Genomic DNA, 113909 nt, shown 5'->3' on the forward strand with positions numbered 1-113909 from the left:
CCCAAATGTGCATGCCTCGACGTGCCAGGGTTGCAATGTTCTCTTGTGTCGCGACGTTTTGATACATCTGCTGGTTCATCGCAGGAGATACCGCAACTGGCGCATCAGTGGCAAGTACCAAGGTGGTCAGTAAATCATTGCCCATGCCGGCAGCCATACGCGCAATTAAGTCCGCCGTGGCAGGCGCGAGTAGAACGATATCGGCCCATTTGGCGAGTTCAATGTGTCCCATTGAAGCTTCAGCCGCAGGGTCGAGTAAGCTGTCAGAGACTGGATTACCTGAGACGGCTTGCATGGTAAGAGGGGTAATAAATTCCTTGGCGGCTTTAGTCATCACAACCTGAACTTGCGCGCCTCTTTCGATGAGACGACGCGTTAGCTCCGCACATTTATATGCAGCTATGCCGCCACTGATGCCGAGTAGAATTTTCTTTCCTGCGAGTGTTTGCATGTGAGATCTCCAATTTTTCTGGCGACGATTTTAGCACAACTACCAAAAGTCTCATCGTCTGCTTATCTCTTGCTGAGCATAATACTCACCGTTTTAGGGTGTTCTGAACCTTATATATGGAACAGAGAATAGAGAGATATATGCAAGACTAAACTCAAAAGTGCCCTCACTTAAGCTTTCTCACCACGATGATAGAAGCTCTCGATTGAGTCGGAGATTATCACTATTGATGAACGACTAAATTACACAGAAAGCCATAATGACACGAAAAAAGCGCACGATGAGCTCGACTTTAGTGCTTTATTTTGTGCAATAAGGGCTGTTTATCTTCAATGAGAAGCCTGATGATACTAAAAGCTCTGCCGAGTGAGTCGATGCCGAGAGAGAAATTACTCCAGCGCGGCCCTCAAGCATTAAGTGATGCTGAACTGCTGGCGATTTTTCTCCGGACTGGAACGCAAGGTATGAATGTACTCGAACTGGCCGACTTCCTTATTCAGGATTTTGGGTCTTTAAGACAGTTGTTCTCAGCGTCAGAAAAAGAATTTTGCCAACACAAAGGATTAGGGCAAGCCAAATACGTGCAACTCCAAGCGGTCTTAGAAATGACGCAGCGTTATTTGGCGGAAACTTTAAAGCGTGGGGATGCGCTGACCAGTCCGGAACAGACCAAGTTATATCTTTCTTCTATATTAAGAGATCGACAAAGAGAGGCATTTTACATTCTTTTCCTAGATAACCAGCATAGAGTGATAAAAGATGAAATCTTGTTTGAAGGAACATTGGATGCGGCGTCTGTGTATCCACGAGAAGTGGTTAAGCGAGCCTTACATCACAACGCAGCAGCTTTGATTTTAGCGCATAATCATCCATCTGGAGTGGCAGAGCCTAGCCAAGCCGATAGAAGAATTACTCGTCGTTTAATTGATGCGTTAGCGCTGGTGGATATTCGTATTTTGGACCATTTCGTCATCGGTGACGGAGAAAGTGTTTCTTTTGCAGAAAGAGGGTGGATATAACTGTGCGTTTTTTAGGTTGTTAGTTGCTAAAAATCTGCTATCATCCACGCCACTAAATTTTTAACTGAATTCAGCTTGGACTGCTAAAAAAATCTGCTGTCTAAAAAAAGATCACGAAAACCTGTAAAAAGGATCTGTTCGGGTCTTGAGCAATGCATATCAAGTTAGTATAATGCGCGACCTTTGATAGCCTTGTATGGATTTTCCATAGCGGTTCTTAACCTCTAACTTCTTTCCAAGAAATAGAGAGGTTCGGCCACCAAGGTTGATATCGAGCTGAAACGATTTTGGAGAAGACATTCATGTCACGAGTATGCCAAGTAACTGGTAAGCGTCCAGTAACGGGTAACAACCGTTCACACGCACGAAATGCTACTAAGCGTCGTTTTCTGCCGAACCTACAAACTCATCGTTTCTGGGTAGAGAGCGAAAAACGTTTTGTTAAACTACGTCTATCTGCTAAAGGTATGCGCATCATCGATAAGAAAGGTATTGATACCGTTCTTGCAGACATGCGTACACGTGGCGAAAACGTTTAAGAGGAAATAAGCAATGGCAAAGAAAGGCGTTCGTGAGAAAATCCGTCTAGTATCTTCTGCAGGTACAGGCCACTTCTACACAACTGATAAGAACAAGCGTAACATGCCAGGCAAATTTGAGATCAAGAAATTTGATCCAGTAGTTCGCCAGCACGTTATGTACAAAGAAGCAAAAATCAAGTAATTGATTCCGTCTCTTTAGTGTATTGAAAAACCCAGCTCTCGAGCTGGGTTTTTTTTTACAAGGTTCTAGGTAGCTAGGATCCTAGGTCCTAGGTGGAGTTTGCTGAATCTTCTGTGTTTAGCACTTAGGGGATTGTGTTTGTGGTTTTAGGGAATACGGAGCGCTTCGCTTACAGAGTACGGACTACAGATAGGTATATTCCGTAGTCTGTATTCCGTAATCCGTAATCTTTTCCTAGGACCTAGGACCTAGGACCTAGTACCTTTCTTTCCCCTAGCACCTAGGAACCTAGGATCTTATAATCTTAAGACCACTTAACCTCGGATATAAAAAAATGCGCATTAGTCCGGCTCGTCGCCGCCGATGGAACAATATTCTGATGCTTGGCATCATCGCATTTATTGTTATTTTAAATGCGCCGACGTGGATCAAAACCTACTTGTTATCGGAAGAGGCTGATTCTTATCCGAACTTGTTACGTTCCGATCATGAGGTGAGTGCAATTTACTACGGTGGTTGGGAATTAGAGAACATTGACGGGCAGTGGCAATCGAACATTAAAGCCAATATTCCTGCGCAACAACTGGTGTCTCGCTGGCAGTCTTTGGAAGGAACCGAGCTTTCTGCTGAGCAATACCAACAGTTGAAGCCTGAGCTAAAAGCCCCAGAAACCATCGAAATTTGGTATCAAGGTATTGAAGAGCCGCAACGTGTGACCTTTTATCGCCTTAAAAACTTTTGGCTTTTCAAAAACTGGCAAGAACAATGGATTGCGGTTTCGGTCGATGGCAATTACCTGCTTCCTGAATAACCCGAATTGTTCGAGTAACCTTAAAAACCTTCCGTATATCTCTTTCTGCATTTCGATTATGCTAACCCAAATTGCGGAATCAAGTGGATAAATGGAGCCAAACATGCCTGAATTACCCGAAGTAGAAGTCAGCCGAATGGGGATTAGCCCACACCTAGTCGGACAGACGATTCAGTCATTTACGTTTCGAACGCCCAAATTGCGTTGGGACATTCCTCAGGAGCTAAAGCTGCTTGAAGGCCAAGTCATCCGCACCATTAGCCGCCGCGCTAAATATTTATTAATTGAAACCGACAGAGGAACCGCGATTGTGCACTTGGGCATGTCGGGGTCACTGCGGGTGCTAGATGCGGAGTTTCCTGCGGCAAAGCACGATCATGTTGATCTTAAACTGAACAACGGCAAAATTCTGCGTTATAACGATCCGCGTCGTTTTGGCGCTTGGCTCTGGTGTGCGCCGGGTGAATCCCATGCAGTACTAGAGCATATCGGGCCTGAACCATTAACCGAGGCGTTCAACCCGGAGTACGTGGCCGAAAAAGCCCAAGCGAAGCGAGTCGCAGTCAAACAGTTCATTATGGATAACAAAGTCGTCGTTGGTGTGGGGAATATCTACGCTAATGAATCGCTGTTTAAGTCCCGCATTCATCCCACCCGACCTGCTGGTAAAGTCACGGCACAAGAGTGGAGTTTGTTGGTAGAAAATATCAAAGTCACACTCGCCATTGCCATCAAACAAGGTGGAACGACACTTAAAGACTTCGCTCAAGCTGACGGAAAACCAGGCTATTTTGCTCAAGAGTTATTGGTTTATGGGAAAGCTGGAGAGCCTTGCCCGCAATGCGGTGAGCCGTTGCAAGAGCTAAAAATTGGTCAGCGAAATACGTTCTTTTGTGATGACTGTCAGGAGTGAGTGTATTTGAACGGTGAGTTACCGGAAGAAAGGAGCCTGACAAACGTTTGTATCGTATCTCAGGCTTTTTATTTAGGTTTATCCGTTCAGCTTTTTGCTGTGCATGGCATCCGCAACAATCTGTGGAACAAAGGCACTGACATCACCGCCGTGAATCGCAACTTCGCGAACGATGGTTGATGAGATAAATGCGTATTCTTCAGCGGGTGTGAGAAAAACACTTTCCAAGCCAGGCAATAATCGGCGATACATATTAGTTAAGCCGAACTCGTACTCAAAGTCCACAGTGGTTCTGAGGCCCCGAATCAGTACATTGGCATTAACATCTCGAGCAAAATCGACCATCAAGCCAGAAAAGCCTTGAGCAGAGACATTGGTTAAATGTGCGGTGACGCCTTTAACAAAATTAACACGCTCTTCGAGAGTGAACATGGTGTTTTTACTTGGGCTCTCAGCGACCGCGACAATCACTTCATCGAACATATCCGCAGCACGCTCAATTAAATCAAGGTGTCCGTTGGTAATAGGATCAAAGGTTCCTGGGTATATGACTTTTTTCATCGCAAAGTGTTCTCGTAAACGTCTGCATATTGATTAGCAGTGTAGCTTATGTCGAAGGTTTTCAATTTCTCTTGGCCATTTTTGATCAATCGCTGACGAAGTTTAGAGTCACGTGCGATGGTCATGATGGCTTTGGCGAGCGCGTTCGCATCGCCTGGCGGAACTAACAAACCATTAAATTCGTGTTTAATGATATCCGGAATACCGCCAGCGCGAGAGCCAATAACAGGCAAGCCTGCTCCCATGCCTTCCAAGATCACCGAGCCGAGTCCTTCGGTGTAAGACGGGTGGATTTGCAGATCTGCCGCTGCAAACCAGTCCCCCATATTGCTTTGCTTGCCTTCAAAGCTCACATTCGTGATCCCTTCAGCCTGCGATTCAAGCGTTGTGCGCTCAGGCCCGTCGCCCAGCAAACAAATATGGATGGGTAACTCTGACTTTTCAATTAGCTTGGCGGCCGCGGCAATAGATACATCAAAACCTTTATGTTCCAACATGTTTGCCGCGTGAATAACCAAAAACTTGCCAGCAAAGCGTTGCCTGATGTTGGCAACATTCTCCTTGTTGGTCGGGTAGTTGACTGGAGAGCTGGGAATTCTATACGTAGTGAGCTTTGGGTAAGCATCTTTCACTTTGTGTACAATTTCTTTACTCAGCCCCACAACCGCAGCGGCTTTGGAGTAAGCAAGGTTCGCCAACCACTTCTTTTTTAGCGTGTTATCGATGCGGCGCGTCACAATATAGGGTGTGCCAAACAGCATATGTTGAATCAGCGCCCAGTAAATGGCTCGGCCTTCATGAACATGGATTAATGCACAATCTTTGGTAATCGATTTAGCGTGCGCTTTAGTAAAATGTGTCGCTAGCACGAGTTTCACATCTAATTGGCGAATCGCATCGGCAAACGGGCTTTTCGGATTGGCGACCACGGTGAGATGGTAACCCTGCTTAACCTGTTGCTTGATGAGCTGAAGAGTTTGGTTTTCGCCGCCGTGATAACCGGAAGCTAAGTTGACGTGACAAATATTCATGCGTTGACTTGCTCAGATTGAAGGGTAGGCAACATGTTATCTAGCATGTTGATGACCTGTTCGCTGGTGATTCTTTGCATCGCTTTTTCATCCTGAACTCGGGTTCTCCAGTCGACCTCATCTGGTTGTTTTTGGGTTTCTGCCCAGAGCGCTTCGTTATAGGCGGATACGACGAAATCACGATAATTATAAGGTCCTGTGCGCTCAGGATTATGATGGGCGTAGAGTCCAATCACTGGTGTCCCCATCGCATTAGCCATATGTGTCGGTCCTGTATCCGGAGCGATAACAAGGTCGGCTTTATCAAGCAGTGCTAACATTTGCAGCAGCGAACTTTTGCCAATCAGGTTCGTAACAGGTACATCCAGTCGTCGCTCAATGTTTTGACCAAGATCTTTCTCCACTTGTGCAGGGCTGCCAGCAAGAATGACATTCAAGTTATTCGCCACCGCATAATCAATCACGTCTACGTAACCGGCTGCTGTCCAGTTTTTGTACGCCTTACTCGCCCCGGGTACGATCACTAGATTAGGCTTACCTTTGGAGAGGTGCGTAGTTGCCCAGTTTGCTGCTTGCTCAGAATAGTTCAGTGACCATTCAGGCACAAATGCTGGCACACCAAGGGTCGTGGCAAATTGGCATAATCCATCCAATACATGATAAGAGGACGGCGACGGAACTTTCACGTTGGTAAACAAACGCTGACCGTCTTGGCTTCTCTTCGCATCAAAGCCCAGTTTGTATCTGGCTTTGATACCGACGGTCAGAAGGCTGGCTCGAATGGCATACTGCATGTGAAGCAGCGCATCAAAGCGAATAGGTTTTAACGCTCGCCAAACCCGAAAGTACTCTTTTAAACCTTTCTTTTTATCAAACACCACCACATTAATGTTTGGAATAGATTGGAGTAATTGTGCTTCCAACGTTCCGGTTATCCACGTGATTTCTGTGCTCGGCCAGTGCTTTTGTATCGCTTGTACCACCGCAATGGTGTTGCACACATCGCCAATAGCCGAGAGTCTTAGAATACAGATTTTCTTCGGAGGTGTCGTAAAAAGGCTCATGATTGCAAAAAAGTGATTGTTAATAATTGAATTATGCAGTTGCATCCAATGAATGTATACCCTAATCACCTCAAGATGCCGAGTTCTAAGAGAATCTCCGGATAGTGCAAGTATCCTCCACGGGTTGATCATTAAATTGCAAAACTTTCTTATTATCTTAGGCGCATATTATTTCAATCGTGCAGCCACTGTCGCTTTTACCCACAGCCTAGTGGTGCCAATATTTGAGCTTGGTTTTGTTTTTGCATTTTCTTCTTCAAAAAATTCGTTCTGAATGTAAATACCATGTCAATTTTTGATATAGTCCGGCGTCCGGTTAATGATCAAGTTTTCGGCATTTCTGGTGACTATCAGTCATGCTTTTTGTATATCAGGTGGATATATTAATGACAAACGTGGCTGTATTCGTTCCACACAGAGCCCAATTTGGCAATATCACAACGCAAATTCCCTTACTTTGTGCAATCAGAAAAGAAATTAAAGACGCAAAGATAACGGTGTATACCAAGTCCAGCAACAGTGAGTTGCTTGTGACTGCGGGACTTGCTGAAAAAATTGTTAACTACAAAGGTTGGAGCATATTCAAAATTGTCTCGAGCCTCAACGCCCAAAAGTTTGATAAAGTATTCAACATCTACTCCGGATCGGAGCGCGTTCACGCCGCGTTATTTTTGGCAAAAGTGAAAGAAAAATATGCGTTTAGCAATTCCAAACTGCTGGATAAATTTGGGTTCTACAGCCAACACGTGTTCACGCAAAAAGGCAAGCAGTACGTTGCAAACAATAACTTAGAGTTAGGTAATGTGGTGTTTGGCACACAGTACGACACGAGCATTATTAATATGCTCGGCAGTAAAGATTCTGCTCAACAAACCAAGTCGCGCTTGACCATAGTACCAGCGGGTGGAGCAGGTGAGTTCAAAGTCTGGCCAATAGAAAAGTATTGTGAGGCGGCGAAGACGATCTATCAAACGTCGAAAAGTATTGAGACCATCACGGTGATTTTAGGGCCGCAAGAGTGTGATAAAGCCGCAGTCGTAGAAGCGTGCCTCAAAGACTGTCCTTATGAAATTGTCCAATCTCCGAGTATCCAGACGTTAGTGGATATCGCTAACTCGTCGCGAATCACTCTGGCCAATGATTGCGGACCGTGCCATATATTCCAAATGTTGAAAGTCCCAATGGTGATGATTTGGGGCTGGAATGTAGGAAGTTGGGGCGCAACCTCACCTTATATTCCTTTGCAGGAGTGGTACCACTGCACCAATCACTCTTGGTGTGTGTTCCCTGATGAAGAGAACAAAGCCATTCAATCGATTTCGGCAGAGCGAGTAACCAGCCTTGCGTTGATGGAACTAAGTCGCGACCCAAAAAGCAAAGAGAGCATATAACTGCTCTCTGAGTGAATTTGTATTGACGCTAATTGGACGGTGTCTACTTTTGTTGCTTTTTCTGCCATGCTTTTTTTATCAGCTGATAGTTCATCTCCATGATGTTATTCACATCGAGTGGAGCGACGGACTGTCGGCATGCGTTACGGAACTCGTCTGACTTCGCTTCTTCTGCCCAATATGTCATTGCCTCGGCCAGTTTTTCAACGGTGTAGTCTTTTTCAAGAATGGTACTGACGCTGTCGTTCATCACCTCTTTTGCCCCGCAATCGACGGTTGTGATCACCGGACAGCCGCTCGAGAGTGCCTCGATGGCGGTAAAGCCAAACGGTTCATACTTGGTTGGGAACACATAGCAAGACGCCATACTAAAGAACACTTCAGGATTGCCTTGTTTGCCTAAAAAATGGCATTTGTCTTCAATACCTAACGATTTAGCGAGGTCTTTATAAGGTTGTGGATGTTGCTCGTTGCCGACAATCACTAAGCTGGCTTGTTGCTTTAGCAAGCTGAATGCTCGCAGTGTGGGCTCTAGACCTTTGCGGTTGTAACCTGAGCCTAAAAATAGAAAAATCGGATGTTGATCATTAAGTTGAAGTTTCTGTTTGAGTTGTGCAACTTGTTCTGCACAACGTTCACGAGAGAAACGGTTAAGATCAACAGCATTATGAATCGTCGCGATTTTATTTGCGTCAACGCCATAGTCTTCCATGATTTCAGTGCTGCTTTTGTGGGAGTTCGACACCACAAACAGGTTGTTTTCAGAAGTTAGTGCTTTTTGTTCAATGTACATCGAAACGCGATCACGCGGAGTAGGCCGCTGGTCTTTTCTCAGTTTAACGATGTGTTTACGTGTACCACCACCAACGCGAATCAGATCGTGTGTCCAGGTTTTCCCTAATGCGTAGACAATGTCGTAATCGCTTTCTGCGACATGCTTTTCAACCGCTTTCGCAAAACGGTATGCACGATGAGCTTTGCCTAAGCTCCACGGTTTGAGTTGAACAAACTTGATGTTTGGATGGCTCGGCTCTTCGTGAGAACGGCAAATGACAGTGACTTCTTCACCTTGCTCACAAAGGTACTTAGACAATTGATTTAAAAAGAGCTCTGTGCCACCAACCTTGGCGTGACGCATGTGAATCAGTGCTATCTTCATGATGAACCTTTCGACTAGAAATATTAGGATATCTATCAGTGTGCTAAGTGTACCAAAGCTTGTTTGATAATAGTGATCTTACTTGAGATTTTTAAACGTCCGTACTACTTCGCTTGAGCTGTATCAGTTTTCTTATTGCTTTGATTGGTCCCTGAATCAGAACAAGGTAACATACTGTATAGCCCATTCATTGATGCAAAAAGTTTATCTACAAGCGAATGCCTGATTCGTGAGGGAACTTGGACATGCATTTCTCAGCTAAGGTATATCATGAAGCTTTTCCAACAGAATAACCTCCGAATTTGGTACGATGAATCCAGCGTTTCTGACCCAGTACAATCCCTGTTTGATATCGATTATTGGCAACGGGAAGGCGCGGTGGTTGGCAGTGCTACTGGGCGCGGTACGACTTGGTTTGTCCAGCTCAAAGGTATGCAAGCGGCCTTACGGCATTATCGACGTGGTGGATTGTTTGGCAAACTAGTCAAAGACAATTACTGGTTCTCTGGTTGGGAAAACACACGCAGTGCGCAAGAGTTTCAGCTGTTACTTACGCTGACGAAAGCGGGCGTGAACGTACCCAAGCCGATCGCCGCAAGAGCGGTAAAAATGGGTTTAACCTATCAAGCTGACTTACTGAGTGAACGTATTCCACATGCGAAAGACTTAGTTGGTATCCTTCAAGAGCAGAGTTTATCGGCAAAAATGTATGAGCGTATTGGCGAAGAGATTGCAAAAATGCATAACGCAGGCGTGAATCATACGGATTTGAATATCCATAATATTCTCATCGATGCAGATGATACGGTATGGATCATTGATTTCGATAAGTGTGCTCAAACACCGGGTTCGAGCTGGAGACAGAGTAATCTAGACAGGTTACATCGTTCATTTCAAAAAGAATTGGCAAAGTGCAAAATCCACTGGCAACCAACCGAGTTTGATGCGGTTGTTAAAGGTTATGAATCATCCGTTCGCTGAGTGGAGCCGAACATGCGGTTCAGTTTCGTTGAAGAATGTTTCATCATTCGGGCCATGGAAGACTCACCAGCGACTCGCTAAATTTGTTATACTTCCCCATTATTTATCAGGCATGTTCGCTTGGCGTAGAATGCGTTGATTCATCTCATGTTGGACAATTATCAAAATGAAGATATTAGTTACTGGTGGTGCAGGATTTATTGGTTCTGCTGTCGTACGTCACATCATTAATCACACTCAAGACTCTGTTGTTAACGTCGATAAACTGACTTACGCTGGTAACTTAGAGTCACTGACTGAAGTGGAATGTAATGAGCGCTATGCGTTTGAACAAGTTGATATCTGTGATCGCATTGGGTTGGAGCGTATTTTTGCACAGTACCAACCTGATGTGATCATGCATCTGGCAGCAGAATCACATGTTGACCGTTCAATCGATGGCCCAGCCGCGTTTATTGAAACCAATATTGTTGGCACTTATACGTTGTTAGAAGTAGCGCGAGCCTATTGGAAACAACTTGAAACAGAAAAGCAAGCCGCGTTCCGCTTCCATCATATTTCAACGGACGAAGTCTACGGAGATTTAGAAGGCACCGATGACTTGTTTACCGAAGAGACACCGTACGCACCATCTTCGCCTTATTCTGCGTCAAAAGCGTCCAGCGATCACTTGGTGAGAGCATGGCAGCGCACTTATGGCTTTCCGAGCCTGATAACCAACTGTTCCAATAACTATGGTCCATTCCATTTCCCTGAGAAACTGATCCCGTTAATCATTCTGAATGCGCTGAAAGGTAAACCACTGCCAGTTTATGGTGACGGAATGCAAATTCGTGATTGGCTATTTGTTGAAGATCACGCACGGGCCCTATATAAGGTCGCGACAGAAGGTAATATTGGTGAAACCTATAATATCGGTGGGCATAACGAAAAGGCCAATATTGAGGTTGTGCGCACGCTGTGTGAGTTGCTCGAGGAATTGGTTCCGGAAAAGCCAAAGGACGTTGCGTACTACCGTGACTTGATTACTTTTGTTAAAGACCGCCCTGGACATGATGTGCGATATGCCATCGACGCCTCGAAGATCGAGCGCGACCTTGGGTGGAAACCACAGGAAACCTTTGAAACCGGGTTGCGTAAAACCGTCGTATGGTATTTAGAAAACGAAAAGTGGTGGCAGCGTGTTTTAGATGGATCATACAGTCTAGAGCGTCTTGGAAACTAATCGATAGCGGGATTTAAATGAAAGGTATTGTACTAGCGGGTGGGTCAGGGACCCGTCTTTATCCGATAACACGTGGTGTATCAAAACAGTTACTACCAGTGTATGACAAACCAATGGTTTATTATCCGTTGTCTGTACTCATGCTCGCAGGCATCAAAGACATCTTGATAATTACCACACCAGAAGATCAGGATGGTTTTAAGCGCTTGCTTGGCGATGGTTCTGATTTTGGTATTTCGTTGACGTATGCCGTGCAAGAAAAGCCGGAAGGTCTGGCTCAAGCGTTTATTATTGGTGAAGAGTTTATCGGTGAAGAATCGGTTTGCTTGGTCTTAGGCGATAATATTTTTTATGGGCAATCCTTTTCTCAGGTATTGCGACGTGCCGCAGGCCAAAAAACAGGCGCGACAGTTTTTGGGTATCAGGTAAAAGACCCAGAGCGTTTTGGCGTAGTTGAATTTGATTCAGAGATGAAAGCTAGGACAATCGAAGAGAAACCTAAAGTCCCTAAGTCTAATTATGCAGTCACTGGTTTATATTTCTATGATAATCGTGTTGTTGATTGGGCGAAAACGATTCAACCGTCAGAAAGGGGCGAGTTAGAAATTACCGCTTTAAACCAAATGTATCTAGAAGATAGCTCACTAAATGTAGAGTTATTAGGAAGAGGTTTTGCGTGGTTAGACTCTGGTACGCATGAGAGCTTGCATCAAGCTTCCTCGTTTGTTCAGACCATTGAAGAAGTTCAAGGGCTAAAAGTTGCCTGCTTAGAAGAAATTGCTTGGCGCAATGGTTGGTTATCAAATGAAGACATGGTACGTATCGCGACTCCAATGTCAAAAAATGAATATGGTCAATATCTTTTGCGCTTAGTATCGGACACAAAAAATGATTAAAGTTATCGTGACTGGCTGCAATGGTCAGGTAGGCACCAGTTTAGTGTCGAAACTAAATTTGAGAACTGATGTTGAGTTGTTTGCTTTTGATCGAAAAGAACTTGATATCACGAATGCAAATTGCGTTGCTTCTACTGTTAAGTTGGTGCAACCGCATGTGATTATTAACGCGGCAGCCTACACAGCCGTCGACGACGCTGAACAAAATTCGCCGCAGTGTTATGCCGTCAATGTCGATGCTGTTGAAAACCTTGCTAAAGCTGCGTCTCATGTGGACGCAATTATGCTGCATATTTCAACCGACTATGTGTTTGATGGTGAAAGTGATAAGCCTTATTCCGAAAAAGATATTACTAACCCACAAAATGTTTATGGGGAAAGTAAACTTCAGGGAGAGCAAAAGCTTATGGCTATGTCTTCTCGCTATGCAATACTTCGAACTTCCTGGGTGTTCGGGGAAATTGGTAATAACTTTGTGAAGACCATGCTCAGATTATCAAAGACGCGAGACGAAATTAGCGTGGTAGATGATCAAGTGAGTGCTCCAACCTATGCTGGAGACATTGCTCATACGTTGATTAGTATGATGGACAGGATGTTGAACACTGAAGAGGATCTGTCTGGTATTTATCATTATTCTGGATGGCCTCACGTTAGTTGGTATCAGTTTGCGGAAGAAATTTTTTCTAACGTTTCATCTTCATTAGATGACGGTAAAAAAATGATAGTGCATCCAATCCCCACCCAAGAATACCCATTGCCCGCCAAAAGGCCATTGGATACTCGACTAGACTGCAGCAAGATAGAAGAAGTCTTCTCAGTTAAACCAAGCCTGTGGAAAAAAGCTTTAAAAAACATAAAGGCATATCAAGAATGAAGGTAACGTCAACCGCTATTCCAGATGTTAAAATTATCGAACCCCAAGTGTTTGGCGATGAGCGAGGTTTTTTCATGGAAACCTGGAATCAAAAAAAATTTGAAGAGCTAGTTGTTGGTAAAAAGGTTCAATTTGTTCAAGATAATCACTCGAAGTCCAAAGGTGGTATTTTACGCGGACTGCATTTTCAAAAAGAGAACACGCAAGGAAAGCTAGTACGCGTTATCTCTGGTGAAGTGTTTGATGTGGCTGTTGATATCCGTAAAAACTCTCCAACTTATGGCCAGTGGGTCGGAGAATATTTGTCTGCAGAAAATAAACGTCAACTCTGGGTACCGGAAGGGTTTGCGCATGGTTTTTATGTCACCAGCCTAGAGGCTGAGTTTGTATATAAGTGCACTGATTATTACAACCCCGGAGCAGAAGTCTCTATCGCATGGGATGATCCAGAGATAGGGGTCGAGTGGCCTCTAACGGATCAGCTTGCTCCAAAGCTCTCTATGAAAGATAGTGAAGGCATGCTTCTCTGTAATATTCAGCCACTGTAGTGAATTTGAGTTTTTCGCTACAGTATTAACTGGTTCGGTTTGATATGTATCCTACATGGTCAATCTAAATATTGTTTATTTTTGCATCCATATCATCAAATTTGTTGACATCACTAGGTAAGTTTTTGGCAGTAGTTTTATCTCGTCATGATTTTTCTACTCGTAATTACGGGGCATTTTATTTATTCCTACTAGACCGTGTGTTCACTGAGTTTAGGTTAATTGGATTTATTGTTAATATGGCCCGAATGAGCTTTTAGTGAAAAGTAGCCTTGGACTTATCATCTCTTCAATGAACGCTTTGGTGGATATTTTGAGACGTTGCTCTCAATAAACAACTCAAATTACTTACGGAATCGTTCAATAGCAATAAAACGCTTCGGAATAAAGTTATGAAATATGATTATTTAATAGTAGGTGCGGGGTTATTTGGTGCCGTATGTGCTAATGAGCTGACAAAGCTAGGACGCTCAGTGCTGGTGATAGATCGTCGACAGCATATTGGCGGCAATGTGTACACTGAAGATAATGACGGCATTCAAGTACATAAATATGGTGCTCATATCTTCCATACGAATGATAAAGCGATATGGGATTATGTTAATGAGCTCGTGGAGTTTAACCGCTTTACCAACTCACCGTTAGCTAACTATAAAGGAAAATTATATAACTTACCCTTTAATATGAACACGTTTTATCAGTTGTGGGGAGTGACTACACCCGCTGAAGCCGAAGAAAAATTGCGTGAACAAAGAGCTGAAATGGCGGATAAAACGCCGACCAACTTAGAAGAGCAAGCGATTTCTTTGGTAGGGCGTGATATTTATGAGGCCTTAATAAAAGGGTACACGGAAAAACAGTGGGGACGAGATTGTTCTGAGCTTCCTGCCTTTATCATTCGCCGTCTTCCGGTACGTTTAACTTATGATAACAATTACTTTTCTGATCGTTATCAGGGGGTTCCAATTGGGGGATACACCAAGCTGATTGAAAAGATGTTAGAAAAGGCGGAAGTTCAATTAGGTGTAGACTTTTTATCGGACAAAAATCACTTTCAATCAATGGCTGACAAGGTGATTTATACCGGACCAATCGATGAATACTTTGATAATCAACTTGGGCGCTTAGAGTACCGCTCTTTAAGATTTGAAAATGATCGAATGGATACCGCTAACTTTCAAGGTAACGCGGTTGTTAACTATACAGAACGCACCGTACCTTATACTCGAATCATTGAACACAAGCACTTTGATCCAGTAGAAACGGCGCATACTATCATTACCAAAGAGTATCCTTCCGAGTGGAAACCTGGTGACGAACCGTACTATCCGGTAAACGATGAAAAAAATATGGCGTTATTTAAACAATATCGACAGTTGGCAAAAGAAGAGTCTGAAAATGTAATTTTCGGTGGCCGACTCGCTGAGTATAAATACTACGATATGCACCAGGTCATACGAAGTGCATTAAACAAAGTGCTTGATATGGAAGGAAATGCTTGAACCATGGATAAAGTTATTGTTCTCTGTCCAGCAAACAGTGTCACTGGTGGTCCAGAGTTGATTCATCAGTTTGTTGACGCTCTGACCCGGCTAGATGTTGACGCTAAAGTGCTGTATTACCCTTTTACGGAAACGCATCAAACTCCGTCCGCGTATGCTCATTACAATGCACCATTAGCGAGAGTTGAAGAGTGCCGAGATGCTGTTGTTGTGGTACCAGAGGCGGCAACAAAGTACTTAAACTTGGTGGAAGGGAAAAGAAAAATAGTTTGGTGGCTATCAGTAGATAACTACTTTAAGTCTCACCCCAATACGTTGTTCAAGCATATAAAACATTGGTATAGACGTAATGTGACAAACAAGCCAAAGTTTTTACCGATGAATGAGCTAAAGAAATACTCACATTTAACCCAAAGCTATTACGGTGAGTTATTTTTGAATCAACATGGTATTACGGATGTGTTCCACTTGAGTGATTATCTTGGTGAGGAGCATTTAAACCGAGAAGTTGATATTAAGCTAAAAGAAAATATTATTTGCTACAACCCTAAAAAAGGTATCGAAACAACAAATAAATTAATATCAGCCATGCCGTCAGTAAAGTTTGTGCCGATTCAGAATATGACCGCATCGGAAGTTGCTGACTTACTAGCCAAGAGTAAGGTTTATATCGATTTTGGCAACCATCCGGGTAAAGATCGTATTCCTCGTGAAGCTGCAATGGCAAAGTGTATCGTCATCACGGGTGAAAAGGGTAGTGCAGGGAATGCAGTAGATATAGCCGTTCCTAAGAAGTATAAACTGAATGAGTCTGGTGCCGGGTTCACTGACAATGTGAGCTCTTTAGTTAAAGACGTATTTACTCACTTTGATCGCGCACTGGATGATTTTGAATTTTACCGCAATAAAATTAAAGAAGAGAAGGTTGTATTCAATCAAGAGGCTGCGGATTTTGCTAAAAAATTCTTGTGATCTTGATGAGTAAGTGTCTGAATAAATTCGAGAAATAATCGAAATATTCCGGTGTAGCATCATTGACGAATTGGTATCATCGTCAATGATGCTTACTCTAGGGAGATATGCAGGGTTATTGCTTATCTCTATAATGTTTTCCAGTCATAATCGCTTTAAATATATACCCTTCTAGGTCCTCTCTGCCGTACAGGCGGTTTTTTAAGCTTTTTAATCCTGTGCGTATTGTGTATACGATCAAACTTGATTTGCTTTTGTAGTACCTTGCTCTGAGGCCTTCATCATAGGCTCGTTCTTTTTTTCTAAAGTCACTAATAGCGTCTGGTTCTGTAGAAAGGCGAGAGTACGAATGTTCAAACCCAGGGATTACACAAAGGTGTTCAAGAAGCCCAGCGCGTTCTAAGCGAATGAAAAATGTCGTATCAACACCATAGAGTAAAAAGTGTTCATCAAAAACACTGCCGTAAGTGGCTCTTAATTTATGAGCGACACTTGTCCCTACTGCTACACCGCTGCCAACGGCTCTAAATCGACTACGATCCTCTGGTAATGTCGTTCCTTCCACTTTCATCTTTTTAAGTGTTGGACTTTGAACTGCACCATTGTGAGTGAGAATAGGAACGGCACAGGCAGTTCGATCGGTTTTTAGCACCGATTCAATATAGTCAGTAGATAGGTCGGAGTCATCATCTAGGAAGATGCAATAATCATTTTGTCTAAAGCCTAACGCATAATTATAAATTTTGGCGAGGCCCGCATTTGAGAGATCTTCCCGGATGGTAACGCTCTTAAACTTTTGGGTGTCTTTTTCGTCTAGATGTTTACTTATCTCATTGGGCCCATTATTCCAAATAAGAAGATCTACGGTTTGCAAACTACCTGCATAGTTGATGAGACTGTGGTAAGTGCTCGAATCTGATATTTCTTTGTTATATAAAACAATAAGAAGTGTGCCCGTATTTGCCACTATTTATTCCTCAAGGATCAATTTGATGGTTTCGGCAAGAGGGCTGTGATGCTTTTCCCATTGCGACTGTGTGGTTTTTGGGTTGCTGAGTTGCTCAGAAATATGCTCTGCCAGTTGCTTACTGCTATCAACAATTTCCAGTGTATTAGACTGAGATAAGACAGTAACAATCTCTGCAAAGTTATAATAACTCGGCCCCGTAATAACAGGTACACCAAGAGCCGCAGGCTCGAGAACATTATGCCCGCCAACTTTATCACCGATTAGACTTCCGCCCATAAAGCACACATCGGCCGCACCAATTAACACCAGCATTTCTCCCATGGTATCACCAAGATATACTTGAGTTGTTTGCTCGATTGGCTGGCTTGCAGTGCGGCGAACGGTATTAAATCCTTGCTGTTGGCATAGCGCGTAAACATCATTAAATCGCTCTGGATGTCGGGGTACAAGTATTAACAGTGCATCTGGATGTGACGCTAACACTTGTTGATGCGCATCAAGCACTTGCTCATCTTCGCCTTTGTGCGTACTGGCGGCGATCCACACTGGACGATTCTGACCGAGCTCTGTTCTAAGCGCTTTGCCTTGGTCTTTGACGTCGTCTGATATTTGAATATCAAACTTAATCGAGCCGGTAACCGCAAGCTTTGCTGGGTCGACGCCCAAACGTGCAAAACGCTCGGCATCAGAATCTGTTTGGCACAGAACCTTCGTTAAGCAAGGATGCAACGAGTTAAACAAAGGCTGAACTTTACTGTAGTTCTGACAAGACTTCTCGGACAAACGAGCATTGACGACGGTAATGGGAATACCTGCTTGATGTACGGCGTGCAGGGTGTTTGGCCATAACTCAGTTTCAATGATCAGCATTTGAGTGGGGCGAATCGCTTGCAGAAAACCTTTAACTGCAAAGCCAAAGTCGATCGGCATGTAACGGTGTTCGACTAAGTCACCCAGCTTGGCAATTTGCTCTGCGCCAGTGCTGGTTGTGGTGGTGACAACAATGGGTTGCTCAGGGTGCTTGGCTTTCAACGCTTTGATTAGTGGCGTGGCGGCAATGCTTTCTCCCACCGAGACGGCATGAATCCAAATTGGCTGCTGCTCTGTATTTAGCTTGGGCGTGATACCGAAGTGCTCTTTCCAACGCGCGCCAAATTTTGGCTTGTTTGGCTTACTTTTGTATAAACCAAATAAGAGAATCGGTGAGGCGAGCGCCAGCAGTAGCGTATAAACAAGACGAATTAGCATGACTCGACCGTAATCGCTTCCAGTTTTTGAATGCTACTCAACACTTGTTTTGGTGACAACTCGGTTAAACATTTCAGATGTTTGAACTGACATTCACGTTTAAAGCATGGGCGACAGTCAATATCGGTATGAACGATTTCGACCTTGTCAGCGAGCGGTGGCGTATATTTTGGTGACGTCGAGCCATAGACCGCGACGACGTTACAACCGACAGCAGCCGCGACGTGCATCAGGCCTGAGTCATTGGCAACGACCGTAGAGCAAGCTCCAAGTAAATCGACGGCTTCGATTAAGCTGGTTTGTCCGGCCAGCACGTGAATGTATGGATGATAGTCACTTGGGACCAACGAACGAATGTTGTTACAAGTCTCGATATCTTTTTGTGAACCAAACAACCAAACTTGACGGCCCTCTTTACACATTTGTGTCGCGACTTCGGCGTAGTGAGTTTCTGGCCACTTCTTGGCTGGGCCAAACTCAGCACCAGGACATAACCCGATCACCGGGCGTTGCTGGTCGAGGTAAAACTTACTGATGGTTTCTTGTTGTTCTTGTTCATTTATTGTCAGGCGAGGGCGTGGCAGAGTTTCTAATCCGCCAAGTGACGCGGAACCTTGCATCTCTTGAGCCGGATACGCCAAAGCGACATAACGTTCCACCATGTATTGGAACGACTTCATATTCGGGCGCAAGTCATTCAATAAGCCGTAACGCATTTCGCCTTTCCAGCCCGTACGAAGCGGGATTTTTGCAAACCAAGGGATCAGCGCTGATTTGGCTGATTTAGGCAAGATGTAGGCGTGGTCGTATTGCTTTTCTCGTAGCGTTTTACCGATTTCACGTCTGCCAAGGAGATTAAATTCACCATGACCGAGCGGCATTTCGATGGCTTGGTGAACCTCTGGCATTCGCTCTAGGATAGGTTTACACCAACCCGGGGCAATGACATCAATCTCGCTGTCAGGATCCAGTTGTTTTAAAACGATGTACAGGGACTGCGACATCACCATATCGCCTACCCAAGATGGACCAATAACTAGAATTTTGTTTTTCGACATGTTGATATCACTTCTGTTTGATAAAGCCATGCTCGCGCATTTCACTGTATGGATTACTGCCATCGGCTTGAGTACGCAGTAAGCGCAGAGTCCACATGTATTGTTCCGGACTTTTCGTTACAAAGTATTCAATTGCTTCATTCAAGGAGCGAGCATCGTCGCTATCGGTTTCTTGAAGCGTTAGAGGAGGCATGAACTCAATGCTGAAACGGCCCGTACTCGGATCGAGTGAAGCAAACGTAGGGATTACTTTTGATTTGGACAGTTTAGCCAGTTTGGTTAAGCCAGGTAGCGTGGCTTTTGTAGTCGCGAAAAAGTCAACAAACTCACTGAGCTCAGCGCCATGGTCTTGGTCCGGCAAGTAGTAACCTAAATAACCGTCTTTAATTGACTTGATGAAAGGTTTGATCCCGCCAGAACGCTCATACACACGGCCGCCATATTGCACGCGCTGACGGTGCATCAACCAGTCAGTCACCGGGTTTTTCTGCCTTTTGGCCATGGCAGATACGGGTAAATCTTGTGACGCCAGCAGCACGGCTGGAATGTCAATTGACCATGAATGTGGCACTAATAAGATCACTTTTTCGCCTTGCTCGGTCAGATCGAATAAATACTCTGGATGAACAAAATCGCACTGTGATTGCAGCCATTGCGGTGAACGTAGCGACACCAAGCCAAATCGCAACGTAAACACACCAGCGGTATAAAGCGTTTTATACGTCAGTTGGTCTCGCTCTTGCTCACTCAAGTGAGGAAAACATAAGGCTAAGTTGGTTTTTACATTATTGACTGAGTTGGCTTTCGACTTTACCAAACGTGATGCCAGCATTTTTGCCAGCCATTGGTGAAAAGAGAGCGGTAGCAAAGCGATCAGCACAGAGCAAAATACAGCGAGCCACGTGCCCCAATATTTTGGCGCGAGAAAGTGGCGCTCAAATGTTGGGTTGTAAGCTTTGGGATCGAAATCATCACGTTGAGTGGTCATGAATGTTTACGCACCTATTTCGAGAGTAAGTGTTGAAAGCAAGGCAAAGGAAGATGGTCTACATAATACAAGCTATGACATCTGCACGATTACACATGAAAAGTTGCATCAGAGTTAAGGTGACAAAGCTTGCTCTGTCACCTTAATAGGAAAGATTAACGGTTTTGAATCGCGAGGTATTCCGCTACCCCTTCGGCAACGGTTTTGAATTCCACGTCACAACCCGCAGCACGCAGTTTCGTCAAATCCGCTTGAGTGAATTCTTGGTATGCGCCTTTAAGGTGCTCAGGGAAAGGAATGGTTTCAATTTCACCCTTACCGTGATGCGCGATCACTGCTTTGGCCACTTCTTCAAAAGACTCTGCTCGGCCAGTACCACAGTTAAAGATGCCGGACACGCCGTTCTCCAAGAACCATAGATTGACTTTGCACACGTCGCCAACGTAAACGAAATCGCGAATAAAACCTTCACTGCCTGCAAACAGTTTTGGGTTTTCGCCCGCGTTAAGCTGGTTATTTAGGTGGAAAGCCACTGACGCCATGCTGCCTTTGTGGTCTTCACGTGGGCCATAAACGTTGAAGTAACGGAAACCGGTAATTTGCGACAGCGTTTCACCATGTTCTTCCGCATCTTTCCATAAGCGGCGAACGTAGTTATCGAATTGCTGTTTTGAGTAACCGTAAACGTTAAGCGCACCTTCGTATTGGCGCTCTTCAACAAAGGTTTCTGTCTCACCGTAAGTCGCCGCAGAAGAGGCATATAGGAACGGAATCTCACGATCTAAACAGTAATGCAGTAGCTCTTTTGAGTACTCATAGTTGTTCAGCATCATGTACTTGCCATCCCACTCGGTCGTAGCAGAACACGCACCTTCATGGAAAATTGCTTCGATCGGACCGAAATCATCACCCGCCATGATCTGGGTAAGGAAGTCGTCACGATCCATGTAATCTGTGATGTCAAGATCAACTAAGTTCTTAAACTTTTTGCCATTTTTTAGGTTATCGACAACCAAGATATCGTTGATACCCGCTTCGTTAAGCGCTTTAACAATGTTGCTGCCAATCATGCCAGCACCACCAGTGACGATGATCATAGAACTTCCACCATAGATTAAAATTTTCTCAAGAATTTTAGCAAGAAAAGGGGGGGGAAACAAAGGTCCTAGGAAAACAAAGGTCCTAGGTCCTAGAAAAAACAGGAATACAGAGCGCTTCGCTTACAGATTACAGAAGTGAATGATAAGAAGTTTCAGTATTTTGTAATCAGTACTCGTTATTCTGTGGTTTCTCCCTAGAAAATAAAAAAGCACTTGAGGTTTCACTCAAGTGCTTGAAAATAATCATCCGTAATCCGTAATCCGTAATCCGTAATCCGTAATCCGTAATCCGTAATCCGTAATCCGTAATCCGTAATCCGTAATCCGTAATCCGTAATCCGTATTCAGTAAGCGAAGCGCTCTGTATTCCAAAATCAAAAGAACCGAATTAATGTTGAACGGAGGAGCTCCAACAAACTCCTCCGTATTCTGTTGTTTTCCATAGGATTCTAGGACCCTAGAACCTATGGTTTTTCCGACCTATTCGGCCTTTGATACCACGGGTTTCGGTCATCGGTTAGTTCAATCAAGCTGTACTTACGACCCAGTTTCTGACCGCCGTCACGAGTGATAGGCTGCCAACTGAAGTTCGCGCGGTTGTTGCTTGGTTTAACTGTCATGATGTCGAATGGAATCGAAATATAGAAGCCTTTGGTAAAGCTGCCTTCACCGAATTCATCCGCAGATAGGTCACTAACCGAAGCGAAAGCACCAGCGATGACGCCACTCTTGAACTGTTTGGCAACATTAAACTGAGCACCTTTGTCGCCACCGAGGAACTGTCCCACATCCACTTGAATCATCAAGTCAGAGAGGAATTCCCATTGTGGGTAGTAGTAACCCGAAACAAAACCGGTAAAGCCTTTATCAATGACTTGGAACGGACGGCCATACTCAGGGATGTTTTGGTATTTTTCATCGTAAACGCCAAAGTAGCTTTGCGGATCACGTTGAGAAACCAAGTTCGCATCAGCGCCAATCGCCCAGTTTGCGCCTTGCGGACGGTACAAGAACTCAGTACCCACACCAGCAAACATACTTTCTAAGTAACCCGCATAGAACTGCTGATCCATCGAATCAGAATACTCTTGGAACCAGGTTAACTGTAGGTTTTGCATGGTGACGTTATGCTCATTTTGGTAAGCACGGAACAAGGTACGCACACGAGGGATGGATGTGCCATCTGGCGGAGCGATGTAGTTAAACTGATCGTAGTTGTTGTACCAATCCCAGTACAGTGTGCCACCAAGTTCTAGGTTATCCGTCAGCCAGTAAGACGCGTTGCCACTTAAGCCAACACTGAACAGATAAAAGTCTTCAGAGCTACCTAAAGTTTGTACCAATTTAGGCGCAAAGCCATACTCAAAACGCTCAAAACCATCGTAGGTCAGATCACCTTGCGGTTTATTATTTGACGTGGCAGTCGCATCTTTCATGTTGGCATTAATGTAGTTGACTTCAGCCACATCACGGTATTTGTCTTTCGAAATCACCGTTTGACCTGTTGTTAAGCCGCGGTTGCGCTCATTGATGGTAAACGTATCAACGCTATCCGGTACTTGATTGTAGAGTACAGCAGCGGCTTTTTCGTGTGCTTCGTTGCGGTCACGGTATTTCTTTTGCTCACCGACTATCGCTACGGTATCACCTTGCGCGTAAATCTTGGTGTCTTGGTAACCAGCAATTTTGTCTAGATCTTCTGAGACGCGCTGCCAATCGACATCGGATAGCTCATCCGGTTGATTATTTTCTGGTTTTGGCGTTGGTGTATCACGCCAGAACGACGGCATCTCATTAAAGTTGGTGAATAAACTCACACCTGCAACCAGCGTATCACCACGTTCATAACTCAAACGTAAATCGGCCATATGTCCTAAACGGTAAAGTACACCGACGTTCCACGGTGTATGTGGGGTCATATCCACACCACCACGTACCACAGGGAAGTCCTCACTGTAGTCGTTGCTGTCATATTCGAGCTTAAAGCGCAGTGGTGCGTATAAGGTTTGGTACTCAACACCACCAAAAATAGCCGCATCGCCTTTAAACCAGCGCTCAAAGTCCACACTGCCGCCATTGCCTTTAAAATCAGAAGGGCGAGAACAGTAACGGTCAGACATTTTACACGCTGGATTGGTGAGATTGTCGCGCGTGCCGAGGTAGCCCCAACCCATACCCAAGGTAAAATCAAAGGTGCCTAAGTTTGGGTTCGAATAACGTTTGGTGGCGGCAATAAACTCGGCATCAAACAGACCGGTACCAGCAAAATCGCGTACACCGACCGAAAGTTCTGGTAGGTATTGTGATTCTTCTAGCAAACGGAATTTGAAATCAATGCCTTTATCTGTGTGCTTGGTATCCCCTGAAAAGCTAGGGTCATTGCTGTATAATACATCATTGGTCAAGGTATAGCGCAGTGTGGTTTCCATCCAAGGCAACACCTGCAGCGTCACATTGTAGAATTGATACTCGTTACTGAAGTTGACCGCGAAATTGAACTCGCCTTCGGGCGCCATACGGCCCGTTGGCATTTGCATCAAGCCAACACCACCAAAATCCATTTGCGAAGGTTGCAGTGGCGGCACTTCAAATGGCATATCTTGAGCCCATACCAAAGCTGGCCCCATTAAAGAAAGAGTTAAGGTTGTTCTGGTTAGCATCATAGTTGGCTTTTCACTGTGATTGACTTACTTTGCGACTTAAGCGGCTTACTTTGCGTTTTCTGTTGCGGTTTTAGCTGGGTAAGCAACGTAACGATATCTTGATCCAGTTCGGAGGTGGCATACGCTTCAAACGGTACATATACCATGGTCAACGGCGGCAAATAATATTGAGTATTTAACCAAGTGCCGTGGTGTGGTTCCACAACGTTGCCATCTGGGTAAATCAATATCGGTGCCTGAGTCAGTTCACTAAAGTCTTGCTCTAAATTGGTTAATTGCTGTTGCAGTGGGATGCCCGCTTGCGCCTTAACAGAATAAACCTTATCCAAGTTACCAAGATAAAAGACCTGCTCTTCTCGCTGAGGGGCGACAAGCGCGAGATCACCATTCAGCAGTGGATTGTTCTGCTTATCCAAACGCACATTATCAATATCCACTGCGGATAGCAGTCTTGGTGCAAACTGGTGACTCTGAATAAATTTATACAACGGATGCGAAACCAAGTTGTGCTGAATCATGCGGTTCAACACGCTGTTTTTCAATTTTGTCGCCGATCGCTTAGCTTGTTCGGATTGATCAAATAGGGTAGTCGCGAGTGGGTATTCCAGCATGATATCTTGTTGCTGGGCTTGCTTTAAAACATCAACCAAGCGTGCCGAGTGTTCAAACTGCAACTTTTTGCCTACGCTCATCAATTCGACGTGCAGGGGCAGTTGCGTATTTACAGTGCTCTTATTTACGGTATGTTGAGCCCAAACAGGTACGGCTACCATGCTAGCCAATAACAAGCCTAATAAAGGGAATGATCGTTTACTCATGACTGACTGTATCCTTTCAAAATCGTGAGTTCGAGAGCGGGCATATTCGGCCCTAAGTGCTGCAATGTCTTCACCACTTGGCCTTGCGCATCCACCCAGTAATAGTTTTCTACTGAGCTTGATAGAGTAGGGAAGTTGACCGATTCGCGATACATATCGGTTTGCGTGGTCGAGATTGGCGTAGTCACCGTCTCGTTCCCTTGGTAAGTGCGTGTTACTTGAGCCGGGAAGCCATAGCGATACTGCTCTTGCCAATCGTAAGAAAGGGAGAAATCAGTATCGGCTTTGCTAAATGCAGGAATCGGGTAGTAGGTGCCCGCAAGGTTTTGATGTTGTAAGCCGATAGTTTTCACAATATGGCCATTTTCGGTGACGATCATGGCACGATCGGCACTGACCCATTTCAGTTGAGTTTTACCGTTGACCGGGTTTTGCTCTGCAAACGCCAATACGACGAAAATTTGTTTTTGATCACCGATTTTTAGATAAGCACTGGCATAAGGAACGGCGTTAATTTCATCAGCAGAAAGTTCGATATCGATATAACCATTATAGGCTTCTTGCACAGTGGCTGAAACATCGTTGATTTTTTGCGTACAACCGACACCGAGGCTTAATAATGGCAGGGCAACCAGTAGGCGCATCCAATGGCGTGTAAGAAAGGTAGTCATGATTCCCTCTTAAAATAAAATCGCCCTGAATAAACCAGGGCGATTCTCTAATACAAGCTAAATCTAACAGAATTAGTTAGAAGTAGTAGTAGAAGTAGACGTTGTAGTAGTCGTTGAGTCACTATCAGTTGCTGCTACTGCTATCACTGTTGCTGCCGCTGCTGCACCAACACCAACCGCTACTTCACCATCTGCCATAACTACTGCATCATCAGCGTTACCAGTTTCAGTTGCTGCGAATGCTGTAGAAGCGCTTAGAGCCATAAGAATAGCGAGTGCTGTATTCTTCATTATTATTCCTTAAGTATTTCCGGTATTAAAAACATCGATGTTTGGAACATAAAACTATACTCCAAAGATGATTTTAGATAAAAAATCACCAACATGTAAATAGTTTCTTATGCTTTTTGTTGTTTTAGAAAAGAGAAAGGGAAAAAGAAAGGTCTTAGGTTTAAAAGACAGATCCTAGGTTCTAGGGCCCTAGGTCCTAGGAAAAACAAGGAATACAGGAAAAGGTCCTAGGGAGAAAACGGGTCCTAGGTTCTATGGCCGCTTGTTGAAATTATCGTGTTCAACGAAAAAGTTTTTCGCTTGTGGTTTTTGATTACAGAGCGCTCCGCTTCCAGATTACAGAGGAGCAAGCTGTGAATTCTGTATTCCGTAATCCGTAATCTGTTTCCCAAACAACACCCATTATAGTTTCGTTAGTCCAAGGAGTCACCACGAGCACACCTAGGACCTAGCACCTAGGAGCCAAGGACCTTTCTTTATCCCCTAGGACCTTGGTTTAAAGTTAAATTTTAGTAGCAAAAATCTCAATTCTGACACCGCAATGTTTCCTACTCTTGCCGTTTGGTGACGAACAATGCATAATTTGCCAGCTTTTGTGTGACTCATGTCTAAGTATGATTTTTGAGCGAGTCTCACACAAAAGTAAGGCTTAAAAGATCGCCGTTGAAAAACGCGGTGAACTAACGAAAAAATAATAAACCGAATCAATCGGCTAAGCATCAACAAGCAAATAATCAGCGAACAGTGGCTAACGCGTAATGCCGCCGGGCGGTAGCGTGGAAAACGCACAAACTATCATTTGGGACAATACTGCGGGTTAGGCTGCGGTAAGTCGACACTAAGGAACCACTTACGTGATAAATAAACGACCATGGCTAGGGGCGTTGAGTGCAATCAGTTTAGGCTTGTGCTCTTTTTCTGCCTCAGCAGATTTCTATGCTGGCGCATTATTGAGTTACTCAAACGCCGAACTTCAATCTCCTTCCTCTTCTTCTGTAGCAGAAGGCAACCCGTTTCTTCTTCAAGCTCAGGCTGGCTACTTCTTTAACGACTACCTCGCTTTAGAAGGTCGATACGGCACCTCGCTTAAGCGCGACAGTGGCTTGTCGGTTGATCGCCTTGCCAGTGGCTTCGTTAAATTCAATATTCCTGTGTCTGGTCGCGTTGCCCTTTACGGTTTGGCAGGGTATTCGAGCATCGAAATCGATCAAAAAGGCATCGGCTCCGATACTGGCCAAGGTGCGAGCTTTGGTGTGGGCGTACATTACGCGATGGACAAACACAGTGCAGTGGTCTTCGAGTTTGTTGACTACAGCGCAGAAGACGACGTTCGCCTCAACGGTCTATCACTCGGATTCCAACACCGATTTTAATCAAAGCCCCGAGTGCTCAGCCTAATCCATACGCCGAGAACTTGGTCTCTAAGATTTTATTCACTCTTTACTGACAGCGGATTACCATGCTTAAAGGATATTTCTCCATTGCCGTTTGTGTATTGGCAAGTCTGTTTGCGCCATACACCTTGGCGCAAAACCCAACCCCAGAACAGCTTAAAATGTTTCAAAGCTTACCTGCCGCGCAACAGCAAGCATTGGCAAGTAAGTATGGCATTACCCTGCCTTCTGGCTCGTCACAGTCGACCAGTTATGAGAACCCTAAAGTGGTTGAGCAGCGTCCGGAAGCGACGAATGCTAGTGCTGCGGACAGTGACCAGTTTGACTGGTTGAAGCCCGAAGAAGATCAAGATCTCAAGCGTTTCGGCCTTGATTTATTTGCTGGTTCTCCAACCACATTTGCGCCGATCAGTGATGTTCCCGTACCTGCCGATTACACCATTGGCGCAGGGGATGAACTGGTTATTCAGTTGTTTGGTAAAGAAAACACCACGCATCGCTTACGCGTGAATCGTGCCGGCATCATTAACTTTCCGTCGCTAGGCCCGGTACAAGTGGCTGGCATGACCTTCTCTGAAGTGCGTGATTCGCTAAACCAACGTGTACAAGAGCAAATGATCGGTGTACGCAGTGATATCTCACTGGGTGAAATGCGCACCATGCAAGTGTTTGTGATGGGGGATGCTTACAAGCCAGGTGCTTACACCGTGAGTGCCTTGTCGACGATTTCTCAAGCGATCTACTACAGTGGTGGTTTTAGCGACAGCGGTGCGCTGCGTAATATCGAGCTAAAACGTAATGGTCAAGTAATTCGTAAGCTAGACATGTACGACCTGTTGCTCAAGGGTGATGCGCGTAACGACGTTCGTTTGTTACCTGGCGATGTGGTGTTTATTGGCTCGGTAGCCCAAACGGTTTCTGTGGATGGCGAAGTGAACCGCCCTGCAATTTATGAAGTGAAACCCGGTGAAACCTACAAACAGCTGATTCAAATGGCGGGTGGTTTTACCGCTAACGCCTTCTTTGAACAAATCGATATTAAACGTTACGGCATCGAAGGCGTTCGCGAAGCGTTAACTCTGAACTTTGTCAACCCTCAAGACCAGCAAGTGAAAGTCAAAGTAGGTGATGAAGTTAATGTACTGAAGAAAAGTGAAGAGTTAACCCGTTATGTACAAATCGAAGGTGATGTGCGTCACCCTGGGTTTGTGGAATGGAAGAGCGGCGTGCGCGTTGCGGATCTGTTCCAATCGGTCGATTCTTCATTTAACTCGACCGCAGACGTCAGTTACGCCGTGATCGTGCGTGAAATTAATTCACAACGCGATATCGAGACCTTTCAGGTTAACCTAGCCAATGCGATTCTCTCACCAAACAGCAGCGACAACATTCAACTGCAATCGCGTGACCGTGTTTTAGTCTTTAACCGTTTTAACAATGAAGATTTGGACAATCTTGCCGAACAAGATACGGTAGCCAAAGCAAAAACCTTAGAAGAGGCACAAGCACAAGCTGAGATGGATCAATTGAGAGAGCAAGAAATGCGTAGTACTTCGGTGGCTATCTCTCCTTCTCAAAATGGTTTGTCGAACGGTACTAACAACACAAGTGCAAATCAGGCCGAAAAACAGCAAAAGATCATCTTCCGCGGTAAAGAAATTACCCAAGAAGAGTTTGATGCTATGAAGCAAAATACCCGTCAAACGTTACTTGCTCCAGTGCTTTTACAGCTTCAGCAGCAGTCTAAACTAGGCCTTGCACCACAAATCGCTGAAGTATTCGGTGAAGTAAAACACCCTGGTCGCTACCCAATCACACCGCGAATGACAGTCTCTAGCTTATTGGAGGCAGCTGGTGGTTTGACCTACAACGCATTTACCATCAACGCAGAGTTGGCCCGTACCGTCATCAATAACGTTGACGAACGTGCATCGATTAACGTCGAGCGCATTGATTTACGTAAAGCGATTCAAGGTAGCACGGCAGATGATGCGATCATTGTCGGCCGCGACCGCTTGAACGTATTGGAAAAACCAAGTGTGAAGCTGCAAAGCACCGTCACGCTACAAGGCGAAGTGCGCTTCCCAGGTACGTACACCGTTAGCCAAGGTGAAACATTAGGTGAACTGCTAGAACGCGCGGGTGGCCTAACTGAATTTGCTCATCCACAAGGTGCGATCTTCACTCGCGAAGCGCTGCGCTTACAAGAGCAAAAACTGCTTAACCAATACGCTGCTGACATGCGCGCAGAAACAGCGAAGAAAACCTTCCGTGCCGACAGCAACATGAGCTCAGTGATTTCTGACCCAGACAAGACGCTGAAGTTTGTTGAAGAAGCCAGTCGCAGCAAGGCGTTAGGCCGTATGGTGGTGCAGCTAAACCGCATCTTAGACAACGAGCGTTCTGCCGACTTTATGTTGGAAGATGGTGACTTCTTATTTGTGCCGACCTTCCGCAACACCGTTTCTATTATGGGTGAAGTTCAGGTGCCCATTACTTACTTGCGCGACGAAAAGTTGGATGTGAATGATTACCTCAACAAAGCAGGCGGCGCGAAGAAACAAGCCGACGAAGACCGCATCTTTGTGGTGCGTGCTGATGGCTCGGTATACAAACCAACATCAGGCTACTGGTTCGGTAACAACGACGACGAGCTGAAAGCAGGCGATACTATCGTTGTGCCAATCGACACCGATTACCGCGACGCGCTTAGCACCTGGACAGCCGCAACCCAGATCCTATACCAAACTGGTGTAGCGATTAATGCGTTGAAATAAGGGAGGTCCTAGGCTCCTAGGTTCTAGGGGCTAGGAAAAATCAATATAGGAAGTGGATGATGCGACAACTTGCTTTTGAAAAACTAGATGTTTGGAAACGCAGTTGTCGCCTTTCTTGCGAAGTGTATAAACAACTAGAACCTTGCAAGAACTTCGGGTTTAAAGATCAACTATCCCGAAGCGCACTTTCGATAGCATCTAATATTGCAGAAGGTGAAGAGCGAGAAACAGCAAACGAGTCAGCGAGATTTCTATACATCGCAAAAGGCTCCGCTGGAGAAGCAATCACCCAACTTTACGTCGGAATAGAAGCAGGCTTTATAGAAAAACAAAAAGGCCTAGCACTCATCAACGAAACCAAAGAAATCTCCGCAATGTTAGCCGCCCTAATCAGACGCAGAAAAGGCTCAGTAAGAGAACCAAAAGCACAATACGAATAATTGAACTCAGGGTGTTTCCTAGAACTCTAGGCTCCTGATTCTAAAACTTTTAACCCAATCCTACCTCTAGCTCCTAGCTTAACCTCTAGGACCTAGGACCTAGGACCCTAGGACCTAAACAATCCATGGAACCAAACAAACCTCAACATCACGAGTACTTACCATACCCACCTCAACCTTCAGCGCCCGCCGACGACGAAATCGATCTCCGCGAACTCTTCGCTGCAATCTGGAAAGGTAAGTGGATCATCATAGCAACGACTTTTGTTTTTGCAGTAGGCTCCGTACTTTACGCTCTTAGCTTACCGAATATTTACAAAGCCGATGCTTTACTAGCTCCTGCTGAAAGCTCCAATGGTGGCGGTTTGGCCAAAATGGCAGGCCAGCTTGGTGGCTTGGCAGCTTTAGCGGGCGTTAACCTTGGCGGAGGAGAGTCTTCCCAAACTGATCTCGCGGTGCAAGTGATGAAATCACGCCAATTTGTTGATGCATTTATCAAAAAGCATGATTTACTCGTACCACTAATGGCAGCCAAAGATTGGGACTTGGCCAGCAACCAGCTAATTTTAGACGAAGAAATCTATGACCCAAGTAATGGCGAATGGCTACGTGAGCCAGACGGTTTGCGAGGTGCTACTCCAACGGCACAAGAAGCATTTAAAGTATTCAAGAAAGATATTTTAAGCGTTAACTCTGATCCTGAAACAGGGTTATACACAGTATCCGTCAAACATTATTCGCCGTATGTCGCTCAACAATGGGTGAATTGGTTGATCGAAGATATCAATAAGATTATGCGTGAGCGTACCATTGCAGAAAGTTCGCAAAATCTTGAGTACTTAAATACTCAATTACAAAAAACAGCTGTTGCCGATATGCAAAGCACTTTTTATAGCTTAATTGAAGAACAAACCAAAAGCTTAATGCTTGCTGAAGTGCAAGAAGAGTTTGTTTTTAAAGTTGTCGACCCTTCGGTAGTACCGGAAATAAAAGACGGACCCAAGAGAGCATTAATTTGTGTGTTGGGGACATTACTTGGCGGAATGTTAGGTGTTGCGTTTGTTCTTGTGCTTTTTGCGTTTAGCAAAGAGTCTAATCTAGATTAGACTATTGAGGATGTTTTATAGACTTCTCTCAAACCGAGCAGTTATAAGGGATAGTTGTTTTTATGCGATCACATTTTTAAAATGTAATGTTTCTGTCAAGTAAAAACCGGAAGGCACATTTATACATAAACACAATTTGGAAAATATATAATTTTTAATATTAGGCTAGAAGATGTCAAAAAAGAAAGTACTTACCGTTTTTGGTACCAGACCCGAAGCTATCAAAATGGCTCCATTAGTTCATGCTTTAGCATCGGATGAGAGCTTTGAAGCAAGATGTTGTGTCACAGCTCAGCATCGTGAAATGCTTGATCAAGTTCTTGATCTGTTTGAGATCACGCCTGATTATGACTTGAACTTGATGAAAGCGGGTCAGACATTAAATGATGTAACCGCTAAAATCATCCAAGAACTAAAACCAGTGTTAGAAGATTTTAAACCGGATGCTATACTTGTTCACGGTGATACTGCAACAACATTTGCAGCGAGTCTTGCAGCTTATTACGAACAGATCTCTGTCGGACATGTTGAAGCGGGTCTTCGCACCGGTAATATCCACTCGCCTTGGCCGGAAGAAGCTAATCGTCGTTTGACGGGCGTGTTGACTAAATATCATTTTGCGCCAACAGAAACCTCAAAGCAGAATCTTCTCAAAGAAAACTTTGAACCAAGTGATATTACAGTGACAGGTAATACCGTCATTGACGCGTTACTCATGGTGAAAGATAAAATTGAGCATGATGAAGATCTCAAGCGGACACTCGCTTCACAGTTCCCATTTTTAGATGAACAAAAGAAACTAATTTTAGTTACAGGGCATCGACGTGAGAGTTTTGGTGGTGGATTTGAGCGTATCTGTGAAGCTTTAGCCATAACGGCAAAAGCGCACCCAGAGACGCAAATATTATATCCGATGCACCTAAATCCAAATGTGCGTGAACCTGTAAATCGTATCTTAGGTGGAATAGATAATATTCATCTCATCGAGCCACAACAATACCTTCCATTTATCTATTTAATGATGCGCTCAAACATCATTCTTACTGATTCTGGTGGTATTCAAGAAGAAGCGCCATCTTTAGGTAAGCCAGTCTTAGTTATGCGAGATACTACAGAACGCCCAGAAGCGGTTGAAGCTGGCACGGTTAAGTTAGTTGGTACTGATGTTAATCAAATAGTCTGCAGTTTAAATGAATTACTCAATGACGCAGATGCATACCAAAAGATGAGTTATGCACATAACCCTTATGGGGATGGTAAAGCGTGCAAGAGAATTTTAGAAGAATTAGCCAAATAAGAATTTAGGAATTAAATATGTCATTCGAAACTATATCAGTCATTGGATTAGGTTATATAGGCTTGCCAACAGCTGCTATGTTTGCTTCGCGCAAAAAGAAGGTCATTGGTGTTGATGTTAACCAACATGCAGTAGATACCATTAACCAAGGTAAAATTCATATCGTAGAGCCAGATCTAGATATGATTGTTCACTCTGCTGTAACTGAAGGCTATTTAAAGGCTGTAACTAAAGCAGAGCCTGCAGATGCATTCCTAATTGCAGTACCTACGCCATTTTTGCCATGTGAAGAGGGGCAAGTTCCTGAGCCTGACTTACGCTATATCGAATCGGCTTGTAAGGGCATAGCACCAGTATTGAAAAAAGGTGATTTAGTCATTTTAGAATCAACTTCACCTGTTGGCGCGACAGAACAAGTCGCAGAATGGTTGGCTAGCGCACGCCAAGATTTATCTTTCCCGCAAAATGCAGGTATTGAAGCTGATGTAAATGTTGCACATTGTCCCGAACGTGTACTGCCTGGTCATGTTGTACGTGAACTAGTTGAAAATGACCGCGTTATTGGTGGTATGTCTACACGTTGTTCTGAGCGTTCTGCTGAGCTTTATAAAACCTTTGTACAAGGTGATTGTGTAATTACTAATGCACGTACTGCAGAAATGGCAAAGTTAACAGAAAACAGTTGTCGAGACGTACAAATTGCGTTTGCAAATGAATTGTCTGTTATTTGTGATAAACTTGATATCAATGTGTGGGAGCTTATTAGTTTAGCTAATCGTCATCCTCGTATTAATATATTGCAACCGGGCCCTGGCGTCGGTGGCCACTGTATTGCGGTCGACCCTTGGTTCATTGTTTCTAAAACTCCTGATGAAGCTCAATTGATCCACACTGCACGTAAAGTCAATGATGAGAAACCTTCATGGGTTATTAATAAAGTCAAGTTAGCCATTGCTGACTATTTGCAATCTAATCCAACTAAAACAGCTAAAGATGTGACGATTACTTGTTACGGTTTAGCTTTTAAGCCTAATATTGATGATTTACGTGAAAGTCCGGCTCTGAGTATTACAAAGCAAATTGCAGGAATGCATTCTGGGAGAGTAATGGCCGTGGAGCCGAATATAAATACAATTCCTGAATCATTGAAAGGTGTTGAGTTAGTTGAGGTTGATTTTGCGAGAAAAACATCCGATATTCATGTATTTCTTGTTGATCATCAAGAATTTTTAGACGTACCTTGGAATTGTGACTATTACATCGACACAAAAGGTATTCTTTAACAAGAAGTTTCTAATTAAGTGTTAGCTAGGCGTAAAGATGCACGCCTAGCTATCGATCTAGTTATAAGTGATATGAAAAAAATAAATATAGTAGTTCCTGGTTGGCCAAGCGAAGAATCTCCGGGTAGAATGGCTTTTTTCTATGAACAAGTTAAAAACTTAAGTATTTTTGACCCAACTCTTACTATAACGGTATATATTCTAGAAAGAAGGTTGATAGTTGATCCTTTTCGTAAATATAATTATCTAGATCTAGATCTTAATATAGAGGTTATAGTTTTTCCATATTATGAATTTCCTAAAATACGTTCGATTAATAGGTTTCTCAATGAAATTGCGTCAAGAAAATTCAAAAAAATTATTCAAAAAAATGATATAGGTTATAAAAATAAAGTAATACATGCTCATTTTATAGACTCGTTAATGATGATTTCTAATATATCATTGGACTACAATATTATTTGGACGGAGCATGCTTCAAATTTTGAACTTTATATAAAAAAACATAAATTCAAGCGTGTGCAAAAAGAAGTTAAAAAAGTTAAGCAGTGTATATTTGTTAGTGAGCCTTTAAAGCAGTTTGTTACAGAAAGGTTGTTAATAGAGGACATTAATACAGTTGTAATTCCAAATGGAGTTGATACAGAAGTTCTTAACTATAAAGAAAATCATTTTAAACCGAGAAACTTTTTATTTATTGGACACTTAAATTATAGAAAGGGGATCATGAATGCTATTAAAGGCTTTAAAAGTGCTAAGTTGAATGATTCAACATTAACAATATATGGTAGTGGAGAACTTGAACTAGAAGCAAAAGCTTTTGTAAATAGTACAGGCTTAAAAAGAAGAGTCAGTTTCAAAGGTCAGCTTGATAATACAACACTCAGAAACACTATCTATAACTATGACTGCTTGATCCTCCCTAGTGAAAGTGAAAGTTTTGGTGTGGTTGTAATTGAAGCTATGGCTTCCGGCCTGGCTACAATTGTAACAAAGTGTGGTGGACCTGAGTACATATTAAATAATGATGCCAGTTTGGGAGTTGTATTAGAAAACAATTCAGCTGAGAATATAGCGAAATCCATAGATTACGTATCAGGAAAAAGTTTCGATCCAAATTATATAAGGAATTATGCTGCGAATCAATATTCTTGGGTAAGTGTTATTAATAAAATTAGTGAAGTATATAGTGTCAATACTCAATAAATATATAGGTTGGAATAGCATTTCAATCATAGTTAAATCATTACCTCAGATAATAATAATGCTTACACTATCAAGAACTTTAAGTTTTGACGAGTTGGGTGTTATATCAATTCTAAGCGTTGTGACTGGTTTCGCAATGATATTCTGTAATCTTGGATTTTCAGCCGCGATTATATATTCAGAGAATCTAGAGATAGTAGTTGAAAATACTTTAAAGTTTATAAATATAATGTCTGGTATTTTGGTTTCTATTTCTATAGTAGTCTTATCAGATGTTATTTCTTCGTTCTATGATTCTGACCTAATTGGATATTACCTCATAATACTGTCACCAATTTTTATGATTAGGGCTTTTTCTATTCATGGAAATGCAATTCTTCAGAAACGACTCGACTTTGATAAGCTTGCTAAAATTGATATTGTCTCAAATTCTATTGCGTTGATTCTTTTCTTCACTTCGAGCTATATTTATAATGGATTAATTAGCTTTGTTGTTTTTAATATTACGCTAACGGTAATCTATACATGGATGACGATAAGAATCTCATCTTCTTATTCTTTTAATCTAATAAATATAGACATAAAACAATCGCTTCCTAGTATAAAATATGGCATGTATATTTCTGGTGAAAACCTATTAACTCATTTTTCATCTAACTTTGATGTCTTGATTATAGGTAAAGTCTTAGGGACTCATGTTTCTGGTCCATATTCTTATATAAAAGAAATATTATTAAAGCCCGCGTTACAAGTTATAAATGCAGTAGTAAATAGGTTGCTATTTCCGCTACTTTGTAAAGTAAGAAATTCTAATGATCTATTAAGAAGCACATATGTCTTTTGTAGTAGAGCAACCACGTTAATTAACACATTTATTTATCTTTTATTGTTTGTTTTCTCAGAGTATTTTGTTACTACAATATTTTCAAATGATTGGTCTCAATATTCACATTTGTTTTCTATTATCAGTTTATACGTACTATGTCTTTCAATAATCAACCCGATGGGAAGTCTGGTAAAAGCAACTGGGTATGTAAAACGATCTTTTATTTGGAATATTTTTAATTTAATTCTTAGAACTTCATTTGTATTTGTTTCTGTTATTGTCTTTAAAGAACTTGAATCGGTGGCCTATTCACTTTTATTCGCTTCGATAATTTTACTATTTTTACACATAGTCTTATTTCTTAAGCCAATATTAAGAGTTTCGATCACTGACTGGCTTATATTTATGGCTGACATTCTAATTGTATTTTTTGTCACTTTAACTATGTCAGCTAAAATAAGGCCAGATTTATCTAGTTGTATGATGGAAATTTCTTTATATTGGTTATTGTTGGGGTGTGGAGTGGTTCTTATTAGGATTATCAAGGAATCTAGGACCATTACGGAGTATTTATAATGCAGATTGTTTATAAACATGGAAATTTAGATGTTAACTTTATTGGTGGAAACCAGTGGTCTCGTACAGATAAATTAATTAACGAAGTACATTACTACTTGGTAGGTGATATATACTCTTTTAATGGCAAACATGTCTCTAACTCTGAATTTTTAGAACTTTGTTATAATAGAGATAATGAGGACTTTTTCCGTTTAGTTGATGGTTATTATATACTTTTTGAAATAAAGAAAGGAAAGGTAAAGGTAATATCTGACCGCTACGCTCTACTGCCACTTTATTATTATTCTTGCGCGGATATTATGATTTGTTCAACAGACTTTTATTCATTAACTAATACATTAAAGAGCGAGAATTTAGATTTAACACTCAATAATAGTGCTATCAAATTTTATCTATCACATAATTCATTTCCATATGATCATACGCTTTATACAGATGTTAAAAGAATAAATCCTTCTTCAATTATAGAAATTAACCAATTGGGAGAGGTTAGTAAAAGATGTTATTGGAGTTGGAGATTGATTGAGAAAAAAACAATCAACTTTGACGAAGCTATTGATAAACTGCATACATTACTCCAGTCTTCTATGCAAAAGCGTTTCTCCCCTAGAGATAAGGTCTCTGTAACATTAAGCGGTGGTTTGGACTCTCGATTACTGCTTGCATTAGCAGATGAGATGGATTTGGAGATCGAATGTTTCACATTTGGTACTATAGAAAGTCCTGATGTTGTTATCGCTAAGAAGTGTTGTGAGAAGCTAAATGTTAGACATAAGGTCATAGAGATAAACGAAAGAAACTGGTTTTTGGATAGAGAGGATGCGGTAATTAGAACTGGTGGCATGGCAAACATATTACACTTACATGCTGTTCATCCATCAAAGGAAATTGTTAAACATAGTAATGTTGTTTTGAATGGCTTTTTAGGTGATTTAGTTTTAGGCGGAGGTTATCTTAAGAAAGATTTATTTCTCAATATAAATAGTTATTTAAAAACTTTAAAAGGAAAATATGGCGATGACTTGTCATTGATAAATATTAACGACGAATATTATAATGAAAATATCACTGATAGCTATTTTATTCACAATCGTGGAGTAAGGTTCACATCTTTAGGTAGCGATGCGGTATCTGATAAAATTAACAATGTCAAACCATTTTTAGACAACGAACTCTTAGAGTTTGTGTATTCCCTTCCCGATGAATATAGATTCAATGGCAAACTTTATCATGCGATGTTGTTAAAGTATTATCCTGACTTATTTTTAGATATCGAATGGCAAAAGACTGGAACTCCTATATCTTTGAGTGACAGTAAGTTTATAAATATTTATCATCAACTTTTTAAGGTTGGTGTTTCAATCGTTTCCAATAGTAAGTTCAATAAAATAGCTAGAAAAATTTACTCTATTGCTAAGCCAAAGAAAGTAGATAAAATGAAGTCGTTTGTTGACTATAAGTCTTGGGTAAGTTCCGATTTTTTTCAATCTTACAAAAAAGAACTATTGTGTGGTGAAGTTAGCTATTTACAGAATCATGTAGACATCGAAAATATAATTGATGATGAGAATAAACTTCAAGAATTAGGCTGTTTAATTAGCCTTGAGTACTTTTTGAAAAAGGTTGAAAGTTGTTGACTTTAATCACTTTATTCTTATCGGCATTTACTACGTTGTTATGCTTTTGGCAAGATTATAAAGTTAAGCACCCATTTCTTATGATATGGGTGTTCAACTTTTTCTTTTTTTTGCTCCCTACTAGTTTTTTGATTTTTGATAATCACGAATTTTCTCCCAGTGTTATTCAAGTTGGTATTTTATTTTCTGTATTTTGTAACTCTCTCTATATATTTGTTAATGCAGTGTTCCAATTGTCAATAATAAGGAATAATTCATTTATCTCTATAGAAACCATAGGTTCTAAACGTACTCAAAGCATGAGGCGTTTATGTACGATATTATTATTCTTTTTCTTTATTGTTTTTGTTTTACTTTCTTATCCATCTTTTAGAACACTTGATGGTAGTATCATGAAGGTTTTATTTTTGTATGCGGTGATGTTTTTTTCATCTTTCATTATATGCCTAAGCAAGGAAAGGTTTGATTTTTATTTCTTATTGTTGATTTTGGTTATTATATTTGTAACTATAACATTTAAAAGTCGGGGATCTCTTTCTTATAGTTTAATACCTTTGGTATACTTATCAATAATACGTGGCTTAAACTATAAAAAGATAGCTAAATTATTATTACTTTCTATTATATTTGTGTTGTTGATAGTGGTTCTGAAATCTTACCGTTGGCTTTCCTCTGGATCATTCACATTAATAGATATGTTTGATTTATCATTAGATATTTTTAAACTCCTTTTTGTTTCTGGGGATTTCTCCATTGTTAAATACTATTTTTCTTCTATATCTTACTGCATGAATAATGCATGCTATGATTGGTCAATAGTTGATAAGCTATTGGTGTCAAGATTTATTGGGGATTTAGTAATAACACCAGCTTACGCTTTATGGAACATTCTTCAAGGGACTCCTAATGTTGGTGGCTCCCTTCACCTTCTGTCTTATGGGGCTTCCTTCTTTGATGGTGCTTGGTTAGGTGGACTATACTTCATTTTTCTATCATTTGTTCGTATGTTTTCTATTGCTTTTTTAGAAGGTGCATATCGGATATTCTGTATTGGTCCACTATTGTACTTTAGTTTGTTTTTTTCTCGCGGTAGTGTTTACAATGCGATACCAGTAGTTATCCTTTCATTAGGATTGGTTTTTTTACTATCTATATTAATAAGGCGAAATAATAAATGAATGCTATATTTTTATATAGAATATCACATTACCTTTATAGAAAGGGAGTGCCGTTTTTACCTTTAATAGTAAAAAATTTGATATTTCTTATTTTCAATAGCGTTATACCACCATCAACTAGAATCGGGACTGATAGTAAGTTTGCTTATGGTGGTATTGGGGTCGTGTTACATTCTAAGTCTAAGCTTGGCGAAAAAGTTATCATTGGTCAAAATGTAACTGTTGGCAGACAACTAGATCCAAATGGCGTTCCAACTATTGGTAATAATGTCTATATTTCAGCTGGTGCAAGAATTCTAGGTGATATTACTATTGGAGACAATGTGATTATTGGAGCGAATGCGGTAGTAATCAAAGATGTCCCATCTAACTCTATAGTCGCTGGTGTTCCCGCGAAGGTGATAAAATCAGTTGACACAGACATATATAAACTTTTAAAGAATATTTACTAGTATGAAAGTTGCATTTTTTCAGCCATATTTAGCTAATTGGCGTATTGAGTTTTTAGAGTACTTCACTGAGAAATTTAAAGATGGTGAAGTAGTAGTATACGATGGTGGTTTTGGTGGGAAAAATGACACTAAAGCTGTTTCCGGTAACTCTGCAAAATTCAAATTTAAAAAGTTGTTCTCTATTTCTCCTGTTCTGAGATTTAAAGGGCAAGACTATCCCTTTTATTTTTCTCCTTTTTTGTTTATTCATCTTTTTAAGGATAAACCTGACGTGATAATCACGGAAGGTGAGATAAATTTTATAAATAATATATCAATATTTATTTATTGTAAGATTTTTAATAAAAAATATGTTTGGTGGAGTCTTGGTAAGGTCAGAACTAGAAAAAAAAATATTATAAATAAACTACTAGATCCGCTTATAGATTTTTTGTTGAATAACTCTTGTTGTGTCATGGCTAGAAATACACTTGCTAAAAAATATTATATTAATGATAAGGAATTCGATGATAATAGAGTGATTGTTGCGCCCAATAGCATGAATCATCATAAGGAAATTAACGTAAATGTTGAAATTAAATTAGAGCTAGCGGCGTTAAAAAAAGACAGCATAATAATGCTTTATGTAGGTGCTTTGACAAACTTGAAAAGACCTAAAGATCTACTTTTTTCGATAGAATCATTACTTAAACTTAACCCGAGTCTTGATCTTAAATTATGGTTTGTTGGGGATGGACCTGAACGAGAAAAGCTTGAACAGTTAACAAAAGATTTACACCTAAGTAAAAGGGTTAATTTTTTTGGGAAAGTCTTCGATGGCGTAGGGACATATTTTGAGTTGTCTGATTTTGTTGTAGTTCCCGGCTTGGGAGGCCTCGTTATTAATCATGCTATGATTTACGGAAAGCCTGTGGTATCTAGGCTTGCCGATGGTACAGAACTTGATTTAATAGAGGATGGTGTGACCGGATATTTAGTCGATGGCTATGAGATAGATAAGTTAGTAGATAAAATTTCATTAATACTTGATTCTGACTTAGCTACTATGTCCGAAAATTGCCTGAGTAAGGTACGAGAACAATGGAATATTGATATTATGTATGATCGTACATTACAGTGCATAAATTTTAAGTCATGAGCCTCAAACTAAAAGCGCAAACTGCAAAGAACTTGGGTGTTTTAAATTTAGCCAGAGTGGCAATTTACCAACTAGGTGTCCGAAGCGGATTAAACCCAGTTAAGCGTCTCAATCAAGCCTTGATATCGGGGCTTTTATTTCGCCCTTCGCCTGCTTCACTTCAATGCGAATCTAGTCAGCGTTACCAATTTTCCCCATTTGGTTGGAAGCCGAAACGATTAGTAAGTGAATTAAGATGGGCGGAGAGCACATTAACTGGGAAATGCTACTCCAACATGGAGAAACCTTGGTTCTGTTTGTCTGACTTTGATTCTAATGTCGGAGATATTAAAGGGATTTGGGAAGCCTCTAGATTCGACTGGGTGTTAGGTTTAGCGAAGGATTATCTTTGTGGAAGAGAGCAGGCGCTTGATGAGCTGAATGAAACTACTAAAGATTGGCTAAAACACAATTCTCCTTATTTGGGACCGAACTGGAAGTGTGGTCAAGAAGCCTCAATAAGAGTCATGCATATGGCTATGGCTGCTAAATTACTGAATCAAGTTGAAAGTCCTGAAACTGCACTGTTGGCATTTGTTAAAGCTCACTTAAAACGCATTGCTCCGACCATCTCTTATGCCGTTGCCCAAGATAACAACCATGGCACATCGGAAGCTGCAGCCCTATTTGTCGGTGGAAGTTTGCTTGTTTCCAATGGCGATAAAAGCGCTATGCGCTGGCAAAAAATGGGGCGTAAGTGGTTAGAGAATCGAGCAAAACATTTGATCGATTACGATGGAACATTCAGCCAGTATTCAGTTAACTATCACCGAGTTATGCTAGATACATATTCAATGGTGGAGCTATGGAGACGGGAACTTGATCTCAAGGCGTTTAGTCCATCGTTGTATAAAAAAATTGGTTTGGCGACTCAATGGTTATATCAGTTGACTCAAGAAGTAAATGGGGATGCGCCTAATTTAGGTCATAACGATGGCGCAAGGTTGTTACCTTTAACTGACTCTGATTATCGAGACTTTCGCCCAACGGTTCAGCTCGCCTCAGTCCTGTTCTTGCAGTCATCTGCTTGGGGAGAGGCAGGTAGCTATGATGAACCACTTAAACTTCTGGGGTTAAATAAACCACAGCAAGCACTCAACCTACCGAGTTCATTCCATTTTGCGCAAGGGGGATACGCTGGATTAAGAAGCCAAACTGGAGCGTTTGCACTATTCAATTACCCTGTCTTTCGTTTTCGACCTGCTCAAAACGATGCTCTACATGTAGACTTTTGGCTTGGTGGTGTGAACCTGTTAAGAGACGGTGGTACATTTAGTTACAATGCTGGTCAATCATATATCGATTACTATGGTGGGACGCAAAGTCATAACACCGTTCAGTTTGATGAGCATGAGCAAATGCCGCGCTTGAGTAGGTTTCTCTTAGGTGCGTGGCTTAAGGCTGAAAATGTCCATTGGGATGAAGCTCGACAATATTGCAGCGCTAGTTACCGTGACTATTTGGGGTGCAACCATAAAAGAGAGGTTTCTCTTTCGAACAGCACGCTGCGAGTTGTAGATGATATTCAAGGTGTACAGAAAAAAGCGATACTACGTTGGCGCCTGAGTCCGGGGGAATGGATGATAGAAGGCAATCAAATTACTAACCATATTCATTCTATAACGATAAATAGTAATACCGACATTAAACGACTTGAGTTAGTCGAAGGAAAAGAGTCTCGCTATTACTACCAAGAAACTTCCATTCCCGTTTTGGAAATCGAAGTAATGTCAGATAGCAAAATAACGACAGAGTATAATTACAGATAATGAATATTCTTTATTTTCACCAACACTTTTCAACACCTAAAGGCTCTACCGGAATACGTTCATATGAGATGTCAAGGCGCCTTATACATCATGGGCATAATGTCACTATGGTATGTGGCACATATGGTGGTGGAGAGACAAGCTTGGAATCAGAGTTTATTGGTGGCAAACGTGAGGGCGTCTTCGATGGTATCCGCATCATTGAGTTTGATTTGGCGTACTCCAACTCAGATGGTTTTCTTAAAAGAAGTATGACGTTTGTTAAGTTTGCACTCAAAAGTATCGGCTTAGCTTTTACGGAAAAATACGATGTATTGTTTGCGACAACAACGCCTTTAACAGCGGGTATTCCAGGCATTTTTGCACGTTGGTTACGCGGGAAACCTTTTGTATTTGAAGTAAGAGACTTGTGGCCTGAATTACCAAAAGAAATGGGGGTAATTAAAAATCCTGTCATTTTGGGTTTGATGTCTCTATTAGAATGGGCGTCGTATCGCAGTGCCCATCGCTGTATTGGTCTTTCTCCTGGCATTGTCGAGGGAATCAAGAAGCGTGGTGTGCCTGCAGATAGAATAGCGATGGTACCAAATGGTTGTGATCTATCCATCTTTACTCAACCAAGCGAACTGTGGCGACCAGAAGGTGTCTCGCAAGAAGATTTGATGGCGGTTTTCACTGGTACTCATGGCATGGCGAATGGCTTGAATGCTGTCTTAGATACGGCGACAGAGTTACAAAGCCGTGGCCGAAACGATATTAAACTTGTTTTGGTAGGGCAAGGTAAGTTAAAACCGCAACTGGAAGTGAAAGCACAGGAGTTACAGCTCAAAAATGTTATCTTTCATCCTCCAGTCAATAAACAAAAGTTAGCGGGTTTAATGGCAAGTGCAGATATAGGTATGCAGGTTTTAGCTAATATTCCAGCTTTTTATTACGGAACATCGCCAAACAAGTTCTTTGATTACATATCAGCGGGACTGCCCGTTATTAATAATTACCCTGGTTGGCTTGCAGGTATGATTGAAGATTTGCAGTGTGGTTTTGTTGTTGCTCCAGAAAACCCTAAAGCCTTTGCGAACGCGCTAGAGTTGGCTGCAGACGACCGAGAGGCTCTTGTTACGATGGGGGAAGCAGCTCGACACCTTGCTGAAAATCAGTTTGATCGCCAGTTGTTAGCTGATGAATGGGTTCAGTGGGTAGTAGGAAAGACTAATTCAGAGGTGACATCTGCAGGGGTAAGTGATGAAAAGGTTAATTGATTTCTGTGCCTCTTTATGTGCTCTCGTTTTACTTTCACCAATTATCGCATTTGTCGCGTGGAAAATACGTAAGAACCTAGGTACACCCGTATTGTTTCGTCAAACACGTCCGGGTTTGCATGGTAAGCCATTTGAGATGGTTAAGTTTCGTACCATGAAGGACGCTGTTGATGAGCTGGGAAATCCACTTCCTGATTCCGAACGGATGACCCCGTTTGGGGATAAGTTAAGAAATTCAAGCCTAGATGAGCTTCCAGAGTTGTGGAACGTATTGAAAGGAGAGATGAGCTTAGTCGGCCCACGTCCGTTATTGATGCAATACTTACCGCTTTATAGTAAAGAACAAGCAAGGCGCCATGAAGTTAGACCAGGTGTGACCGGGTGGGCACAGATTAATGGACGGAATGCCATCAGTTGGGAAGAAAAATTCAAACTAGATGTGTGGTATGTCGATAATCGTAGCCTGTGGTTAGACATCAAAGTTTTGTTCCTAACCGTTAGAAAAGTGTTTGTGAAGGAAGGAATATCGGCAGATGGCCATGTCACGATAGAACCTTTTAAAGGTCAATCGAAGCAAGGTAAACCCCATGAATAGAACTTGCGCAATTTTAGGAGCTAGTGGTCACGGTAAAGTCGTTGCTGAAATTGCGGAGCTAAATGGCTATACAAGTATTGAGTTTTTCGATGATCGCTGGCCTGAGTTGCAAAATGTCGAACAATGGAAAGTCAAAGGTGATTCCGAAACCTTGTTAAAGGTGGCTTCACGTTTTGATCTGACCGTGATTGCTATCGGCAATAATAAAGTCAGGTTAGAAAAACAGAAGCAATTGAGTATATTTGGCGCTAAATTCTCTGTACTAGAGCATCCTAGGGCCACAATTAGCCCGTATAGTCAGCTCGGTGTTGGCACGGTTGTAATGGCTGGTGCTGTAATCAATCCTTTTGTCCAAGTCGGTGAAGCATGCATTATTAACACTGCTTCAACTATAGACCATGATTGCAGTTTGGCTAATGGTGTGCATGTTAGCCCTGGTTGCAATATCGCTGGGGGAGTAGTGGTCGGCGAGGGGGGCTGGCTCGGTATCGGAAGCCAAGTGAAGCAACTTATTTCCATTGGTACGGGAGTTACAGTCGGTGCTGGAGCAACTGTCGTAAACCATGTACCTGATTTTCAAACTGTTGTAGGTACACCTGCACAGGTAGTAAACAAGTCAAAGTAATATTTTCTGAAAATTTCCATTTAGGTGACATCGTGCTTAATACTCCATTTTCTCCATGGCCTTCTTTTACCCAAGAAGAAGCCGACGCAATTAGTCGTGTACTATTGTCAAACAAAGTTAACTATTGGACAGGTAGCGAATGTCGAGAATTCGAAAAAGAATTTGCTGCATGGGCTGGCTGTGAGCATGCCGTTGCTCTTAGTAACGGAACTCTTGCGCTTGATCTAGCACTTAAGGCGTTAAATGTTGGTGAAGGAGATGAGGTGATTACCACTCCTCGGACTTTTCTGGCTTCAGCATCTTCAATTGTAACTGCTGGCGCTAATCCTGTTTTTGCGGATGTGGATCTTAATAGTCAAGCTATTACCGCAGAGTCGATTGAAGCGGTACTGACGTCCAAAACTAAAGCCGTCATTGTTGTTCACCTTGCTGGTATGCCAGCAGAGATGGATGACATTATGGCGCTTTCAGAAAAACATGGTTTTTATGTTATTGAAGATTGTGCGCAGGCTCATGGCGCAAAATACAAAGGGCGCAGTGTAGGTACAATTGGTCACATTGGAGCTTGGTCGTTCTGTCAAGATAAGATCATGACCACTGGCGGTGAAGGTGGTATGGTGACCACCAATGATAAAGCATTATGGTCAACCATGTGGTCCTACAAAGACCATGGTAAAAGCTTTGATGCGATTTATAACCGCCAGCATCCTCCAGGATTCCGTTGGTTGCACGAGAGTTTTGGTACTAACTGGCGTATGACAGAAATGCAGGCTGTCATTGGTCGTATTCAGTTGACAAAAATGTCTGAATGGACTGAAAAACGTCAATCGAATGCAAAACAAATTGATAAAGTTACTTCTGATCTTAATGTTATTCGAACTGTACATGTTCCTGACTACATTGAACACGCGGAGTACAAACATTATCTATTTGTAGAATCAGAGTTTTTAGCTGATGGTTGGAGTAGAGATCGTATTGTCGATGAGATCGTAGCTGCAGGTGTACCCGCATATCAAGGGAGTTGCTCAGAAGTCTACCTAGAAAAAGCGTTTGACAACACTTCATGGCGCCCAGCAGAGCGATTGAAAAACGCAGTTGAACTTGGGGAAAATAGCTTGATGTTTTTAGTGCACCCAACTTTAACTGAAGCTGAGGTTACAAAAACGACGCGAGTGCTTCGTAGCGTGCTGCTGCAAGCCCAAAAGTAGCAATAGTCACCTCTCTCCCCATTAAAGATTTTTGGCGGCCATAGCACTGCCAATTTTTACTTTTATGAACAAGGTTAGTTGTTGTATGCAAAGTATTTGGTTAAGAAATAAAAGATCTCAACCTTTCAACTCGAAGATCTTTAGAGGGGAAGTTTCGTGACAGTATTTGCCATTCTGGGTAAAATATTGCTCCTTGCTGGTCAATATTCATCAAACAAAACATTATAATCCTATGCAACGTCTACAGTTTCTTTGGCAACTATCTCGCACTAACAAGCGTATTGTAAGCGTTTTGGTTGATGTGCTGCTTATTTTTATCTCCTTTCAGCTAGCGCTGTTAGTTCGCCTTGGCAGCACACACTTTTACACGCAACCTGCCGTTTGGGGCATTTTTATTGCCGTCGCAATTGTGACTGTTACAGTTTTCGCTCGTCTTGGTTTATACCGCGCTGTATTGCGTTACCTAACATTTCAGGCGTTATTTGTCGTCGCTGTTGGTGCAGTAGTATCTGCTTTATTGTTAGCGGCTCTTAGTTTTTACATGAGCGATCCTTTTCCTCGAACTGTTCCTATTATCTATGCTTCATTCCTAGCACTTTTGTGTGGTGGCCCTCGTGTGATTGTCCGTTCTTTAGTGGCGCAGAGTTACGCCCACCAAAGTGAAGAGGTGTTGATCTATGGTGCAGGTTCTGGTGGACGTCAACTGGCGATGGCTCTGAGAAGTAGTGGTAAATATCGTGTACGTGCGTTTATTGACGGCGATGTCACATTAACTAATACCGTCATATTAGGTTTGCCGGTGATTTCATTAGAAGATGTGACGCCGCTAATCAATAAATATGACATCTCTCAAATACTACTTGCTGTGCCAGGAGCGAGCCGCTCTCGCCGCAAGGCCATATTAGATAATTTGGCTGAGTTACCGGTTGAAGTTCGCACCGTGCCAGAAATGACAGATATAGTCTCAGGCAAAGCAAAAATAGACGAGTTGCAAGACGTTTCTATTGAGGATTTATTGGGTAGAGATCCAGTTGCGCCGCAACAAGTTCTGCTTGAAGCCAATATCAAAGGCAAAGTGGTTATGGTTACTGGGGCCGGTGGTTCAATAGGTTCGGAGTTGTGTCGTCAGATTGTTATGCAACATCCTAAAAGCATAGTTTTGTTTGAGCTTTCAGAATTTGGCTTGTATCAAATTGATCGCGAACTTAACCAATTGAAAGCAGAGCATGGATTGTCGTGCGATATAGTACCGCTCTTAGGTTCAGTTCAACGTAGTCACCGTTTAGAAACGGCGATGAAGTCTTTCCAAGTTCAAACAGTCTATCATGCCGCAGCATACAAGCATGTCCCACTCGTTGAATACAACGTTGTGGAAGGTGTACGCAATAATATTTATGGAACTTATTTTACAGCCTGTGCAGCTATCGCAGCGAACGTTGAATCGTTTGTGTTGATTTCAACCGACAAAGCGGTGCGCCCAACTAATGTCATGGGGACGACAAAACGCATGGCCGAACTCGGGCTTCAAGCCCTTGCAGAGCAAGAAAACCAGAAAAAGAATGGTACACGTTTCTGTATGGTTCGTTTTGGTAATGTACTTGGCTCGTCTGGTTCAGTTATACCTCTGTTTAAAAAACAAATTGCTGCTGGTGGCCCCGTCACCGTCACGCACCCTGATATCACGCGCTTTTTTATGACGATCCCTGAAGCTGCCCAGTTGGTTATTCAAGCAGGGGCTATGGGCAAAGGTGGCGACGTGTTTGTTTTAGATATGGGCGATTCAGTTAAAATCACTGATTTAGCTACCAATCTTATTCGCTTATCGGGTTTAGAGGTGAAATCCGAAGCGAATCCTCATGGCGATATCGAGATTCAATTTACAGGACTTCGACCTGGTGAAAAGCTCTATGAAGAGTTACTAATTGGAGACAACGTCAATAAAACAGCCCACGAGCGCATTATGACAGCTCACGAAGTCCACCTCTCGCTTGATGAGTATGAGGGCCTGCTTGATAAGTTAGATCTTGCTTGTCACGGTGTCGACCATGAACGAATTCGTGAGCTACTATTGCAAGCGCCGACTGGATTTAACCCAACCGATGGCATTGGCGATTTAATCTGGACTCATAATCAAGCCGAACAATTGACTCTGGTTGAAGCAGACGATGCTGTAAATGCTTAAATTTACGTGCTAGGTCAGTACGATGATTTTGATGACAGGTCCAAGCATCTGTTGACTGTACAATTCTGAATTAGAGAACAAAACAATGAAAATTGCAGTTGCTGGGACGGGCTATGTTGGTTTGTCCAATGCTATGTTGCTAGCTCAAAACCATGAGGTAGTGGCTGTCGACATTATTCCAGAGAAAGTGGCACTATTAAATAATAAGCAGTCACCGATTGTGGATGCAGAGATAGAAAATTTTCTTGCAAACAAACAGTTAAACTTTGTTGCGACGACCGATAAAACCCTCGCGTATCAAGATGCGAAGTATGTGGTGATCGCGACACCAACCGATTATGACCCGATAACCAACTACTTTAATACCTCTTCCGTAGAAGCGGTTATTAAAGACGTAATGGCAATTAACCCGCAAGCCGTGATGGTGATCAAGTCCACGGTACCAGTTGGTTATACCGCTCGTATTAAGCAAGATCTCGGTTGTGAGAATATTATCTTTTCTCCTGAGTTCTTGCGTGAAGGTAAAGCCCTTTACGATAATTTGTACCCATCTCGGATCATTGTTGGTGAACGTAGCGAACGCGCAGAGGTGTTTGCAAGTTTATTGGTTGAAGGTGCGGTTAAAGAAGACATTCAAGTTCTCTTTACTGACTCGACAGAAGCCGAAGCGGTTAAGCTGTTCTCCAATACTTATCTTGCAATGCGTGTGGCGTACTTTAATGAGTTAGATTCTTACGCAGAAGCGCATGGCCTAGACGCACGTCAAATCATTGAAGGGGTAGGGTTAGACCCACGTATTGGTAACCACTACAACAACCCATCGTTTGGTTATGGTGGTTACTGTCTACCAAAAGACACCAAGCAGCTGTTGGCCAACTATCAAGAAGTGCCAAACAACATCATTGGTGCGATTGTAGAAGCGAACCGCACGCGTAAAGACTTTGTTGCTGAGTCGATTCTTAAGCGTCAACCAAAAGTGGTTGGTATTTATCGCTTAATCATGAAAGCGGGGTCTGATAACTTCCGAGCTTCTTCGATTCAAGGCATTATGAAACGCATTAAAGCCAAAGGCGTTGAAGTTGTGGTTTATGAACCAGTGTTAAAGGAAGACGACTTCTTTAACTCTCGCGTGATTAAAGACTTTGAAGAGTTCAAGCAGACTGCTGATGTAATTGTCTCTAACCGCATGGTAGAAGAACTGGCCGATGTAGCGGATAAAGTTTACACCCGAGATTTGTTTGGGAGTGATTAGAAAATACAGGCCCTAGGGAAAAGAAAGGTCCTAGGTCCTAGAGGAGTGCGCTGTAACTGAAGTGATAAACGTTGGGTATTGTGTTTGTTGTTTTTGGAATACGGAGCGCTTCGCTTACGGAATACTGAGAAGGTCCTAGGGAAACCAAAGCTCCTAGGTCCTAGGTGGCAAGCGCTGGCTGTTTTGTCGATAACCCAGCATGCGGTGCTTGCTTCTTTGGAATACAGAGCGCTTCGCTTCTAGATTACGGAGGTGTTTGCTGTGGTTTCCGTATTCCGTAATCTGTAATCCCAAACAGCGAGCACCAGTCTCATGTTTGTTCACTGTAACTCCAGCGATCACGCCTAGGACCTAGGAACCTAGGATCTAGGACCTGTGTTTTTCGTAATCAGTACTCCCAGACCACTTTCTCCGCCTTACGTTTATTCACCGCAACTTCAGCGACCACGCCTAGGCCCTAGGACCTTTTTTACCCTAGAACCTAGGCCCTTTTGTAACCCTCCCCCATGCCGGACTGTCTGAGTCTAAAAAGTATGTGTGCCCTTTGGGTGGATCGAGTTTTTGATTAAAGCTGGAGCAGTCCATCAATTCGATTTGTGGTATTGGATGTTTTGGGCCGGTTTGTCCTAATCTGCGCGTATAACTTCGGTGGGGTAAGTTCATGACTTTACTCGCTGGCATAGCAAAATCGTCTTTGGCATAGAAGCAGACCACGTGGTTGGCGGCTTGTAGAATCCAGTGGCCTGGTTGGTCTTCTTCCAATGCATTATTGGGGATGTCGGCGGCCATTAAGTAAATCTCATCAAACATCAGTGGTACGCCTTGTTGCCCGAATTCTGCTGCGAAGGTGTTTAGGCTTTGTAATAGGACCCGGTTTCCCATTGAGTGTGCTAATACAGATATTTTTCTATAGCAGGGCGCATGCTTCTGCTGCCAAAGAATCAGTTTGCCGATTGCACGGCTGAATATCGCGCCAGAAAGCTCTGCTGCCAGCTGGTCATCCCAATAATCTTTGATGATGCCAAAGTCATTGTCGCACGGCCAAATGATCGGCACGACAACGGTGTTGCTGTGTTGCTGGTCTAGCATCTTCTGCATTTTTTCCGCGTTGGGAATCACATCGGCTTCGGGCTGATTATTAAACCCGTGGATATACAGTAAGATTTTGTCTACTTCTGGACGTAAAAGCGCCTTCATCCAAACCTCACTGCCTAGCTCCTGCGTCTTGCCATTTCGGTACTCACAGTAAAGTAACGATTGGCTCAGTTCGTTGCTTGCGGCAAAGCATTGTTGATTTCGGTCGAGTAAGCGGTTGGTGAGCAGTAACATGGTGTCCTTTCCTATATGGTTTAGGTAAAGAATCTCACCGTGTTTATGTCGCCATCTAGAATGACATGACGTCTTTTCGAAGCAGATAGCGTTAATTCATGCTTTTGTAGTTAAACAAGGTCCTAGGTATTTAGGGTCCTAGGTCCTAGGGGAGCGTGCTGCAACTTGGGTGATAAAAGTGAATTTTGTGCTTGTTGTTATGGATTACGGAGCGCTTCGCTTACGGATTACGGATTACGGAGGTGTTTGCTGTGATTTCCGTATTCTGTAATCCGTATTCCAATACCACACTCTCCAGTCTTACGTTTACCCACCGTAAATCCAGCGATCACGTCTAGGACCTAGGAGCCTAGGATCTAGGACCTGCTTTACCTAGGACCTGTGTTTTCATTTAGAATAACTTGTCGAATTTCTAAGATTTGACAAAGAAGTCATCCATTGCTTTTTATGTGATGATATAACTACTTACTTAGACGATTTCCTATTTTGGGGTAAATGTAGATGTTAACGAAAGAGTTATTGTTTTCTTTCCAAGGGCGTATTGGGCGTAAGACTTTCTGGATTTGGAATGTTGTTTATTACGTGTTAATCGTTGGTTTTAGCGTCGGTATTAGTCAACTCTTTCCTGCGTTTTCTTACTTACTGTTACCGATTTTTCTTCTGATATTACTGATTCCTGATCTCGCGATTACCACCAAACGTTGGCACGATCGCGATAAGTCGATTTATTGGTTAGCATTAAATATCCCATTGATTTTGGGCCGCATGGGGACGCCATTGGTTGGTCCGGTATCGGGTGACACGTCAACGCCACAAATGCTTATCGCGTCAGTTTCGTTGATTTGTGGTGTGTGGATTTTGGTCGAATGTGGTTTCTTGAAGGGCACGGCAGGACCGAACAAATATGGGGCTGAGCCGGTTTAGGATAAACATAGGTCCTAGGGGGATAAACCGAGGTCCTAGGTTTTTAGGGTCCTAGGTCCTAGAGGGAGCGCGCGGAGAACGCAGTGTTAAACGGTGAGTTTTTCACCTGCTGCTTTGGAATACGGAGCGCTTCGCTTACGGATTACGGAGTATAGAGAAGGTCCTAGGGAAAAGACAGGGCCTAGGTCCTAGGGGGATAAACCGAGGTCCTAGGGAAAAACAGGTCCTAGGGGAGCGTGCTGCAACTCGGGTGATAAAAGTGAATTTTGTGCTTGTTGTTATGGATTACGGAGCGCTTCGCTTACGGATTACGGAGGTGCTTGCTGTGGTTTCCGTATTCTGTAATCTGAGGACACTTTCTCCAGTCTTACACTGATTCACCGCAACTCCAGCGATCACACCTAGGACCTAGGAGCCTAGGATCTAGGACCTTTATTTCCCCCTAGAACCTTCCTTTCCCCCATTCGTCACCGAAAAGTATTTTTCTAGCGTCTTGATGCAAACCAGATCTTCCATGTCTTTATTCTGAAATTGCGCAACATGCTCATGGGCATTGTTTAGAATATTTTCCGCTTTATCTGGATTCTGTAAGTAGTAGTTCACCTTTTCTTCAAAGTCTGACCAATCCTCTTTCACTTCGATATAGTGCACACCTGGCTTGAGAGAGCCCTCCATAAACCAAGTTTCGAATTTCATTTTTGGCGTGATCGCGATGGAGTTTGAAGACATGACCCATTTTAAGTTGGAGGCCACGTCATTGCCTTCTAAGCAGATAATGAATTTATACTGCAGTTGGTCGTCAACCGACATAAAGGGTTGTTGCCACTCTGGATGGTCTTTGGAAGGGTTGGATTGGCCTGCATCCACCAACGGATGACCGAACATGGCTTGCATAAAGCGGATACGATGCTTTTGCTTTACCGCGCCACGAAAAACCGCCATGTCCTTTTTATCTGCGTATTCTACGTTGTCTTCAATAAAGCGGAAGTGACGCATTTTATCTAACTTAAACAATACCGACGTTGAATTATCGCCTTGTGTTGGCCTCGCTTTGTAGAGCGTTGGCTGTGACTCGACTTTGACGTGGTCACCAAAGTAATAGGCAAACTTGAGGTGTTTAGGAAAATAGTGCAAATACTGTTTTAAGTCGTAGAAGTAGGCGCTTTTACCACGACGTTGGTAAGAATACTGCGTTGTAGCATCACTGGGTAGTTCATGCAGCTCGTTTGGCTTACAGTAATAGTCCACACGTGCTTGAATGGCTTGTTTGTCTTTTTCAAAAAGGCGCTCTAATTGATTTTTACGGCGCTGGAAAACAAACGACGGCACGAGATTAAGGAGTAAGCTATTAAGATAGTAGAAAAATTTCATGGATTAGACCTGGAAGCCATTACTGAGCAATAGGTTAGCAGAATCGTCATGCATGGGGTAGATAATAGGGATGCAGTACTTAAGTTTTGGGATCTTAGAGAAATAAACATAGGTCCTAGGGGGAAAAACAAGGTCCTAGGTTTTTAGGGTCCTAGGTCCTAGGGGGAGTACGCGGGGGCCGCAGTGTTAAACGGTGAGTTTTTTACTTGTTGTTTTGGAATACGGAGCGCTTCGCTTACGGATTACGGAGGTGTTTGCTGTGGTTTCCGTATTCCGTATTCCGTATTCCGTAATCCGTATTCCAAGACCACACTCTCCAGACTCACATTTGCTCACCGCAACTCCAGCGATCACACCTAGGACCTAGGACCTAAAACCTAGGAGTCTAGGATCTAGGAGCCTAGGATCTAGGACCTTTTTATTTATCAATTCACCATCTTCTGGAAGCAATCCACATCCATATCTCGGACGTTAACCGTTAAGCTTCGTACATGGCTGGCTTGTTGTTGTAGAACGCTTATCAAAGAGCGGGATAACTCTCGTTTTTGTTCTGTGGTTCTGCCTGCTAACAAATCAAAATTAATATGAATGAAATCGACACTATCGCCTTCGTCACCGACCAACCAATGGTGGCATCTCAGCGCTCGTGATTTCACTGAAGATACTTCAAACAAGCCACTTTCTATTGCCGCTCTATGCAAATCTTCCAATAAACCTTGGACATTGACGCGCTCGTCCACTGAGTTTGAATATTCCAAAACGAGGTTTGGCATGGTTTTTCCTTCCTCTATAAATTGTCTCTGACAAAAAGTTTACTGTGTAGTAATACCAACCTAAGCGGAAATTTCCGAGGAATGCGCTATTATTCTGTCTACGCGATCACCAATCGATTGCTTTTGATAGAATTGACAGAAACAAGCGCTACGCAGACCAGATCTTCAAATCGTTGCCGCGTCTGTGAACCAAGTCATTCTCGCTGAACCTAGCATCTTGAGGTTATTTGGGTATAGTCATGATACCAATCATGATCTGTTCATATTATTCTGTTATATTCCTACGTAGATTTTTTACATTAATCATTAATAGATAATACGGAGATATTCCTATGCGTCGTCCTGTAGTGATGGGTAACTGGAAACTAAACGGTAGCAAAGCAATGGTAACTGAGCTACTAACGGGTCTTAATGCTGAGCTAGAAGGCGTTGAAGGTGTGGACGTGGCTGTTGCGCCACCTGCTCTTTACATCGACCTAGCAGAGCGTGTTATTGCTGAAGGCGGTAACAAGATCATCCTAGGTGCGCAAAACACTGACCTAAACAACAGCGGTGCATTCACTGGCGATATGTCTCCAGAAATGCTGAAAGATTTTGGTGCTACTCACATCATCATTGGTCACTCTGAGCGTCGTGAATACCACAACGAATCTGATGAGTTCATCGCGAAGAAATTCAACTTCCTAAAAGAGAACGGTCTAACTCCTGTTTTCTGTATCGGTGAGTCTGAAGCGCAAAACGAAGCGGGCGAAACAGAAGCAGTATGTGCTCGTCAAATCAACGCAGTTATCGACGCGTACGGTGTAGAAGCGCTAAACGGTGCTATCATCGCTTACGAACCAATCTGGGCTATCGGTACTGGTAAAGCGGCAACAGCTGATGATGCACAACGCATCCACGCTTCTATCCGTGCACTTATCGCAGAGAAAGACGCAGCAGTTGCTGAGCAAGTCATCATTCAATACGGCGGTTCTGTTAAACCAGAAAACGCAGAAGCTTACTTCTCACAACCAGACATCGACGGTGCACTAGTTGGTGGCGCATCTCTAGATGCGAAGAGCTTCGCAGCAATCGCTAAAGCAGCGGCAGCCGCTAAAGCGTAATCTTGTTTTAAACAAGTAGAAATAACAAAGGGATGCATCACGCATCCCTTTTCTGTCTTTGGTATTGACCTTAGTCTTCGCCTGTCTAGACTTGAGCTTGTCTAAGTCGTAGTCCGTTTGACCAATCGCTACACGGTTAAAGGTACCGCGCTTCAAATTCGTCCGCTTTTTTGTTGTACGTTGCCAGCTCTTCAGGACCCTTAGTGGCCTGAATACATACAGGCAAGTTGTGTCTTAATAACTTCGTAAACTTGCGATTTATCTTTCTATACATCAGATAAGGAACAAAACTCGATAAAGGAATAAACTCGGTATTACCAAACCCATCAATCAGATACAGCCTGATTTCACCTCCCGATTGCTGAACCAGTATATTCGTCAGCACGAGATCGCTCGGTATGATGCGATTCTCCATCAAGTAATCTTTTAGAGTACTAATCGCCCGAAGTATATTATCGAAATCAACCGATTCTTGCTGTTGAGATATGTACTGCGACAAGTTTAATGAGACCGACAAATCTTCATCTAAAACAACTTGTTGCTTAAATCCTACTTGGGTCTCTGTGGTGACTTTTCCTAAGTAGTCAGGAATGTGGGTAAACTGAACCTTTTTATTTTTTAATCGTTCAAAAAACTGAATTTCACGATAAGTTTGTTTGGCTGTGTCTTTCCGGCTCAGCTTAACACATTGGGCTCTGTCTTCAGGGTTTTGGAGACAAACTCGCTCCGTGCCTTTACCGATGACTGTCCAATTTTGGAACTCATGATCTGATTGCATCTTTGACCTTTACATGTTTTCTCTCGTGATCATCAACAGAATGACACGTTCGTTTTATGAGAGAAACTTTTGAACTTGTTGCAATTGTATCATGAACTGGGGAAAAACTAGGTACTAGGGGATGAACATAGGTCCTAGGAAAAGATAGGACCTAGGAACCTAGGATCTAGGACCTTATTTTAATAAAACTGAACAACATTGTCGGGTTTGTTCGCTTGTGGCTTTCCTTGCAACGCTTGTTGAAACTTAACGAATTGCTTTCTCAGTTCGTTTCCTAGAACAACATTGGTGTGGTTGGGGTTTTTGCAGTGGTCTATCATTCTGTCGATATGGCTTTGCTGCGCTCGCAACCTTGGTTGCATTTTCGCAGACGCATTGTTAATCATCGCTTCTGCCATATCATGACGGAACTGCTCGAAAGCAACAGGATCACGCTCTGCCATCCTTACCATTTCATCAAATGAGGGTAGGGATTGTTGCAGGCTTTGTTGTGGGTTTGCCATTATGGTTCTCCAAATCCATATGGGATACCTAAAAGCCTATACCAATTGAGAGAGGATGGATTGCGAATAGAATGTCTGTCTCGTTAGTGAGACAGGTCGGCGCTAAGATCTGAATGGCCTCACGCTTGAATACGATATACGCAGCGGCGTTGCCCTTGAATGATATGCTCAGTTCGAGTGATGGTTGTGTCTTCTCCGAGCAGAGACTGGAATACACTTAATTCAGATTGGCATAAGCTTGGGCAGCGTGTTGCGGCTTTACAGATAGGACAGTGGTTTTCGATCAAAATGAAGCCCTGTTCATCTTGTTCCAGCTCTGCCATGTAGCCTTCTTGTTCACGCAGAGTGACTAAGGTTTCTAGCTTGCTCTCAAGGGAGCTGCATTGCTCAAGGTGCTGACGATAGTTATGCAGGGTCAGCTTTTCACGCTCGGAGGTGACTTTTTCCAGCCCTTCTTTGCCGAAAATATGTTCGACTGCTTCGATGAATTGAATGGTGAGCTCACCATGACGATCGGTAAATTGCTCATGACCTTTTTGAGTCAGTTGCCAATGCCGAGTTGGGCGACCGACTTTGACTTTTTTATCGTGAGTAGAAAGGATGCCATCGTCTTCCAATCCTTGCAGGTGCTGACGCGCCCCCATGGTGGTCATACTCAATTCAGAAGAAAGTTGTTTAGCAGTGACAGAGCCGTCACGCTTAACGATTTGCAATATCCTATCTACGGTTTTCATATACCCACCATTTATATGTCAGTACATATTATGCGCGATAGGGTTAGTAAAGGAAAGGCTTTATAATCGTGGACACAGGTCCTAGGGGTAAACATAAGATCCTAGGGAAAGAAAGGTCCTAGGTCCTAGGGGGAGCGCGTGGAACCAGCAGGGTTAAATGTTGGTTTTGTGTTTGTTGTTTTGGAATACGGAGCGCTTCGCTTCTCGATTACAGAGGCGTTTGCTGTGGTTTCCGTATTCCGTATTCCGTAATCCGAGGACACTTTCTCCAGTCTTACGCTGATTCACTGCAACTCCAGCGATCACACCTAGGACCTAGGACCTAGGAGCCTAGGATCTAGAACCTACTTTATCTAGGTCCTTTCTTTTCCCTAGGCCCTCGGTTTTATAACCCTAGGTCCTCAAAACTACACAATAATATCGCGCACTTCTGGGTCTTTACGTTCCAAGTAGTGGATGGACTTAATGCGACGAATTGTACGGCAGCGACCGCGGATTAACAGCGTCTCTGTGGTGGCGATGTTACCTTGACGCGTGATACCGTCTAACAAATCACCTTTGGTAATGCCAGTGGCGGAGAACACCACATTATCGCTGCGGGCCATGTCTTCCATTTTTAGAACTACATTGGCTTTAACGCCCATCTCTTCACAGCGTTTTAGTTCGGCAGCACCGTAGATACGGTTTTCTTCGTTGTCACCTTTGACTTCATGGCGAGGAAGAAGGCGACCGTGCATATCACCGTCCAACGCTCGAATAACGGCGGCAGAGACCACACCCTCTGGCGCGCCACCGATGCAGTACATAGCATCGACTTCACTGTCTGGCATACACGTTAGGATAGATGCTGCTACGTCACCGTCTGGCACGGCAAAGACGCGCACACCCATGGATTGCATCTCGGCGATAACGTCGTCATGGCGTGGTTTGGCTAGGGTGATGACGACAAGCGTGTCGAGTGTTTTGTTGAGCGCATTGGCGATGTTTTCTAAGTTTTCTTTCAGTGGTTTGTTGAGGTCGATAACCCCTTTGGCACCTGGACCAACAACCAATTTTTCCATGTACATGTCAGGGGCTTTGAGAAAGCTGCCTTTTTCGCCAGCCGCAAGGACTGCAAGTGCATTGGACTGACCCATGGCCGTCATGCGAGTGCCTTCGATTGGATCAACCGCAATATCAACAGCATCACCACCGATACCCACTTGCTCACCGATATAGAGCATTGGTGCATCATCGATTTCGCCTTCGCCAATCACGATTTCACCACTGATTTCAGTTTTGTTCAGTAGCGTACGCATAACCTCTACGGCCGCGCCGTCTGCTGCGTTTTTGTCGCCACGGCCAAGCCATTTGTAACCAGCGAGTGCTGCACCTTCAGTCACACGGGAAAATGCCATTGCTAAATCGCGTTTCATGATGTCTCCAAGTAAGCAAGAGGGAAGAATAATTTGCGCGAGGATTTTAGCACAACGCTGGTTAAACGTTTGCCTTTTTGCGTGTCTTTAACCTTCACTAAGTTGAATTTGATCAAAGCTTGGCTGAGTTTTTATTGTGGCGATGGCAAAATAACGTGGTTAAAATTGCCTCACGAATAAGAAAAGTCAGCGTTTAGTGAAATAGCGCTGTTTTTTTAATCGAATGATGCAAAATATCGAATATAGGGCGTGTTTATCATCGCTACGCTGAGTAGAATGAACTTCATATAGGTTAGGTGCACGTCTGTCTCGTGCGTCACTCCAACGGAATAACATAGGTAGGCCAAGATGTCTTTTGAAGTACTAGAACAATTAGAATCGAAAATTCAAACCGCAGTTGACACAATCACTCTTCTTCAGATGGAAGTAGAAGAGCTGAAAGAAGACAAAGTGAAACTAGAAACAGAAGCGAATGAACTGCGCTCTCAACGTGAAGATCTTGAGCAGAAAGCTCAACAAGCACAACAAGAGCACGCTCAGTGGCAAGAACGCATTCGCGCACTACTTGGCAAAATGGACGACGTAGAGTAATTCTATCGGTTCATTAGAATCTAAAACACCCGCCTCGGCGGGTGTTTTTACATAAAGGTCCTAGGGAAAGCCAAGGTCCTAGGAAAAACACAGGTCCTAGGTCCTAGAGGGAGTGCGCGGAACTAGCTGGGATAAATGTTGGTTTCGTGTTTGGGTTTTGGATTACGGAGCGCTTCGCTTACAGATTACAGAGGCGTATGTTCTGTATTCCAAGGCCACATTAACCTACTAGTAGCCTAGTGCTTAATACCTGTGTTTCCGGGTTCCGTATTCTGTAATCAGTAATCCAAGCCGACATTCACTAAGGTCACGTCTATTCACCGTAACTTCAACGATCTCGCCTAGGACCTGTGTTTCCGTAATCTGTATTCCAAGACCACATTCGCCTAGGTTGCGTTTGAACTCTGCAACTCCAACAATCTCGCCTAGGACCTAGGTCCTTTTTTTCCTAGGACCCTAGCGCCTCTTCTTCTTCCTCATCCAACTCTAAATCAATATTGAGCGGCTCAGGCGAGAGGATAATGCCGGTGCTGTCGGCATAGAGATAATCTTCAGGGAGAAAGCTGACGCCACCAAAGTTAACTGGGACATCTAGCTCACCGATACCTTGGCTGGTGGCGCCGACAGGGATAGAAGCGAGTGCCTGAATCCCGAGGTTCATGTCTTCGAGTTCGTCGACTTCACGAACGCACCCATAAACGACGATGCCTTCCCATTCGTTGTCTTCTGCGATGGTTGCTATTTCTGCATCGACAAGGGCTTTACGTAAGGAGCCGCCACCGTCAATTAGCAGAACACGACCCACGCCATCTTGCTCAAGCGTTTCACGGATCAGTGAGTTGTCTTCAAAACACTTGATAGTGGTGACCTGTCCGGCAAATGAAGCGCTGCCGCCAAAGTTACTGAACATTGGCTCAACCACATCGACTTGATCGAGATAGATGTCACAGAGTGCTGAGGTGTTGTATTCCATAGCGTACCTTTCTAAGCAGAAAAGAAAATTGGTTGTCCTTGAGTATATCTGGGCATTAAGTCAATGCAATGACATTCTTTTTTTAACTTACCAGAGTTTGAGCTACCACAATTGTTGCGAACAATATATTGGTCGTTAAGGAGCATTTGACGATGGCTGGCAACATCGGGGCAATTTGTGCTGGTTTTTCTGTATACCAAACCGCTTTTCCGTGATGGAGAACGAAATAGACGCTGAGCAAGAAGGGCAGACTAATCCAGATGGACTTATCTTGAATCAATAGGTAACTGGCAAACGCAACCACAGCCCCACCAAGCAAAAGAAAATGGTATTGCTTGGCTTTGCGCTGACCTAAGCGTACTGCCACGGTTCGTTTGCCACACTCACGGTCATTTTCAATGTCGCGCATGTTGTTAATATTGAGTACTGCGACCGCGAGCAACCCACAGCCAAGTGCAGGAAGAAATAAAGTGCTATCGATGTGGCCGGTATGGAGGAAGTAAGTACCAGAGACGCCCAGTAAACCAAAAAACAGAAAGACTGAAATATCACCAAGCCCGACGTAACCATAAGGTTTGCTGCCCATGGTGTAGGCAATCGCTGCCAATATCGCAAGAACTCCGAGCCCGATGAAGGTCACGATACTTTCTACAGAGTTCAGTGAATAGAGCACTAAAACAAGTCCGGAAATGACCGTGAGTCCAATATTAAAGATGATGGCTTGTTTCATTTGCTTAGGACTGACAGCACCAGATTGCATCGCACGTACTGGGCCAAGACGTTTTTCATTGTCGGTACCTTTAACCGCGTCACCATAATCATTGGCAAGGTTAGAAAGGATTTGCAGTAATGTCGCGGTGACAAACGCCAGAATGGATACCATCAGAGAGAAATCCCCCGCAGCGTATGCAAGCACACTACCGGTAAGAATGGAGACCAATGCGAGTGGTAATGTTTTAGGGCGAGCGGCCTCAAGCCAGATCTGCAGAGATTGTTTCATGAAATTTTCGTGCTAGTAATTCATTTGCCCAGTATAAGCTCAAACACTCGGTTACGCTATTGACCTGAAGCAAGTCAATAAAATATAAGAAAACAGAAGACAGAGGTCTTAGGGGGAAACATAGGTCCTAGGTCCTAGAGGGAGTACGCGGGGGCTCCAGTGTTAAACGGTGAGTTGTTCACTTGTTGTTTTTGGAATACAGAGCGCTGCGCTTACCGATTACAGAGGAGTATGTTCTGTATTCCGTAATCTGTATTCCAAGACCACACTCACCGAGGTTGCGTTTGATCTCTGCAACCTCAGCGATCACACCTAGGACCTAGGAGCCTAGAACCTAGAACCTAGGTCCTTCCTATATCCTAGAACCTAGGTCCTTTTTTAAAGAATAAAACGACTTAGATCTTCATCTTCGATGGTATCGCCTAGGCGAGCTTTCACATAGTCTGAGTTAATCACAAACTTGGAGCCAGATTGCTCCGCAGCATCGTAAGAGATCTCGTCCATCAAGCGCTCCATGACGGTATGCAGGCGGCGCGCACCGATGTTCTCGGTACTTTCGTTAACGGTCCAGGCGGCTTCCGCGATTTGCGTGATTCCGTCTTCGGTAAACTCGATATCGACATCTTCGGTCTTCATCAATGCAACGTACTGCTCCGTCAAAGACGCTTTTGGCTCCGTTAGGATGCGTTTGAAGTCATTGCTGCTTAATGCTTCCAGTTCAACACGAATTGGTAGACGGCCTTGCAACTCCGGGATTAAGTCTGACGGTTTTGCTACTTGGAAGGCACCAGAAGCCACAAATAGGATATGGTCAGTTTTTACCATGCCGTGTTTGGTTGATACGGTACTGCCTTCAATCAAAGGAAGTAGATCGCGCTGGACACCTTCACGAGATACATCTGGGCCTGAGCTTTCACCACGCTTACAGATTTTATCGATCTCATCAATAAAGACGATGCCGTTGTTTTCTACGTTGAAGATTGCGGCTTCTTTGAGCTCTTCTTGATTGACCAGCTTCGCGGCTTCTTCTTCAACTAGCGCTTTGAGTGCATCTTTGATTTTCAGCTTACGTTTCTTCTTCGTGTCGCCTGCAAGGTTTTGGAACATGCCTTGCAATTGGTTGGTCATTTCTTCCATGCCAGGAGGCGCCATGATCTCTACGCCCATTTGAGGTGCGGCAACGTCGATTTCAATTTCTTTATCATCGAGTTGCCCTTCACGTAATTTCTTACGGAAAACCTGACGTGTGTGCGACGACTCTTCGGTTTGTTCAGCTTGGCCCCAACTGTCTCGAGCGGGTGGTAGCAATGCATCCAAAATGCGCTCTTCGGCTTGCTCTTCAGCGCGGAACTTCACTTTTTCCATCGCTTGTTGGTGCGTCATTTTTACTGCGACATCTGTTAAGTCACGAATGATGGTTTCGACTTCTTTACCTACGTAACCCACTTCGGTGAATTTAGTGGCTTCGACTTTGATAAACGGCGCGTTTGCCAGTTTTGCAAGTCGACGAGCGATCTCAGTTTTACCCACACCAGTAGGACCGATCATCAAGATGTTTTTCGGCGTCACTTCTGCGCGCAAGCTCTCTTCGAGCTGCATACGACGCCAGCGGTTACGAAGCGCAATCGCAACCGAACGTTTTGCTTTCTCTTGGCCAATAATGTGGCGGTTCAGTTCATGAACGATTTCGCGAGGTGTCATTTCAGACATATTCTTTCCTTACTTCGTTACGATTACTCGGTTGGTTTAGCGAGCTCTGTGGTTGAGTCTAGCTCTTCTACCGTGTGGTGATGGTTGGTGAATACACAGATGTCACCTGCGATGTTCAATGCTTTTTCTGCAATTTCACGTGCGTCCAAGTCGGTATTTTCGAGTAGCGCAGTGGCCGCTGCCTGTGCGTAAGCGCCACCAGAACCGATCGCGATCAGGTCATTTTCTGGCTGAACGACGTCACCATTACCAGTAATGATTAAAGAGGCGGTTTCATCTGCGACAGCAAGCAGTGCTTCGAGTTTGCGCAGTGCGCGATCACTTCTCCAGTCTTTCGCCAGTTCTACAGCGGCTTTGGTCAAATGGCCCTGGTGCATTTGCAGCTTACTTTCGAAGCGTTCAAATAGGGTGAAGGCATCCGCGGTACCGCCTGCAAAGCCTGCCAGTACTTGGTTGTTGTATAAGCGGCGTACTTTGCGTGCGTTCCCTTTCATGACGGTATTGCCTAGCGATACTTGGCCATCACCCGCGATGACGACTTTATTGCCTCGACGTACAGATACTATGGTAGTCACAGTCGACCTCTTGAATTATTTCTCTTTGGATTTAATTCTGTATATGGGGGAGGGTAGTTTGGGATTCAAGGGGGAAATAAACAGAGGTCCTAGATTTGTAGGATCCTAGGTAAGAGACAGGTCCTAGGTTATAGGATCCTAGGTCCTAGGCGTGATCGCTGAAGGTGCGGTGAAAAAACGTGAGGCCGAAGAGAGTGGCCTTGGAATACAGGTTACGGACTACGGATTACGGTAAACACTTCTGTAATCGGGAAGCGAAGCGCTCTGTAATCCCAGTCCACAAGTTCAAATGGTGATGCTAAAACGCCCAAGTTTCAGATAGCTCCCTCTAGACCTAGGAGCCTAGAATCTAGGGCCTAATTTCCCTGTATTCCGTAAGCGAAGCGCTCTGTAATCCCAGTCCACAAGTTCAAATGGTGACGCTAAAACGCCAAAGTTTCAGCTAGATCCCTCTAGGACCTAGGAACCTAGAACCTAGGCCCTAATTTCCCCTGTATTCCATAAGCGAAGCGCTCTGTAATCCCAGTCCACAAGTTCAAATGGTGATGCTAAAACGCCCAAGTTTCAGATAGCTCCCTCTAGACCTAGGAGCCTAGAATCTAGGGCTTAATTTCCCTGTATTCCGTAAGCGAAGCGCTCTGTAATCCCAGTCCACAAGTTCAAATGGTGATGCTAAAACGCTCAAGTTTCAGCTAGATCCCTCTAGGACCTAGGAACCTAGAACCTAGAACCTAGGCCCTATTTTCCCTAGGCCCTTTTTCTTATAAATTATCCTTCCAAATCGCACACGGCTCGATTTTCGCACGTTGCAACTTGTGACGGTCTTTTTCCGCATCGCGTTTGAATTTGTACGGACCTAGGACGACTCGATACCAAGAGCTGCCGGACTTTTTGATAATTCTGCTCGACATGCCTTGGAAGGCGACGGCAAGTTTACGCTCTTCTGCCTGGGCTTGGGTTTTGTACGCACCACACTGCATGATATAAGGGATTTTTGAGACTTTAATGTCTTTTGCCACGACCTCGACTTCTCGCTTCGGTAGTGTCTCTACATATTCCCACTTCTCTTCTGGTGGTGGTGGAAGATCTTTTTTAGGCTTTGGTTTGCTGACTGGTTTTGTCGGCTGTTGCACCACAGGTTGCTCTGGCTCAGGATCGCTGCTTAGCATATACAAGCCATAGCCAAAACCGCCCACGAGCAAAATAGCAAGCAGACCACTACGCCAAGGCTTTTTCTTAGGAGTTTGTTTTCTGGTTGGTTTTTTTGGGGCGCCTCGCCCCCGTCTTACATAATCTTTGTTTGCCACGGTTACTTCAGATCATCAAGGATTCTTGCAGGTATGTTAATCCAGAATGATACGAGAAAACACCCTGTTAATGCATTCTTGTTAGGTAAGGGGATATAAAAATTAAAGATAGGTCCTAGGGGAGAAGAGATAGGTCCTAGGTAAAAGAAAGGTCCTAGGTCCTAGGGGGAGGGCGTTGAGATTCAAGAGCTAGATAGTGGCCTTTGTATTTGTGGTTTAGGAATACAGAGCGCTGCGCTTCTAGATCACGGAGGTGTTTGCCGTGAGTCCTGTATTCCGTAACCCGTATTCCAAGGCCACATACACCAGAATCGCCTTTGTTCACTGTAACTTCAGCGAGTAGTACACCTAGGACCTAGAGGGAGGGCGTTGGATTCACGATCTAGATAGTGGCCTTTGTATTTGTGGTTTGGGAATACAGAGCGCTGCGCTTCTAGATCACGGAGGTGTTTGCCGTGAGTCCTGTATTCCGTAACCCGTATTCCAAGGCCACATACACCAGAATCGCCTTTGTTCACTGTAACTTCAGCGAGTACGCCTAGGACCTAGAACCTAGAACCTAGAACCTAGGATCCTAGGACCTAGTTTTTCTACCTCATCGCTGGTGGCGCGGCACTACCTCGAACGACGAGGCGTGTATCAAGTAGACGCGAGCCCGAATTAACGTTGTGGCCTTTGAGCAGATCGAGCATCATCAACATGGCTTGGCGACCAATCTCGTAGCGGGGTTGCGAGATAGTCGTTAACGGTGGATCGCTGTATTGAGCGAAGTTAATGTCATCGAATCCCACTACTGACAGATCCTGTGGTACACGTAAACCCAAACGCTTCGCTTCTTGAATGGCACCGATAGCGATGGTGTCACAGTGACAGAAGATAGCCGTTGGCGGTTCAGGTAACTCAAGTAATTGACGCACTGCACGTGCGCCGCCGTCAAAAGAAAATTCAGTCACGACGCTGTAGAGTTCTTCTTTAGCGATTCCAGAGCGACGAAGCGCTTGTTGATACCCTTGTTGGCGAAATTGGCACAATGCTGCGCTTTCTGGCCCTGAGATTTGGGCAATGCGTTTATGCCCTAATTGGGTCAGGTAGTTAACGGCTTCAAAGGCTGAGGTCAGGTTATCGATATGTACTGTTGGCAGTTCAAGCTCTGGGGCAAACTCACAAGCCATGACCATGGGAGGAAGATTTTTTTGTTCTGGCTTACTGACGTCAAAAGGTAAGTCAGTGCCGAGCAGGAGCATGCCATCCGCTTGCTTGGTAAACACTAAATTTACAAACGAGTTTTCACGTTTCTTTTGCTTGCCGCTATCGCCTAACAAGACCAAATAACCGTGTTCCATCGCCGCGTCTTCGATCCCACGGATGATTTCAGAAAAGTAAGGATCGCAGATGTCAGGAACGATAGTGACAATCGTTTTTGATTCATTTCGACGTAAGTTACGCGCCAATGAATTTGGCGAGTAACCGGCCTCGAGAACGGCGTCCTCGACTCTTTTCCTAGTCGAAGATGAAACCTTTTCTGGATTCATCAAGGCTCGTGAGACTGTCGCTGTCGACACTCCCGCCAGCTGGGCAACATCCTTCATTGTCGCCATAATGTTCTAACCTCTCAAATGTTTTGGACGATATCCACTCGTCGTCGCTACACCGCATATTGCTGTGTTATCCATCTCTGAATGCGTTGCGACTGTTTGTACGCGATGAATGACTTGTTCGCGATGAAATGACGGCTGCCGATGCATCTTTATCACCGCATCGATGGGTATCGCTTTCTTAGTTATTGCAATCTAAGGATTTAAGCCTTAGATGATTGACCATTTGGGATAGTTTATTCGTTTCTGTAGCAAAAGTTACGGTCTATTTAACAAAAAATGCATTCCTAGTGTGATTTGACTCACATCAAAAGGTGATTAGTTACATAGTTAAACGTTTGCTAACTGAGATCCTGTGGTTCTATGTCTAAATTCCAACGGACTTTCTTAGCATTCGGTAATAGCTCAATCGCTGGCTTGGCACTGGTTAGTAACTTTTGCATGAGAGAGCGGTGCTGGGTTTGCAACAAAAGTTGCCACCGGTATTTTCCTGCACGTTTGGCTAACGGTGATGGAGTAGGGCCCAATACCAAACAGCTATCATCAAAGAGTGGGTGTGACTCTAAAGTGAAGCGAACTTGGCGCAAAAAGTCTTCAACAATCTCACTTTGATTCGCTTCCGCTTTAAACAAAGTCAAAAAACTGTATGGCGGCAGTTGGGCAAGCTTACGCTCTTCCAGTGCGGTCATTGCAAAGTGGCGATAGTCTTTTTGCAGCAGCGCTTGTAATAAGCTGTGCTCAGGGTGATGGGTTTGTAAAATGACTTCGCCTGGTTTGCTTGCACGGCCTGCGCGACCTGCGACTTGTATAAACAGTTGGGCTAAACGCTCAGAGGCACGAAAGTCACTGCTATATAAAGAACCATCGACATCCAACAAAGCGACCAAGGTAACATTGGGGAAGTGATGTCCTTTAGCAAGCATCTGGGTGCCAATTAAAATTTGATATTCGCCTTTACGAATCGATTCGAGTGCATCTTCTAGGCTACCTTTGCGGCGTGTGCTATCTCTATCAATCCGAATCGCTTTGTATTCTGGAAAAAGCTGAGCGAGTTGCTGTTCTAGCTGTTCTGTCCCAACCCCAACCGTCACCAACTGGGTAGAGCCACATCCCTGACACTGATGAATCACTGGCTGCTGTGAACCGCAGTGATGGCAGCGTACCTCGTTGCTGTATTGATGAAAGGTGTAATAGGCATCGCAACGTTTACACTCCGCAATCCACCCACATTCGTGACACATCAGGGCGGGAGAAAAGCCTCGACGGTTAAGAAACAGCATCACCTGATTGCCAGCTTTCAAATGTTTGCGCATTTCGGCAATTAAGGGGGCAGACAGGCCACTTTCTAAGTAATGTCCTTTGACATCGAGCACTTTGTTGGTTGTTGGTACCGCAGAGCCTGCTCGTTGCGTTAATGTCAGGTGGTGGTACTTACCGGATAGCGCGTTGTGCAATGTTTCGAGTGCAGGCGTTGCTGAGCCCAGCACTATCGGCACTTGCTCTTTGTGCGCGCGCATCACGGCGACATCACGAGCGTGATAGCGCAAACTGTCTTGCTGTTTGTACGACGAGTCGTGTTCCTCATCGACAATAATAATACCGAGGTCGGCAAACGGCGTCAGGAGCGCTGAGCGTGTACCAATGATAATGCCCGCCGCTTTATCTCGTGCCGATAACCAAGCATTTAAACGTTCCGTTTCATTTAAACCTGAGTGAATGACATCCACTGGGACATTAAAGCGACGCTTGAAACGGTTGATGGTTTGCGGGGTTAGGCCGATTTCCGGCACTAATACCAACGCTTGTTTACCTTGCTCTAAAACGGGTTTAATTAGGTTAAGATACACTTCGGTTTTGCCTGAGCCAGTGACCCCCTCTAATAAATAACAGGCGAACCCAGTTTGGCTATTCACACTGGCAATTGCGAGGGCTTGTTCGTGATTAAGCTTTGGTTTGTCGACGTCATTTTCTACCTGATGCTGCCATTTGGTGACCATAGGTTTTTTCTCGATGCGCTCAATCCATCCTTTATCTTCAAGCGTATTGAGCACTGTCGATGTGATTTCTTGCTCGGTCAACTCTTGGTGAGGAATTGGCCCTTGGCTCATCATTTGCAGGGCACGTTGCTGTTTGACCGCTCGCCCCAAACCCTGCATTAGCTTATTTTTACCTTGCTCGGTGATTTGCCATTCTTGTAGCGTGGCAAAATCCGCTGGTTTCCCTTTGCGTAATGCACCTGGCATGGCGTTGTGTAATGTATCGCCGAGTGGATATTGATAAAACTGGCTGCACCAAGTCAGTAAGGAGTAGAGTTTCTCTGACCAGATTGGCTGCGAATCTAACACCGCTTTTATCGGTTTGAGTTGCTCTACAGGAAAGTCTGAATGATTCACCATCGCGGTTACGATACCAACTAAGGTTTGACGACCAAAAGGAACCGACACGCGCCCACCAATAATCGGAAACAAATGTCCCGGGATGGCATAATCAAACTGTTTGTCGAGTGGTACGGGTAGTGCCACTCTGGCGATGGATGGACGCATAGGTAGTTAGCTACATATAAAAGAGGGAAGAGGTTAGAGTCTATTAAAATCGGCATGAAAATTCGAGTAAACCTGCATGCTAACGTCGTAAACTCGCCAGTGCGCGCTGCTTGACTAAAAAAGTGGCGAAAAAGTTATCAAATAAGTTGATCCCTGCTATTCGATTCATTAGTATATCGCGCCTTGAGATATGGCTTCGGCAATCAGCCAAAGCGGTATCGACTTTTGATGTTAATTGCGTGTGGTGTGCGGCATAGACTCGTATAGCGACACGGCCTACTTTGAGGTTATCCTATGAAACCTGGTATCCACCCAGAATACAAAGCAGTAAAAGCGACTTGTTCTTGCGGCAACTCTTTTGAGTTCAACTCTACTCTAGGTAAAGAGTCAATCCACCTAGACGTATGTGACAAGTGCCACCCATTCTACACTGGTAAGCAACGTATCGTTGATACAGGCGGCCGTGTTGATCGCTTCAACAAGCGTTTTGGTGCACTATCAAGTAAGAAATAATAGCCGTCGCTATTACGATTACAGTTTAAGAAAGGGACGCTTCGGCGTCCTTTTTGTTTTGTAGGTAGCTTGCGTGCCGGATAAATTCGATTATTTTTCATTCGGTGCTTGCAACCTAAAGTGCGATCTGTATAATGCAGCGCACTGGTTAAGCCAGTTGTGAACCAATGAGCAGTGAGGAGCGAGTAAATCTAAGGATTTACGAGGTAATGTATACTCAGCTTATGTTCGCGGTTAATACAATTAGCTATCTTTTCTTCGGAAAAACTATCCCCAGAGGTGACTCTGGTATGTAGGGATAGTTAATCGAAAATTAACTGACAATGCGTCCTAATCTTGGATGCTACGGTTTCACATAAATCAATCGGCATTCTCTCGTCTTGACGAGTTTGAGTGGCGATATTGTTTGTGTAATTTATTAAATTTGGAGCTCTGTCTCATGCAGAACCAACGTATCCGTATCCGCCTAAAAGCTTTCGATTACAAACTAATCGATGCTTCTACAGCGGAAATCGTTGAAACAGCTAAGCGCACTGGCGCACAGGTTCGTGGTCCAATCCCACTGCCAACTCGTAAAGAGCGTTTCACAGTTCTTATCTCTCCACACGTTAACAAGAAAGCTCGTGACCAGTACGAAATCCGTACTCACAAGCGTCTAATCGACATCGTTGAGCCAACAGACAAAACTGTTGATGCTCTAATGCGTCTAGACCTTGCTGCGGGCGTTGACGTTCAAATTAGCCTAGGTTAAGGGAGATTAGAAGTATGATTGGTCTAATCGGTCGTAAAGTGGGCATGACCCGCGTATTTACTGAAGACGGCGTTTCTATCCCAGTAACTGTTGTTGAGGTTGAAGCAAACCGCGTTTCTCAAGTGAAAACTCTTGAAACTGACGGTTACACAGCAATCCAGGTTACTGCTGGTTCTAAGAAAGCTAGCCGCGTAAACAAAGCTGAAGCAGGTCACTTTGCTAAAGCTGGTGTTGAAGCTGGCCGCGGTCTTTGGGAATTCCGTTTAGAAAACGGCGAAGAGTTCGAAGTTGGTTCAGAACTAACTGTTGAACTATTCAACGAAACTAAGAAAGTAGACGTTACTGGTACATCTAAGGGTAAAGGTTTCCAAGGCGCTGTTAAGCGTTGGAATTTCAGCACTCAAGATATGACACACGGTAACTCATTGTCTCACCGTGCTCCTGGTTCTATCGGTCAATGTCAGACTCCAGGTCGCGTATTTAAAGGCAAGAAAATGGCAGGTCACATGGGTGCAGAGCGTGTAACGACTCAAAACCTAGAGATCGTACGTGTTGACGCTGAGCGCAACCTGCTTCTTATTAAAGGTGCAGTCCCAGGCGCAACTGGCGGCAACGTGATCGTTAAACCAGCTGTTAAAGCATAACGTCTCAGGAGTAAGTAATGGAACTAATGGTTAAAGGTGCCGATGCACTAACTGTTTCCGAAACTACTTTCGGACGTGAGTTTAACGAAGCTCTTGTACACCAAGTAGTTGTTGCATTTGCAGCAGGTGCTCGTCAAGGTACTCGTGCTCAAAAAACACGTTCAGAAGTTTCTGGCGGTGGCGCTAAGCCATGGCGCCAAAAAGGTACTGGCCGTGCGCGTGCTGGTACAATTCGTAGCCCAATCTGGCGTTCAGGTGGTGTTACTTTTGCTGCGAAACCACAAGATCACAGCCAAAAAGTAAACAAAAAAATGTACCGTGGTGCTATGAAGAGCATTCTTTCTGAGCTAGTTCGTCAAGAGCGTCTAATCGTTGTTGATAACTTCTCAGTTGAAGCACCAAAAACTAAAGAGCTTGTAGCTAAGCTTAAAGAGCTTGAGCTAACAGACGCGCTTATCGTGACTAGCGAAGTAGATGAGAATCTATTCCTAGCTGCTCGTAACCTATACAAAGTTGACGCACGTGACGTTGCTGGTATCGACCCAGTTTCACTAATCGCGTTCGACAAAGTTGTAATGACTGCAGAAGCAGTTAAGCAAGTTGAGGAGATGCTAGCATGATCACTGAAGAGCGTATCCTAAAAGTTCTACGTGCACCGCACATCTCTGAAAAAGCAACTATGGCAGCTGAGAAAGCGAACACTATCGTTTTCAAAGTAGCTAAAGATGCAACTAAGAAAGAGATCAAAGCAGCTGTAGAAAAGCTATTTGAAGTTGAAGTTAAGTCTGTAAATACTCTTATCACTAAGGGTAAGACCAAACGTCAAGGTCTACGCCAAGGTCGCCGCAGCGACGTTAAGAAAGCGTACGTTACTTTGAAAGAAGGTCAAGATCTTGACTTCGTTGGCGGCGCGGAATAACAGGAGTAGTTAAGAATGGCTATTGTTAAATGTAAGCCGACTTCCCCTGGTCGTCGTCACGTTGTTAAAGTTGTTAACGCTGACCTACACAAGGGCAAGCCGTACGCTCCACTTCTAGAGAAAAACTCTAAGAACGGTGGTCGTAACAACAAAGGTCGTATCACAGTACGTCACATCGGCGGTGGTCACAAGCACCACTACCGTGTAGTTGACTTCAAACGTACAAAAGACGGTATCCCAGCGACAGTTGAGCGTCTTGAATACGATCCAAACCGTAGCGCAAACATTGCTCTAGTTCTTTACAAAGACGGTGAGCGTCGCTACATCCTAGCACCTAAAGGTGTTGTAGCTGGTGATGTTATTCAGTCTGGTGTTAACGCACCAATTAAAGCTGGTAACACTCTACCAATGCGTAATATCCCAGTAGGTTCAACAGTACATAACGTTGAACTTAAGCCTGGTAAAGGTGGTCAGCTAGCTCGTTCGGCTGGTGCTTACGCTCAAATCGTTGCTCGCGACGGTGCGTACGTAACTATCCGTCTACGTTCTGGCGAGATGCGCAAAGTTCTTTCTGAAGGCCGTGCAACAATCGGTGAAGTTGGTAACTCTGAGCACATGCTACGTGAACTAGGTAAAGCGGGTGCATCACGTCATCGCGGTATCCGTCCAACGGTTCGTGGTGTTGTAATGAACCCGATCGACCACCCACACGGTGGTGGTGAAGGCCGTACATCTGGTGGTCGTCACCCAGTATCTCCTTGGGGTATGCCAACTAAAGGCTTCAAGACCCGTAAGAACAAACGCACTGACAAGTACATCGTACGTCGTCGTAACAAGTAATCTATATAAGAGGATAAGCCATGCCACGTTCTCTCAAGAAAGGTCCATTTATTGACCTACACTTGCTGAAGAAGGTAGAGAAAGCGGTGGAAAGCGGAGACAAAAAGCCTATTAAGACTTGGTCCCGTCGCTCAATGATCATCCCTACGATGATCGGTTTGACCATCGCTGTCCATAATGGTCGTCAGCACGTACCAGTATTTGTAACTGATGAAATGATCGGTCACAAACTGGGTGAATTTGCACCTACACGCACTTACCGCGGCCATGTTGCGGATAAGAAAGCTAAGAAGCGCTAAGGAGTAGATAATGGAAGCAATTGCTAAACATAACTTTGCTCGCATTTCGCCTCAGAAAGCTCGCTTAGTTGCGGATCAAATCCGTGGTAAATCTGTTGACCAAGCTCTAGAAATCCTAACTTTCAGCAACAAAAAAGCTGCTGTATTAGTTAAGAAAGTTCTTGAGTCAGCTATCGCAAACGCGGAGCACAACGAAGGTGCAGATATCGACGATCTATCAGTCGCTAAAATCTTCGTAGATGAAGGCCCTACCATGAAGCGTATTATGCCTCGTGCTAAAGGTCGTGCGGATCGTATCTTGAAGCGTTCAAGCCACATCACTGTTGTTGTAGCAGACGCTTGAGACTAGGAGAGTAAGCAAATGGGTCAAAAAGTACATCCTAATGGTATTCGTCTAGGCATCGTTAAGCCTTGGAATGCTACATGGTTTGCTAACACCAAAGAGTTCGCTGACAACCTAGACGGCGACTTCAAGGTACGTCAGTTCTTAACTAAAGAACTGAAAAAAGCGTCTCTTTCACGCATCGTTATCGAGCGTCCTGCTAAGAGCATCCGTGTGACTATTCACACTGCTCGTCCAGGCGTAGTTATCGGTAAGAAAGGTGAAGACGTTGAAAAGCTACGCGCAGCTGTAGCGAAAATTGCAGGTGTACCAGCGCAAATTAACATCGCTGAAGTACGTAAGCCTGAGCTAGATGCGCAACTTGTTGGTGACAGCATCGCGTCTCAGCTAGAGCGTCGTGTTATGTTCCGTCGTGCTATGAAGCGCGCGGTACAAAACGCAATGCGTCTAGGTGCTAAAGGTATCAAAGTGGAAGTAAGCGGTCGTCTAGGCGGCGCTGAAATCGCACGTTCAGAGTGGTACCGTGAAGGTCGTGTGCCTCTACACACTCTACGTGCTGACATTGATTACGCAACTTCTTCGGCTCACACCCAATACGGTGTGATCGGCATTAAAACTTGGATCTTCAAAGGTGAGATCCTAGGTGGTATGCCGGCAGCTAACGCTGTTGAGCCAAAAGGCGATAAGCCTAAGAAGCAGCGCAAAGGCCGTAAGTAAGGAGTCGACAGATGCTACAACCTAAACGTACTAAGTTCCGTAAGGTTCAGACTGGTCGTAACCGTGGTCTAGCTAAAGGTACTGATGTAAGCTTCGGCGAATTCGGTCTTAAAGCTGTTGGCCGTGGTCGTCTAACTGCTCGTCAAATCGAAGCGGCACGTCGTGCAATGACACGTCACGTTAAGCGTCAAGGTAAAATCTGGATCCGTGTGTTCCCAGACAAACCAATCACAGAAAAACCACTTGAAGTTCGTCAAGGTAAGGGTAAAGGTAACGTTGAGTACTGGGTAGCCCAAATCCAACCTGGAAAGGTAATGTACGAAATGGGTGGTGTACCTGAAGAATTGGCACGTGAAGCGTTCCGTCTAGCGGCACGTAAACTGCCTTTCAAAACTACATTTGTAACTAAGCAGGTGATGTGATGAAAGCACAAGATCTACGCGAGAAAAGCGTTGAAGAGCTTAACGCTGAGCTAATGAATTTGCTACGTGAACAGTTCAACTTGCGCATGCAAGCTGCAACTGGTCAGCTACAGCAAACTCATACTCTGAAAGCTGTACGCCGTGATATCGCACGTGTGAAAACTGTTTTGACTGAGAAGGCAGGCGCATAATGAGCGAAGTAAAACGTACTCAACAAGGTCGTGTTGTTAGCGACAAGATGGACAAGTCTATCACTGTTGCAATCGAACGTTTCGTAAAACACCCAATTTACGGTAAGTTCGTGAAACGCACAACTAAAGTACACGCACATGACGAGAACAACGAGTGTGGCCTAGGCGACACAGTTGAAATCGCAGAGTGTCGTCCATTGTCTAAGACTAAGTCTTGGACTTTGGTAAAAGTTCTAGAAAAAGCGAAGATTTAATCTCGTTGGTTCTATGAAAAGCAAGCGGCTCCAAAAAATATTTTGGAGCCGTTTATTTTTTGACTACCCAATCACAAAAAAGGGTGGTACAATTCGCGTCCCTTTTAAAGAGGCAGCCCGACCCGTGATGGGTCTAGTTATTAATATTTAGCGGAGCACTAACATGATCCAAATGCAAAGTATGCTGGACGCAGCTGATAACTCAGGCGCACGCAGCGTAATGTGTATTAAGGTTCTGGGTGGCTCTCACCGCCGTTATGCACATATCGGTGACGTCATCAAAGTTACTGTCAAGGAAGCAATTCCTCGCGGTAAAGTTAAGAAAGGTGACGTTCTGAAGGCGGTGGTAGTGCGCACCCGTAAAGGCGTACGTCGTCCTGACGGTTCTGTCATTCGCTTCGACCGAAATGCTTGCGTATTGCTTAATGACAATACTGAGCAACCAATCGGTACACGTATCTTTGGTCCTGTGACACGCGAACTTCGTGGCGATAAGTTCATGAAGATCGTTTCACTGGCTCCAGAAGTTCTGTAAGGAGCACGTAGAAATGGCAGCTAAAATCCGTCGTAACGACGAAGTAATCGTTCTTGCTGGTAAAGACAAAGGCAAGAAAGGTAAAGTAACTAAGGTTCTAGCAACTGGTAAAGTTATCGTTGAAGGCATCAACCTTGTTAAAAAACACCAAAAGCCGGTTCCGGCTCTAGGTCAACAAGGTGGCATCGTTGAACAAGAAGCAGCTATTGATGTTTCTAACGTTGCAATCTTTAACGCAGCTACTGGTAAAGCTGACCGTATCGGTTTCCGTTTTGAAGACGGCAAGAAAGTTCGTTTCTTCAAGTCTAACGGCGAAACCGTTTCTAACTAATTCCTATTTCTTTCGAGAAATAGATAGAAGTAATTTGGAGTTCTACTATGGCGAAACTGCATGATTACTACAAGTCGTCTGTAGTCGCTGAACTGACCAAACAGTTCGGTTACACAAGCGTCATGCAAGTCCCTAGAATCGAGAAAATCACCCTTAACATGGGTGTTGGTGAAGCAATCAACGATAAGAAACTGCTAGAAAATGCGGCGTCTGATATGGCAACGATCTCTGGTCAAAAGCCACTTATCACAAAAGCGCGCAAATCTGTTGCAGGTTTCAAAATCCGTGAAGGCTACCCTATCGGTTGTAAAGTAACCTTGCGTGGCGAACGTATGTGGGATTTTCTTGAGCGTTTGATTAACATCGCTCTTCCACGTGTACGTGACTTCCGTGGCGTTAGCGCTAAGTCTTTTGACGGACGCGGTAACTACAGCATGGGCGTTCGCGAGCAAATCATCTTCCCGGAAGTCGACTTTGATAAAGTTGATCGAGTACGCGGTTTAGACATCACTGTAACGACGTCTGCTGGTACTGATGAGGAAGGCCGTGCTCTGCTGGCTGCCTTTAACTTCCCATTCCGTAAGTAAGGTGAAGGGTTACTGTTATGGCTAAAAATTCAATGAAAGCACGTGAAGCTAAACGTGCAAAGCTTGTAGCTAAGTTCGCTGAAAAGCGTGCGGCGCTAAAAGCTATCATCAGCGATGTAAACGCATCTGAAGAAGATCGTTGGAACGCAGTTCTAACACTGCAATCTCTTCCACGTGATTCAAGTGCATCTCGTCAGCGCAACCGTTGTAACCAAACTGGTCGTCCACACGGTTACCTACGTAAATTCGGTCTGAGCCGTATCAAAGTTCGTGAAGCTTGCATGAAAGGCGAGATTCCTGGACTTCGTAAGGCTAGCTGGTAATTGCCACTTAATCATTTGGAGTAAATCATATGAGCATGCAAGATCCGATTTCGGATATGCTGACCCGCGTTCGTAACGGTCAGGCAGCAAACAAAGTTGCTGTAAAAATGCCTTCTTCAAAGCTTAAAGTTGCAATTGCTGCACTACTAAAAGCTGAAGGTTACATCGTTGACTTCGCTGTTGAAGGCGAAGCAAAACCTGAGCTAGAAGTTACACTTAAGTACTTCCAAGCAAAACCAGTAATCGAGCAACTTAAACGTGTTTCTCGTCCAGGTCTACGTGTTTACAAGAAGAAAGATGATCTTCCTTCTGTAATGGGTGGTCTGGGTATTGCTATCGTTTCTACTTCCAAGGGTCTTATGTCAGACCGCGCTGCACGTAAAGCAGGTCTTGGTGGTGAAATCATCTGCTACGTAGCTTAATAAGGAGTAGACTATGTCTCGTGTTGCAAAAGCACCTGTCGCTATTCCAGCTGGCGTAGAGGTGAAACTAAACGGCCAAGAAATCACTGTAAAAGGTGCTAAGGGCGAACTAACTCGCGTTCTTAACAACGCTGTAGTTATCGCTCAGGAAGAAAACAACCTTACTTTCGGTCCTAAAGAAGGTGTTGATAACGCTTGGGCACAAGCAGGTACTGCTCGTGCACTAGTTAACAACATGGTTGTTGGTGTTACTGAAGGCTTTACTAAGAAGCTAACTCTTAAAGGTGTTGGTTACCGTGCTGCTATTAAAGGCAACGCTGTAGGTCTAACACTAGGCTTCTCTCACCCAGTTGAGCACGAGTTGCCAGCGGGTATTAAAGCCGAATGTCCAAGCCAAACTGAAATCGTGATCACTGGTGCTGACAAGCAACTAGTTGGTCAGGTTGCGGCTGACATTCGTTCTTACCGTCAGCCTGAGCCTTACAAAGGTAAAGGTGTTCGTTACGCAGATGAAAATGTGCGTACTAAAGAAGCTAAGAAGAAGTAAGGTAACACTATGGATAAGAAAGCATCTCGCATCCGTCGTGCTACACGCGCACGTCGTAAGATTGCAGAACTGGGTGCGACTCGCCTAGTTGTACACCGTACTCCTCGTCACGTGTACGCACAGGTTATCGCGGCTAACGGCTCTGAGGTTATCGCAGCAGCTTCTACTGTAGAAAAAGCGATCCGTGAGCAAGTGAAATACACTGGTAACGTTGATGCAGCAAAAGCAGTAGGTAAAGCTGTTGCTGAGCGCGCTCTTGAGAAGGGCGTAACTGCAGTTGCATTTGATCGTTCTGGTTTCCAATACCACGGTCGAGTAGCGGCGCTAGCAGAATCTGCTCGCGAAGCTGGTCTGAAATTCTAAGGTAGGGTTGGAAGATGGCTAAAGAACAACAAGTTCAAGCGAATGATTTGCAAGAAAAATTAATCGCAGTTAACCGTGTTTCTAAAACGGTTAAAGGTGGTCGAATCATGAGCTTCACTGCACTAACAGTTGTTGGTGACGGTAATGGTCGTGTAGGTTTCGGTTACGGCAAAGCTCGTGAAGTACCTGCAGCGATTCAAAAAGCAATGGAAAAAGCGCGTCGTAACATGACTACGATCGCTCTAAACGAAGGCACTCTTCACCACCCAGTGAAAGGTCGCCACTCGGGCTCTAAAGTTTACATGCAGCCTGCAGCAGAAGGTACTGGTGTTATCGCAGGTGGTGCGATGCGTGCAGTACTAGAAGTTGCTGGTGTACACAACGTACTATCTAAAGCATACGGTTCTACGAACCCTATCAACATCGTTCGTGCAACGATCGATGCACTAGGTAGCATGAAGTCACCAGAAATGGTTGCTGCTAAACGTGGTCTAACTGTTGAATCTATTTCGGAGTAAGAACACCATGGCAACTATTAAAGTAACTCAAACTAAAAGCTCAATTGGTCGTCTACCTAAGCACAAAGCTACTTTGCGTGGTCTAGGTCTTCGTAAAATCAACCACACAGTAGAACTTGAAGATACACCGTGTATTCGCGGTATGATCAACAAGGTTTACTACATGGTTAAAGTTGAGGAGTAATCAGAATGCGTTTGAATACTCTAGCACCGGCTGCTGGCGCGAAAACTTCTGCGAAGCGAGTAGGTCGTGGTATCGGTTCAGGCCTAGGTAAAACTGGTGGCCGTGGTCACAAAGGTCAAAAATCACGTTCTGGCGGCAGTGTTCGTCCAGGTTTCGAAGGCGGTCAGATGCCTCTGAAACAACGTCTACCAAAATTCGGTTTCACTTCTCGTAAGAGCCTAGTGTCTGCTGAAGTTCGTCTAGCTGAGCTAGCGAAAGTTTCTGGTGACGTAGTTGATCTAAACAGTCTTAAAGCTGCTAACGTTATCACTAAGAACATCGAATTTGTAAAAGTTGTTCTTTCTGGTGAAATTAACAAAGCTGTGACTGTGAAAGGTCTACGTGTGACTAAAGGCGCTAAAGCTGCAATCGAAGCTGCAGGCGGTAAAATCGAGGAATAATCTCGAGGAACGAGGTACAGATGGCTAAGAAACCAGGACAAGATTTTCGTAGTGCTCAGAGCGGCTTAAGTGAACTAAAGTCGCGCTTATTATTCGTAATTGGTGCACTTTTAGTATTCCGAGCAGGCTCTTTTGTGCCGATTCCTGGTATTGACGCTGCTGTACTTGCCGATTTGTTCGACCAGCAAAAAGGTACCATCGTTGAAATGTTTAACATGTTCTCCGGTGGTGCTCTTGAGCGTGCATCTATATTAGCATTGGGCATCATGCCGTATATTTCGGCATCTATTGTTGTCCAATTGCTGACTGTAGTTCATCCAGCGTTAGCTGAACTCAAAAAAGAGGGTGAAGCAGGCCGTCGTAAGATAAGCCAATATACACGCTACGGCACGCTTGTACTTGCAACATTCCAGGCTATAGGTATTGCAACAGGCTTACCAAACATGGTCGATAATCTGGTTGTTATCAACCAAACCATGTTTACGCTAATTGCTACCGTAAGTTTAGTAACCGGCACCATGTTCCTAATGTGGTTAGGTGAACAAATTACAGAGCGTGGAATTGGTAACGGTATTTCGTTGCTAATTTTTGCAGGTATTGTTGCTGGATTGCCTTCTGCAATCGGTCAAACAATCGAGCAAGCGCGTCAAGGTGAATTGCATGTACTTCTTCTGTTGTTGATTGCGGTACTATCTTTTGCAGTTATTTACTTCGTTGTTTTCATGGAGCGTGGTCAACGTCGAATCGTTGTAAACTATGCGAAGCGTCAACAAGGACGTAAAGTGTTTGCTGCACAAAGTTCTCACTTGCCACTTAAGATTAATATGGCAGGTGTAATACCAGCAATTTTTGCATCAAGCATTATCCTGTTCCCAGGGACACTGGCTCAGTGGTTTGGTCAGAACGGTGAGAGCAGCGCGTTCGGTTGGTTAACTGACGTGTCTTTGGCTCTTAGCCCAGGTCAACCGCTGTATGTAATGCTTTATGCAGCAGCAATTATCTTCTTCTGCTTTTTCTACACGGCGTTGGTTTTCAACCCGCGTGAAACAGCAGATAATTTGAAGAAGTCCGGTGCATTCGTACCCGGTATCCGCCCAGGTGAGCAGACAGCGAAATACATAGATAAAGTGATGACACGTCTTACCCTAGCAGGTGCACTGTACATTACCTTTATCTGTCTGATTCCCGAGTTCATGATGGTCGCGTGGAACGTACGTTTCTACTTCGGCGGTACATCACTACTTATCGTAGTGGTTGTAATTATGGACTTTATGGCACAGGTACAGACTCATCTGATGTCTCAACAGTATGATTCTGTGTTGAAGAAAGCGAATCTGAAAGGCTACGGCCGTTAATCCGGCGGTAGACTCAGTTTCATTTACGGAGTTTAGCAATGAAAGTTCGTGCTTCCGTTAAAAAAATCTGCCGTAACTGTAAAGTAATCAAGCGTAACGGTGTCGTTCGCGTGATTTGCAGTGAGCCAAAGCATAAACAACGCCAAGGCTAATTAGCAGAAATTTTTACTTGAAAATGAAGGATAGGTCGAGTATATTCCTCGGCCTACCTTTTGCGTGCAAAAGAAGTAGTATTCCGCAGCGTATCCATAACGGGCTTTGCTGCGGCTAATTCTTTTATAGAAACACTTAGGAGTGAATAATGGCCCGTATAGCAGGCATTAACATTCCTGATCAAAAACATGCTGTAATCGCACTAACTGCGATCTTCGGCATCGGTAAAACTCGCTCTCAAGCTATCCTAGCTGAAGTGGGCATTGCTGAAAATGTTAAGATCAGTGAACTAACTGAAGAGCAGATCGATCAACTGCGTGATGGTGTAGCTAAGTACACTGTAGAAGGTGATCTACGTCGTGAAGTTTCCATGAACATCAAGCGTCTTATGGACCTTGGCTGTTACCGTGGTCTTCGTCATCGTCGCAGTCTACCACTACGTGGACAGCGTACTAAAACCAACGCTCGCACCCGTAAGGGTCCGCGTAAGCCGATCAAGAAATAATCGGGAAGGTAGAGTACAATGGCTAAACAACCAACTCGCGCTCGTAAGCGCGTACGCAAGCAAGTTGCAGATGGCGTTGCGCACATCCATGCTTCTTTCAATAACACAATCGTAACCATTACTGACCGTCAAGGTAACGCTCTTGCATGGGCTACTGCAGGTGGTTCTGGTTTCCGTGGTTCTCGTAAGTCTACTCCGTTCGCTGCACAGGTTGCTGCTGAACGTTGTGCAGAAATGGCTAAAGAATACGGCCTAAAGAACTTGGAAGTTATGGTTAAGGGTCCTGGTCCAGGTCGCGAATCTACTGTTCGTGCACTAAACGCCGCTGGTTTCCGTATCACAAACATTGTTGATGCTACACCAATCCCTCATAACGGTTGTCGTCCACCTAAGAAACGTCGCGTATAACGTTTCTAGGACAATTGGAGAAGAATCATGGCAAGATATTTGGGTCCTAAGCTGAAGCTTAGCCGTCGCGAAGGCACTGACTTGTTCCTTAAGTCTGGTGTTCGCGCGATCGATACCAAGTGTAAAATTGATAACGCACCAGGTGTACACGGCGCTCGTCGCGGTCGTCTATCTGAGTATGGCGTTCAGCTTCGTGAGAAGCAAAAAGTTCGTCGTATGTACGGCGTTCTAGAAAAACAATTCCGTAACTACTACAAAGAAGCTGCTCGCCTTAAAGGCAACACTGGTGAAAACCTGCTTCAGCTTCTTGAAGGTCGTCTTGATAACGTAGTTTACCGCATGGGCTTTGGCGCAACTCGCGCAGAAGCACGTCAGCTAGTTAGCCACAAAGCTATCCTAGTAAACGGTAAAGTTGTAAACGTTCCTTCTTTCAAAGTAGCGGCTAATGACGTTGTTTCTATCCGCGAGAAAGCTAAACAGCAATCTCGTATTAAAGCAGCTCTAGAAGTTGCAGAACAACGTGAAAAACCAACTTGGATTGAAGTCGATGGTGGCAAGATGGAAGGTACATTCAAGCGTATGCCTGAACGTTCAGATCTATCAGCTGACATCAACGAACAATTGATCGTCGAGCTTTACTCTAAGTAAGGTTTAAACTAAAGAGAGGACACAATGCAGGGTTCTGTAACAGAATTTCTTAAGCCACGTCTAGTTGACATCGAACAAATCAGCTCGACTCACGCAAAAGTAACTCTTGAGCCATTAGAGCGTGGCTTTGGTCATACTCTGGGTAATGCACTTCGCCGCATTCTTCTATCTTCTATGCCTGGTTGTGCAGTCACAGAAGTAGAGATTGAAGGTGTACTTCACGAGTACAGCACTAAAGAAGGTGTACAAGAAGATATTCTTGAAATCCTTCTAAACCTTAAAGGTTTGGCTGTGCGTGTCGCTGAAGGCAAAGATGAAGTGTTCATTACTTTGAACAAATCAGGCTCGGGCCCTGTGGTTGCAGGTGACATCACCCATGATGGTGATGTAGAGATCGCTAACCCTGAACACGTTATTTGTCACCTAACGGATGACAACGCTGAAATCGCAATGCGTATTAAAGTAGAACGTGGTCGTGGTTACATTCCAGCTTCTGCGCGTATCCATACTGAAGAAGATGAGCGTCCAATCGGTCGCCTACTAGTAGATGCTACTTACAGCCCAGTAGACAAAATTGCCTACGCTGTAGAAGCAGCTCGTGTAGAACAACGCACCGATCTAGACAAGCTTGTTATCGATATGGAAACAAACGGTACTCTAGAACCTGAGGAAGCTATCCGTCGTGCAGCTACTATTTTAGCTGAACAATTGGATGCGTTCGTAGATCTTCGTGATGTACGAGTTCCTGAGGAGAAGGAAGAGAAGCCAGAATTCGATCCGATCCTACTGCGTCCTGTAGACGATCTTGAACTAACAGTTCGCTCTGCTAACTGTCTGAAAGCAGAAGCGATTCACTACATCGGTGATCTAGTACAACGCACTGAGGTTGAGCTACTTAAAACGCCTAACCTTGGTAAAAAATCTCTTACTGAGATTAAAGACGTACTTGCGTCACGTGGTCTTTCTCTGGGCATGCGCTTAGAAAACTGGCCACCTGCATCAATCGCTGAAGATTAATCGATACTAGTTAGAAGGATTAGGTCATGCGCCATCGTAAGAGTGGTCGTCAACTCAACCGCAACAGCTCACATCGCAAAGCGATGTTCAGCAACATGGCTAGCTCTCTAGTACGTCATGAAGTTATCAAGACTACTTTGCCAAAAGCAAAAGAGCTACGTCGCGTAGTTGAGCCTTTGATTACACTAGCTAAGACTGACAGTGTTGCTAACCGTCGTCTAGCATTTGCACGTACTCGTGACAACGAAGTAGTTGCAAAACTATTTAACGAACTAGGTCCACGTTTTGCTGCTCGTCAGGGCGGTTACACTCGTATCCTAAAAGCTGGCTTCCGTGCTGGTGATAAAGCTCCAATGGCTTACATTGAGCTTGTAGATCGCCCAGCTGCTGAAGAAGCTGCTGAGTAATCAGTTCGTAAGAACGAAAAAGCCGAGCATTAGCTCGGCTTTTTTGTGTCTGTAATATAGATGAAGAGCACTTCTTCAATATTTCTCAGTCATCAATCTGCAGTTGTCCACAAACCTCCGAGTGAGTTTAACAACCCATCACTTGCCCCTTGCTCTCCTAGATATTGAATAATCACTGGTGCGAACTGAGCTATCATGGCCGGGTCTATCCCTAATTGGTCAAATGCACTTTGCACCCCACTTAGGCTATCGACACTGCCTAATAAGCCTTGTGCATCACCTAGACTCGATAGACCTGGGATGAGTGATTCTAACTCGTTGCTATTTTCTGCAGAGAGTTGGCTTTGCGCCATTGCCAATAATGCACTACTGCCACCGGCTGCTTGCTCTGTCGATACCGGAAGTTTGCTCGTTAGTACATTCGTCAACGGCGAAGATTCCATTGCTAAGCTTTCACCGACCATATCCATTAATCCGCTCTCATTTGCTTTATCGGTTACAGAGTCAAGAAAGGCGTGGGCGCTGCCGATATTCATCGATAGCAACGCGAGCGCTAGGAGTGTTTTACGCATAGTACCTCCAATGGTTGAGCGTATTTTATGTTATACCAACGCCAGCGTTATTTTTGTGGTGAACGATCTGGAGCTGGTATTCGTTTTAATTCTATACCAATAGTAGTGGCTCGTCGGTGTTTGTTGCGAAGATACATCAATAAGTTTGTTAAGAAATTGACAACTAAAACAGAGAGCTACTGTTTATACTTACCTTATGAAGTAAGTGGTTAGAACCTACTTCAAAACGGAAGTCGCTTAGAGCAAGGCCTAGATTGCAGCAACGAGAACGAGTTATTCGAATTACAAAACCTATAACGCCGCTATCAGTGATTTTAACTAGTAGGAATGATTCAATACTTATGTAGATTGGGATTAGTTGTCTTGATATTACTGAACCAGTCCAGCAAACATAAAAAAAGCGTCGCAGGTGCGACGCTTTATCAATCGAAATGAACGGTCATTTCTTATAGGATATCAAGTAGTTCTACTTCGAATACCAATGCTGCGAATGGTGGGATAGCAGCGCCAGCGCCACGCTCACCGTAGGCAAGATCTTGTGGTACGTAAAGTTTCCACTTAGAACCAACAGGCATTAGTTGCAGTGCTTCAACCCAGCCTTTGATTACGCCAGTTACCGGGAACTCAGCAGGTTGACCACGAGATACTGAGCTATCAAATACCGTACCGTCTGTTAGCTGACCGTGGTAGTGAACACGTACAGAACTTTCTGAAGTTGGTACTTCACCTGTACCTTCAGAAACAACTTCGTATTGAAGGCCTGATTCAAGAACCGTTACTTCTGGACGTAGTGCGTTATCTTTTAGAAATGCGTCGCCTTCTGCTGCCGCTACTTTAGCCGCTTCTTGACGAGCCGCTTCCGCGCGAGTGTGAATCTCTTGCAGTGCTGCGTTGATCTCATCAATTTCGATAGCTGGCATATCACCAGTGAGTGCTGTAGCAATACCTGCCGCGATAGCATCGACGCTTAGGCCTTCTAGACCAGAACCAGCAAGTTGTTGACCCATTTGCAGGCCAATGCCGTAGCTTGCTTTTTGTTCTGCAGTTTCAAATTTAATTTCAGACATGAATGTCGCTCTTATTAGGAGTGTTTGAAGGCACAGGATATCAGTTTCGCGCTTAGGTTTAAATGATTGAGCGTAATTGTGTCCTGTGAGCATGGGTGTAACCATTGATGGTGTGACTTATCTCTTACTCCAAGTGAATTTTCTGCTAATTTCACTTAAATACCATTTTAGTTTGGTGAAAAACATATACTCTCCGCGCTGGTATTTTTATACTGGCAGTAGAAGTATTAAGGGGCTCATTAGAATGAATCGTCGCAGAAAGAAAAAGCAGCAAGTTGATTATGTAGAATTGGCTAAGCAAAAGTTCGCTGCTATCAACTGGAAGCAGCCGTTCAGCAAAAGTCAGTGGTTGGCGCGTATCAAACCGGTCACACTGTTTTGGCAGCGCTTGCCTAAATTTCATCAGCGCGTGCTGATGGTGCTTGTTCCCTTGTTTCTATTGCTTTTTGTCATACCTATGCCGCAGACAACGGAAGGGAGTAGGACCGAAGAACTTGCTGAACAGAGTCCTCAGGCAGATCATCAAAGAGTCGCTATTGAGTTAAACACCCAAAGTTTAAGTCAGCAAAGGACATCGCAAAACTCAGGTCCGAAATCTGAAAGCTGGAAGGAATACCAAGTGAAAAATGGGGATACGCTTGCGCAAGTTTTCCGAAATAACCAGCTTTCCATGGCAGATCTGAGTGCGTTGGTCAAAATCGAAGGCAGCGATAAGCCATTAAGTCACATCAAGCAGGGACAGCTCATTCGTTTCAAGTTTTCTGAAGATGGGCAGCTAGATATGTTGCAGTTAGATAAAAGCGATCACTCGGTGATGTTTTTTCGTCTATCGGATGGTACGTTTGGTCGCAATAAATAGCGGCGCGCTAAGCCAGTTACTTAAGCTGTGACAGTGATTTAGAAGAAAGACGCGCATGTACCGCGTCTTTTTTATTTGTTTTGGTCAATTGTTTTATCAACAGGGACTAATTTGTATTTGTGGTGGGCTCTCTGCGCATGTCGATGTGGGGTATACCATCTTCAAGATAACTATCAGAAATAGCATCAAATCCGTGGCGAGCGTAATATTGAGCAAGGTGCTGCTGTGCTCCAATATCGATGGTTTGACCTGGCCATAACGTTTCACAGTGTAGCAGTGCTTGTTCGAGCAGTTGGTGACCTAGGCCGCCTCCACGTGCCGTTTTTTTCGTGATTACGCGACCGATACTGACATTTTCGTAGCTTATTCCCGCAGCGAGTAAACGTGCGCAGGCTACCAACTCTTCGTCGCGATAGCCTAGTAGATGATAAACACCTTCAAGTGTATCTTTGCCGTCAAGCTCTGGATAGGGACAGGTTTGCTCTACGACAAAAACATCAACCCGCAATCGCATTAGCTCGTACAATTGATGTGTTGTCAGTTGAGAAAAAGGTAAAGCGATCCAGGTGAGCATGAGTACAATTCCGTTATTTGAGTCGAGTGATTGATTTTACTTGGTTTTCGATTAATGCTCATTAGCCATGTTGAATTTTAACTGGCGTTTCTGGCAAATCAGTCGATAATGTCCGATCTCATTCATCCCTCCTGAGGATACATCTGTGACCAAACCAACCTTTGACCAAGTTGAGCTAAACCCTGCGCTATTAGCGACGCTTGAATCTCTCAATTACACCCATATGACGCCAATTCAAGCATTGAGTTTGCCTGCCATTCTTAAGCAGCGTGATGTGATTGGACAAGGGAAAACGGGGTCTGGTAAAACTGCCGCATTTGGCCTTGGGGTATTATCCAACCTGGATGTGAAGCGTTTTAGAGTCCAGTCATTGGTTTTGTGTCCTACTCGCGAGTTAGCCGATCAAGTTGCGAAAGAAATTCGTACCTTAGGGCGTGCTATTCACAATATTAAGGTGCTTACCCTGTGTGGTGGTATGCCTATGGGGCCTCAAATTGGCTCACTGGAGCATGGCGCACACATCTTAGTCGGAACACCTGGTCGTATTTTGGATCATCTTGAGAAAGGCAGAATCAATCTTAACGAACTGAACACCTTGGTGCTGGATGAAGCAGATAGGATGCTGGACATGGGCTTCCAAGATGCACTAGATGCAATTATCGATGCCGCGCCCAAGCAGCGACAAACGTTGCTATTCAGTGCGACTTTCCCTGAGAAAATCGAACACATTGCGCAGCGTATTATGCAGTCACCGGAAGTGATAAAGGTGGAGTCGACGCATGATACATCAAGCATTGCTCAGCACTTTTACAAAGTTGAAGGCTCTGAAGCACGCGATGAGGCTCTAGCTAACTTGTTACTTACTCATCAGCCAGAATCCGCGGTGGTTTTCTGTAATACCAAAAAAGAGGTTCAGAGCGTCGCTGATGAACTGCATCACAAAGGGTTTAGCGTGATTGATATTCACGGAGACCTTGAACAGCGTGAACGCGACCAAGCACTAGTACAGTTTGCTAACAAGAGTGTTTCCATCCTGGTCGCAACAGACGTAGCGGCACGTGGTCTGGACGTAGACAACCTCGACGCGGTATTTAACTTTGAGCTGTCTCGTGATCCAGAAGTCCACGTACACCGTATCGGTCGTACTGGCCGTGCAGGCAGTAAAGGATTGGCATTCAGCTTCTTTGGTGAAAAAGACGGCCTGCGTGTTGCTCGCATTGAAGAATACTTAGAGATGGATATCGTGCCAGCCACGTTACCAACGAAGTCAAATCAGCAGCCATACCAGGCAAAAATGGTGACGATCAATATTGATGGCGGCAAGAAACAAAAAGTTCGCCCAGGCGATATTTTAGGTTGTTTGACTGGAAAAAATGGTATTCCAGGCTCACAAGTCGGCAAGATTCATTTGTTCCCAATGCGCGCTTATGTCGCGGTTGAGAAGTCTGCCGCCAAAAAAGCCCTACAAACCATCAGTAATGGTAAGATGAAAGGGCGTCAGTTCCGCGCGAGGATTTTGAAATAGGTGTACTGAAAGGTCCTAGGTTATAAACAGAGGTCCTAGGTTAAAGGTCCTAGGTTAAAGGTCCTAGGCCCTAGGGGAGCGCGCTGTAACCACTGTGTGAAACGTATCATTTATATTTGTTGTTTTGGATTACGGAGCGCTTCGCTTACAGATGACGGAAGGTCTTTAACATCCGTATTCTGTATTCCGTATTCCCAAGCAGCACGTATGAACCCTTCCTGGACCTCCGGAGCTACTGCGATCGCCCCCTAGGACCCTAAAACCTAGGATCCTAGGACCTTTTATTTTTCCCCTAGAACCTTTCTCTTACTTATTCAAATTGATCTGATAAACAGCAAAACCCACGTCATCCGTTGCGACATGTTTCATCGGGTATTGTGCTTTGTCTTTGATGAACTGCGCGGCTTTGTCACTTGGTGATGTTTCAAAGCGAATATCCAGCGGTTTGTCTGACTTTATCGGTGCAAACGACCAGTTATTGTCGGCGCTTGGCGTTACTTCCCCTTTTTCTTCACTCACGCGAGAAATATACGCCGCAAGTACAGAGCGGTTTTCATCTGGTGCGTCGAACGCAATGAAATCAGGGCCTGTCCCCGGGAAGGTATTGCTGTAAGCGCGGTAGTTGTTAGTCGCAATGATGAAGTCCTGCTTTGGATCGACAGGCTTACCGTTAAACGTTAAGTTTACAATACGTTTGGAATCGGGATTAATCACCTTACAGCCAGCATCGTATTTTGGCGGTTGAGTCACATCGATTTGGTAGTTGACCCCATCAATCACATCGAAGTTGTAGGTACGGAAGTTATCCCAGTCAATCAGGGATTGCGGCTCAGTGCTGTTGACGTCAATTTGATTAAATTGACCAGCGCTGCATTCAAGCCATTCACGGACTTGTTTACCTTGTACTTTTAAAGCGACCAGCGTATTCGGATATAAGTACAGATCTGCCGCGTTACGGAAGGTTAATTGCCCGGATTCTACTTCAGTAAAGTTACTCGGATCGTTCTTACGTCCACCGGCTTTAAACGGTGCCGCAGCGCTGAGTACGGGGATGTCAGCTAAATCTGGGTCCCCTTGAATAAAACGTTCTACATAATCTTTTTGAGCTAGGTTGACGATCTGAATGGTTGGATCGTCTTGGACTAAGGCTAAAAAGCTGTACATCACATCGTTTGCTTTGCCTATCGGCTGGTTGACGAATTCTCGTGTTGCGTTATGGTCATGCTCTAGCGCCTTGACGATACCTTGGTCTGCTTTAGCCAATGGCTGACCATTGGTTTTATCAAAAATGGGTCTGGCTTCTGACTGGCCGTCAACCACCTGCCATTTCCCTTCGGTTTGCTCAAGTGTCAGATCCATCACGCCCACGTGGCTACCCCAACGCCCTGGCATCACTGCAGTGACGCCATTGATGGTGCCCTTATCGTTATCGATACCTTGAAGGGTAGCAAAGTCTTTGCCTGGGAAAACGGCGTGAGCATGGCCAAATGCAATAGCATCAATACCTTTCACATCGGTCAGGTAGTAAACCGAATTTTCCGCACCGAGTTTGTACGGATCGGTAGAAATACCCGAGTGAGGAATAGCAATGATCACGTCTGCTCCCTCGCTTTTCATTTGCGGAACGAGTTTCTCAGCCATTTGCTTGATGTCTTTCGCGAACACATTACCTTCTAGATTTTTCTTATCCCAAACCATGATTTGTGGCGGGACAAAACCAATATAACCAACCTTGATCGGATGGCTCTGACCGTCGGTATCCTTAAAGGTATGGGTTTTGATCAGGTAGGGCTTGAAGTAGTGCTTACCGGTTTTTTGATCAAAAACATTGGCATTAATGTAAGGGAAGTTGGCACCGTTAATGGCTTTGTGCAAGAAGTCCAAGCCGTAGTTAAATTCGTGATTACCGATGTTGCCGACGTCGTAATTGAGTTGATTCATTGCTTTATAAGCTGGATGTATCTCACCCGCTTTGAGGCCTTTTGCCGCCATGTAATCACCCATAGGGCTGCCCTGAATTAAATCTCCGTTATCCACCAACACACTGTTTTCTACTTCTGATTTTGCCTGTTTAACTAAGGTTGCGGCGCGGGTTAGGCCAATTTTCTGTGAAGGAAGATCTTTGTAGTAATCGTAATCCATCAAGTTGGTATGGATGTCGGTGGTTTCGATGATGCGAAGTTTGATGGTATCGGCCATCGCTGGACCAGCAAGGGTCAACATACCGCTTAAGACTGCGACGGAAATAGGATTCACGGCGGTTTTCATGTAGTGCTCCAATTGATTGGTATATCGAGTGATGTAACAAAGGGTAGTGCAAATCTATGATTAAGATGCAAAAAAATGTGACTTGACCTAATTCTACGCAATGCTTTTGTTATGAAACATCGACGTATTCACGCTTTTGAATGAGACCAAACAAAAACTTCTTAGCAGATTTTTGAATAAAAAATGAAATTTTAGAATTTCAGGTAATATAAGCACCCCGCCATAATGCCATCTTAACGATATCTATGGATGATGAGTAAACACATGGCAGCGAAAGATTCAGTGACTTCTTTTCCCCCGCAAAAGCCTCGTTTGGTTGCCGATAATACGGCGATTGAAACGACGAGGTTTGCAAAGCGATCGCTTCAACTTGGCGAAGTGGCGTTAATTGGTGCGGGTCCCGGTGATCCTGAACTTTTGACCGTCAAAGCGCTTAACTGTCTGCAGCAAGCGGATGTGGTGTTATACGACTACTTGGTTTCAGAAGAAATCATGGCGTTGATCCCAAGCGATACAATTTTGGTGTGTGTCGGTAAACGGGCTGGTCATCATAGCGTGCCGCAAGAAAAAACCAATCAGTTGTTGATTGATTTCGCTAAGCAGGGCCACCGAGTTGTTCGAGTCAAAGGCGGCGATCCTTTTGTGTTTGGTCGTGGTGGCGAAGAATTAGAAGTACTGGCGGATGCCGGGGTACGTTTTCAGGTCGTCCCAGGAATTACTGCCGCTGCGGGCGCGACCGCTTATGCTGGAATCCCATTGACTCATCGTGATTATGCACAATCCGCCATCTTTGTTACTGGTCACTTGAAAGAAGAAAGTGATGAGATGGATTGGTCAACCCTTGCCCGTGGAAATCAAACTTTAGTGATCTACATGGGCTTGATGAAATCACACTATATTCAGAATCAACTTATTAAACACGGTAGATCAGCTGCAACTCCAATTGCGATTATTGAACGTGGCACCCAAATTCAGCAAAAAGTATTTAAGGGAAATTTATCCCAACTATCTGATTTATCTAAAGATGCTCAATCACCTTCTTTGATCGTGGTAGGGGAAGTTGTACAGTTGTCTCAAAAGTTGGACTGGTTTTTGTCTAGTACTGAATTCAACAAAAGTGCTATTGCTCACTCCATATAATATCAGTCCAAAGATTAGAGACGTAAAGCAGCCTTAAGCTTAAAAGGAAATACAAAACATGGACCAACAACGTTTAACTCATCTTAAACAACTCGAAGCGGAGAGTATTCATATTATCCGTGAAGTTGCAGCTGAGTTTGATAACCCAGTCATGATGTATTCGATTGGTAAAGATTCATCAGTGATGCTGCATCTTGCGCGTAAAGCGTTTTATCCAGGAAAAATCCCATTCCCTCTTTTACACGTCGACACAGACTGGAAATTCCGCGAGATGATTGAATTTCGTGACCGCACAGCAGAAAAGTACGGTTTTGAGCTGTTAGTGCATAAGAACCCTGAAGGGATTGCCATGGGATGTAGCCCATTTGTTCACGGCTCATCGAAGCACACCGACATCATGAAGACTCAAGGCTTGAAGCAAGCTCTGAATAAGTATGGTTTCGATGCTGCGTTCGGTGGTGCTCGCCGCGACGAAGAAAAATCACGTGCGAAAGAGCGTGTCTATTCCTTCCGTGACAAAAACCACACTTGGGATCCGAAAAACCAACGTCCGGAGCTCTGGAAAACCTACAACGGCCAGGTGAACAAAGGTGAGAGTATTCGTGTTTTCCCTCTATCAAACTGGACTGAGTTAGATATCTGGCAATACATCTACCTAGAAAACATCGAGATCGTACCTCTATACCTGTCAGAAGTGCGTCCGGTAGTCGATCGTGACGGCATGTTGATCATGGTGGATGACGATCGTATGGAGCTTCAACCTGGTGAAGTGATTGAAGAGAAAAGTGTTCGCTTCCGTACACTTGGTTGTTATCCACTAACAGGTGCGATTGAGTCAGAAGCCAATACTTTGCCGGGCATTATTGAAGAGATGCTAGTGGCAACCTCAAGTGAGCGTCAAGGCCGTGCGATCGACCACGATCAGTCAGGATCGATGGAGCTCAAGAAACGTCAAGGTTACTTCTAAGGATCGAAGGAAAGATAATGAACAGTGCAGTTGAAGCTCAATTAGCCGAGCTTGGTATCGAAGGCTATTTAACACAACACCAGTACAAGTCGTTACTTAGATTTCTGACTTGTGGTTCCGTTGATGATGGTAAGAGTACCCTGATTGGGCGCTTACTCCATGACTCAAAACAAATTTATGAAGATCAGCTAGCGGCCGTTCACTCAGACAGCCAGCGCTCAGGTACCACTGGTGAAAGACCAGACTTGGCGTTGTTGGTTGATGGCTTGCAAGCGGAACGTGAACAGGGCATCACCATTGATGTGGCTTACCGTTACTTCTCGACACAGAAACGTAAGTTCATCATTGCGGATACTCCTGGACATGAGCAGTACACACGTAACATGGCAACGGGTGCCTCTACGTGTGATCTTGCGGTTATTCTTGTGGATGCGCGTAAAGGTATTCTCGATCAGACTCGACGTCACTCTTTCATCTCAAACCTATTAGGTTTGAAGCACTTTGTGGTGGCGATCAACAAGATGGACTTGGTGGATTACTCGCAAGAGCGTTTCGAAGAAATTCGTCAAGCGTACCTAGATTTTGCAGAGAACTTGACGGGCGATATTGATATTCAAATCATCCCAATTTCTGCTCTGGAAGGTGATAATGTCGTCGATAAAGGCACAAACCTCGATTGGTTTGAAGGCCCGTCATTGCTTGAGCTGTTAGAAACTGTCGATGTCGATCAAGACAAAGGCACGGGTGAGTTCCGCTTCCCTGTGCAGTACGTCAACCGTCCTAACCTCGATTTTCGTGGCTTCGCTGGCACGATTTCATCTGGTACGGTGAAAGTAGGCGATACGGTTAAGGCGCTACCTTCTGGTAAAACGTCGACAGTGGCTCGCATTGTCACTTTTGATGGAGACTTAGAAGAAGCGAGTACTGGTTTAGCCGTGACGCTGACGCTCAATGATGAAATTGACATCAGCCGCGGTGATTTGATTGTCGTTGAGAGCGATCAAGTCGAAAGCACTAACCACTTATTGGCTGATGTTGTTTGGATGACAGAGCAGCCATTGCAGCCAGGACGTGATTACGATATTAAAATCGCGGGTAAGAAAACGGTTGGTCATGTCGAATCGATTCGTCACCAGTACGATATCAACAACCTATCAACCCACAGCGCCGCTGAATTACCACTTAATGGTATTGGTTTGTGTGAGTGGTCTCTGAATGAGTCTGTCGCTATTGATAACTACCAAGACTGCGCAGATACCGGTGGCTTCATCATTATCGACCGCCTGACGAATGTGACCGTGGGTGCGGGGATGGTGAAAGAAAGTCTAGCAGAAGTTGAACGTGATTTAACGGGCATTTCTGCATTTGAACTGGAGCTAAACGCACTGGTTCGCAAACACTTCCCACACTGGGAAGCGAAAGATCTAAACCAATTACTGAAAAAGTAAATGGTTTGCCTGACTGAGCTGCGAAATACAGTCAGGCACTTTCCCCTGGAACCAGAGTGTCTCAATGTTCATTGAGCATTCTGGTCTTCATTTTTCGCTTGCTCTGGTTTTGTTGTCCTACACAGTCTGAATGTGTAGCAACTAGTTTTGCCCGAATTGGGCTCTTTGGTAAGGAAAGGTTATGTGGGAACAAGGATTGGTATTAGCGATTCTGCTTGGCATTATTACTTGTTTGCTTGTGACTAAAATTAAACCTAGCTACGTGTTTGCTGGGGCAGCTTTTACTGCGTTTGTCGCAGGAATGTTAGATACCACAACCATTACTGCTAACTTTACCAACGGTTCATTATTAACTTTAGTGTTGTTGATCCTTGCTTCGTGCGCGTTAGAAAAAACCTTACTGATCAGTTGGGTAAGCCGCAGTATTTCAGAAGGGAATCTCGGTAGCGTGATTGCGAAACTAGGGCTATCGACGGCATTGTTGTCCTCGTTTACCAATAACACCGCGGTTGTGGTCTCCCTAATTGGCGCGATAAAACGGAATCAACAACATGCGCCTTCTAAGTTATTAATTCCGCTTTCTTATGCTGCCATTTTTGGTGGTACTCTGACTTTAATTGGCACGTCGACGAACTTAATTATTAATAGCTTTGTTGAAGATGCGGGCCTGCCAAGCCTTAACTTTTTTACACCTACTGCGATTGGATTAGCGGTCTTGGTGGGTGGGTTGTTGATTCTTATTCCTTTGAGTTATTTTCTGCCGAGTTACGATGATCACAACCAAGAGGATTTACCGTACTTCTTAGAGTCACGAGTTGAGCCTGGTTCTCCGTTGGTTGGTCGCACCGTGAGTGAAAACAACCTTCGTGCACTAAGAAAACTGTTTTTGGCAGAAGTGGTGCGAGATGGCGTGACCGTATCATCTGTTGGGCCAGATTTTGTACTGAATGCGAAAGATCGCCTCTTGTTCTGTGGCGATGTGGAAAGTGTGGCCACCTTGCAAGAGATCCCTGGTCTAAAATTGTTTGGTCAACAACACCTTAATGGACAAAGTTTCGTTGAGGTGGTGGTTAGCTCTTCGGCTACTTTCTGTCATAAAACTCTGAAAGAAAGTCGTTTTCGTGATCGTTTTGATGCCGTTGTGGTTGCGATTCGGCGTGGACATGAGCGCCTTGAGGGTGGATTGGGCAATATCAAACTGGCACCGGGCGATACCTTGATTCTGGTACCGGGTAAACGCTTTGAGGCAGAGCGTCGTGCGCATAGCAAAGAGTTTGTCCTAATGCACGATTTGGATTCTAGCGCTAAGTTAGATGCCAACAAATCTTCCATTGTGTTGCTTGGATTTGCTGCGGTTATTGGTTGTGCTCTTCTGGATCTCGTCCCTATTATTAAGGGGCTCTCGGTGTATATTATAGCGCTCATCGCGCTTGGCATTATTCAGCTTTCTGAACTGCGTCGTCGTTTCCCTATTGATATTGTCGTGATTGTTGGCTCGGCGTTGTCCATCGCTCAATTGATGATCTCGTCAGGCTTGTCGGTACGCATGGGTAATATGTTTATTGAGGCATTCAATGGCTGGGGGGTGTTTGGCGCGCTGGTGGCCACTTACATTATGACGCTGGTTTTGACCGAGCTTGTGACTAACAATGCTGCAGCAGCGCTCTCATTTCCCATTGGTTATAGTATGGCGGTTGGTTATGGGGTCGATCCGATGCCGTTTATTATGGCGGTATTGTTTGGCGCAAGCGCGAGCTTTATTTCTCCCTACGGGTACCAAACGAATTTATTGGTTTACAGTGTAGGTAATTACAAAATGACCGACTATGTACGAATTGGTGTACCAATCTCGATTGTGTATTCCGTATTAGTACTGACTCTGATTCCGGTCTTTTTCCCGTTTTAATTGCGATATTTACAAGGATACGTTATGACTGCCGAATCGACGGTAAAAGATGAAAACATTGTCTGGCATCAGCACTCGGTTGATAAACAGTTTCGTGCTGAGCTCAAGAAACAAAAACCAGCCGTACTATGGTTTACAGGGCTATCTGGTGCGGGTAAGTCTACCGTCGCTGGTGCGCTTGAAAACCGCTTAGCCTCATTGGGGTATCACACATATTTGCTGGACGGGGATAATGTTCGTCATGGTTTATGCAGTGATTTAGGCTTTTCGGAACAGGACCGTCGAGAAAATATTCGCCGTATCGGTGAACTGACTAAGTTGATGGCTGACGCTGGCCTGATTGTCCTGTCTGCGTTTATTTCTCCGCACCGTGCTGAGCGTCAACTCGTGCGGGATTTATTGCCTGAAGGTGAATTTATTGAAGTGTTCGTCAATGCTTCGCTTGAGGTATGTGAAGGACGTGATCCGAAAGGTTTGTATCAAAAAGCCCGTGCAGGTGAGATCCCCAACTTCACAGGGATTGATTCTGAGTACCAAGCTCCAGAGCACCCAGAGATTGACTTGCCAGCAGGTGAAAAGAGTGTTGAAGAGCTGGTTGAGTTATGTATCGACGATCTTAAGCAGCGCGGTGTCATCCGTTAGTGATGTCACCTTTTGGATCATCGATGGTCAATAGGTTGAAATATTAGACAAGAGCTTTGCGGTGAGAAGTCGCCCAAAGCTCTTTTAGTTTCATAGTTACCCTTGTCGCTCATAGTTACCCTTGTCTCTCATTGTTATCTTTTGATGTCATCGCTAAACGCTAAGATCGACACTGCCGCTGGTATCCGTATGCACACTAAATTTATGGTTCAATAGGGTCACCATGTGATCGTAATACTCTGCATTGTGTTTGTTTCCGAGTAGTGTACACAGCTCGTTGCCGGTGGGAGTAAAGCGGTAATAACGTAATCGAACGCCTTTGCTATTGACCTGAAGTGACAGGTTTTTTCCTTGGTAAGCCAGTATGAGTGGCGTGTCGATACTGATTTCTCCAGACTCTAGTTCGGTATTATGCAGCAGTCCTAATTCGATCAACACGAGCATGCTTGAGTAGGGAAGCTGAAAGTTCCCCATGTTTAAGTTGCTGGTGGTATCCCGTTTGCCAAAACTAAAAATCCCGCCATGGGCCTTGTAGCCAATCAGTAACTTTTTACTGTTATCACCACCAAAACTGCACGCCAGAGACGCGGCTCTCTGTAACGTTTGCGCCTCTTTAGGCGACATATCTTTGAGGATTTTCAAAGCCTTCATTGATGTTGAGCCTGGGTTAGTGACCTCGCGCTTCATCACTTGCGCCCATAGTTTCTGCATCGAGCTATTGTGGATGTCCTGCGCCATATCGAAAAAACGGTACAGCCAGTCTTGATCGGGTTCGCCCGCGGTTTCATCCCGGCATGAGCTGTGCGCTAACTTCAAAATCTTCTCGAGGTTTTTTTGCCGCTGTTCTTGGCGTCGTTGCTCACGAATCTGAGCGCGTTCAAGTGCGGATTTGGCAGGAGGTGCGTCTTGCAATCGTGCGTCTAGGCCATAAATTTGGGCGATGCTTTTTATTCGGCTTGCGCTGTCTTTGATATAGCTTTGTTTCTTATCTTTGCTGTTATTTGTTTGTGAGTTGGTCTGATGTTCGATGACAACAGGTTGTTTTGTTGGTTCTGCCATTAATGTTCCTACCAAGAGCTGCAGCTAATGCTTGCTCCAATTTACACCTTATTGTGTGAAGCGACTAGAGAAGGGTCTCAGATTTTGAACGAATAAAGCTATTCAAAATGATAATGACTTGTTAAAATTGTTATGATTATTTTGGAGGGGTGATGAGGCTATCGAATGTGAGCAAACTGAAAAAGCACCTGTCGATTGCGTTTCTTTTGGTGCTTTATGTCAGTGTGTTGGCGTATTTATCGCGCTATATTATGTAGACCGTGACCGCGGTGGGTAAGGCATACTCTGTTGAGCTGGGCAGGTGTGCTATTAGTTAAAGGCGCCAAACGACGCCTCAACGTGTTTTCGTTCTGCTTAAAGATGACAGCTTCCACTTTGTAAGCTTCACATTACTGTACTCTACATGTCATCGTATGCTTCAATGCTTTCGCCTTCTATCATGTAGCCTGTTTCTGCAAGTTCAAGACTGGTCATTTCTGTTTTAAGTTTCCCCACCACGTAGACGATATCCCATAATTCCTGAACGGGCGCTCCTTTCGGGAATTTTACGTAAACGATTTGGTTCGGTGGCGGTGGCGGCACGTGGATACAGGCCCCAAAATAAGGCACCAATAAAAATTCAGTCACGGTATTCGCATCCCCTTCGAGCGGGATAACAAACCCAGGAATCTTCACCTCACTGCCATTCAGCTCTGTTCTGACTCCACCGATCTTCGATTGTTTTGCTGCGCCACCTGTGTGGTCGGTGGCGGGCATACCGATGCTATCGAACATATCTCGTTCCGATTGGGGAATAAGATCAATCCAATCGAGTTTTAGTGGCTTGTCATTCGCCACGGCAGGAGCTGCGAATGACATCAGTAGTAGGGCACCTGCGAGTATTTTTTTCCACATCGTATTAGATCCTTATGGTCATTCCGTCACTGAGTGATTGCCGATAGGCGCGGAATGCAGGAATGAATCCAATCATGATACCAGCACATTGAACAAATCCAAGCAGCATCCATTCGTATGAAGAAAGAACATTAAGGGACAAGTGGATCCCGTATTGCTGTTGCACGAAAGGTTGCAGCAACAAGAGCACTGAATAGAGTCCGACCACGCCGCTAATGATGCCTGCGGCTGTGAGCAAACTTGCCTCACTGATCAGCAATGAAAACACATGCCTCGGTCTTGCCCCCATTGCTCTAAGTATTGCCATTTCACGGCGCCGCTCTTGCAGGCTAGTAAGTAAGCTGCTCAACATGCCGAGCAATCCAGCTACCACGACAAAGCCAGATACTGCCATCAAGGCTTGTTCGGCCACGGACATCATTCCCCATAGTTCATGCAGTGCGACACCAGGCATAATTGCGCTGAGAGGTTCTTTCGGGTACGTGTTGATTTGTCGTTGCAGGGCAAAAGCTTGGATACGCGATTTCAGTCCGACCAACATCGCGGTGATCTGTTTGGGTTGAAAATCTCGCTGTTTGAGTTGCTCTGCGGTTGGGGTGGGTCCCAAACGGGCTCCGCTTTCCCAGCCAACATGAATGGCTTCGATAGCTTCTAGAGAAACATGCACCGTTTTATCGACAGGGGTGCCCGTTGGAGCTAAAACGCCGACGACTTTAAACGGAAGATGATCGTGACGGCTGAACGCGACATCACTGATTCCGTGAGCAATAATAATCTCACTGCCAATGTGATAACCCAGTTTTTTCGCCACATCGGAGCCAATGACGGTTTCAAACAAGCCATGAAACTCAGTACCGTGAGAAAAAGTAAGTGGTTGCTTACTTCCGTAGCGATAATGCTCAAAATAACTGTGATTGGTTCCCATGACACGAAAGCCTTTATGGGAGTCTCCTAGTGAAATTGGGATCGCCCAGTCGACCGCTTTGTGGTGACTGAATTCTTGGTAGCTCTTCCAGTCGATGTTATTGGTGGCGTTGCCAATTCGAAATACGGAATAAAGCAGTAAATTCACTTGCCCAGAGCGACCACCAATGATGAGATCAGTGCCTGAGATGGTATTCGCGAAGCTGTCTTTTGCCTCAGTACGGATGCGCTCAACACCCAGTAGAAGCACCACGGAAATAGCGACGGTCATAATCGTCAACAATGCCGTGGTTTTTCGGTTCATCAAGCTTTTCCATGCCAATTTGACCACGGCGCTCATGATAAGCCTCCCGGAGTACTACTTTGGTTGATGTCAGGAAGGTGAATCGTGCGATCAAACAAGGTTTCTAACGTAGGGTCGTGGCTAACAAATACTAGCGTTGCGCTGGCGTGATGCGCTTGTTCCATTAACAGTTCAATGAAGGCCATACGATTATCGTGGTCCAGTGCAGATGTCGGTTCGTCAGCAATTACTAACGCTGGGTGTCCTATCAATGCTCGTGCTGCCGCAACACGCTGTTGTTGACCAATACTCAGCTCCGACACTGAACGCTGATGCAAGGTTCTGGGTAAGTGCAGTCGCTCCAATAATTCTGAGGCTTGTTTCGTGAGCATTTGATGGTTGGCATTGGGGGCGACTCTATCACGCCTTATGTTACTGAATTGACAAGGCAGCAACACATTATCTAGGACATTGAGATACGGTAATAAATTGAATTGCTGGAAGATATAACCGATATGGTCGGCACGAAACTTGTCTCTTTGACTTGCACCTAAGTCAGACAGTTCTGTACCTAAAACCGAGAGTGAACCGGTACTAAGGGTATTAATACCAGTAAGCAGGGCTAACAGTGTTGACTTGCCGCAGCCGCTCGGACCTTTGATAAAGATATGTTCACCTGAGTTAATGTGGAGGTGAGGAATATTGATGGTCGCGCTGTCTGAACCGGGCCAATAAAATTGGGCATTGTCGAGTTGAACAACGCTGGATGAGACGGAATCAATCATAGTGGTTACCAAAAAAGGCGTGTAAGTAGGTACTTACACGCCTTTAATATTATTTGATTTCAATGTTGGTATTGTCTTTGCTCAGGCTAAGCGCTGACTGTGTGGTGTCTGTGAACAGGTTAACACCGATAGACTCAGTTGATGGGAATTGATTGAACCAGTCAGTTTCGATATTGCTGAGCTTGGTAACTTGTTCACAGCTGTAGCGATATTGGACGTTAAACTCACCGTGTTCATGTCCTTCATGATGGTGATGCTCATGACCTTCGTGCTCGTCAGCGTCGTGATGATGCTCATGGCCTTCGTGTTCATCGGCATCGTGGTGATGCTCATGGCCTTCGTGTTCATCGGCATCATGATGATGTTCATGTTCACTATGCGCGGCACCCAACGTGTTGGTCACGTCGACTTCTTCTATCTCACATTGAGCTTGTGAGTTGATAGTCAGTACTGCATTGGCATCTTCCAGCGTGCTTAATGCATGCTTGAGTGTATGTTCTTGGGATTCATTTTCAGGAGCATGCTCAAAGCCAACCACATCGGCGCCTGGTGCTGTTATTTCAACTAACAGATCTTTGCCATCTTGAGCGATGTTAAATTCTACGTGCCCATGAACATGAGCTTCGTGCTGACGAAATTCTTCTGCGTTTGCTGCCGTGGATAAAGCGAGGCCAATAACAAGAGCTAAAGCGTGTTTTGGTGACATTTTCTTTCCCTAATTCTAGTTATATACCCTATCAATCGCGAGTATTGTGGGTATAAAGACGAAAGTAAGCCGCATCATGATGGTGCGTATTAAAACTACTAATTGTTATAATATAACACTTGTTTTTGACAAAAGTTCACTCTTTTCTCAAGAAAATTCAACAGAGATTGGTGTCTTGGCAGGCCTAGCGGAAAGGAGAATTGACTCCCAGCAGGTGAAAGCCAGGAGTCAGGGAAAAATTAAATATTTTGTTTAATCAGCTTAATGACTTGTTCGATTTCAGATTGAGTTAAAGCCCCTTCTTTCACAAACAACACTTTCCCTTGCTTATCCTGAACGATAATGGCAGAGCTCTCAGGCTGTAAATCCCACGCTTGAGCGACTGTTCCGCTTTCATCCAACACCATTGACGACCAAGGATATGTCTTTTTACTGTCTTGCGCGGATGACTTCACAAATGAGCCAGTTCCCCAAATTGCATCATCTTGATTAATGATCGTTGTCGTTTGGTAATTTTCTTCAGCAAATTTTGCTTGGGTAATCGCTGACATCAACGGCGCGTTCATTTCTTTCGCGCTGCTGCGTCCTGCGATAGCTTGAATGACACGAACTTTGCCAAGCATTTGTTGTGTTGTCCATGGCTGGTAGGCCACCCCTTCACCTTGCATGACAATTTCACCATAAGCGTTGACACTTACTGGCTGAACCGTATCACCAATCGATAGGTTATGCGCAAAGGCAAGCGGTGACGAGAGAGATAAAAGTAGTGGTAGGAGAGTCTTCGTTTTCATATTGTTATGTTCCATAAGTGTCAATAATATCAATCTAAATAACTAGTTAAACACTCTAGCGAGGTAAAGTCGCGACAAGTTGTTCAGTTACTTACCCAGATAGCGATAAGAGTAGCAGCATTACATTGTGTAACATTTTTTTAACGTATGCGGTAGTGTAATGTTGCGTTGTAATCAAAATTTGCTAAAATGAAGCCCGTCGCATATTGCGACTGTAGAGTGCTAAGGAGTATCACTCTATATGTTCTCAAAGGAGTTGAGGTGAATTATGGTTATGTTACGCGAGTTCGCAGTATATCGACCACTACAAGTGGCTCGTTTCGTTAAGACATTATTTAAGGGACAGTTCTTCATTGCTGGCGTTGGCAGTTTTGATTTTGACAACGGCAAAGTGTTACTCCCTGATGTGAATGACCATAAAAGACTGAGCGTTTTTAAAGAAGTGAATCAGGCCATATCCACGTTGTCTGGTTGATCAGTGGACAGCGACGCGATAAAGAGAAAGAGCGACCTAGGTCGCTCTTGTTGTATTTACCCTATTTTTACACGCTTTATTTTTGCAAGCTTGGCGGGAAACAAACTCCTGTTCCTCCGATGCCACAGTATCCGTCAGGGTTCTTGGCGAGATATTGCTGGTGGTAGGTTTCTGCAAAATAGTACGCACCCGCTGATCGTATTTCCGTTGTGATAGTCGATCTCTGCTCTTCTTGCAGGGCTTGTTGATACTGATGTTTTGATTGCTCAGCGATGGCCTGTTGCTCTTGCGAGTAAGTGTAGATAGCCGAGCGATACTGTGTACCAAGATCGTTGCCTTGACGCATTCCTTGGGTTGGGTCGTGTTTTTCCCAGAACACAGCCAGCAGCTGTTGCAACGAAATAACACGCTCATCGAAGACGACTCTGACGACTTCCGCATGGCCGGTTTTTCCCGTGCAGACTTCGTCATAAGTTGGGTTTTTGGTGTATCCGCCAGAGTAGCCTACTGAGGTTGATACGACCCCTTCGAGTTGCCAAAACAGGCGTTCCGCCCCCCAGAAGCAGCCCATACCTAGCAAGACTTGTTGTTGGTGAGGTTGTAATGGCTCGGTGAGACTAGCGTGATTGACAAAATGCTTATCTTCAATTTGCATGGCTTGCTCTCGTCCCGGAAGCGCATCGTCTATACTGATTAATGTCTGTTTGCTGAGCATAGTATGTATCCTTTTATGTCTACCCAAATAGCTTCAAGATGCTGGTCTTTTCGTCTTGAACGTTTATAGGGTGTGTGTCTTATATTTGCGAAATGTTTAATTTCTTCTGTCTTTGATGTTGTGATGACATAGATTCTAGTAACGCTATTATTATTACAGACTTAGGCCTTAATTGGCGTTATCATTATTTACGTTTTTTCACTCTCATTCAGCCCAAAAAGCATGATAAAAAAAGCTCTCTCTACCATTATTGGCCTGCTTGCGTTTTCTCATAGCGTCTATGCCAACGTATCCATAAGCGTTGAAGGCATTGATGGTGCTTTGAAAGACAACGTGGATGCTTATCTTTCCTCCATTCCTGAAAAAGAGTATTCAACGTCTTTACGTTTTCAGGCACGCCTAGACCACAGCATCAACGAAGCCTTAAACGCGCTGGGCTATTATCATGCCATCATCACCTATACCGTTAACGAGGAAGATGAAGAGTTACTCGTTAATATCAAGAAAGGCTTACCAGTTAAAGTCCAAGTCATGGATATCGTGATTGAAGGGGAAGCGAAAGACGATTCCGCGTTCTCAGATCTGCTCGCCCAGTCTCCGATGAAAGTCGGTGGGGTGCTTAATCAAGGAGATTACGACAGTCTAAAATCAGGGATTCGTAATTTAGGCTTACAGCGCGGTTACTTTAATGGTGACTTTACTCTCAATCAGCTAGAAATCATACCGGATTACAACCAAGCGAATGTTCGTTTGCATTACGACAGTGGTATTCGTTATCACTTCGGTGCTGTCAGTATCACTGGTAGCCAAATTTGGGAAGACCGTGTTGAATCGCTGCGTCCGTTTGATGTTGGCGAACCTTATTTAGTTGCCAGTGTTGGTGAGTACAACCAAAACCTCTCTAATACCGATTGGTTCTCTTCCGTTTTTGTTGAGCCCGATTTGAGTATGATCGATGAAGGGCGAAACTTACCGATCAAAGTGACGGTGGCGCCTGCTGCAAAAAATCAGCTTGAAACGGGTATCGGTTATTCTACGGATACGGGTGTGCGCGGTACATTGAAATGGAAAAAGCCGTGGGTGAGCGGCCGTGGTCACAGCTTCAATACTGCCCTGTCATTGTCTATGCCAGAACAAACTATTACGGCAGGGTACAAAATACCACTGGATGATGTCTTACACGAATATTACCAAGTGCAATTTGGCTTAAAGCATTTGGATAATCGAGATACTGAGAGTTTAGAATCCAACTTAGCGTTGGAGCGTCATTGGCTGGTGGATAAAGGCTGGAATAAAACACTGTATGTTCGTCACCTATATGAAAACTACTCTCAAGGCCTACAAGAAGATGGCGTGCACTTCTTACTTCCAGGTGCAACTTTTACTCGCACTAGAGTGCGTGGCGGCAGTATGCCAATGTGGGGGGATAAGCAGACGGTCACTGTTGAATATGGTGATCCAGCGGTGTTGTCTGCCACTCGGGTGTTACGTTTGTTGGGTCGAACATCTTGGATTCGCGGCATTGGCGAGAACCACCGAGGCCTATTCCGCCTTGAAGGTGGTGCAAATATCTCGGAAGAATTTGAAAAACTCTCTCCATCGTTACGTTTCTTTGCCGGTGGTGACAACAACATTCGTGGTTATGGATACGAGTCCATCTCTCCCGTTGATTCCAGTGGCGCCTTAACGGGTGCTAAGTACATCGTGTCGAGCTCGCTAGAGTATCAATATCGCATGTATGGTAACTGGTGGGCCGCCACGTTTTACGATATCGGTGATGCATTTAACCAAACCCCTGAATGGAAATCAGGTGCCGGGGTGGGGATTCGCTGGGCATCGCCCGTTGGTCCGGTCAGTTTTGATTTCGCTTGGGGATTGGATGAACCAGAGAAGAACGAATTCCGTATCCACTTCTCTTTGGGGCCTGAACTATGATCAAAGTGATGTTTAAGTGGACCAAATGGCTATCGCTCAGTTTGGTCAGTTTATTGTTAACGCTTATCCTTTTGATTGCGGTGGTACTGTTTACGCATCCCGGTTTAAAGCTCGCATTGTGGGGCGCGCAGCAGGCGTTGCCGCAACTCAATATTGAAAGTGTTCAAGGTACGCTTTTCCCTCGCTTTAAGCTTCAAAACGTGAGTTTTGTTGATGAAACATTGAATGTTGACGCTAAAGTTGAGCAGCTCACATTGGCGATTAACTTTCGTTGTTTGTTAGACCCGCGCGTGTGTGTTGATGAACTCGCGCTTCAGGGCGTTAATTTTCAAATGCCGGAATTGCCGCCTGCGAGTGAGCCGGAAGAAGAGACGCCACCATTACGCTCTATCAGTACTCCCGTCCCGATCTTTGTCAATAACGTACGTTTGAATGATATTAAACTCAATGTGTTAGGCAATCGCGTGGATTGGCAAACCTTCTCTACCGCTATGTCGATGCAGGGGGATCGTTTGGTGATTGCCCCGACGGCGTTGAAAGCAATTAATGTTGCGCTGGCACCAGGTGAAACGAACGCTGACAACCAAAGCGTAGAGCAGAAAAGCGCTGAAGAGAAAACGACTGAAACACAAGAGAACGATGCTGTGCCGCCTCAAGAGGAGGTGACACAGCACGCGAACGTGTCATCGGAGAACGTGCCATCAGAAGCTAAAGTGGCATCTGAAACTAGTGCGTCATCTGAGGAGACGGCAGCTTTAAAAGAGGATGGAGAATCAGAACAAAACGCATCCTCTGAAAACGATCCTGTATCGAAAGACATCGAGTTACCAGAAGTGTGGATTCCACTAACTGTGGAGGTAAAACGTCTTGATATTGATGATTTTGAGTTAGCTGGTGAAACGCCGATTATTGTTCATCATCTTGGTCTGGTAGCCAACGCCGGGGGACATCAAGTCGATGTTAAAACGCTGGAGCTTGATATGCCAGAGGTCGAGGCAACGTTAAGTTCGCGAGTTACGTTGACGGCAGAGTATCCGCTTCGTGCTCAGCTAGATGCCTTGGTGAAACATGCCGAAGCGAAAGGACAAAAGCTTTCTCTTTCAGCCTCAGGCTCGGCGGGAGGGTTAGCATTTGACGTTTCGCTCTCTGAGTTGGTCAAAGCAGAAATTAAAGGTCAAGTTCAGCCGCTTAAGGCGCAATTACCTTTCGATGTTGAGGTCAAGAATGTCGAAGCGCAGTGGCCATTATCGGGAGAGAGTGATTACCAAGTCTCTGTGCCCACCCTTAGCGCAAAAGGTTCGTTGGATGGCTATGCCGTGGCCTTGGAAACTCAAGCCTCGGGTAAAGACATCCCTGATGTGGACCTAGCATTAAACGGTAAGGGCACTTTAGAGCAGATTGATCTGGAAAGCTTGGTAGTGAAAACCTTAGGTGGCGAGTTGAGCGGTAAAATTATGGCCAACTGGGCCACGCCGATTAACTGGCAAGCCGATCTCAACTTGCAGCACATTCAGCCGGGCTTGCAATGGCAGGAGGCGGAAGGTGATATCAGTGGTCAATTATCAACCTCGGGATCGTTAACCGAACAAGGCGGCTGGCAGGTCAGTCTGCCTAAGCTCGATATTGACGGCATACTGCGTGGATATCCGCTGAATATTGAAGGTCAATTGGAAGCGGCTGACCGAACTGGTAAAGGGGACGACCTTCAAGTTAATACCCAAGGTTTAGTGCTATCCCATGGTCCGAACCAGCTACGGGCAAAAGGTAAAATTGATCAACAAATCTTGATGGATGTTGATGTTAATTTCCCTGATTTTTCTAAAAGCCTTGCCGATCTTGGCGGTAACATGAAAGGTAAAGTGTTACTGCGTGGGAGCCTTAAACAGCCTGACATTAATCTTGACTTGGCCCTAAACCAAGTGAAGTGGCAACAGCTTGCGAGTGTCGACTCAGTGACGTTAAAAGGCGATGTTTCTCCGCTACCAACGGCAAATGCACAATTGAGTTTGCTGGCGAATAACATCACCTATGACAACATGGTGTTTGATAGCGCAGATCTTGAAGTGTCTGGTGGCGAAGCGCAACACAACGTTACGTTAGATGTTGAGTCTGAGGTGGTGTCAACCAGCTTAGAAATTCAAGGTTCGCTGAAAAAACAGCCGCAAATGATCTGGGATGGCGTGTTAAGTCGTGTCACCTTTAGTACACCTCAAGGACCTTGGACACTGCAAAAATCGACGCCTGTCAGTGTTAACGTTGACAAACAGGTTGCGAATGTTGCGGCACACTGTTGGCTGCAAGACCAATCCAAAGTGTGTTTAACCGAAGACGTTACTGCGGGTGAGCGCGGTGAGGTGAAGTTGGCCGTGAACAATTTTGGTTTTTACCAAATCAAACAGTTCTTACCGGAAAACACCCAACTGCAAGGCTCTGTGAATGCCCAAGCGGAGGCGAAATGGGCGCCGGGCATGAAACCACAAGCAACCGTGAATGTTCAGATGCCATCAGGGCATGTGGAGCAAACTTTAGAAGAGCCTGTTCGCCTGGAGTGGGAGAGCTTTGATTTTAAAGCGGCTCTTGCCAAAGATCAGTTGGATATGGAATGGTTGCTTGATGTCACACGTAATGGTGATCTTTCCGGTGACGTATCGCTGATGAACGTGTCAGCAGAAACGCCAACAATGAAAGGAAACGTCTCCTTATCTACCTTCCATTTGGACTTCTTAGCGCCATTGATTGGTGACTACAGTGTATTCAAAGCGAACATGAATACGGATCTGGCGCTGTCGGGAGATGTATTACACCCACAGGTCAATGGTCAATTCTTAATAGATAAAATCGCCTTGCAAGGTGAAGTCACCCCAATTGATGTCGATTCCGGGCAGGTTGCGATCAATTTTACCGGACATCAAGCCGATTTGAATGCTGGGATCATGACGCCTGACGGTAAGTTAGAAATCACGGGGGATGCGGATTGGCGTGATTTACAAGATTGGCATACCAAAGTGCGCGTATTTGCTGACGAACTGCGTGTTGATATGCCACCGATGGTGAAAATCAAAGTCGAGCCAGATATGACGATTGATGTAACTCCGACCTTGGCAAAAGTGGAAGGCAACATCAATTTACCTTGGGGACGCATTGTGGTTGAAGAGTTACCACCAAGTGCTGTAGGGGTCTCTAGTGACGTGGTGGTGTTAGACAAAAACTTACAACCTGTAGATGACTTGACCCCAATGCCGTTTGATATCGAGACCGATATCCGCATTAACATTGGTGATGACTTCCACCTGTCTGCATTTGGTTTGGAAGGCGGCCTAAAAGGCAGTCTCAATGTTTCGCAAAAAGATAAAGGGCCGTTTATCGTTGGTGAAGTGAACATCGTCGATGGTTCATACCGCTCGTTTGGTCAAGACTTGGTGATTCAGGAAGGGAAAATCTTGATGAATGGTCCAGCGGATCAGCCATATGTGTCTATTGCAGCGATTCGTAATCCAGATAACACCCAAGACGATGTGATCGCGGGGGTTCGAGTGACAGGACCTGCGTCGAATCCAAGCATGGAAATCTTCTCTGAGCCTTCTATGGCACAAGCGAATGCGCTGTCTTATCTTCTACGTGGACAAGATATTGATGCAGAAGGTGGAAACTCCATGACGACCACGCTGATTGGTTTAAGTTTGGCGAAAAGTGGTCGCGTAGTGGGGCAAATAGGTGAAGCATTCGGAGTGCAAGACTTACAGTTGGATACGGCCGGTTCTGGGGATGACTCCCAAGTTACGGTCAGTGGTTACATTATGCCGGGTCTACAAGTGAAATACGGGGTAGGTATTTTTAACTCCTTAGGTGAGTTCACCATTCGCTATCGACTGATGACAGACCTATACTTAGAAGCTGTTTCTGGTGTTGATAGTGCCGTTGACCTGCTCTATCAATTTGAGTTTAACTAATATCTTGAGCAAAATTTAATCTGAAAGATCATTCGGCCCTAGGCCAGCTAACTAAGGAGTGGTTATGCAGCATTTGGTTTTTGTGTATGGGACGTTACGCCAAGGAGAGTATAACCATCACTATTTGAGTTCGGCTGAGTTCCTTGGTCTTCATGAGAGTGATGCGGCATATGCGTTGTATGATTTAGGTCCTTATCCCGGCGTATCTGCGGGGCAGCGTGCTATTCAAGGTGAAGTGTATCTCATTGATGATGATACGCTCGCTGCCTTAGATAAGCTTGAAGACGTGCCCGTTGAATATCGCAGAGAAACGATCACAACACCGTTTGGGCAAGCGTGGATTTATTTGTATCAAGACACGGAACACTTGACGGAAGAGATTGCCTCAGGAGATTGGTGTCAAAGAGTGTAATATCATCCCCCCACGCTCGGTTACACACAACAACGGCAAATACACATGTTGGATAAAAACAAAAAGAGCTGCATTTCGCAGCTCTTTGATTAAGCGTAGCATCGATTACTTTTGCGCACGCTCGTAAGATTCTAAGATTTCTGCCTTCGCGGCTTCTACATCAGCCCAGCCGTCCACTTTGACCCACTTACCCGATTCCAGTTCTTTATAGCGCTCGAAGAAGTGCGTAATTTGCGCTTTCAATAGTTCAGGGATATCACCCACGTCTTGAATGTGCTCGTACTCTTTGGATATTTTTGAATGAGGAACAGCAAGGACTTTTGCATCTTCACCGGATTCGTCAGTCATTTTTAACACACCAACCGGACGGCAACGAATGACCGAACCTGGCATCAACGGGTATGGCGTTGGGACAAGTACGTCAACCGGGTCACCGTCTAAAGACAGCGTATGATTGACGTAGCCATAGTTACATGGGTAAAACATTGGCGCAGACATAAAGCGATCCACGAAAACAGCACCAGAGTCTTTGTCGACTTCGTATTTGATTGGATCAGCATTGGCAGGGATTTCGATAACGACATAGATGTCTTCAGGTAAGGATTTACCTGCTGGTACATGGTTTAAACTCATGTGAATATTCCTTTTCATTACGATTGATTCGCAATTCACTTTAGCGATAAAAATGCGGCAGGTAAACACCTGCCGCATTGGACTAAAGTCTGAAGTTCTCGTCTAGAGTTGAGTGATAACGATAACGCTATTCTTCATCACGATATTTTTCAAGGAACGACTCGACCTTGGTCACCATATTTTTCGAGCCAACAAAGAAAGGCACACGCTGATGCAATTCAGTTGGTTTAATTTCCATAATGCGTTGTTGGCCGTCAGACGCAAGACCACCCGCTTGTTCAATGAGGAATGCCATCGGATTGCACTCGTAAAGTAGGCGCAGTTTGCCCTGTGGATGGCTTTGAGTGCTTGGATAAAGGTAGATGCCACCTTTTAATAAATTACGGTGGAAATCCGCGACTAATGAACCGATGTAGCGAGAGGTATATGGACGACCATCTTCAGGCTCATTTTCTTGGCAGTATTTGATGTACTTTTTCACACCGAGAGGGAAACGAATGTAGTTGCCTTCGTTAATCGAGTATATCTTGCCATCTTCTGGAATCATCATGTTTTCATGTGATAAGCAGAAGCTGCCAATCGATGGGTCGTAAGTAAAGCCGTTGACACCGTTACCTGTGGTGTAAACCAGCATGGTGGATGAGCCATAAATTACGTAACCTGCTGCGACTTGTTTATGGCCTGGTTGGAGGAAATCTTCTTCAGTTGCTGGAGTGCCAATAGGGGATACGCGGCGATAAATCGAAAAAATAGTGCCAACCGAGACGTTAACGTCGATATTTGAAGAACCATCCAGTGGATCCATCAATACCACGTATTTGGCGTTTTGATTGAGCTCTTTATTAAACGCGACAGCCTCGTCTTCCTCTTCACTGGCAACGCCACAAACTTGATCACGTGCTTCCAGTGCCGCTTTGAATTTATCATTCGCATACACGTCGAGCTTTTGCTGATCTTCACCTTGAATATTTTCAGTACCAACGGCACCAGTAATATCACCAAGACCTGCTGCATTGATTTCGCGGTTAACGATTTTTGCAGCTAAACGAATGGAGGCTAAAAGAGATGATAGGTCACCGCTAGCGTGGGGGAAATCCGCTTGTTTTTCAACAATGAACTCGCCTAAAGTGCGCAGTCCTGACATGGTAAATCCTTACATTAATATATTGTTGGGGGTATGGCGCAATAGGGCATCTCTTTATGGATGTTAAACGATTGCGTTAAACGTAATTTTATGTCGCAGATCTTTTTAATGGTATTGAAGTAACCGACTGAGATCTCAATTTGTTTGTATACTGGGCGATGTTGTTATCATTAAGTCATGACGTTTGTTTAGATCTTGTTCACCCTTGTCAACTTTGTGAAAGGCAGTGTCACAACCAAGCCAAAGACACTCGCTTTTCTTGTGGTTATCGCGATAATGAACAGTTCAAACAACGCATTACAAGGTTAAGTTTATGCACATTCATATCTTGGGTATCTGTGGCACGTTTATGGGCGGTGCGGCAGTTTTAGCCCGTCAGCTCGGACACAAAGTAACTGGCTCCGATGCCAATGTTTACCCGCCGATGAGCACATTGTTGGAATCTCAAGGTATTGAAATTATTGAAGGATTTGACCCTTCTCAACTAGACCCTCAACCGGACCTTGTTGTGATTGGGAATGCCATGAGCCGTGGAAATCCATGTGTTGAGCACGTGCTTAATAGCAATATGCGTTATACCTCCGGACCACAATGGCTTAACGAGTTCTTACTGCACGATCGTTGGGTGCTTGCTGTGTCTGGTACACATGGCAAAACCACCACCGCCAGCATGCTGGCGTGGATCTTAGAAGACTGTGGTTATCAGCCGGGCTTTTTAGTTGGGGGCGTGCTGGGCAACTTTGGTATCTCTGCTCGTTTGGGTGAAAGCATGTTTTTTGTCGTCGAAGCAGACGAATATGACAGTGCTTTTTTTGATAAGCGTTCTAAGTTTGTTCATTATCATCCTCGCACACTTATCATGAATAATCTTGAGTTCGATCATGCTGACATCTTTGACGATCTTGAAGCGATAAAGCGTCAATTTCACCACTTGGTGCGTACTGTTCCGGGCAATGGATTGATCTTGGCGCCGAAAAAAGATCCAGCGATTGCGGATGTATTAGAACGCGGCTGTTGGACCGAGAGACAGTTCTCAGGAGACGACGGGGACTGGCAAGCACATAAACTCGTTATTGACGGTTCAAAATTTGAAGTGTCTCTACAAGGTAATGTCGTCGGTACGGTTGAGTGGGACTTAGTTGGCGATCATAACGTGGATAACGCGTTAATGGCGATTGCTGCGGCTAGGCACGTTGGCGTGACTCCAGACTTAGCGTGTCAGGCGTTGGGGCGCTTCATCAATACCAAGCGTCGTTTGGAGCTAAAAGGGGAAGCGTGTGGTGTCACGGTCTATGACGATTTTGCTCATCACCCCACCGCGATTGAACTCACGGTAGGTGGATTGCGTAATAAAGTGGGTGAACAACGTATTCTTGCGGTATTAGAGCCTCGTTCAGCCACGATGAAACGCGGAGTACATAAGCAGACATTGGCGGCGTCGCTGCACAATGCTGATGAAGTGTTCTTGTTTCAGCCTGATAATATTGAATGGTCGGTGCAAGAGATCGCCGATCAATGCCAACAACCTGCGTTTGTTGACGCTGACATTGACGGCTTTGTCGCGCAAATCGTGGCACAGGCCAAACCAGGTGACCACATTTTGGTCATGAGTAATGGTGGCTTTGGTGGTATTCACGCCAAGCTTCTCGAACAACTAAAACAAAAAGTTTGATTCCGCTATGCCTTACAATAAACCGCAGCCGCAAAAAGCCATAACCTTAGCTCTCACTGGCGCTTCTGGTGCGCCTTATGGGCTGAGACTTTTGCAATGTTTGGTCGCAGCCGATTACCACGTGTATGTATTGATTTCCTCTGCCGCACGAGTGGTGATGGCGACAGAGCATGGTTTGAAGTTACCAAGCGGCCCAGAGGCAGCGCAAAAAGCGCTGGTCGCCCATCTGAATTGCGACCCCAATAATATTACTGTATGCGGGAAAGACGACTGGTTTTCTCCCGTCGCGTCTGGTTCTGCTGCGCCAAAACAAATGGTGGTCTGTCCGTGTTCCGCTGGTAGTGTCGCCGCGATTGCACATGGCATGTCCGATAACTTGATTGAGCGTGCGGCTGATGTAGTGATGAAAGAGCGCGGTCAGTTGTTGCTTGTGGTACGGGAAACGCCATTTTCCACTCTGCATCTAGAGAACATGCACAAGTTGTCGCAAATGGGGGTGACCATCATGCCTGCGGCACCGGGTTTCTATC

Annotated in this window: 121 protein-coding genes (2 of these 121 cut by a window edge); 78 read left to right on the top strand and 43 right to left on the bottom strand. The window is 44.5% G+C overall.

Annotated features, from left to right (window positions below; translation table 11 throughout):
• On the bottom strand, positions 1-451 hold the beginning of the coding sequence (gene coaBC, locus ONE56_RS00795) for a bifunctional phosphopantothenoylcysteine decarboxylase/phosphopantothenate--cysteine ligase CoaBC (RefSeq protein ID WP_423840074.1). The gene continues 749 nt to the left of window position 1, outside the view; 451 of the gene's 1200 nt are visible here — the first part of the coding sequence; the start codon lies at positions 449-451; the stop codon falls past the left edge of the window.
• Between the two features lie 344 nt (positions 452-795).
• On the opposite strand from coaBC, the gene radC reads away from it, so the two are divergent.
• The 5 genes from radC (at position 796) to mutM (ending at position 3917) form a co-directional block, all read left to right on the top strand.
• On the top strand, positions 796-1470 hold the full coding sequence (gene radC / locus ONE56_RS00800) for a RadC family protein (RefSeq protein ID WP_041156230.1): 675 nt from the start codon (positions 796-798) through the stop codon (positions 1468-1470).
• A gap of 302 nt (positions 1471-1772) precedes the next feature.
• Positions 1773-2009, top strand: coding sequence for a 50S ribosomal protein L28 (gene rpmB, locus ONE56_RS00805; RefSeq protein ID WP_041156229.1), 237 nt, complete (start codon positions 1773-1775; stop codon positions 2007-2009).
• A gap of 13 nt (positions 2010-2022) precedes the next feature.
• The gene (gene rpmG, locus ONE56_RS00810) at positions 2023-2193 is read left to right on the top strand and encodes a 50S ribosomal protein L33 (protein ID WP_004410866.1); all 171 of its coding nucleotides are present in this window, start codon (positions 2023-2025) and stop codon (positions 2191-2193) included.
• 334 nt (positions 2194-2527) lie between these two features.
• Entirely contained in the window at positions 2528-3004 is a 477-nt protein-coding gene (locus ONE56_RS00815; RefSeq protein WP_331437227.1) for a hypothetical protein, read from the top strand.
• Positions 3005-3107: 103 nt separating this feature from the next.
• A complete protein-coding gene (gene mutM, locus ONE56_RS00820; RefSeq protein ID WP_423840075.1) occupies positions 3108-3917 on the top strand; it encodes a bifunctional DNA-formamidopyrimidine glycosylase/DNA-(apurinic or apyrimidinic site) lyase in 810 nt (269 codons plus the stop codon).
• Positions 3918-3995: 78 nt separating this feature from the next.
• On the opposite strand, the gene coaD is transcribed toward mutM, so the two are convergent.
• From coaD to ONE56_RS00835, 3 genes are read right to left on the bottom strand one after another with little or no spacing between them, the layout of a single operon-like run.
• Positions 3996-4478: a pantetheine-phosphate adenylyltransferase gene (coaD, locus tag ONE56_RS00825; protein WP_041156226.1), complete on the bottom strand. Its 483-nt coding sequence runs from the start codon at positions 4476-4478 to the stop codon at positions 3996-3998.
• The gene (locus ONE56_RS00830) at positions 4475-5509 is read right to left on the bottom strand and encodes a glycosyltransferase family 4 protein (protein WP_423840076.1); all 1035 of its coding nucleotides are present in this window, start codon (positions 5507-5509) and stop codon (positions 4475-4477) included. Before ONE56_RS00830 ends, coaD begins: the two co-directional genes overlap by 4 nt.
• On the bottom strand, positions 5506-6573 hold the full coding sequence (locus ONE56_RS00835; RefSeq protein ID WP_423840482.1) for a glycosyltransferase family 9 protein: 1068 nt from the start codon (positions 6571-6573) through the stop codon (positions 5506-5508). Before ONE56_RS00835 ends, ONE56_RS00830 begins: the two co-directional genes overlap by 4 nt.
• Before the next feature lie 386 nt (positions 6574-6959).
• Between ONE56_RS00835 and ONE56_RS00840 the strand changes: the two genes are divergently transcribed.
• Complete coding sequence (locus ONE56_RS00840; protein ID WP_331437225.1) at positions 6960-7964, top strand: glycosyltransferase family 9 protein; 1005 nt, start codon at positions 6960-6962, stop codon at positions 7962-7964.
• Positions 7965-8007: 43 nt separating this feature from the next.
• Here the strand turns inward: ONE56_RS00840 and ONE56_RS00845 are convergent, their stop codons facing one another.
• The gene (locus ONE56_RS00845; protein WP_041156223.1) at positions 8008-9123 is read right to left on the bottom strand and encodes a glycosyltransferase family 4 protein; all 1116 of its coding nucleotides are present in this window, start codon (positions 9121-9123) and stop codon (positions 8008-8010) included.
• Between the two features lie 270 nt (positions 9124-9393).
• Between ONE56_RS00845 and ONE56_RS00850 the strand changes: the two genes are divergently transcribed.
• From ONE56_RS00850 to ONE56_RS00880, 7 genes are all read left to right on the top strand, one after another.
• A complete protein-coding gene (locus ONE56_RS00850) occupies positions 9394-10104 on the top strand; it encodes a 3-deoxy-D-manno-octulosonic acid kinase (protein ID WP_423840077.1) in 711 nt (236 codons plus the stop codon).
• A 166-nt stretch (positions 10105-10270) separates the two neighbouring features.
• Positions 10271-11329 (top strand): dTDP-glucose 4,6-dehydratase, encoded by a 1059-nt coding sequence (gene rfbB, locus ONE56_RS00855; RefSeq protein ID WP_423840078.1) that lies wholly within the window; start codon positions 10271-10273, stop codon positions 11327-11329.
• Between the two features lie 17 nt (positions 11330-11346).
• Positions 11347-12225: a glucose-1-phosphate thymidylyltransferase RfbA gene (rfbA, locus tag ONE56_RS00860; RefSeq protein ID WP_041156220.1), complete on the top strand. Its 879-nt coding sequence runs from the start codon at positions 11347-11349 to the stop codon at positions 12223-12225.
• Positions 12218-13102: a dTDP-4-dehydrorhamnose reductase gene (gene rfbD, locus ONE56_RS00865; RefSeq protein WP_331437222.1), complete on the top strand. Its 885-nt coding sequence runs from the start codon at positions 12218-12220 to the stop codon at positions 13100-13102. The genes rfbA and rfbD overlap by 8 nt, the downstream gene beginning before the upstream one ends.
• Positions 13099-13650: a dTDP-4-dehydrorhamnose 3,5-epimerase gene (gene rfbC / locus ONE56_RS00870; protein WP_041156219.1), complete on the top strand. Its 552-nt coding sequence runs from the start codon at positions 13099-13101 to the stop codon at positions 13648-13650. The genes rfbD and rfbC overlap by 4 nt, the downstream gene beginning before the upstream one ends.
• 392 nt (positions 13651-14042) lie before the next feature.
• Positions 14043-15152: a UDP-galactopyranose mutase gene (glf, locus tag ONE56_RS00875; protein ID WP_423840079.1), complete on the top strand. Its 1110-nt coding sequence runs from the start codon at positions 14043-14045 to the stop codon at positions 15150-15152.
• A gap of 3 nt (positions 15153-15155) precedes the next feature.
• Positions 15156-16124 (top strand): hypothetical protein, encoded by a 969-nt coding sequence (locus tag ONE56_RS00880; protein WP_041156217.1) that lies wholly within the window; start codon positions 15156-15158, stop codon positions 16122-16124.
• A 115-nt stretch (positions 16125-16239) separates the two neighbouring features.
• Here the strand turns inward: ONE56_RS00880 and ONE56_RS00885 are convergent, their stop codons facing one another.
• The 10 genes from ONE56_RS00885 to ONE56_RS00930 all read right to left on the bottom strand — a co-directional run bounded on the left by ONE56_RS00885 (position 16240) and on the right by ONE56_RS00930 (position 25931).
• Positions 16240-17091: a glycosyltransferase gene (locus ONE56_RS00885; RefSeq protein WP_041156216.1), complete on the bottom strand. Its 852-nt coding sequence runs from the start codon at positions 17089-17091 to the stop codon at positions 16240-16242.
• Between the two features lie 3 nt (positions 17092-17094).
• On the bottom strand, positions 17095-18342 hold the full coding sequence (gene waaA / locus ONE56_RS00890; protein ID WP_423840080.1) for a lipid IV(A) 3-deoxy-D-manno-octulosonic acid transferase: 1248 nt from the start codon (positions 18340-18342) through the stop codon (positions 17095-17097).
• Entirely contained in the window at positions 18336-19400 is a 1065-nt protein-coding gene (gene waaF, locus ONE56_RS00895) for a lipopolysaccharide heptosyltransferase II (protein ID WP_041156276.1), read from the bottom strand. The genes waaA and waaF overlap by 7 nt, the downstream gene beginning before the upstream one ends.
• 7 nt (positions 19401-19407) lie before the next feature.
• Positions 19408-20388, bottom strand: coding sequence for a lauroyl-Kdo(2)-lipid IV(A) myristoyltransferase (lpxM, locus tag ONE56_RS00900; RefSeq protein WP_423840081.1), 981 nt, complete (start codon positions 20386-20388; stop codon positions 19408-19410).
• 155 nt (positions 20389-20543) lie between these two features.
• Positions 20544-21485 (bottom strand): ADP-glyceromanno-heptose 6-epimerase, encoded by a 942-nt coding sequence (rfaD, locus tag ONE56_RS00905; protein WP_423840082.1) that lies wholly within the window; start codon positions 21483-21485, stop codon positions 20544-20546.
• A gap of 246 nt (positions 21486-21731) precedes the next feature.
• A complete protein-coding gene (locus ONE56_RS00910; protein ID WP_423840083.1) occupies positions 21732-21860 on the bottom strand; it encodes a hypothetical protein in 129 nt (42 codons plus the stop codon).
• 92 nt (positions 21861-21952) lie between these two features.
• Positions 21953-24151, bottom strand: a complete 2199-nt coding sequence (locus tag ONE56_RS00915) for a YjbH domain-containing protein (RefSeq protein WP_423840084.1) — start codon at positions 24149-24151, stop codon at positions 21953-21955.
• A complete protein-coding gene (locus ONE56_RS00920) occupies positions 24148-24969 on the bottom strand; it encodes a capsule biosynthesis GfcC family protein (protein WP_423840085.1) in 822 nt (273 codons plus the stop codon). The genes ONE56_RS00915 and ONE56_RS00920 overlap by 4 nt, the downstream gene beginning before the upstream one ends.
• Positions 24966-25640 carry a YjbF family lipoprotein gene (locus ONE56_RS00925; RefSeq protein WP_423840086.1) on the bottom strand — a complete coding sequence of 225 codons (675 nt, stop codon included), beginning with the start codon at positions 25638-25640 and terminating at the stop codon, positions 24966-24968. The genes ONE56_RS00920 and ONE56_RS00925 overlap by 4 nt, the downstream gene beginning before the upstream one ends.
• A gap of 72 nt (positions 25641-25712) precedes the next feature.
• A complete protein-coding gene (locus ONE56_RS00930) occupies positions 25713-25931 on the bottom strand; it encodes a hypothetical protein (protein WP_423840087.1) in 219 nt (72 codons plus the stop codon).
• An 854-nt stretch (positions 25932-26785) separates the two neighbouring features.
• Between ONE56_RS00930 and ONE56_RS00935 the strand changes: the two genes are divergently transcribed.
• From ONE56_RS00935 to ONE56_RS01025, 19 genes are all read left to right on the top strand, one after another.
• On the top strand, positions 26786-27304 hold the full coding sequence (locus ONE56_RS00935) for a porin family protein (protein WP_041156209.1): 519 nt from the start codon (positions 26786-26788) through the stop codon (positions 27302-27304).
• Positions 27305-27390: 86 nt separating this feature from the next.
• Positions 27391-30102: an SLBB domain-containing protein gene (locus ONE56_RS00940; protein WP_423840088.1), complete on the top strand. Its 2712-nt coding sequence runs from the start codon at positions 27391-27393 to the stop codon at positions 30100-30102.
• Positions 30103-30158: 56 nt separating this feature from the next.
• Positions 30159-30542 carry a four helix bundle protein gene (locus tag ONE56_RS00945; RefSeq protein ID WP_423840089.1) on the top strand — a complete coding sequence of 128 codons (384 nt, stop codon included), beginning with the start codon at positions 30159-30161 and terminating at the stop codon, positions 30540-30542.
• Between the two features lie 125 nt (positions 30543-30667).
• A complete protein-coding gene (locus tag ONE56_RS00950; protein ID WP_423840090.1) occupies positions 30668-31648 on the top strand; it encodes a Wzz/FepE/Etk N-terminal domain-containing protein in 981 nt (326 codons plus the stop codon).
• A 172-nt stretch (positions 31649-31820) separates the two neighbouring features.
• On the top strand, positions 31821-32945 hold the full coding sequence (wecB, locus tag ONE56_RS00955) for a non-hydrolyzing UDP-N-acetylglucosamine 2-epimerase (protein ID WP_423840091.1): 1125 nt from the start codon (positions 31821-31823) through the stop codon (positions 32943-32945).
• Positions 32946-32962: 17 nt separating this feature from the next.
• Complete coding sequence (gene wecC, locus ONE56_RS00960) at positions 32963-34228, top strand: UDP-N-acetyl-D-mannosamine dehydrogenase (RefSeq protein WP_423840092.1); 1266 nt, start codon at positions 32963-32965, stop codon at positions 34226-34228.
• A 72-nt stretch (positions 34229-34300) separates the two neighbouring features.
• Positions 34301-35434: a glycosyltransferase family 4 protein gene (locus tag ONE56_RS00965; protein WP_423840093.1), complete on the top strand. Its 1134-nt coding sequence runs from the start codon at positions 34301-34303 to the stop codon at positions 35432-35434.
• Positions 35418-36836, top strand: a complete 1419-nt coding sequence (locus ONE56_RS00970; RefSeq protein WP_423840094.1) for an oligosaccharide flippase family protein — start codon at positions 35418-35420, stop codon at positions 36834-36836. Before ONE56_RS00965 ends, ONE56_RS00970 begins: the two co-directional genes overlap by 17 nt.
• On the top strand, positions 36836-38476 hold the full coding sequence (locus ONE56_RS00975) for an asparagine synthase-related protein (RefSeq protein ID WP_423840095.1): 1641 nt from the start codon (positions 36836-36838) through the stop codon (positions 38474-38476). The genes ONE56_RS00970 and ONE56_RS00975 overlap by 1 nt, the downstream gene beginning before the upstream one ends.
• A 392-nt stretch (positions 38477-38868) precedes the next feature.
• On the top strand, positions 38869-39654 hold the full coding sequence (locus ONE56_RS00980; protein WP_423840096.1) for a hypothetical protein: 786 nt from the start codon (positions 38869-38871) through the stop codon (positions 39652-39654).
• On the top strand, positions 39651-40106 hold the full coding sequence (locus ONE56_RS00985; RefSeq protein ID WP_423840097.1) for a serine O-acetyltransferase: 456 nt from the start codon (positions 39651-39653) through the stop codon (positions 40104-40106). The genes ONE56_RS00980 and ONE56_RS00985 overlap by 4 nt, the downstream gene beginning before the upstream one ends.
• Before the next feature lies 1 nt (position 40107).
• Complete coding sequence (locus ONE56_RS00990) at positions 40108-41244, top strand: glycosyltransferase family 4 protein (protein WP_423840098.1); 1137 nt, start codon at positions 40108-40110, stop codon at positions 41242-41244.
• Positions 41245-41519: 275 nt separating this feature from the next.
• Positions 41520-43052, top strand: coding sequence for a heparinase II/III family protein (locus tag ONE56_RS00995; protein WP_423840099.1), 1533 nt, complete (start codon positions 41520-41522; stop codon positions 43050-43052).
• Positions 43052-44311 carry a glycosyltransferase family 4 protein gene (locus ONE56_RS01000; protein ID WP_423840100.1) on the top strand — a complete coding sequence of 420 codons (1260 nt, stop codon included), beginning with the start codon at positions 43052-43054 and terminating at the stop codon, positions 44309-44311. The genes ONE56_RS00995 and ONE56_RS01000 overlap by 1 nt, the downstream gene beginning before the upstream one ends.
• Complete coding sequence (locus tag ONE56_RS01005; protein ID WP_423840101.1) at positions 44295-44906, top strand: sugar transferase; 612 nt, start codon at positions 44295-44297, stop codon at positions 44904-44906. The genes ONE56_RS01000 and ONE56_RS01005 overlap by 17 nt, the downstream gene beginning before the upstream one ends.
• Positions 44899-45531 (top strand): acetyltransferase, encoded by a 633-nt coding sequence (locus ONE56_RS01010; protein ID WP_423840102.1) that lies wholly within the window; start codon positions 44899-44901, stop codon positions 45529-45531. The genes ONE56_RS01005 and ONE56_RS01010 overlap by 8 nt, the downstream gene beginning before the upstream one ends.
• Positions 45532-45563: 32 nt before the next feature.
• On the top strand, positions 45564-46739 hold the full coding sequence (locus ONE56_RS01015) for a DegT/DnrJ/EryC1/StrS family aminotransferase (RefSeq protein ID WP_423840103.1): 1176 nt from the start codon (positions 45564-45566) through the stop codon (positions 46737-46739).
• A gap of 232 nt (positions 46740-46971) precedes the next feature.
• On the top strand, positions 46972-48921 hold the full coding sequence (locus ONE56_RS01020) for a polysaccharide biosynthesis protein (RefSeq protein WP_423840104.1): 1950 nt from the start codon (positions 46972-46974) through the stop codon (positions 48919-48921).
• An 85-nt stretch (positions 48922-49006) separates the two neighbouring features.
• A complete protein-coding gene (locus ONE56_RS01025) occupies positions 49007-50173 on the top strand; it encodes a nucleotide sugar dehydrogenase (protein WP_423840105.1) in 1167 nt (388 codons plus the stop codon).
• 153 nt (positions 50174-50326) lie between these two features.
• Here the strand turns inward: ONE56_RS01025 and ONE56_RS01030 are convergent, their stop codons facing one another.
• Both ONE56_RS01030 and ONE56_RS01035 read right to left on the bottom strand, forming a co-directional pair.
• Positions 50327-50497 carry a hypothetical protein gene (locus tag ONE56_RS01030; protein WP_423840106.1) on the bottom strand — a complete coding sequence of 57 codons (171 nt, stop codon included), beginning with the start codon at positions 50495-50497 and terminating at the stop codon, positions 50327-50329.
• A 150-nt stretch (positions 50498-50647) separates the two neighbouring features.
• Positions 50648-51502 carry an alpha/beta hydrolase gene (locus ONE56_RS01035; RefSeq protein WP_423840107.1) on the bottom strand — a complete coding sequence of 285 codons (855 nt, stop codon included), beginning with the start codon at positions 51500-51502 and terminating at the stop codon, positions 50648-50650.
• A 501-nt stretch (positions 51503-52003) separates the two neighbouring features.
• On the opposite strand from ONE56_RS01035, the gene ONE56_RS01040 reads away from it, so the two are divergent.
• Positions 52004-52426, top strand: coding sequence for a DUF805 domain-containing protein (locus ONE56_RS01040; RefSeq protein ID WP_423840108.1), 423 nt, complete (start codon positions 52004-52006; stop codon positions 52424-52426).
• Between the two features lie 432 nt (positions 52427-52858).
• On the opposite strand, the gene ONE56_RS01045 is transcribed toward ONE56_RS01040, so the two are convergent.
• Positions 52859-53797, bottom strand: a complete 939-nt coding sequence (locus tag ONE56_RS01045; RefSeq protein WP_423840109.1) for a glycosyl transferase family 90 — start codon at positions 53795-53797, stop codon at positions 52859-52861.
• Between the two features lie 193 nt (positions 53798-53990).
• Between ONE56_RS01045 and ONE56_RS01050 the strand changes: the two genes are divergently transcribed.
• Positions 53991-54164, top strand: a complete 174-nt coding sequence (locus ONE56_RS01050) for a hypothetical protein (protein ID WP_423840110.1) — start codon at positions 53991-53993, stop codon at positions 54162-54164.
• Between the two features lie 58 nt (positions 54165-54222).
• On the opposite strand, the gene ONE56_RS01055 is transcribed toward ONE56_RS01050, so the two are convergent.
• Positions 54223-54570 (bottom strand): 5-carboxymethyl-2-hydroxymuconate Delta-isomerase, encoded by a 348-nt coding sequence (locus ONE56_RS01055; protein WP_041156816.1) that lies wholly within the window; start codon positions 54568-54570, stop codon positions 54223-54225.
• Between the two features lie 332 nt (positions 54571-54902).
• On the opposite strand from ONE56_RS01055, the gene tpiA reads away from it, so the two are divergent.
• Positions 54903-55673, top strand: a complete 771-nt coding sequence (tpiA, locus tag ONE56_RS01060; protein WP_041156815.1) for a triose-phosphate isomerase — start codon at positions 54903-54905, stop codon at positions 55671-55673.
• A 136-nt stretch (positions 55674-55809) separates the two neighbouring features.
• Here the strand turns inward: tpiA and ONE56_RS01065 are convergent, their stop codons facing one another.
• The 4 genes from ONE56_RS01065 to glpX form a co-directional block, all read right to left on the bottom strand.
• Positions 55810-56451 carry a YrbL family protein gene (locus tag ONE56_RS01065; protein ID WP_423840111.1) on the bottom strand — a complete coding sequence of 214 codons (642 nt, stop codon included), beginning with the start codon at positions 56449-56451 and terminating at the stop codon, positions 55810-55812.
• Positions 56452-56630: 179 nt separating this feature from the next.
• Positions 56631-56954: a DUF3135 domain-containing protein gene (locus ONE56_RS01070; RefSeq protein ID WP_423840112.1), complete on the bottom strand. Its 324-nt coding sequence runs from the start codon at positions 56952-56954 to the stop codon at positions 56631-56633.
• A gap of 119 nt (positions 56955-57073) precedes the next feature.
• Positions 57074-57688 (bottom strand): helix-turn-helix transcriptional regulator, encoded by a 615-nt coding sequence (locus tag ONE56_RS01075; RefSeq protein ID WP_423840113.1) that lies wholly within the window; start codon positions 57686-57688, stop codon positions 57074-57076.
• 407 nt (positions 57689-58095) lie between these two features.
• Positions 58096-59103 carry a class II fructose-bisphosphatase gene (glpX, locus tag ONE56_RS01080; protein ID WP_331437182.1) on the bottom strand — a complete coding sequence of 336 codons (1008 nt, stop codon included), beginning with the start codon at positions 59101-59103 and terminating at the stop codon, positions 58096-58098.
• 348 nt (positions 59104-59451) lie between these two features.
• Between glpX and zapB the strand changes: the two genes are divergently transcribed.
• On the top strand, positions 59452-59694 hold the full coding sequence (gene zapB / locus ONE56_RS01085) for a cell division protein ZapB (protein ID WP_041156810.1): 243 nt from the start codon (positions 59452-59454) through the stop codon (positions 59692-59694).
• Between the two features lie 448 nt (positions 59695-60142).
• Here zapB and rraA read toward each other — a convergent pair whose 3' ends face one another.
• The 7 genes from rraA to priA all read right to left on the bottom strand — a co-directional run bounded on the left by rraA (position 60143) and on the right by priA (position 69397).
• Positions 60143-60667, bottom strand: coding sequence for a ribonuclease E activity regulator RraA (gene rraA / locus ONE56_RS01090; protein ID WP_423840114.1), 525 nt, complete (start codon positions 60665-60667; stop codon positions 60143-60145).
• Positions 60668-60749: 82 nt separating this feature from the next.
• On the bottom strand, positions 60750-61667 hold the full coding sequence (locus ONE56_RS01095) for a 1,4-dihydroxy-2-naphthoate polyprenyltransferase (protein WP_041156808.1): 918 nt from the start codon (positions 61665-61667) through the stop codon (positions 60750-60752).
• Between the two features lie 378 nt (positions 61668-62045).
• A complete protein-coding gene (hslU, locus tag ONE56_RS01100) occupies positions 62046-63377 on the bottom strand; it encodes an HslU--HslV peptidase ATPase subunit (RefSeq protein WP_423840115.1) in 1332 nt (443 codons plus the stop codon).
• A gap of 23 nt (positions 63378-63400) precedes the next feature.
• Positions 63401-63952, bottom strand: a complete 552-nt coding sequence (gene hslV, locus ONE56_RS01105; protein WP_041156806.1) for an ATP-dependent protease subunit HslV — start codon at positions 63950-63952, stop codon at positions 63401-63403.
• A gap of 761 nt (positions 63953-64713) precedes the next feature.
• Complete coding sequence (locus ONE56_RS01110) at positions 64714-65259, bottom strand: SPOR domain-containing protein (protein ID WP_041156805.1); 546 nt, start codon at positions 65257-65259, stop codon at positions 64714-64716.
• A 590-nt stretch (positions 65260-65849) separates the two neighbouring features.
• A complete protein-coding gene (gene cytR, locus ONE56_RS01115; RefSeq protein ID WP_415679443.1) occupies positions 65850-66857 on the bottom strand; it encodes a DNA-binding transcriptional regulator CytR in 1008 nt (335 codons plus the stop codon).
• Positions 66858-67195: 338 nt separating this feature from the next.
• Entirely contained in the window at positions 67196-69397 is a 2202-nt protein-coding gene (priA, locus tag ONE56_RS01120; RefSeq protein WP_423840116.1) for a primosomal protein N', read from the bottom strand.
• A 294-nt stretch (positions 69398-69691) separates the two neighbouring features.
• Between priA and rpmE the strand changes: the two genes are divergently transcribed.
• The 29 genes from rpmE (at position 69692) to rplQ (ending at position 84033) form a co-directional block, all read left to right on the top strand.
• Positions 69692-69910 (top strand): 50S ribosomal protein L31, encoded by a 219-nt coding sequence (rpmE, locus tag ONE56_RS01125; protein ID WP_041156803.1) that lies wholly within the window; start codon positions 69692-69694, stop codon positions 69908-69910.
• A gap of 439 nt (positions 69911-70349) precedes the next feature.
• Positions 70350-70661 carry a 30S ribosomal protein S10 gene (gene rpsJ, locus ONE56_RS01130; protein WP_004410492.1) on the top strand — a complete coding sequence of 104 codons (312 nt, stop codon included), beginning with the start codon at positions 70350-70352 and terminating at the stop codon, positions 70659-70661.
• 14 nt (positions 70662-70675) lie between these two features.
• Positions 70676-71305: a 50S ribosomal protein L3 gene (rplC, locus tag ONE56_RS01135; protein ID WP_041156802.1), complete on the top strand. Its 630-nt coding sequence runs from the start codon at positions 70676-70678 to the stop codon at positions 71303-71305.
• A gap of 17 nt (positions 71306-71322) precedes the next feature.
• Positions 71323-71925 carry a 50S ribosomal protein L4 gene (gene rplD / locus ONE56_RS01140; RefSeq protein WP_041156801.1) on the top strand — a complete coding sequence of 201 codons (603 nt, stop codon included), beginning with the start codon at positions 71323-71325 and terminating at the stop codon, positions 71923-71925.
• Positions 71922-72224 (top strand): 50S ribosomal protein L23, encoded by a 303-nt coding sequence (gene rplW, locus ONE56_RS01145; protein WP_004398471.1) that lies wholly within the window; start codon positions 71922-71924, stop codon positions 72222-72224. Before rplD ends, rplW begins: the two co-directional genes overlap by 4 nt.
• A 15-nt stretch (positions 72225-72239) precedes the next feature.
• Positions 72240-73064, top strand: a complete 825-nt coding sequence (gene rplB / locus ONE56_RS01150) for a 50S ribosomal protein L2 (RefSeq protein WP_041156800.1) — start codon at positions 72240-72242, stop codon at positions 73062-73064.
• A gap of 20 nt (positions 73065-73084) precedes the next feature.
• Positions 73085-73363, top strand: a complete 279-nt coding sequence (gene rpsS, locus ONE56_RS01155; protein WP_041156799.1) for a 30S ribosomal protein S19 — start codon at positions 73085-73087, stop codon at positions 73361-73363.
• 10 nt (positions 73364-73373) lie between these two features.
• Positions 73374-73706, top strand: coding sequence for a 50S ribosomal protein L22 (gene rplV / locus ONE56_RS01160; RefSeq protein WP_041156798.1), 333 nt, complete (start codon positions 73374-73376; stop codon positions 73704-73706).
• Between the two features lie 18 nt (positions 73707-73724).
• Positions 73725-74423, top strand: a complete 699-nt coding sequence (rpsC, locus tag ONE56_RS01165; protein ID WP_041156797.1) for a 30S ribosomal protein S3 — start codon at positions 73725-73727, stop codon at positions 74421-74423.
• An 11-nt stretch (positions 74424-74434) separates the two neighbouring features.
• Positions 74435-74845 (top strand): 50S ribosomal protein L16, encoded by a 411-nt coding sequence (gene rplP, locus ONE56_RS01170; protein WP_005379577.1) that lies wholly within the window; start codon positions 74435-74437, stop codon positions 74843-74845.
• The gene (gene rpmC / locus ONE56_RS01175; RefSeq protein ID WP_005379576.1) at positions 74845-75036 is read left to right on the top strand and encodes a 50S ribosomal protein L29; all 192 of its coding nucleotides are present in this window, start codon (positions 74845-74847) and stop codon (positions 75034-75036) included. Before rplP ends, rpmC begins: the two co-directional genes overlap by 1 nt.
• Entirely contained in the window at positions 75036-75290 is a 255-nt protein-coding gene (rpsQ, locus tag ONE56_RS01180) for a 30S ribosomal protein S17 (protein ID WP_041156796.1), read from the top strand. The genes rpmC and rpsQ overlap by 1 nt, the downstream gene beginning before the upstream one ends.
• A 163-nt stretch (positions 75291-75453) precedes the next feature.
• Positions 75454-75825: a 50S ribosomal protein L14 gene (gene rplN / locus ONE56_RS01185; protein WP_004410450.1), complete on the top strand. Its 372-nt coding sequence runs from the start codon at positions 75454-75456 to the stop codon at positions 75823-75825.
• 13 nt (positions 75826-75838) lie between these two features.
• The gene (rplX, locus tag ONE56_RS01190; RefSeq protein WP_041156795.1) at positions 75839-76156 is read left to right on the top strand and encodes a 50S ribosomal protein L24; all 318 of its coding nucleotides are present in this window, start codon (positions 75839-75841) and stop codon (positions 76154-76156) included.
• A 47-nt stretch (positions 76157-76203) separates the two neighbouring features.
• Positions 76204-76743: a 50S ribosomal protein L5 gene (gene rplE, locus ONE56_RS01195; RefSeq protein WP_041156794.1), complete on the top strand. Its 540-nt coding sequence runs from the start codon at positions 76204-76206 to the stop codon at positions 76741-76743.
• Positions 76744-76760: 17 nt separating this feature from the next.
• Positions 76761-77066 carry a 30S ribosomal protein S14 gene (rpsN, locus tag ONE56_RS01200; RefSeq protein ID WP_004410442.1) on the top strand — a complete coding sequence of 102 codons (306 nt, stop codon included), beginning with the start codon at positions 76761-76763 and terminating at the stop codon, positions 77064-77066.
• 29 nt (positions 77067-77095) lie between these two features.
• Entirely contained in the window at positions 77096-77488 is a 393-nt protein-coding gene (gene rpsH / locus ONE56_RS01205; protein ID WP_009707834.1) for a 30S ribosomal protein S8, read from the top strand.
• 13 nt (positions 77489-77501) lie between these two features.
• Positions 77502-78035, top strand: coding sequence for a 50S ribosomal protein L6 (gene rplF / locus ONE56_RS01210; RefSeq protein WP_041156793.1), 534 nt, complete (start codon positions 77502-77504; stop codon positions 78033-78035).
• A 9-nt stretch (positions 78036-78044) separates the two neighbouring features.
• A complete protein-coding gene (gene rplR, locus ONE56_RS01215) occupies positions 78045-78398 on the top strand; it encodes a 50S ribosomal protein L18 (protein ID WP_005435088.1) in 354 nt (117 codons plus the stop codon).
• A 14-nt stretch (positions 78399-78412) separates the two neighbouring features.
• Positions 78413-78916 carry a 30S ribosomal protein S5 gene (rpsE, locus tag ONE56_RS01220; RefSeq protein WP_004745894.1) on the top strand — a complete coding sequence of 168 codons (504 nt, stop codon included), beginning with the start codon at positions 78413-78415 and terminating at the stop codon, positions 78914-78916.
• 7 nt (positions 78917-78923) lie between these two features.
• The gene (rpmD, locus tag ONE56_RS01225) at positions 78924-79100 is read left to right on the top strand and encodes a 50S ribosomal protein L30 (protein ID WP_005379565.1); all 177 of its coding nucleotides are present in this window, start codon (positions 78924-78926) and stop codon (positions 79098-79100) included.
• Between the two features lie 5 nt (positions 79101-79105).
• Positions 79106-79540 carry a 50S ribosomal protein L15 gene (gene rplO, locus ONE56_RS01230; RefSeq protein WP_041156792.1) on the top strand — a complete coding sequence of 145 codons (435 nt, stop codon included), beginning with the start codon at positions 79106-79108 and terminating at the stop codon, positions 79538-79540.
• 20 nt (positions 79541-79560) lie between these two features.
• Complete coding sequence (gene secY, locus ONE56_RS01235; RefSeq protein ID WP_041156791.1) at positions 79561-80895, top strand: preprotein translocase subunit SecY; 1335 nt, start codon at positions 79561-79563, stop codon at positions 80893-80895.
• 38 nt (positions 80896-80933) lie between these two features.
• Complete coding sequence (gene rpmJ, locus ONE56_RS01240) at positions 80934-81047, top strand: 50S ribosomal protein L36 (protein ID WP_000868186.1); 114 nt, start codon at positions 80934-80936, stop codon at positions 81045-81047.
• Positions 81048-81196: 149 nt separating this feature from the next.
• Positions 81197-81553 carry a 30S ribosomal protein S13 gene (gene rpsM, locus ONE56_RS01245; protein WP_017051447.1) on the top strand — a complete coding sequence of 119 codons (357 nt, stop codon included), beginning with the start codon at positions 81197-81199 and terminating at the stop codon, positions 81551-81553.
• A gap of 18 nt (positions 81554-81571) precedes the next feature.
• Entirely contained in the window at positions 81572-81961 is a 390-nt protein-coding gene (rpsK, locus tag ONE56_RS01250; protein WP_001118870.1) for a 30S ribosomal protein S11, read from the top strand.
• 27 nt (positions 81962-81988) lie between these two features.
• Entirely contained in the window at positions 81989-82609 is a 621-nt protein-coding gene (gene rpsD / locus ONE56_RS01255; protein WP_014230671.1) for a 30S ribosomal protein S4, read from the top strand.
• A 24-nt stretch (positions 82610-82633) separates the two neighbouring features.
• A complete protein-coding gene (locus ONE56_RS01260; protein ID WP_014230672.1) occupies positions 82634-83626 on the top strand; it encodes a DNA-directed RNA polymerase subunit alpha in 993 nt (330 codons plus the stop codon).
• A gap of 26 nt (positions 83627-83652) precedes the next feature.
• Positions 83653-84033, top strand: coding sequence for a 50S ribosomal protein L17 (gene rplQ / locus ONE56_RS01265; RefSeq protein WP_005383141.1), 381 nt, complete (start codon positions 83653-83655; stop codon positions 84031-84033).
• 92 nt (positions 84034-84125) lie between these two features.
• On the opposite strand, the gene ONE56_RS01270 is transcribed toward rplQ, so the two are convergent.
• Together ONE56_RS01270 and ONE56_RS01275 are read right to left on the bottom strand one after the other, a co-directional pair.
• The gene (locus ONE56_RS01270; RefSeq protein WP_331437179.1) at positions 84126-84605 is read right to left on the bottom strand and encodes a DUF2780 domain-containing protein; all 480 of its coding nucleotides are present in this window, start codon (positions 84603-84605) and stop codon (positions 84126-84128) included.
• Between the two features lie 446 nt (positions 84606-85051).
• Positions 85052-85672: an FKBP-type peptidyl-prolyl cis-trans isomerase gene (locus tag ONE56_RS01275; protein ID WP_041156790.1), complete on the bottom strand. Its 621-nt coding sequence runs from the start codon at positions 85670-85672 to the stop codon at positions 85052-85054.
• 244 nt (positions 85673-85916) lie between these two features.
• Here ONE56_RS01275 and ONE56_RS01280 point away from each other — a divergent pair, with 244 nt between their 5' ends.
• On the top strand, positions 85917-86531 hold the full coding sequence (locus ONE56_RS01280; RefSeq protein ID WP_041156789.1) for a LysM-like peptidoglycan-binding domain-containing protein: 615 nt from the start codon (positions 85917-85919) through the stop codon (positions 86529-86531).
• A 106-nt stretch (positions 86532-86637) separates the two neighbouring features.
• On the opposite strand, the gene ONE56_RS01285 is transcribed toward ONE56_RS01280, so the two are convergent.
• A complete protein-coding gene (locus ONE56_RS01285; protein WP_041156788.1) occupies positions 86638-87105 on the bottom strand; it encodes a GNAT family N-acetyltransferase in 468 nt (155 codons plus the stop codon).
• A 145-nt stretch (positions 87106-87250) separates the two neighbouring features.
• Between ONE56_RS01285 and dbpA the strand changes: the two genes are divergently transcribed.
• Positions 87251-88630 carry an ATP-dependent RNA helicase DbpA gene (gene dbpA / locus ONE56_RS01290; protein WP_331437178.1) on the top strand — a complete coding sequence of 460 codons (1380 nt, stop codon included), beginning with the start codon at positions 87251-87253 and terminating at the stop codon, positions 88628-88630.
• 306 nt (positions 88631-88936) lie between these two features.
• Here the strand turns inward: dbpA and cpdB are convergent, their stop codons facing one another.
• Positions 88937-90898, bottom strand: a complete 1962-nt coding sequence (gene cpdB / locus ONE56_RS01295; protein ID WP_423840117.1) for a 2',3'-cyclic-nucleotide 2'-phosphodiesterase — start codon at positions 90896-90898, stop codon at positions 88937-88939.
• A gap of 264 nt (positions 90899-91162) precedes the next feature.
• Here cpdB and cobA point away from each other — a divergent pair, with 264 nt between their 5' ends.
• The 5 genes from cobA to cysC all read left to right on the top strand — a co-directional run bounded on the left by cobA (position 91163) and on the right by cysC (position 97001).
• Positions 91163-92038, top strand: a complete 876-nt coding sequence (cobA, locus tag ONE56_RS01300) for a uroporphyrinogen-III C-methyltransferase (RefSeq protein WP_423840483.1) — start codon at positions 91163-91165, stop codon at positions 92036-92038.
• 58 nt (positions 92039-92096) lie between these two features.
• The gene (gene cysD, locus ONE56_RS01305; RefSeq protein WP_041156784.1) at positions 92097-93005 is read left to right on the top strand and encodes a sulfate adenylyltransferase subunit CysD; all 909 of its coding nucleotides are present in this window, start codon (positions 92097-92099) and stop codon (positions 93003-93005) included.
• A 17-nt stretch (positions 93006-93022) separates the two neighbouring features.
• Positions 93023-94453 (top strand): sulfate adenylyltransferase subunit CysN, encoded by a 1431-nt coding sequence (cysN, locus tag ONE56_RS01310; RefSeq protein ID WP_041156783.1) that lies wholly within the window; start codon positions 93023-93025, stop codon positions 94451-94453.
• A 181-nt stretch (positions 94454-94634) separates the two neighbouring features.
• The gene (locus ONE56_RS01315) at positions 94635-96359 is read left to right on the top strand and encodes an SLC13 family permease (RefSeq protein ID WP_041156782.1); all 1725 of its coding nucleotides are present in this window, start codon (positions 94635-94637) and stop codon (positions 96357-96359) included.
• Positions 96360-96383: 24 nt separating this feature from the next.
• Positions 96384-97001: an adenylyl-sulfate kinase gene (cysC, locus tag ONE56_RS01320; RefSeq protein ID WP_041156781.1), complete on the top strand. Its 618-nt coding sequence runs from the start codon at positions 96384-96386 to the stop codon at positions 96999-97001.
• Between the two features lie 153 nt (positions 97002-97154).
• Here cysC and ONE56_RS01325 read toward each other — a convergent pair whose 3' ends face one another.
• The 6 genes from ONE56_RS01325 to ONE56_RS01350 form a co-directional block, all read right to left on the bottom strand.
• Positions 97155-98060, bottom strand: coding sequence for a TIGR03899 family protein (locus ONE56_RS01325; protein WP_423840118.1), 906 nt, complete (start codon positions 98058-98060; stop codon positions 97155-97157).
• Positions 98061-98459: 399 nt separating this feature from the next.
• Positions 98460-98954 carry a DUF3299 domain-containing protein gene (locus tag ONE56_RS01330; protein WP_331437174.1) on the bottom strand — a complete coding sequence of 165 codons (495 nt, stop codon included), beginning with the start codon at positions 98952-98954 and terminating at the stop codon, positions 98460-98462.
• 4 nt (positions 98955-98958) lie between these two features.
• Positions 98959-100218 carry an ABC transporter permease gene (locus ONE56_RS01335; RefSeq protein WP_423840119.1) on the bottom strand — a complete coding sequence of 420 codons (1260 nt, stop codon included), beginning with the start codon at positions 100216-100218 and terminating at the stop codon, positions 98959-98961.
• A complete protein-coding gene (locus tag ONE56_RS01340) occupies positions 100215-100946 on the bottom strand; it encodes an ABC transporter ATP-binding protein (protein WP_423840120.1) in 732 nt (243 codons plus the stop codon). The genes ONE56_RS01335 and ONE56_RS01340 overlap by 4 nt, the downstream gene beginning before the upstream one ends.
• Before the next feature lie 49 nt (positions 100947-100995).
• On the bottom strand, positions 100996-101652 hold the full coding sequence (gene zrgA, locus ONE56_RS01345; RefSeq protein WP_331437172.1) for a zinc uptake protein ZrgA: 657 nt from the start codon (positions 101650-101652) through the stop codon (positions 100996-100998).
• 239 nt (positions 101653-101891) lie between these two features.
• Positions 101892-102443, bottom strand: coding sequence for a YtfJ family protein (locus ONE56_RS01350; RefSeq protein ID WP_423840121.1), 552 nt, complete (start codon positions 102441-102443; stop codon positions 101892-101894).
• A 274-nt stretch (positions 102444-102717) separates the two neighbouring features.
• On the opposite strand from ONE56_RS01350, the gene ONE56_RS01355 reads away from it, so the two are divergent.
• The gene (locus ONE56_RS01355; RefSeq protein WP_041156823.1) at positions 102718-102918 is read left to right on the top strand and encodes a DUF1107 domain-containing protein; all 201 of its coding nucleotides are present in this window, start codon (positions 102718-102720) and stop codon (positions 102916-102918) included.
• A 76-nt stretch (positions 102919-102994) separates the two neighbouring features.
• Here the strand turns inward: ONE56_RS01355 and msrA are convergent, their stop codons facing one another.
• Positions 102995-103633, bottom strand: coding sequence for a peptide-methionine (S)-S-oxide reductase MsrA (msrA, locus tag ONE56_RS01360; protein ID WP_423840122.1), 639 nt, complete (start codon positions 103631-103633; stop codon positions 102995-102997).
• A gap of 222 nt (positions 103634-103855) precedes the next feature.
• Between msrA and ONE56_RS01365 the strand changes: the two genes are divergently transcribed.
• From ONE56_RS01365 to ONE56_RS01375, 3 genes are all read left to right on the top strand, one after another.
• Positions 103856-105568, top strand: a complete 1713-nt coding sequence (locus ONE56_RS01365; protein ID WP_423840123.1) for an autotransporter assembly complex protein TamA — start codon at positions 103856-103858, stop codon at positions 105566-105568.
• Positions 105565-109518, top strand: a complete 3954-nt coding sequence (locus ONE56_RS01370) for a translocation/assembly module TamB domain-containing protein (RefSeq protein ID WP_423840124.1) — start codon at positions 105565-105567, stop codon at positions 109516-109518. Before ONE56_RS01365 ends, ONE56_RS01370 begins: the two co-directional genes overlap by 4 nt.
• A gap of 64 nt (positions 109519-109582) precedes the next feature.
• Positions 109583-109930, top strand: a complete 348-nt coding sequence (locus tag ONE56_RS01375; protein ID WP_041156772.1) for a gamma-glutamylcyclotransferase family protein — start codon at positions 109583-109585, stop codon at positions 109928-109930.
• Positions 109931-110035: 105 nt separating this feature from the next.
• Here ONE56_RS01375 and ppa read toward each other — a convergent pair whose 3' ends face one another.
• A complete protein-coding gene (gene ppa / locus ONE56_RS01380) occupies positions 110036-110563 on the bottom strand; it encodes an inorganic diphosphatase (protein ID WP_041156771.1) in 528 nt (175 codons plus the stop codon).
• A 127-nt stretch (positions 110564-110690) separates the two neighbouring features.
• Positions 110691-111707: a class 1 fructose-bisphosphatase gene (gene fbp / locus ONE56_RS01385; protein ID WP_041156770.1), complete on the bottom strand. Its 1017-nt coding sequence runs from the start codon at positions 111705-111707 to the stop codon at positions 110691-110693.
• Positions 111708-112020: 313 nt separating this feature from the next.
• On the opposite strand from fbp, the gene mpl reads away from it, so the two are divergent.
• Together mpl and ONE56_RS01395 are read left to right on the top strand one after the other, a co-directional pair.
• The gene (gene mpl / locus ONE56_RS01390; protein WP_041156769.1) at positions 112021-113379 is read left to right on the top strand and encodes a UDP-N-acetylmuramate:L-alanyl-gamma-D-glutamyl-meso-diaminopimelate ligase; all 1359 of its coding nucleotides are present in this window, start codon (positions 112021-112023) and stop codon (positions 113377-113379) included.
• 7 nt (positions 113380-113386) lie between these two features.
• A protein-coding gene (locus tag ONE56_RS01395) for a flavin prenyltransferase UbiX (protein WP_041156768.1) crosses the window boundary here: on the top strand, positions 113387-113909 show its 5' portion. It continues 113 nt past the right edge of the window; the window shows 523 of its 636 coding nt (coding positions 1-523); it begins with the start codon at positions 113387-113389; the stop codon falls past the right edge of the window.

Origin of the sequence: Vibrio mytili (assembly GCF_049563345.1) — a bacterium.
GTDB classification, from domain to species: Bacteria; Pseudomonadota; Gammaproteobacteria; order Enterobacterales; family Vibrionaceae; genus Vibrio; species Vibrio mytili.

Bases quoted from the DNA above. Each gene is read 5' to 3' on its own strand.
- cobA (WP_423840483.1), top strand. From the start codon at position 91,163: ATGGCAGCGAAAGATTCAGTGACTTCTTTTCCCCCGCAAAAGCCTCGT.
- rplX (WP_041156795.1), top strand. From the start codon at position 75,839: ATGGCAGCTAAAATCCGTCGTAACGACGAAGTAATCGTTCTTGCTGGT.
- rpsQ (WP_041156796.1), top strand. From the start codon at position 75,036: ATGAGCGAAGTAAAACGTACTCAACAAGGTCGTGTTGTTAGCGACAAG.
- zapB (WP_041156810.1), top strand. From the start codon at position 59,452: ATGTCTTTTGAAGTACTAGAACAATTAGAATCGAAAATTCAAACCGCA.
- rplO (WP_041156792.1), top strand. From the start codon at position 79,106: ATGCGTTTGAATACTCTAGCACCGGCTGCTGGCGCGAAAACTTCTGCG.
- fbp (WP_041156770.1), bottom strand. From the start codon at position 111,707: ATGTCAGGACTGCGCACTTTAGGCGAGTTCATTGTTGAAAAACAAGCG.
- rplV (WP_041156798.1), top strand. From the start codon at position 73,374: ATGGAAGCAATTGCTAAACATAACTTTGCTCGCATTTCGCCTCAGAAA.
- rpmJ (WP_000868186.1), top strand. From the start codon at position 80,934: ATGAAAGTTCGTGCTTCCGTTAAAAAAATCTGCCGTAACTGTAAAGTA.
- ONE56_RS01000 (WP_423840100.1), top strand. From the start codon at position 43,052: ATGAATATTCTTTATTTTCACCAACACTTTTCAACACCTAAAGGCTCT.
- ONE56_RS01010 (WP_423840102.1), top strand. From the start codon at position 44,899: ATGAATAGAACTTGCGCAATTTTAGGAGCTAGTGGTCACGGTAAAGTC.
- rfbA (WP_041156220.1), top strand. From the start codon at position 11,347: ATGAAAGGTATTGTACTAGCGGGTGGGTCAGGGACCCGTCTTTATCCG.
- ONE56_RS01065 (WP_423840111.1), bottom strand. From the start codon at position 56,451: ATGCAATCAGATCATGAGTTCCAAAATTGGACAGTCATCGGTAAAGGC.
- tpiA (WP_041156815.1), top strand. From the start codon at position 54,903: ATGCGTCGTCCTGTAGTGATGGGTAACTGGAAACTAAACGGTAGCAAA.
- ONE56_RS01035 (WP_423840107.1), bottom strand. From the start codon at position 51,502: ATGTTACTGCTCACCAACCGCTTACTCGACCGAAATCAACAATGCTTT.
- lpxM (WP_423840081.1), bottom strand. From the start codon at position 20,388: ATGACCACTCAACGTGATGATTTCGATCCCAAAGCTTACAACCCAACA.
- ONE56_RS01075 (WP_423840113.1), bottom strand. From the start codon at position 57,688: ATGAAAACCGTAGATAGGATATTGCAAATCGTTAAGCGTGACGGCTCT.
- ONE56_RS00995 (WP_423840099.1), top strand. From the start codon at position 41,520: ATGGAGAAACCTTGGTTCTGTTTGTCTGACTTTGATTCTAATGTCGGA.
- ONE56_RS00990 (WP_423840098.1), top strand. From the start codon at position 40,108: ATGAAAGTTGCATTTTTTCAGCCATATTTAGCTAATTGGCGTATTGAG.
- rplE (WP_041156794.1), top strand. From the start codon at position 76,204: ATGGCGAAACTGCATGATTACTACAAGTCGTCTGTAGTCGCTGAACTG.
- ONE56_RS01070 (WP_423840112.1), bottom strand. From the start codon at position 56,954: ATGGCAAACCCACAACAAAGCCTGCAACAATCCCTACCCTCATTTGAT.
- secY (WP_041156791.1), top strand. From the start codon at position 79,561: ATGGCTAAGAAACCAGGACAAGATTTTCGTAGTGCTCAGAGCGGCTTA.
- glpX (WP_331437182.1), bottom strand. From the start codon at position 59,103: ATGAAACGCGATTTAGCAATGGCATTTTCCCGTGTGACTGAAGGTGCA.
- rpsD (WP_014230671.1), top strand. From the start codon at position 81,989: ATGGCAAGATATTTGGGTCCTAAGCTGAAGCTTAGCCGTCGCGAAGGC.
- radC (WP_041156230.1), top strand. From the start codon at position 796: ATGATACTAAAAGCTCTGCCGAGTGAGTCGATGCCGAGAGAGAAATTA.
- ONE56_RS00880 (WP_041156217.1), top strand. From the start codon at position 15,156: ATGGATAAAGTTATTGTTCTCTGTCCAGCAAACAGTGTCACTGGTGGT.
- ONE56_RS01025 (WP_423840105.1), top strand. From the start codon at position 49,007: ATGAAAATTGCAGTTGCTGGGACGGGCTATGTTGGTTTGTCCAATGCT.
- rpmB (WP_041156229.1), top strand. From the start codon at position 1,773: ATGTCACGAGTATGCCAAGTAACTGGTAAGCGTCCAGTAACGGGTAAC.
- cytR (WP_415679443.1), bottom strand. From the start codon at position 66,857: ATGGCGACAATGAAGGATGTTGCCCAGCTGGCGGGAGTGTCGACAGCG.
- ONE56_RS01330 (WP_331437174.1), bottom strand. From the start codon at position 98,954: ATGTGGAAAAAAATACTCGCAGGTGCCCTACTACTGATGTCATTCGCA.
- ONE56_RS01280 (WP_041156789.1), top strand. From the start codon at position 85,917: ATGAATCGTCGCAGAAAGAAAAAGCAGCAAGTTGATTATGTAGAATTG.
- hslU (WP_423840115.1), bottom strand. From the start codon at position 63,377: ATGTCTGAAATGACACCTCGCGAAATCGTTCATGAACTGAACCGCCAC.
- ONE56_RS00840 (WP_331437225.1), top strand. From the start codon at position 6,960: ATGACAAACGTGGCTGTATTCGTTCCACACAGAGCCCAATTTGGCAAT.
- ONE56_RS01285 (WP_041156788.1), bottom strand. From the start codon at position 87,105: ATGCTCACCTGGATCGCTTTACCTTTTTCTCAACTGACAACACATCAA.
- rpsM (WP_017051447.1), top strand. From the start codon at position 81,197: ATGGCCCGTATAGCAGGCATTAACATTCCTGATCAAAAACATGCTGTA.
- glf (WP_423840079.1), top strand. From the start codon at position 14,043: ATGAAATATGATTATTTAATAGTAGGTGCGGGGTTATTTGGTGCCGTA.
- rpsC (WP_041156797.1), top strand. From the start codon at position 73,725: ATGGGTCAAAAAGTACATCCTAATGGTATTCGTCTAGGCATCGTTAAG.
- ONE56_RS00925 (WP_423840086.1), bottom strand. From the start codon at position 25,640: ATGACTACCTTTCTTACACGCCATTGGATGCGCCTACTGGTTGCCCTG.
- msrA (WP_423840122.1), bottom strand. From the start codon at position 103,633: ATGCTCAGCAAACAGACATTAATCAGTATAGACGATGCGCTTCCGGGA.
- waaF (WP_041156276.1), bottom strand. From the start codon at position 19,400: ATGTCGAAAAACAAAATTCTAGTTATTGGTCCATCTTGGGTAGGCGAT.
- ONE56_RS01355 (WP_041156823.1), top strand. From the start codon at position 102,718: ATGTTACGCGAGTTCGCAGTATATCGACCACTACAAGTGGCTCGTTTC.
- ONE56_RS01325 (WP_423840118.1), bottom strand. From the start codon at position 98,060: ATGGCAGAACCAACAAAACAACCTGTTGTCATCGAACATCAGACCAAC.
- ONE56_RS01260 (WP_014230672.1), top strand. From the start codon at position 82,634: ATGCAGGGTTCTGTAACAGAATTTCTTAAGCCACGTCTAGTTGACATC.
- ONE56_RS00830 (WP_423840076.1), bottom strand. From the start codon at position 5,509: ATGAATATTTGTCACGTCAACTTAGCTTCCGGTTATCACGGCGGCGAA.
- rplB (WP_041156800.1), top strand. From the start codon at position 72,240: ATGGCTATTGTTAAATGTAAGCCGACTTCCCCTGGTCGTCGTCACGTT.
- zrgA (WP_331437172.1), bottom strand. From the start codon at position 101,652: ATGTCACCAAAACACGCTTTAGCTCTTGTTATTGGCCTCGCTTTATCC.
- cysD (WP_041156784.1), top strand. From the start codon at position 92,097: ATGGACCAACAACGTTTAACTCATCTTAAACAACTCGAAGCGGAGAGT.
- rpsE (WP_004745894.1), top strand. From the start codon at position 78,413: ATGGCTAAAGAACAACAAGTTCAAGCGAATGATTTGCAAGAAAAATTA.
- rpmE (WP_041156803.1), top strand. From the start codon at position 69,692: ATGAAACCTGGTATCCACCCAGAATACAAAGCAGTAAAAGCGACTTGT.
- mpl (WP_041156769.1), top strand. From the start codon at position 112,021: ATGCACATTCATATCTTGGGTATCTGTGGCACGTTTATGGGCGGTGCG.
- wecB (WP_423840091.1), top strand. From the start codon at position 31,821: ATGTCAAAAAAGAAAGTACTTACCGTTTTTGGTACCAGACCCGAAGCT.
- ONE56_RS01045 (WP_423840109.1), bottom strand. From the start codon at position 53,797: ATGAAATTTTTCTACTATCTTAATAGCTTACTCCTTAATCTCGTGCCG.
- rpsN (WP_004410442.1), top strand. From the start codon at position 76,761: ATGGCTAAAAATTCAATGAAAGCACGTGAAGCTAAACGTGCAAAGCTT.
- rplC (WP_041156802.1), top strand. From the start codon at position 70,676: ATGATTGGTCTAATCGGTCGTAAAGTGGGCATGACCCGCGTATTTACT.
- coaD (WP_041156226.1), bottom strand. From the start codon at position 4,478: ATGAAAAAAGTCATATACCCAGGAACCTTTGATCCTATTACCAACGGA.
- cpdB (WP_423840117.1), bottom strand. From the start codon at position 90,898: ATGAAAACCGCCGTGAATCCTATTTCCGTCGCAGTCTTAAGCGGTATG.
- rfaD (WP_423840082.1), bottom strand. From the start codon at position 21,485: ATGATCATCGTCACTGGTGGTGCTGGCATGATTGGCAGCAACATTGTT.
- rpmC (WP_005379576.1), top strand. From the start codon at position 74,845: ATGAAAGCACAAGATCTACGCGAGAAAAGCGTTGAAGAGCTTAACGCT.
- ONE56_RS00965 (WP_423840093.1), top strand. From the start codon at position 34,301: ATGAAAAAAATAAATATAGTAGTTCCTGGTTGGCCAAGCGAAGAATCT.
- ONE56_RS01315 (WP_041156782.1), top strand. From the start codon at position 94,635: ATGTGGGAACAAGGATTGGTATTAGCGATTCTGCTTGGCATTATTACT.
- ONE56_RS00850 (WP_423840077.1), top strand. From the start codon at position 9,394: ATGAAGCTTTTCCAACAGAATAACCTCCGAATTTGGTACGATGAATCC.
- rraA (WP_423840114.1), bottom strand. From the start codon at position 60,667: ATGGAATACAACACCTCAGCACTCTGTGACATCTATCTCGATCAAGTC.
- ONE56_RS00940 (WP_423840088.1), top strand. From the start codon at position 27,391: ATGCTTAAAGGATATTTCTCCATTGCCGTTTGTGTATTGGCAAGTCTG.
- ONE56_RS00985 (WP_423840097.1), top strand. From the start codon at position 39,651: ATGAATGCTATATTTTTATATAGAATATCACATTACCTTTATAGAAAG.
- rfbB (WP_423840078.1), top strand. From the start codon at position 10,271: ATGAAGATATTAGTTACTGGTGGTGCAGGATTTATTGGTTCTGCTGTC.
- priA (WP_423840116.1), bottom strand. From the start codon at position 69,397: ATGCGTCCATCCATCGCCAGAGTGGCACTACCCGTACCACTCGACAAA.
- rpsJ (WP_004410492.1), top strand. From the start codon at position 70,350: ATGCAGAACCAACGTATCCGTATCCGCCTAAAAGCTTTCGATTACAAA.
- rplP (WP_005379577.1), top strand. From the start codon at position 74,435: ATGCTACAACCTAAACGTACTAAGTTCCGTAAGGTTCAGACTGGTCGT.
- rpmD (WP_005379565.1), top strand. From the start codon at position 78,924: ATGGCAACTATTAAAGTAACTCAAACTAAAAGCTCAATTGGTCGTCTA.
- rpsK (WP_001118870.1), top strand. From the start codon at position 81,572: ATGGCTAAACAACCAACTCGCGCTCGTAAGCGCGTACGCAAGCAAGTT.
- ONE56_RS00930 (WP_423840087.1), bottom strand. From the start codon at position 25,931: ATGAAGAATACAGCACTCGCTATTCTTATGGCTCTAAGCGCTTCTACA.
- rpsS (WP_041156799.1), top strand. From the start codon at position 73,085: ATGCCACGTTCTCTCAAGAAAGGTCCATTTATTGACCTACACTTGCTG.
- ONE56_RS01270 (WP_331437179.1), bottom strand. From the start codon at position 84,605: ATGCGTAAAACACTCCTAGCGCTCGCGTTGCTATCGATGAATATCGGC.
- ONE56_RS01335 (WP_423840119.1), bottom strand. From the start codon at position 100,218: ATGAGCGCCGTGGTCAAATTGGCATGGAAAAGCTTGATGAACCGAAAA.
- ONE56_RS01365 (WP_423840123.1), top strand. From the start codon at position 103,856: ATGATAAAAAAAGCTCTCTCTACCATTATTGGCCTGCTTGCGTTTTCT.
- ppa (WP_041156771.1), bottom strand. From the start codon at position 110,563: ATGAGTTTAAACCATGTACCAGCAGGTAAATCCTTACCTGAAGACATC.
- ONE56_RS00920 (WP_423840085.1), bottom strand. From the start codon at position 24,969: ATGAGTAAACGATCATTCCCTTTATTAGGCTTGTTATTGGCTAGCATG.
- rplF (WP_041156793.1), top strand. From the start codon at position 77,502: ATGTCTCGTGTTGCAAAAGCACCTGTCGCTATTCCAGCTGGCGTAGAG.
- ONE56_RS01055 (WP_041156816.1), bottom strand. From the start codon at position 54,570: ATGCCAAACCTCGTTTTGGAATATTCAAACTCAGTGGACGAGCGCGTC.
- rpsH (WP_009707834.1), top strand. From the start codon at position 77,096: ATGAGCATGCAAGATCCGATTTCGGATATGCTGACCCGCGTTCGTAAC.
- ONE56_RS00845 (WP_041156223.1), bottom strand. From the start codon at position 9,123: ATGAAGATAGCACTGATTCACATGCGTCACGCCAAGGTTGGTGGCACA.
- rpmG (WP_004410866.1), top strand. From the start codon at position 2,023: ATGGCAAAGAAAGGCGTTCGTGAGAAAATCCGTCTAGTATCTTCTGCA.
- cysN (WP_041156783.1), top strand. From the start codon at position 93,023: ATGAACAGTGCAGTTGAAGCTCAATTAGCCGAGCTTGGTATCGAAGGC.
- ONE56_RS01020 (WP_423840104.1), top strand. From the start codon at position 46,972: ATGCAACGTCTACAGTTTCTTTGGCAACTATCTCGCACTAACAAGCGT.
- rplD (WP_041156801.1), top strand. From the start codon at position 71,323: ATGGAACTAATGGTTAAAGGTGCCGATGCACTAACTGTTTCCGAAACT.
- waaA (WP_423840080.1), bottom strand. From the start codon at position 18,342: ATGCTAATTCGTCTTGTTTATACGCTACTGCTGGCGCTCGCCTCACCG.
- ONE56_RS01095 (WP_041156808.1), bottom strand. From the start codon at position 61,667: ATGAAACAATCTCTGCAGATCTGGCTTGAGGCCGCTCGCCCTAAAACA.
- ONE56_RS00975 (WP_423840095.1), top strand. From the start codon at position 36,836: ATGCAGATTGTTTATAAACATGGAAATTTAGATGTTAACTTTATTGGT.
- rfbC (WP_041156219.1), top strand. From the start codon at position 13,099: ATGAAGGTAACGTCAACCGCTATTCCAGATGTTAAAATTATCGAACCC.
- ONE56_RS00950 (WP_423840090.1), top strand. From the start codon at position 30,668: ATGGAACCAAACAAACCTCAACATCACGAGTACTTACCATACCCACCT.
- ONE56_RS01005 (WP_423840101.1), top strand. From the start codon at position 44,295: ATGAAAAGGTTAATTGATTTCTGTGCCTCTTTATGTGCTCTCGTTTTA.
- rplQ (WP_005383141.1), top strand. From the start codon at position 83,653: ATGCGCCATCGTAAGAGTGGTCGTCAACTCAACCGCAACAGCTCACAT.
- ONE56_RS01040 (WP_423840108.1), top strand. From the start codon at position 52,004: ATGTTAACGAAAGAGTTATTGTTTTCTTTCCAAGGGCGTATTGGGCGT.
- ONE56_RS00945 (WP_423840089.1), top strand. From the start codon at position 30,159: ATGATGCGACAACTTGCTTTTGAAAAACTAGATGTTTGGAAACGCAGT.
- ONE56_RS00915 (WP_423840084.1), bottom strand. From the start codon at position 24,151: ATGATGCTAACCAGAACAACCTTAACTCTTTCTTTAATGGGGCCAGCT.
- ONE56_RS00835 (WP_423840482.1), bottom strand. From the start codon at position 6,573: ATGAGCCTTTTTACGACACCTCCGAAGAAAATCTGTATTCTAAGACTC.
- ONE56_RS01370 (WP_423840124.1), top strand. From the start codon at position 105,565: ATGATCAAAGTGATGTTTAAGTGGACCAAATGGCTATCGCTCAGTTTG.
- ONE56_RS00980 (WP_423840096.1), top strand. From the start codon at position 38,869: ATGAAGGTTTTATTTTTGTATGCGGTGATGTTTTTTTCATCTTTCATT.
- ONE56_RS01275 (WP_041156790.1), bottom strand. From the start codon at position 85,672: ATGTCTGAAATTAAATTTGAAACTGCAGAACAAAAAGCAAGCTACGGC.
- ONE56_RS00815 (WP_331437227.1), top strand. From the start codon at position 2,528: ATGCGCATTAGTCCGGCTCGTCGCCGCCGATGGAACAATATTCTGATG.
- cysC (WP_041156781.1), top strand. From the start codon at position 96,384: ATGACTGCCGAATCGACGGTAAAAGATGAAAACATTGTCTGGCATCAG.
- mutM (WP_423840075.1), top strand. From the start codon at position 3,108: ATGCCTGAATTACCCGAAGTAGAAGTCAGCCGAATGGGGATTAGCCCA.
- rplN (WP_004410450.1), top strand. From the start codon at position 75,454: ATGATCCAAATGCAAAGTATGCTGGACGCAGCTGATAACTCAGGCGCA.
- ONE56_RS01350 (WP_423840121.1), bottom strand. From the start codon at position 102,443: ATGAAAACGAAGACTCTCCTACCACTACTTTTATCTCTCTCGTCACCG.
- rplW (WP_004398471.1), top strand. From the start codon at position 71,922: ATGATCACTGAAGAGCGTATCCTAAAAGTTCTACGTGCACCGCACATC.
- ONE56_RS01340 (WP_423840120.1), bottom strand. From the start codon at position 100,946: ATGATTGATTCCGTCTCATCCAGCGTTGTTCAACTCGACAATGCCCAA.
- wecC (WP_423840092.1), top strand. From the start codon at position 32,963: ATGTCATTCGAAACTATATCAGTCATTGGATTAGGTTATATAGGCTTG.
- rplR (WP_005435088.1), top strand. From the start codon at position 78,045: ATGGATAAGAAAGCATCTCGCATCCGTCGTGCTACACGCGCACGTCGT.
- rfbD (WP_331437222.1), top strand. From the start codon at position 12,218: ATGATTAAAGTTATCGTGACTGGCTGCAATGGTCAGGTAGGCACCAGT.
- ONE56_RS01375 (WP_041156772.1), top strand. From the start codon at position 109,583: ATGCAGCATTTGGTTTTTGTGTATGGGACGTTACGCCAAGGAGAGTAT.